Origin of the sequence: Hymenobacter humi (assembly GCF_042665855.1) — a bacterium.
Taxonomy (GTDB): domain Bacteria; phylum Bacteroidota; class Bacteroidia; order Cytophagales; family Hymenobacteraceae; genus Hymenobacter; species Hymenobacter humi.
In genome coordinates this window covers 53160-161997 of record NZ_JBHTEK010000006.1, presented here as the reverse complement: position 1 = coordinate 161997, position 108838 = coordinate 53160, and the positions used below count along the sequence as shown (strand labels likewise).

Annotated in this window: 128 protein-coding genes and 11 pseudogenes (2 of these 139 only partly in view); 72 read left to right on the top strand and 67 right to left on the bottom strand. The window is 63.1% G+C overall.

Annotated features, from left to right (window positions below):
• The 17 genes from ACFQT0_RS30675 to ACFQT0_RS30595 all read left to right on the top strand — a co-directional run.
• A protein-coding gene (locus ACFQT0_RS30675; protein WP_380207291.1) for a hypothetical protein crosses the window boundary here: on the top strand, positions 1-173 show its 3' portion. Its footprint begins 13 nt before the window's first position; only the last 173 of its 186 coding nucleotides appear in the window; its start codon lies beyond the left edge, outside the window; it ends in the stop codon at positions 171-173.
• The gene (locus ACFQT0_RS30670) at positions 128-808 is read left to right on the top strand and encodes a hypothetical protein (protein WP_380207290.1); all 681 of its coding nucleotides are present in this window, start codon (positions 128-130) and stop codon (positions 806-808) included. The genes ACFQT0_RS30675 and ACFQT0_RS30670 overlap by 46 nt, the downstream gene beginning before the upstream one ends.
• Complete coding sequence (locus ACFQT0_RS30665; RefSeq protein WP_380207288.1) at positions 694-1434, top strand: molybdopterin oxidoreductase family protein; 741 nt, start codon at positions 694-696, stop codon at positions 1432-1434. Before ACFQT0_RS30670 ends, ACFQT0_RS30665 begins: the two co-directional genes overlap by 115 nt.
• Before the next feature lie 31 nt (positions 1435-1465).
• Positions 1466-1921: a molybdopterin oxidoreductase gene (locus tag ACFQT0_RS30660; protein ID WP_380207046.1), complete on the top strand. Its 456-nt coding sequence runs from the start codon at positions 1466-1468 to the stop codon at positions 1919-1921.
• A gap of 238 nt (positions 1922-2159) precedes the next feature.
• Positions 2160-2528: a YgaP family membrane protein gene (locus ACFQT0_RS30655; RefSeq protein WP_380207045.1), complete on the top strand. Its 369-nt coding sequence runs from the start codon at positions 2160-2162 to the stop codon at positions 2526-2528.
• Positions 2529-2726: 198 nt separating this feature from the next.
• Positions 2727-3296 carry a TetR/AcrR family transcriptional regulator gene (locus tag ACFQT0_RS30650; RefSeq protein WP_380207286.1) on the top strand — a complete coding sequence of 190 codons (570 nt, stop codon included), beginning with the start codon at positions 2727-2729 and terminating at the stop codon, positions 3294-3296.
• A 17-nt stretch (positions 3297-3313) separates the two neighbouring features.
• Complete coding sequence (locus ACFQT0_RS30645) at positions 3314-3733, top strand: hypothetical protein (protein WP_380207284.1); 420 nt, start codon at positions 3314-3316, stop codon at positions 3731-3733.
• On the top strand, positions 3724-4035 hold the full coding sequence (locus tag ACFQT0_RS30640; protein WP_380207282.1) for a hypothetical protein: 312 nt from the start codon (positions 3724-3726) through the stop codon (positions 4033-4035). Before ACFQT0_RS30645 ends, ACFQT0_RS30640 begins: the two co-directional genes overlap by 10 nt.
• The gene (locus tag ACFQT0_RS30635; protein ID WP_380207280.1) at positions 4017-4232 is read left to right on the top strand and encodes a hypothetical protein; all 216 of its coding nucleotides are present in this window, start codon (positions 4017-4019) and stop codon (positions 4230-4232) included. Before ACFQT0_RS30640 ends, ACFQT0_RS30635 begins: the two co-directional genes overlap by 19 nt.
• A 68-nt stretch (positions 4233-4300) precedes the next feature.
• Entirely contained in the window at positions 4301-4975 is a 675-nt protein-coding gene (locus ACFQT0_RS30630) for a hypothetical protein (protein WP_380207279.1), read from the top strand.
• The gene (locus ACFQT0_RS30625) at positions 4887-5525 is read left to right on the top strand and encodes an HlyD family secretion protein (RefSeq protein WP_380207277.1); all 639 of its coding nucleotides are present in this window, start codon (positions 4887-4889) and stop codon (positions 5523-5525) included. Before ACFQT0_RS30630 ends, ACFQT0_RS30625 begins: the two co-directional genes overlap by 89 nt.
• A 38-nt stretch (positions 5526-5563) precedes the next feature.
• On the top strand, positions 5564-6517 hold the full coding sequence (locus ACFQT0_RS30620; RefSeq protein WP_380207037.1) for an ABC transporter ATP-binding protein: 954 nt from the start codon (positions 5564-5566) through the stop codon (positions 6515-6517).
• The gene (locus ACFQT0_RS30615; RefSeq protein WP_380207035.1) at positions 6514-7296 is read left to right on the top strand and encodes an ABC transporter ATP-binding protein; all 783 of its coding nucleotides are present in this window, start codon (positions 6514-6516) and stop codon (positions 7294-7296) included. Before ACFQT0_RS30620 ends, ACFQT0_RS30615 begins: the two co-directional genes overlap by 4 nt.
• Before the next feature lie 7 nt (positions 7297-7303).
• Positions 7304-7699, top strand: a complete 396-nt coding sequence (locus ACFQT0_RS30610) for an ABC transporter permease (RefSeq protein ID WP_380207275.1) — start codon at positions 7304-7306, stop codon at positions 7697-7699.
• Positions 7657-8415 (top strand): ABC transporter permease, encoded by a 759-nt coding sequence (locus ACFQT0_RS30605; RefSeq protein ID WP_380207273.1) that lies wholly within the window; start codon positions 7657-7659, stop codon positions 8413-8415. The genes ACFQT0_RS30610 and ACFQT0_RS30605 overlap by 43 nt, the downstream gene beginning before the upstream one ends.
• A gap of 127 nt (positions 8416-8542) precedes the next feature.
• A complete protein-coding gene (locus tag ACFQT0_RS30600; RefSeq protein ID WP_380207030.1) occupies positions 8543-9544 on the top strand; it encodes an ABC transporter permease in 1002 nt (333 codons plus the stop codon).
• Entirely contained in the window at positions 9532-9660 is a 129-nt protein-coding gene (locus tag ACFQT0_RS30595; protein ID WP_380207028.1) for a hypothetical protein, read from the top strand. The genes ACFQT0_RS30600 and ACFQT0_RS30595 overlap by 13 nt, the downstream gene beginning before the upstream one ends.
• Positions 9661-9784: 124 nt before the next feature.
• On the opposite strand, the gene ACFQT0_RS30590 is transcribed toward ACFQT0_RS30595, so the two are convergent.
• The 20 genes and pseudogenes from ACFQT0_RS30590 to ACFQT0_RS30495 all read right to left on the bottom strand — a co-directional run bounded on the left by ACFQT0_RS30590 (position 9785) and on the right by ACFQT0_RS30495 (position 20437).
• On the bottom strand, positions 9785-10033 hold the full coding sequence (locus tag ACFQT0_RS30590; RefSeq protein WP_380207026.1) for a hypothetical protein: 249 nt from the start codon (positions 10031-10033) through the stop codon (positions 9785-9787).
• Positions 10006-10569 carry a hypothetical protein gene (locus ACFQT0_RS30585; protein ID WP_380207024.1) on the bottom strand — a complete coding sequence of 188 codons (564 nt, stop codon included), beginning with the start codon at positions 10567-10569 and terminating at the stop codon, positions 10006-10008. The genes ACFQT0_RS30590 and ACFQT0_RS30585 overlap by 28 nt, the downstream gene beginning before the upstream one ends.
• On the bottom strand, positions 10460-11011 hold the full coding sequence (locus tag ACFQT0_RS30580; RefSeq protein ID WP_380207271.1) for an NAD(P)/FAD-dependent oxidoreductase: 552 nt from the start codon (positions 11009-11011) through the stop codon (positions 10460-10462). Before ACFQT0_RS30580 ends, ACFQT0_RS30585 begins: the two co-directional genes overlap by 110 nt.
• A 170-nt stretch (positions 11012-11181) precedes the next feature.
• On the bottom strand, positions 11182-12093 hold the full coding sequence (locus ACFQT0_RS30575) for an MFS transporter (protein ID WP_380207269.1): 912 nt from the start codon (positions 12091-12093) through the stop codon (positions 11182-11184).
• The gene (locus tag ACFQT0_RS30570; RefSeq protein WP_380207267.1) at positions 12008-12286 is read right to left on the bottom strand and encodes an MFS transporter; all 279 of its coding nucleotides are present in this window, start codon (positions 12284-12286) and stop codon (positions 12008-12010) included. Before ACFQT0_RS30570 ends, ACFQT0_RS30575 begins: the two co-directional genes overlap by 86 nt.
• Positions 12287-12309: 23 nt before the next feature.
• Positions 12310-12561 carry a hypothetical protein gene (locus tag ACFQT0_RS30565; protein WP_380207016.1) on the bottom strand — a complete coding sequence of 84 codons (252 nt, stop codon included), beginning with the start codon at positions 12559-12561 and terminating at the stop codon, positions 12310-12312.
• 22 nt (positions 12562-12583) lie between these two features.
• Positions 12584-12811, bottom strand: a complete 228-nt coding sequence (locus ACFQT0_RS30560; protein WP_380207265.1) for a DsrE family protein — start codon at positions 12809-12811, stop codon at positions 12584-12586.
• Complete coding sequence (locus ACFQT0_RS30555) at positions 12805-13068, bottom strand: hypothetical protein (RefSeq protein ID WP_380207013.1); 264 nt, start codon at positions 13066-13068, stop codon at positions 12805-12807. The genes ACFQT0_RS30560 and ACFQT0_RS30555 overlap by 7 nt, the downstream gene beginning before the upstream one ends.
• A gap of 40 nt (positions 13069-13108) precedes the next feature.
• Positions 13109-14176 carry an OprD family outer membrane porin gene (locus ACFQT0_RS30550; protein ID WP_380207263.1) on the bottom strand — a complete coding sequence of 356 codons (1068 nt, stop codon included), beginning with the start codon at positions 14174-14176 and terminating at the stop codon, positions 13109-13111.
• Positions 14173-14415, bottom strand: coding sequence for a hypothetical protein (locus ACFQT0_RS30545; protein WP_380207009.1), 243 nt, complete (start codon positions 14413-14415; stop codon positions 14173-14175). The genes ACFQT0_RS30550 and ACFQT0_RS30545 overlap by 4 nt, the downstream gene beginning before the upstream one ends.
• Positions 14412-14558 carry a hypothetical protein gene (locus ACFQT0_RS30540; protein ID WP_380207008.1) on the bottom strand — a complete coding sequence of 49 codons (147 nt, stop codon included), beginning with the start codon at positions 14556-14558 and terminating at the stop codon, positions 14412-14414. The genes ACFQT0_RS30545 and ACFQT0_RS30540 overlap by 4 nt, the downstream gene beginning before the upstream one ends.
• Before the next feature lie 12 nt (positions 14559-14570).
• A complete protein-coding gene (locus ACFQT0_RS30535; RefSeq protein ID WP_380207006.1) occupies positions 14571-15050 on the bottom strand; it encodes a c-type cytochrome in 480 nt (159 codons plus the stop codon).
• A complete protein-coding gene (locus ACFQT0_RS30530; protein WP_380207005.1) occupies positions 15029-15625 on the bottom strand; it encodes a c-type cytochrome in 597 nt (198 codons plus the stop codon). The genes ACFQT0_RS30535 and ACFQT0_RS30530 overlap by 22 nt, the downstream gene beginning before the upstream one ends.
• Before the next feature lie 119 nt (positions 15626-15744).
• A complete protein-coding gene (locus tag ACFQT0_RS30525; protein WP_380207262.1) occupies positions 15745-16098 on the bottom strand; it encodes a DUF6691 family protein in 354 nt (117 codons plus the stop codon).
• Between the two features lie 179 nt (positions 16099-16277).
• Positions 16278-16781 (bottom strand): class I SAM-dependent methyltransferase, encoded by a 504-nt coding sequence (locus tag ACFQT0_RS30520; RefSeq protein ID WP_380207260.1) that lies wholly within the window; start codon positions 16779-16781, stop codon positions 16278-16280.
• A 37-nt stretch (positions 16782-16818) separates the two neighbouring features.
• Positions 16819-17378: pseudogene (locus ACFQT0_RS30515) on the bottom strand (YeeE/YedE family protein).
• Positions 17371-17706 (bottom strand): rhodanese-like domain-containing protein, encoded by a 336-nt coding sequence (locus ACFQT0_RS30510; RefSeq protein WP_380207258.1) that lies wholly within the window; start codon positions 17704-17706, stop codon positions 17371-17373. The pseudogene ACFQT0_RS30515 and the gene ACFQT0_RS30510 overlap by 8 nt, the downstream one beginning before the upstream one ends.
• 137 nt (positions 17707-17843) lie before the next feature.
• Positions 17844-19199 (bottom strand): MBL fold metallo-hydrolase, encoded by a 1356-nt coding sequence (locus ACFQT0_RS30505; RefSeq protein ID WP_380207001.1) that lies wholly within the window; start codon positions 19197-19199, stop codon positions 17844-17846.
• Between the two features lie 57 nt (positions 19200-19256).
• Positions 19257-20075: a sulfite exporter TauE/SafE family protein gene (locus tag ACFQT0_RS30500; RefSeq protein WP_380206999.1), complete on the bottom strand. Its 819-nt coding sequence runs from the start codon at positions 20073-20075 to the stop codon at positions 19257-19259.
• 71 nt (positions 20076-20146) lie between these two features.
• Positions 20147-20437: an ArsR/SmtB family transcription factor gene (locus ACFQT0_RS30495; protein WP_380206998.1), complete on the bottom strand. Its 291-nt coding sequence runs from the start codon at positions 20435-20437 to the stop codon at positions 20147-20149.
• Between the two features lie 175 nt (positions 20438-20612).
• On the opposite strand from ACFQT0_RS30495, the pseudogene ACFQT0_RS30490 reads away from it, so the two are divergent.
• From ACFQT0_RS30490 to ACFQT0_RS30455, 8 genes and pseudogenes are all read left to right on the top strand, one after another.
• Positions 20613-21404: pseudogene (locus ACFQT0_RS30490) on the top strand (bifunctional metallophosphatase/5'-nucleotidase); the annotation flags it as partial.
• Positions 21405-21448: 44 nt separating this feature from the next.
• Positions 21449-22222 (top strand): 5'-nucleotidase C-terminal domain-containing protein, encoded by a 774-nt coding sequence (locus ACFQT0_RS30485; protein WP_380207256.1) that lies wholly within the window; start codon positions 21449-21451, stop codon positions 22220-22222.
• 111 nt (positions 22223-22333) lie between these two features.
• Positions 22334-23023, top strand: a complete 690-nt coding sequence (locus tag ACFQT0_RS30480; RefSeq protein WP_380207254.1) for a VIT1/CCC1 transporter family protein — start codon at positions 22334-22336, stop codon at positions 23021-23023.
• Positions 23024-23255: 232 nt separating this feature from the next.
• Positions 23256-23570: a hypothetical protein gene (locus ACFQT0_RS30475; protein WP_380206993.1), complete on the top strand. Its 315-nt coding sequence runs from the start codon at positions 23256-23258 to the stop codon at positions 23568-23570.
• A 238-nt stretch (positions 23571-23808) separates the two neighbouring features.
• Positions 23809-23940: a hypothetical protein gene (locus ACFQT0_RS30470; protein WP_380206992.1), complete on the top strand. Its 132-nt coding sequence runs from the start codon at positions 23809-23811 to the stop codon at positions 23938-23940.
• Between the two features lie 254 nt (positions 23941-24194).
• Entirely contained in the window at positions 24195-24362 is a 168-nt protein-coding gene (locus ACFQT0_RS30465; protein ID WP_380206990.1) for a hypothetical protein, read from the top strand.
• The gene (locus ACFQT0_RS30460) at positions 24353-24556 is read left to right on the top strand and encodes a TlpA family protein disulfide reductase (RefSeq protein WP_380207252.1); all 204 of its coding nucleotides are present in this window, start codon (positions 24353-24355) and stop codon (positions 24554-24556) included. Before ACFQT0_RS30465 ends, ACFQT0_RS30460 begins: the two co-directional genes overlap by 10 nt.
• Positions 24499-24795 carry a TlpA family protein disulfide reductase gene (locus ACFQT0_RS30455; protein WP_380207250.1) on the top strand — a complete coding sequence of 99 codons (297 nt, stop codon included), beginning with the start codon at positions 24499-24501 and terminating at the stop codon, positions 24793-24795. Before ACFQT0_RS30460 ends, ACFQT0_RS30455 begins: the two co-directional genes overlap by 58 nt.
• 237 nt (positions 24796-25032) lie before the next feature.
• On the opposite strand, the gene ACFQT0_RS30450 is transcribed toward ACFQT0_RS30455, so the two are convergent.
• The 5 genes from ACFQT0_RS30450 to ACFQT0_RS30430 form a co-directional block, all read right to left on the bottom strand.
• On the bottom strand, positions 25033-25392 hold the full coding sequence (locus tag ACFQT0_RS30450; RefSeq protein ID WP_380207248.1) for a hypothetical protein: 360 nt from the start codon (positions 25390-25392) through the stop codon (positions 25033-25035).
• A gap of 60 nt (positions 25393-25452) precedes the next feature.
• Complete coding sequence (locus ACFQT0_RS30445) at positions 25453-26721, bottom strand: cation:proton antiporter (protein ID WP_380207246.1); 1269 nt, start codon at positions 26719-26721, stop codon at positions 25453-25455.
• A gap of 509 nt (positions 26722-27230) precedes the next feature.
• Complete coding sequence (locus ACFQT0_RS30440) at positions 27231-27668, bottom strand: PAS domain-containing protein (protein ID WP_380207322.1); 438 nt, start codon at positions 27666-27668, stop codon at positions 27231-27233.
• 67 nt (positions 27669-27735) lie between these two features.
• Positions 27736-28023 carry a hypothetical protein gene (locus tag ACFQT0_RS30435; RefSeq protein ID WP_380206987.1) on the bottom strand — a complete coding sequence of 96 codons (288 nt, stop codon included), beginning with the start codon at positions 28021-28023 and terminating at the stop codon, positions 27736-27738.
• Positions 28024-28498: 475 nt separating this feature from the next.
• Entirely contained in the window at positions 28499-28717 is a 219-nt protein-coding gene (locus tag ACFQT0_RS30430; protein ID WP_380207244.1) for a hypothetical protein, read from the bottom strand.
• Positions 28718-29640: 923 nt separating this feature from the next.
• On the opposite strand from ACFQT0_RS30430, the gene ACFQT0_RS30425 reads away from it, so the two are divergent.
• The 6 genes and pseudogenes from ACFQT0_RS30425 to ACFQT0_RS30400 all read left to right on the top strand — a co-directional run bounded on the left by ACFQT0_RS30425 (position 29641) and on the right by ACFQT0_RS30400 (position 34655).
• Positions 29641-30810 carry a DUF1624 domain-containing protein gene (locus tag ACFQT0_RS30425; protein ID WP_380207242.1) on the top strand — a complete coding sequence of 390 codons (1170 nt, stop codon included), beginning with the start codon at positions 29641-29643 and terminating at the stop codon, positions 30808-30810.
• A 22-nt stretch (positions 30811-30832) separates the two neighbouring features.
• On the top strand, positions 30833-32044 hold the full coding sequence (locus ACFQT0_RS30420; protein ID WP_380207240.1) for a sensor histidine kinase: 1212 nt from the start codon (positions 30833-30835) through the stop codon (positions 32042-32044).
• Positions 32041-32811 (top strand): LytR/AlgR family response regulator transcription factor, encoded by a 771-nt coding sequence (locus ACFQT0_RS30415; protein ID WP_380207238.1) that lies wholly within the window; start codon positions 32041-32043, stop codon positions 32809-32811. Before ACFQT0_RS30420 ends, ACFQT0_RS30415 begins: the two co-directional genes overlap by 4 nt.
• Before the next feature lie 179 nt (positions 32812-32990).
• Positions 32991-33685 (top strand): annotated as a pseudogene (locus tag ACFQT0_RS30410) (alpha/beta hydrolase).
• A gap of 82 nt (positions 33686-33767) precedes the next feature.
• A complete protein-coding gene (locus tag ACFQT0_RS30405) occupies positions 33768-34145 on the top strand; it encodes a VOC family protein (protein WP_380207236.1) in 378 nt (125 codons plus the stop codon).
• A gap of 57 nt (positions 34146-34202) precedes the next feature.
• Positions 34203-34655: a DUF1569 domain-containing protein gene (locus ACFQT0_RS30400; protein ID WP_380207235.1), complete on the top strand. Its 453-nt coding sequence runs from the start codon at positions 34203-34205 to the stop codon at positions 34653-34655.
• Positions 34656-34777: 122 nt separating this feature from the next.
• Here ACFQT0_RS30400 and ACFQT0_RS30395 read toward each other — a convergent pair whose 3' ends face one another.
• From ACFQT0_RS30395 to ACFQT0_RS30385, 3 genes are all read right to left on the bottom strand, one after another.
• On the bottom strand, positions 34778-35872 hold the full coding sequence (locus ACFQT0_RS30395) for a PA14 domain-containing protein (RefSeq protein WP_380207233.1): 1095 nt from the start codon (positions 35870-35872) through the stop codon (positions 34778-34780).
• Positions 35817-37625, bottom strand: a complete 1809-nt coding sequence (locus tag ACFQT0_RS30390; RefSeq protein WP_380207231.1) for a hypothetical protein — start codon at positions 37623-37625, stop codon at positions 35817-35819. Before ACFQT0_RS30390 ends, ACFQT0_RS30395 begins: the two co-directional genes overlap by 56 nt.
• Before the next feature lie 1709 nt (positions 37626-39334).
• Entirely contained in the window at positions 39335-39826 is a 492-nt protein-coding gene (locus ACFQT0_RS30385) for a hypothetical protein (protein ID WP_380207229.1), read from the bottom strand.
• A gap of 267 nt (positions 39827-40093) precedes the next feature.
• On the opposite strand from ACFQT0_RS30385, the pseudogene ACFQT0_RS30380 reads away from it, so the two are divergent.
• Positions 40094-40318: pseudogene (locus ACFQT0_RS30380) on the top strand (DUF434 domain-containing protein); the annotation flags it as partial.
• Positions 40319-40425: 107 nt separating this feature from the next.
• Positions 40426-40836 carry a DUF5616 domain-containing protein gene (locus tag ACFQT0_RS30375; RefSeq protein ID WP_380207228.1) on the top strand — a complete coding sequence of 137 codons (411 nt, stop codon included), beginning with the start codon at positions 40426-40428 and terminating at the stop codon, positions 40834-40836.
• Between the two features lie 504 nt (positions 40837-41340).
• Here the strand turns inward: ACFQT0_RS30375 and ACFQT0_RS30370 are convergent.
• The gene (locus tag ACFQT0_RS30370) at positions 41341-42009 is read right to left on the bottom strand and encodes a carbonic anhydrase (RefSeq protein ID WP_380207226.1); all 669 of its coding nucleotides are present in this window, start codon (positions 42007-42009) and stop codon (positions 41341-41343) included.
• Between the two features lie 896 nt (positions 42010-42905).
• Between ACFQT0_RS30370 and ACFQT0_RS30365 the strand changes: the two genes are divergently transcribed.
• A complete protein-coding gene (locus ACFQT0_RS30365; RefSeq protein ID WP_380207224.1) occupies positions 42906-43160 on the top strand; it encodes a hypothetical protein in 255 nt (84 codons plus the stop codon).
• Positions 43161-43177: 17 nt separating this feature from the next.
• On the opposite strand, the gene ACFQT0_RS30360 is transcribed toward ACFQT0_RS30365, so the two are convergent.
• From ACFQT0_RS30360 to ACFQT0_RS30320, 9 genes are all read right to left on the bottom strand, one after another.
• Positions 43178-43531: an efflux RND transporter permease subunit gene (locus tag ACFQT0_RS30360; protein ID WP_380207222.1), complete on the bottom strand. Its 354-nt coding sequence runs from the start codon at positions 43529-43531 to the stop codon at positions 43178-43180.
• Between the two features lie 197 nt (positions 43532-43728).
• Positions 43729-44259 carry a hypothetical protein gene (locus tag ACFQT0_RS30355; RefSeq protein WP_380207220.1) on the bottom strand — a complete coding sequence of 177 codons (531 nt, stop codon included), beginning with the start codon at positions 44257-44259 and terminating at the stop codon, positions 43729-43731.
• Between the two features lie 55 nt (positions 44260-44314).
• Positions 44315-44440, bottom strand: a complete 126-nt coding sequence (locus ACFQT0_RS30350) for a hypothetical protein (protein WP_380207218.1) — start codon at positions 44438-44440, stop codon at positions 44315-44317.
• Between the two features lie 704 nt (positions 44441-45144).
• Positions 45145-45528, bottom strand: coding sequence for a hypothetical protein (locus tag ACFQT0_RS30345; protein ID WP_380207216.1), 384 nt, complete (start codon positions 45526-45528; stop codon positions 45145-45147).
• A gap of 19 nt (positions 45529-45547) precedes the next feature.
• On the bottom strand, positions 45548-45682 hold the full coding sequence (locus ACFQT0_RS30340) for a hypothetical protein (protein WP_380207214.1): 135 nt from the start codon (positions 45680-45682) through the stop codon (positions 45548-45550).
• Positions 45683-45755: 73 nt separating this feature from the next.
• Entirely contained in the window at positions 45756-47123 is a 1368-nt protein-coding gene (locus ACFQT0_RS30335; RefSeq protein WP_380207212.1) for a HAMP domain-containing sensor histidine kinase, read from the bottom strand.
• A gap of 3 nt (positions 47124-47126) precedes the next feature.
• Entirely contained in the window at positions 47127-47804 is a 678-nt protein-coding gene (locus ACFQT0_RS30330) for a response regulator (protein ID WP_380207210.1), read from the bottom strand.
• Complete coding sequence (locus ACFQT0_RS30325; RefSeq protein ID WP_380207209.1) at positions 47801-48310, bottom strand: hypothetical protein; 510 nt, start codon at positions 48308-48310, stop codon at positions 47801-47803. The genes ACFQT0_RS30330 and ACFQT0_RS30325 overlap by 4 nt, the downstream gene beginning before the upstream one ends.
• 170 nt (positions 48311-48480) lie before the next feature.
• Positions 48481-48660 carry a hypothetical protein gene (locus ACFQT0_RS30320; protein ID WP_380207207.1) on the bottom strand — a complete coding sequence of 60 codons (180 nt, stop codon included), beginning with the start codon at positions 48658-48660 and terminating at the stop codon, positions 48481-48483.
• 228 nt (positions 48661-48888) lie between these two features.
• Here ACFQT0_RS30320 and ACFQT0_RS30315 point away from each other — a divergent pair, with 228 nt between their 5' ends.
• The 4 genes from ACFQT0_RS30315 (at position 48889) to ACFQT0_RS30300 (ending at position 51205) form a co-directional block, all read left to right on the top strand.
• Positions 48889-49062 (top strand): hypothetical protein, encoded by a 174-nt coding sequence (locus tag ACFQT0_RS30315; RefSeq protein WP_380207205.1) that lies wholly within the window; start codon positions 48889-48891, stop codon positions 49060-49062.
• Positions 49063-49912: 850 nt separating this feature from the next.
• Positions 49913-50524, top strand: a complete 612-nt coding sequence (locus ACFQT0_RS30310; RefSeq protein WP_380207204.1) for an amidohydrolase family protein — start codon at positions 49913-49915, stop codon at positions 50522-50524.
• Positions 50511-50840: an amidohydrolase family protein gene (locus ACFQT0_RS30305; protein ID WP_380207202.1), complete on the top strand. Its 330-nt coding sequence runs from the start codon at positions 50511-50513 to the stop codon at positions 50838-50840. Before ACFQT0_RS30310 ends, ACFQT0_RS30305 begins: the two co-directional genes overlap by 14 nt.
• A complete protein-coding gene (locus tag ACFQT0_RS30300; RefSeq protein WP_380207200.1) occupies positions 50768-51205 on the top strand; it encodes an amidohydrolase family protein in 438 nt (145 codons plus the stop codon). Before ACFQT0_RS30305 ends, ACFQT0_RS30300 begins: the two co-directional genes overlap by 73 nt.
• 31 nt (positions 51206-51236) lie before the next feature.
• On the opposite strand, the gene ACFQT0_RS30295 is transcribed toward ACFQT0_RS30300, so the two are convergent.
• On the bottom strand, positions 51237-52193 hold the full coding sequence (locus ACFQT0_RS30295) for an alpha/beta fold hydrolase (RefSeq protein WP_380207198.1): 957 nt from the start codon (positions 52191-52193) through the stop codon (positions 51237-51239).
• A 704-nt stretch (positions 52194-52897) separates the two neighbouring features.
• Positions 52898-53275, bottom strand: coding sequence for a hypothetical protein (locus ACFQT0_RS30290; protein WP_380207196.1), 378 nt, complete (start codon positions 53273-53275; stop codon positions 52898-52900).
• 409 nt (positions 53276-53684) lie between these two features.
• Between ACFQT0_RS30290 and ACFQT0_RS30285 the strand changes: the two genes are divergently transcribed.
• The 11 genes from ACFQT0_RS30285 to ACFQT0_RS30235 all read left to right on the top strand — a co-directional run bounded on the left by ACFQT0_RS30285 (position 53685) and on the right by ACFQT0_RS30235 (position 61107).
• A complete protein-coding gene (locus ACFQT0_RS30285) occupies positions 53685-53912 on the top strand; it encodes a helix-turn-helix transcriptional regulator (RefSeq protein WP_380207194.1) in 228 nt (75 codons plus the stop codon).
• The gene (locus ACFQT0_RS30280; RefSeq protein WP_380207192.1) at positions 53909-54241 is read left to right on the top strand and encodes a HipA N-terminal domain-containing protein; all 333 of its coding nucleotides are present in this window, start codon (positions 53909-53911) and stop codon (positions 54239-54241) included. Before ACFQT0_RS30285 ends, ACFQT0_RS30280 begins: the two co-directional genes overlap by 4 nt.
• Positions 54238-54855, top strand: a complete 618-nt coding sequence (locus ACFQT0_RS30275; RefSeq protein WP_380207190.1) for a HipA domain-containing protein — start codon at positions 54238-54240, stop codon at positions 54853-54855. The genes ACFQT0_RS30280 and ACFQT0_RS30275 overlap by 4 nt, the downstream gene beginning before the upstream one ends.
• Positions 54824-55057 (top strand): HipA domain-containing protein, encoded by a 234-nt coding sequence (locus ACFQT0_RS30270; RefSeq protein ID WP_380207188.1) that lies wholly within the window; start codon positions 54824-54826, stop codon positions 55055-55057. Before ACFQT0_RS30275 ends, ACFQT0_RS30270 begins: the two co-directional genes overlap by 32 nt.
• 8 nt (positions 55058-55065) lie before the next feature.
• Positions 55066-55197 carry a hypothetical protein gene (locus ACFQT0_RS30265; protein ID WP_380207187.1) on the top strand — a complete coding sequence of 44 codons (132 nt, stop codon included), beginning with the start codon at positions 55066-55068 and terminating at the stop codon, positions 55195-55197.
• Positions 55198-55314: 117 nt separating this feature from the next.
• Positions 55315-55608, top strand: coding sequence for a hypothetical protein (locus ACFQT0_RS30260; protein ID WP_380207186.1), 294 nt, complete (start codon positions 55315-55317; stop codon positions 55606-55608).
• Positions 55578-56231 carry a TolB family protein gene (locus tag ACFQT0_RS30255; protein ID WP_380207184.1) on the top strand — a complete coding sequence of 218 codons (654 nt, stop codon included), beginning with the start codon at positions 55578-55580 and terminating at the stop codon, positions 56229-56231. Before ACFQT0_RS30260 ends, ACFQT0_RS30255 begins: the two co-directional genes overlap by 31 nt.
• A gap of 8 nt (positions 56232-56239) precedes the next feature.
• Positions 56240-57172 (top strand): alpha/beta hydrolase family protein, encoded by a 933-nt coding sequence (locus ACFQT0_RS30250; RefSeq protein ID WP_380207182.1) that lies wholly within the window; start codon positions 56240-56242, stop codon positions 57170-57172.
• Between the two features lie 460 nt (positions 57173-57632).
• The gene (locus ACFQT0_RS30245; RefSeq protein ID WP_380207180.1) at positions 57633-57902 is read left to right on the top strand and encodes an RrF2 family transcriptional regulator; all 270 of its coding nucleotides are present in this window, start codon (positions 57633-57635) and stop codon (positions 57900-57902) included.
• A 55-nt stretch (positions 57903-57957) separates the two neighbouring features.
• The gene (gene hmpA, locus ACFQT0_RS30240) at positions 57958-59163 is read left to right on the top strand and encodes an NO-inducible flavohemoprotein (RefSeq protein ID WP_380207178.1); all 1206 of its coding nucleotides are present in this window, start codon (positions 57958-57960) and stop codon (positions 59161-59163) included.
• Between the two features lie 1014 nt (positions 59164-60177).
• On the top strand, positions 60178-61107 hold the full coding sequence (locus tag ACFQT0_RS30235; RefSeq protein WP_380207176.1) for a replication initiation protein: 930 nt from the start codon (positions 60178-60180) through the stop codon (positions 61105-61107).
• A gap of 406 nt (positions 61108-61513) precedes the next feature.
• Here ACFQT0_RS30235 and ACFQT0_RS30230 read toward each other — a convergent pair whose 3' ends face one another.
• Together ACFQT0_RS30230 and ACFQT0_RS30225 are read right to left on the bottom strand one after the other, a co-directional pair.
• Positions 61514-62239, bottom strand: a complete 726-nt coding sequence (locus ACFQT0_RS30230) for a hypothetical protein (RefSeq protein ID WP_380207174.1) — start codon at positions 62237-62239, stop codon at positions 61514-61516.
• The gene (locus tag ACFQT0_RS30225) at positions 62221-62802 is read right to left on the bottom strand and encodes a hypothetical protein (protein ID WP_380207172.1); all 582 of its coding nucleotides are present in this window, start codon (positions 62800-62802) and stop codon (positions 62221-62223) included. The genes ACFQT0_RS30230 and ACFQT0_RS30225 overlap by 19 nt, the downstream gene beginning before the upstream one ends.
• A gap of 143 nt (positions 62803-62945) precedes the next feature.
• On the opposite strand from ACFQT0_RS30225, the gene ACFQT0_RS30220 reads away from it, so the two are divergent.
• The 14 genes and pseudogenes from ACFQT0_RS30220 (at position 62946) to ACFQT0_RS30135 (ending at position 77811) form a co-directional block, all read left to right on the top strand.
• Complete coding sequence (locus tag ACFQT0_RS30220; RefSeq protein WP_380207170.1) at positions 62946-63692, top strand: DUF542 domain-containing protein; 747 nt, start codon at positions 62946-62948, stop codon at positions 63690-63692.
• A 155-nt stretch (positions 63693-63847) separates the two neighbouring features.
• Positions 63848-64549, top strand: coding sequence for a Crp/Fnr family transcriptional regulator (locus tag ACFQT0_RS30215; protein WP_380207168.1), 702 nt, complete (start codon positions 63848-63850; stop codon positions 64547-64549).
• 43 nt (positions 64550-64592) lie between these two features.
• Positions 64593-65129: a c-type cytochrome gene (locus ACFQT0_RS30210; protein WP_380207166.1), complete on the top strand. Its 537-nt coding sequence runs from the start codon at positions 64593-64595 to the stop codon at positions 65127-65129.
• Positions 65130-65209: 80 nt separating this feature from the next.
• Positions 65210-67208: pseudogene (gene nosZ, locus ACFQT0_RS30205) on the top strand (Sec-dependent nitrous-oxide reductase).
• A 213-nt stretch (positions 67209-67421) separates the two neighbouring features.
• Positions 67422-68027 carry a hypothetical protein gene (locus tag ACFQT0_RS30200; protein WP_380207164.1) on the top strand — a complete coding sequence of 202 codons (606 nt, stop codon included), beginning with the start codon at positions 67422-67424 and terminating at the stop codon, positions 68025-68027.
• Between the two features lie 197 nt (positions 68028-68224).
• Positions 68225-68503, top strand: a complete 279-nt coding sequence (locus ACFQT0_RS30195; RefSeq protein ID WP_380207162.1) for a hypothetical protein — start codon at positions 68225-68227, stop codon at positions 68501-68503.
• Positions 68500-69777: a nitrous oxide reductase family maturation protein NosD gene (locus ACFQT0_RS30190; RefSeq protein WP_380207160.1), complete on the top strand. Its 1278-nt coding sequence runs from the start codon at positions 68500-68502 to the stop codon at positions 69775-69777. The genes ACFQT0_RS30195 and ACFQT0_RS30190 overlap by 4 nt, the downstream gene beginning before the upstream one ends.
• Complete coding sequence (locus tag ACFQT0_RS30185; RefSeq protein WP_380207158.1) at positions 69774-70505, top strand: ABC transporter ATP-binding protein; 732 nt, start codon at positions 69774-69776, stop codon at positions 70503-70505. The genes ACFQT0_RS30190 and ACFQT0_RS30185 overlap by 4 nt, the downstream gene beginning before the upstream one ends.
• A gap of 4 nt (positions 70506-70509) precedes the next feature.
• A complete protein-coding gene (locus tag ACFQT0_RS30180) occupies positions 70510-71040 on the top strand; it encodes a hypothetical protein (protein WP_380207156.1) in 531 nt (176 codons plus the stop codon).
• A complete protein-coding gene (locus tag ACFQT0_RS30175) occupies positions 70979-71278 on the top strand; it encodes a hypothetical protein (protein ID WP_380207155.1) in 300 nt (99 codons plus the stop codon). Before ACFQT0_RS30180 ends, ACFQT0_RS30175 begins: the two co-directional genes overlap by 62 nt.
• 256 nt (positions 71279-71534) lie before the next feature.
• Positions 71535-72044, top strand: coding sequence for a hypothetical protein (locus ACFQT0_RS30170; protein ID WP_380207153.1), 510 nt, complete (start codon positions 71535-71537; stop codon positions 72042-72044).
• Between the two features lie 115 nt (positions 72045-72159).
• A pseudogene (locus ACFQT0_RS31825) lies at positions 72160-76589 on the top strand (CusA/CzcA family heavy metal efflux RND transporter).
• 36 nt (positions 76590-76625) lie between these two features.
• Positions 76626-77132: an efflux RND transporter periplasmic adaptor subunit gene (locus ACFQT0_RS30140; protein ID WP_380207144.1), complete on the top strand. Its 507-nt coding sequence runs from the start codon at positions 76626-76628 to the stop codon at positions 77130-77132.
• Positions 77077-77811, top strand: a complete 735-nt coding sequence (locus ACFQT0_RS30135; RefSeq protein WP_380207142.1) for an efflux RND transporter periplasmic adaptor subunit — start codon at positions 77077-77079, stop codon at positions 77809-77811. Before ACFQT0_RS30140 ends, ACFQT0_RS30135 begins: the two co-directional genes overlap by 56 nt.
• 467 nt (positions 77812-78278) lie before the next feature.
• On the opposite strand, the gene ACFQT0_RS30130 is transcribed toward ACFQT0_RS30135, so the two are convergent.
• From ACFQT0_RS30130 to ACFQT0_RS30120, 3 genes and pseudogenes are all read right to left on the bottom strand, one after another.
• Entirely contained in the window at positions 78279-78656 is a 378-nt protein-coding gene (locus ACFQT0_RS30130) for a hypothetical protein (protein WP_380207140.1), read from the bottom strand.
• Positions 78657-79125: 469 nt separating this feature from the next.
• The gene (locus ACFQT0_RS30125) at positions 79126-79353 is read right to left on the bottom strand and encodes a DUF5712 family protein (protein ID WP_380207138.1); all 228 of its coding nucleotides are present in this window, start codon (positions 79351-79353) and stop codon (positions 79126-79128) included.
• Positions 79354-79412: 59 nt separating this feature from the next.
• A pseudogene (locus tag ACFQT0_RS30120) lies at positions 79413-79637 on the bottom strand (DUF5712 family protein); the annotation flags it as partial.
• A 1470-nt stretch (positions 79638-81107) separates the two neighbouring features.
• On the opposite strand from ACFQT0_RS30120, the gene ACFQT0_RS30115 reads away from it, so the two are divergent.
• From ACFQT0_RS30115 to ACFQT0_RS30100, 4 genes are all read left to right on the top strand, one after another.
• Entirely contained in the window at positions 81108-81836 is a 729-nt protein-coding gene (locus ACFQT0_RS30115) for a ParA family protein (protein ID WP_380207136.1), read from the top strand.
• On the top strand, positions 81836-82216 hold the full coding sequence (locus tag ACFQT0_RS30110) for a hypothetical protein (protein WP_380207134.1): 381 nt from the start codon (positions 81836-81838) through the stop codon (positions 82214-82216). The genes ACFQT0_RS30115 and ACFQT0_RS30110 overlap by 1 nt, the downstream gene beginning before the upstream one ends.
• Positions 82194-82397 (top strand): hypothetical protein, encoded by a 204-nt coding sequence (locus ACFQT0_RS30105; protein ID WP_380207132.1) that lies wholly within the window; start codon positions 82194-82196, stop codon positions 82395-82397. The genes ACFQT0_RS30110 and ACFQT0_RS30105 overlap by 23 nt, the downstream gene beginning before the upstream one ends.
• 151 nt (positions 82398-82548) lie before the next feature.
• Complete coding sequence (locus tag ACFQT0_RS30100; RefSeq protein WP_380207130.1) at positions 82549-84495, top strand: PAS domain-containing sensor histidine kinase; 1947 nt, start codon at positions 82549-82551, stop codon at positions 84493-84495.
• Positions 84496-84706: 211 nt separating this feature from the next.
• On the opposite strand, the gene ACFQT0_RS30095 is transcribed toward ACFQT0_RS30100, so the two are convergent.
• From ACFQT0_RS30095 to ACFQT0_RS30085, 3 genes are all read right to left on the bottom strand, one after another.
• On the bottom strand, positions 84707-84964 hold the full coding sequence (locus ACFQT0_RS30095) for a hypothetical protein (RefSeq protein WP_380207128.1): 258 nt from the start codon (positions 84962-84964) through the stop codon (positions 84707-84709).
• A gap of 547 nt (positions 84965-85511) precedes the next feature.
• Positions 85512-87071 carry a molybdopterin-dependent oxidoreductase gene (locus ACFQT0_RS30090; RefSeq protein ID WP_380207126.1) on the bottom strand — a complete coding sequence of 520 codons (1560 nt, stop codon included), beginning with the start codon at positions 87069-87071 and terminating at the stop codon, positions 85512-85514.
• Between the two features lie 472 nt (positions 87072-87543).
• Positions 87544-87819 (bottom strand): hypothetical protein, encoded by a 276-nt coding sequence (locus ACFQT0_RS30085; RefSeq protein WP_380207124.1) that lies wholly within the window; start codon positions 87817-87819, stop codon positions 87544-87546.
• Positions 87820-88464: 645 nt separating this feature from the next.
• On the opposite strand from ACFQT0_RS30085, the pseudogene ACFQT0_RS30080 reads away from it, so the two are divergent.
• A pseudogene (locus tag ACFQT0_RS30080) lies at positions 88465-89317 on the top strand (SulP family inorganic anion transporter); the annotation flags it as partial.
• A gap of 263 nt (positions 89318-89580) precedes the next feature.
• Here ACFQT0_RS30080 and ACFQT0_RS30075 read toward each other — a convergent pair.
• Positions 89581-89997 carry an STAS/SEC14 domain-containing protein gene (locus ACFQT0_RS30075; protein WP_380207122.1) on the bottom strand — a complete coding sequence of 139 codons (417 nt, stop codon included), beginning with the start codon at positions 89995-89997 and terminating at the stop codon, positions 89581-89583.
• Positions 89998-90537: 540 nt separating this feature from the next.
• Positions 90538-90741 (bottom strand): T9SS type A sorting domain-containing protein, encoded by a 204-nt coding sequence (locus tag ACFQT0_RS30070; RefSeq protein ID WP_380207120.1) that lies wholly within the window; start codon positions 90739-90741, stop codon positions 90538-90540.
• On the opposite strand from ACFQT0_RS30070, the gene ACFQT0_RS30065 reads away from it, so the two are divergent.
• On the top strand, positions 90741-90935 hold the full coding sequence (locus tag ACFQT0_RS30065) for a hypothetical protein (RefSeq protein WP_380207118.1): 195 nt from the start codon (positions 90741-90743) through the stop codon (positions 90933-90935). The genes ACFQT0_RS30070 and ACFQT0_RS30065 overlap by 1 nt on opposite strands.
• An 18-nt stretch (positions 90936-90953) precedes the next feature.
• Here ACFQT0_RS30065 and ACFQT0_RS30060 read toward each other — a convergent pair whose 3' ends face one another.
• The 17 genes and pseudogenes from ACFQT0_RS30060 to ACFQT0_RS29980 form a co-directional block, all read right to left on the bottom strand.
• Positions 90954-92117, bottom strand: coding sequence for a hypothetical protein (locus tag ACFQT0_RS30060; RefSeq protein WP_380207116.1), 1164 nt, complete (start codon positions 92115-92117; stop codon positions 90954-90956).
• Positions 92033-93226, bottom strand: coding sequence for a hypothetical protein (locus ACFQT0_RS30055; protein ID WP_380207114.1), 1194 nt, complete (start codon positions 93224-93226; stop codon positions 92033-92035). The genes ACFQT0_RS30060 and ACFQT0_RS30055 overlap by 85 nt, the downstream gene beginning before the upstream one ends.
• 500 nt (positions 93227-93726) lie before the next feature.
• A complete protein-coding gene (locus tag ACFQT0_RS30050) occupies positions 93727-94122 on the bottom strand; it encodes a hypothetical protein (protein ID WP_380207112.1) in 396 nt (131 codons plus the stop codon).
• Positions 94123-94538: 416 nt separating this feature from the next.
• Positions 94539-95450: a bestrophin family protein gene (locus ACFQT0_RS30045; protein ID WP_380207110.1), complete on the bottom strand. Its 912-nt coding sequence runs from the start codon at positions 95448-95450 to the stop codon at positions 94539-94541.
• Between the two features lie 114 nt (positions 95451-95564).
• Positions 95565-96149 carry an ABC transporter permease gene (locus ACFQT0_RS30040; protein ID WP_380207108.1) on the bottom strand — a complete coding sequence of 195 codons (585 nt, stop codon included), beginning with the start codon at positions 96147-96149 and terminating at the stop codon, positions 95565-95567.
• 53 nt (positions 96150-96202) lie between these two features.
• A pseudogene (locus ACFQT0_RS30035) lies at positions 96203-96313 on the bottom strand (ABC transporter permease); the annotation flags it as partial.
• Between the two features lie 113 nt (positions 96314-96426).
• A pseudogene (locus tag ACFQT0_RS30030) lies at positions 96427-96669 on the bottom strand (ABC transporter permease); the annotation flags it as partial.
• A 406-nt stretch (positions 96670-97075) separates the two neighbouring features.
• Positions 97076-99241, bottom strand: coding sequence for an efflux RND transporter periplasmic adaptor subunit (locus ACFQT0_RS30025; protein WP_380207106.1), 2166 nt, complete (start codon positions 99239-99241; stop codon positions 97076-97078).
• A gap of 6 nt (positions 99242-99247) precedes the next feature.
• Entirely contained in the window at positions 99248-99580 is a 333-nt protein-coding gene (locus ACFQT0_RS30020) for a hypothetical protein (RefSeq protein ID WP_380207104.1), read from the bottom strand.
• 764 nt (positions 99581-100344) lie between these two features.
• A complete protein-coding gene (locus tag ACFQT0_RS30015) occupies positions 100345-100890 on the bottom strand; it encodes a sensor histidine kinase (protein ID WP_380207102.1) in 546 nt (181 codons plus the stop codon).
• On the bottom strand, positions 100877-101428 hold the full coding sequence (locus ACFQT0_RS30010) for a PAS domain-containing protein (protein WP_380207100.1): 552 nt from the start codon (positions 101426-101428) through the stop codon (positions 100877-100879). Before ACFQT0_RS30010 ends, ACFQT0_RS30015 begins: the two co-directional genes overlap by 14 nt.
• On the bottom strand, positions 101373-102206 hold the full coding sequence (locus ACFQT0_RS30005) for a PAS domain-containing protein (protein WP_380207098.1): 834 nt from the start codon (positions 102204-102206) through the stop codon (positions 101373-101375). Before ACFQT0_RS30005 ends, ACFQT0_RS30010 begins: the two co-directional genes overlap by 56 nt.
• Positions 102203-102622: a hypothetical protein gene (locus ACFQT0_RS30000; protein ID WP_380207096.1), complete on the bottom strand. Its 420-nt coding sequence runs from the start codon at positions 102620-102622 to the stop codon at positions 102203-102205. The genes ACFQT0_RS30005 and ACFQT0_RS30000 overlap by 4 nt, the downstream gene beginning before the upstream one ends.
• A 136-nt stretch (positions 102623-102758) precedes the next feature.
• The gene (locus ACFQT0_RS29995) at positions 102759-102974 is read right to left on the bottom strand and encodes a hypothetical protein (RefSeq protein ID WP_380207094.1); all 216 of its coding nucleotides are present in this window, start codon (positions 102972-102974) and stop codon (positions 102759-102761) included.
• Between the two features lie 121 nt (positions 102975-103095).
• Positions 103096-103386, bottom strand: a complete 291-nt coding sequence (locus tag ACFQT0_RS29990; protein WP_380207092.1) for a hypothetical protein — start codon at positions 103384-103386, stop codon at positions 103096-103098.
• Positions 103387-103472: 86 nt separating this feature from the next.
• Entirely contained in the window at positions 103473-104117 is a 645-nt protein-coding gene (locus ACFQT0_RS29985) for a chemotaxis protein CheB (RefSeq protein ID WP_380207091.1), read from the bottom strand.
• A 74-nt stretch (positions 104118-104191) separates the two neighbouring features.
• The gene (locus tag ACFQT0_RS29980) at positions 104192-104941 is read right to left on the bottom strand and encodes an IS5 family transposase (protein WP_380200245.1); all 750 of its coding nucleotides are present in this window, start codon (positions 104939-104941) and stop codon (positions 104192-104194) included.
• A 601-nt stretch (positions 104942-105542) separates the two neighbouring features.
• On the opposite strand from ACFQT0_RS29980, the pseudogene ACFQT0_RS29975 reads away from it, so the two are divergent.
• From ACFQT0_RS29975 to ACFQT0_RS29965, 3 genes and pseudogenes are all read left to right on the top strand, one after another.
• Positions 105543-106332, top strand: a pseudogene (locus ACFQT0_RS29975) (MBL fold metallo-hydrolase).
• A 693-nt stretch (positions 106333-107025) separates the two neighbouring features.
• On the top strand, positions 107026-108435 hold the full coding sequence (locus ACFQT0_RS29970; RefSeq protein ID WP_380207089.1) for a PAS domain S-box protein: 1410 nt from the start codon (positions 107026-107028) through the stop codon (positions 108433-108435).
• Positions 108420-108838 carry the 5' portion of an ATP-binding protein gene (locus ACFQT0_RS29965; RefSeq protein ID WP_380207088.1) on the top strand. It continues 1261 nt past the right edge of the window, so the window shows 419 of its 1680 coding nt (coding positions 1-419); its start codon is at positions 108420-108422; the stop codon falls past the right edge of the window. The genes ACFQT0_RS29970 and ACFQT0_RS29965 overlap by 16 nt, the downstream gene beginning before the upstream one ends.

The following is a 108838-nucleotide window of genomic DNA, read 5'->3' as shown; positions in this document are numbered from 1 at the left end:
GCAAGTGGACGCCCGAGAGGGTAGAAGCCCTCACCGGCGTGCCCGCCCACAAGCTGCAAGCGGCGGCCGAAATCCTAGGCACCTGCGAGTCGCTGGTATCCACTGCGCTGCAGGGGTGTACCAGTCCATGCAGGCCACCGCGGCAGCCGTGCAGGTCAACAACATCAACCTGATTCGCGGCCTCATCGGCTCCCCGGGCAACGCCATTCTGCAGATGAACGGGCAGCCCACCTCGCAAAACACCCGCGAGTGCGGGGCCGACGGCGACCTGCCCGGCTTCCGCAACTGGGACAACCCCGACCACATCAGGGAGCTGGCCCGCCTCTGGAACGTACACGAGGACAAGATTCCGCACTGGGCCCCGCCCACCCACGCCATGCAAATCTGGCGCTACTGCGAAACCGGCTCAATTAAGCTGCTCTGGATTCAGGCCACCAACCCGGCGGTGAGCTTGCCGGAGCTGGCCCGCATCCGTAAGATTCTGGAGAAGAAAGACCTGCTTGTGGTGGTAGAAGACGCCTTTATGACCGAAACCGCCCAGCCTGGCCGACGTGGTGCTGCCCGCCGCCATCTGGGGCGAAAACCGGCACCTTCACCAACACCGACCGCACGGTGCACCTGTCCTACCAGGCCATTGAGCCGCCCGGGCAGGCCCGCTCCGATTTCGACATCCTGCTGGACTATGCCCACCGCATGGATTTCCGCGATAAGGACGGGCAGCCGCTCATCAAGTGGCGCACGCCGGAAGAGGCATTTGAGGCCTGGAAGGTGTGCAGCAAGGGCCGCCCCTGCGACTATTCGGGCATGAGCTACGCCAAGCTCACCGGCGGCTCGGGCATACAGTGGCCCTGCAACGAGCAGCACCCCGACGGCGCCGCCCACCTCTACACCGACCACGTCTTCAACACCCATTTCGACTACTGCGAAACCTACGGCTACGACCTGGAAACCGGCGCCGAAAAGCAGCCCGAAGAGTACCAGGCCAACGACCCCAACGGCCGCGCCGTGCTGCTGGCCGCCGACTACGAGCCGCCCCACGAAGCGCCCGATGAGGCCTACCCGCTGTGGTTTACCACGGGCCGGCTGGTGTACCACTTCCACACCCGCACCAAAACCGGCCGGGCCCACGCGCTCAACCACGCGGCCCCCGAGGGCTTCGTGCAGCTGTCGGAAGAAGACGCGGCCCGCTACGGCATCGCCACCGGCGACCTGGTGGAGGTAACCTCGCGGCGCGGCCACGCCACCGAGCCCGCCCGCGTGGGCGGCATCGAGCCGGGGCTGGTGTTCATGCCCTTCCACTACGGCTACTGGGACGAGGCTAAGGACGCCCGGCCCCGCGCCGCCAATGAGCTCACTATTACCGAGTGGGACGCCGTCAGAAAGCAGCCGCACTTCAAGTACGCCGCCGTTCGCATCCGCAAAGTCCACGCCTAGCCCAGGCCCCGCTTAATCCTCCTCCTCCGCCATGCACCTCAGCAATTACCTCGGCCTGCTCGAAAACAGCGAAAAACAGCTCACCGACGCGTTCGAAAAGGTTTCCAGCAAACACAAAGACGAGCCCGATATCGAGCAGATGTGCCAGAAGCTCTCGGCGTGGTCGCGCGAGCACCGGGGCCGGGTCATGGGTTTCGTGAATAAGTATTCGGAAGAACGGGAGTCGGAGCCCAAGGACCTGAAGCGCGTCTTGTTTTCGGAAAAGCGCAGTGGCAGCCTGGCCCTGATGCGCGACTTGCATGACCTCTGGCTGCTCACCCAGGAAGTGCAGCTGTGCTGGACGGTAATCCGGCAAGCCGCCCTGGCCCTGCGCGACGAGGACCTGAAAGCCGCTTATGAGTTTTGCAATGCCCGCACCAAACGCCAGACCGAGTGGCTGCTGGGCCGCATCAAGCAGGCCGCTCCCCAGACGCTGATAGTCGGGTAGGAGGAGAGCGTATCTTCAAGGAACATGCTCAACAAATAACTTAGATATCTGCCAATACTATATTGACAATCAGTATTTTATTGCGATGTTTAAAATTTTAATCATCGAACCATTCGCGTAGTTCCCACCGCCCTATCCGGTGGCGTCCCTGGCGAAACCGCCGCGCCCCTCGAATACCCCGGCCCGGCTGCCATATACCCTTTGCTTAGCAGCGTACCATCCTCTTAACCCTTTAGCCATGGATAAGCTTCTGCGTTTTCTCGCCTCACCCGCTGGCCGCCTCACCCGTGTGGCCGTGGGCTCTTCGCTAATAGCAACCGGCCTGGCACAGGACCGCAAGAACTGGGTTCTGGCGACGGTCGGCTTGGTGCCGCTCACCATGGGCGCGTTTGACTGGTGCCTGCTGGCCCCTTCATGGGCCTGCCCTTCGACGGGCCCCGCCTGCGCGCGGTTCTGGGGCCGGGGCCCGCCGCCGGCCTTCAGGGTGCGTTGTAGAACCTTGTATGAGGCGGAAGCTGAAGTCAAAGATGAACTGCGATTATACATACGCTTGCTTATCAACCGTATATATAGCAAACAGCTCAACCGGCAAACTCGGTGTTACTAACCCGACGGCAGTGCCCGCGCTTGGGCTGCGGAAGAAATTATGTCCCAATTCAGGTAAAAAGGTTGTTGAAGTAAACGAACTTGGCTGTTACTTTGTCTGAAATTAACCAAATGGTTAATCCGTCATGTTAAAACCTCCGCCGGCCGCCTCTAAAACCAGCACCGAAGAGCTCATTCTGTCGGCGGCGCAGCAGGTTTTTTGGAAAAGGGAATGAGCGGCGCGCGGATGCAGGAAATTGCCGACCGGGCTGGCATCAATAAAGCCTTGCTGCACTACTACTTCCGCAGCAAAGAGCAGCTCTTCAAGCTCATCATCGGGCGGGCCGTGGGCAACCTGCTGCCCCGGGTGCTGGCCCTGCTGGAGGCCGACGTGGACCTGTTTGAAAAAATACGCCACTTGGTAGGCGAGTACATCACCTTTGTAAGTGCCAACAGCTTCCTGCCGCTGTTCGTGGTGAACGAGATAAACCGTGACCCGCAGTTTTTCTTCAAGTCCATGGTCAGCAGCGAAAAACCCCGGCTCGCCGGGTTTCGGCGGCAGGTCGACGAAGCGGTAGCGCAGGGCCGCATCCGGCCCATCAGCGCCACGCAGCTGCTGATGAATATTATGTCGCTGGCCATCTTCCCATTCATGGGCAAGCCAATTTTCAAAGCCGTTCTGGAGCTTTCCGAAGCTGATTTCAAGCGGAAGTTGCGCGTCGCCGCACCGAAGTCGCTGAATTTATTATCCGGGCCATTCAGCCCTGACATTTTTTTACCTCCTGTTTAACCAAACAGTTAAATCGCATGGATAAGTCCCGAGGCATCCTGCTGGCCCTGCTGCTTTTGGCCCGCGGGGTGCTGGCCCAGCCCGCGCCCGCCGGCGGGCCGCCCCTCACGCTGGCGGCCTGCTACGAGGAGGCCCGGCAGCACTACCTGCTGCTGCGCCGCCTGGCCCTGCACGACCAGCAGGCTGCAATCAGCGTGGCCCGGCTGAAAACCCTGGAGCAGCTCCCGCAAGTGGCCCTCGGCGGCCAGGCCAGCTACCAGAGCGAGGTCACCCGCGTGCCGCTCGAGCTGCCGGGGCGGGCCCTGCCCGCTATCGCACGCGACCAGTACCGCCTCTCCCTGGACCTGAGCCAGAACCTCTACGACGGGGCCTCACCCGCCGGCAGCAGGAGCTTGAAGAACTCGGCCGCCAGACTAGCAATCAGCAAGTGGAAGTGAGCCTGTACCGGGTGCGGGAACAGGTGGAAAGCCTGTTTTTCGGGGTGCTGCTAGCCGACGAAACCACTCGCCTGCGCCAAAGCCTGCGCGCCGACCTGCGCACGCGGCGCACGGCCCTGGCCGCCCGCCGGCGCTACGGCACGGCCACGGGGCAGGACCTGGCCCGCCTGGATGCCGAAACCCTGAGCCTGGACCAGCAGCCTGCGCGAGCCTGGCCCTCACCCGCGGCCGCCTGCTGGCCCAGCTCGGCGTGCTGCTGGGCCGCGCGGTGCCGCCGGATGCTGTGCTGGAGCTCCCCGTAGCGCTGCCCCCGGCCCCCGCCCGGCCCGAGTGGGCGCTGTACAAGGGGCAGCGCGCCCAGCTCGCCGGGCAGGTCCGCCTGCTCAACGCCCGGCTGGCCCCGCGCCTGAGTGCCTTCGGGCAGGCGGGCTACGGCCGGCCGGGGCTAAACTTTTTCGCAACGACCTGCACGCCTACGGCCTCGGCGGTCTGCGGCTAAACTGGGCTCTGAGCGGCTACAGCACCCGCCATCAGGACCGGGAGCTGCTGCGGCTGGGCACAGAAACCGTGGCCGTGCAGGAGCAGCTTTTCGAACAGAGCCAGCGCCTGGCCCTGGCCGGCCAGCAAGCCGCTATTGACCGCTACCGCAGCCAGCTGGCCACCGACCAGGAACTGATTGAGCTGCGCGAACGGATACGGGCCACGGCGGCCGTGCAGCTGGCCAACGGCATCATCGGCTTTGCCGACTACTTCGCCGATGCGAGCCAGCTCAACCAAGCCCGGCTCAACCTGCAGCTGCACCGCCTGCAGCTGCTGCAAGCCCAGGCGGCCCTGCTCACCGCGCAGGAGCCGCCACTGCGGCCCCTCAACCTTAACCTTTACGCTACTCAAGCTATGCGCCCCGCCTTGTTTACGCTGCTCCTGCCCCTGCTGCCGGCTCTGCTCAGCGGCTGCCAGCCACCCGCCCCCGACTTCGATGCTTCGGGCAACTTTGAAACCACGGAGTACGTGGTGGCCGCACAGGCAGCTGGCCCGCTGCTGCGTTTGGCAGTGAGAGAAGGCGACGAGCCTGCCGGCGGGCCGGGTAGTGGGCCTGGTGGATACGCTGCCCTTGTTTCTGCGCCGCGAGCAGCTGCTCGAAAGCGTTCAGGCCGTGCGCGCCCAGACCCCGACGTGCCCGCCCACTCGTGGCCCTGGAGCAGCAAACGGCCAACCTGCGGCGCGAGCGGCAGCGGGTGCTGAACCTGGTGAGCGCCGATGCCGTGCCCGCCAAGCGCTCGACGACCTGGACTACCAGATTGCGGTGGCGCGCAAGCAGGCCGCCGCCCAGCGCGCCACCCTGGGTACCCAGGCCCGGGGCACCGCCGCCCAGGCAGCCCCGCTGCGGGTGCAGCTGCGCCAGCTCGACGACCAGCTGCGGCGCTGCCGTGTGGTGAACCCCGTGGCCGGCACCGTGCTCACGGTGTACGTGGAGCCCAGCGAGGTGGTGAGCTACGGCCAGCCCCTGTACAAAATCGGCGATACCCGGCAGCTGGTGCTGCGCGCCTACGCCGCCGGCGACCAGCTTACCCGCGTGAAGCTGGGGCAGGCGGTGAAGGTGTTGGTGGATGCGCCCGCCGGCGGGCAGCGCGAGTACCCCGGCCGGGTGCAGTGGGTATCCAGCAAATCGGAATTCACCCCTAAAGTTGTGCAGACCAAGGAAGACCGGGTGAGCCTCGTGTACGCCCTGAAAATCGCCGTGCCCAACGACGGCAGCCTGAAAATCGGCATGCCGGCCGACGTACGGTTTTAAGCTCGGCAGCACCCGCTTCTTCTTTTGCTTTTCCCACCATGGACGCCCTTGTACTTGACCACATCAGCAAAAGCTACGGACCCGTGCGGGCGGTGCGCGACGTGAGCCTGCGTGTGCCGCGCGGGGAACTGTTTGGTCTTATCGGGCCCGATGGGGCGGGCAAAACCACCCTTTTCCGCATTCTGGCGACGCTGCTGCTGCCCGACGCGGGTACGGCCACCGTGGCCGGCCACGACACGCGCACGCGCCAGGGCATGCGGGCCATTCGGGAGCTGCTGGGCTATATGCCGGGCCGGTTCTCGCTGTACCAGGACCTTACGGTGGCGGAAAACCTGGACTTTTTCGCGGCCCTGTTCCGCACCACGGTACCTGCCAACTACGAGTTGATTCGGGACATCTACGAGCCGCTGGCGCCCTTCCGGGACCGCCGGGCCGGGGCGCTCTCGGGCGGCATGAAGCAGAAGCTGGCTTTGTGCTGCGCCCTGATTCACAAGCCCGAAGTGCTGCTGCTCGACGAGCCCACCACGGGTGTGGACGCGGTGTCGCGGCAGGAGTTCTGGCAGGTGTTGGCGCAGCTCAAGGCCCGGGGCATCACCATCCTCGTCTCGACGCCCTACATGGACGAGGCCGCCCGCTGCGAGCGGGTGGCCCTGATGCAGGAAGGGCAGGTGCTGCGCGTGGATACGCCGGCCGCGCTGCAGGCCGCCTACCCGGGGCCGCTGTACGCGGTACGGGCCCGCGGCGGCCTGTACCCGCTGCTGCTCAGCCTGCGGGCTTACCCCGACACGCGCACAGCCTACGCCTTCGGAGAGGAGGTTCACCTGAGTTTGCGGCCCGCCCCGCCCGCCGCGGCCGAAGCAGAACTGCGCGGCTACCTAGCCCGAGCGGGCCACGCCGGGGTGCAGGTGCGCCGGCTGATGCCCACCATCGAAGACACGTTCATGGAGCTGCTGGGCACCCGCCCGGCCGCCATTGCCCCCGCCGCCCCATGAGCCAGGCCGAAGCAACCCGGGCGCCAGTGGCTGGCGCGGCGGCCCTACCGGTCATTTGGGCCGAGGGGCTGAGCAAGTCCTTCGGGGCGTTCACGGCCGTCGACGGCATCAGCTTTCAGGTGGAGGCCGGCGAGATATTCGGCTTTCTGGGGGCCAACGGGGCCGGCAAAACCACGGCCATGCGCATGCTCTGCGGCCTGCTCACGCCCACGGGCGGCGCGGCCACAGTGGCGGGCTTCGACGTGCGCCGCGAGCCGGAGGCCATCAAGCGGCGCATCGGCTACATGAGCCAGAAGTTTTCCCTCTACGAAGACCTCACCGTGCGCGAAAACATCCGCTTCTACGGCGGCGTGTACGGGCTGCGCACGGCCGCCATTCGGGCCAAAACCGGGGAGCTGCTGGGCCGGCTGGGCCTGGCGACCGAGCGCGACACGCTGGTGGGCAGCCTGCCGCTGGGCTGGAAACAGAAGCTCGCCTTTTCCGTGGCTCTGCTCCACGACCCGGCCGTGGTGTTTCTCGACGAGCCCACGGGCGGCGTGGACCCCATCACGCGCCGCCAGTTCTGGGACCTGATTTACGAAACGGCCGCGCGGGGTGTCACCGTCTTCATCACCACCCACTACCTCGACGAAGCCGAGTACTGCGACCGGGTATCCATCATGGTCGATGGCCGCCTGGATGCCCTGGGCACGCCGGCCGGGCTGAAGCAGCAGTTTGGGGCGGCCACCATGAACGACGTATTCCTCCACCTGGCCCGGGGTGCCAAAAACCGCGAATGAGCCCGCTATGAAAGCATTCATCATGTTCGTGCGCAAGGAGTTCTACCACATTTTCCGGGACCGGCGCACCCTGCTCATTCTCTTCGGCATGCCGGTGGCCCTGGTCACGCTGTTCGGCTTCGCGCTGACGAACGAAATCAAGAATGCCGACGTGGCCATTCTCGATTTCGACAAAGGTCCTCACGCCCGCCAGGTGCAGGCGCGGCTGCTCTCGTCGGGCTATTTTGGCCTGCGCCACTACCTGAACTCCTACCGGGAGGTGGAAGCCGCCTTCCGCCAGGGGCAAGTGAAGCTGGCGGTGGTGTTTCCGGTGGGATTTTCGCAGGACCTCGACCACCTGGGCCACGCGCAGGTGCGCTCGTGGCCGATGCCTCGGACCAGAACACCGCCACGAGCCTGGTGACCTACGCTACTAGCATCGTGCGCGACTACGCCCGGCAGGAGCTCGCCCCGGCTCCCGGCGCGGCCGGCCCGCAAGTGGAGGCCGTGACCCGGCTGTACTTCAACCCCAGCCTGGAGGCGTCCTTCACCTTCGTGCCGGGCACCATGGCCTTGATTCTGCTGCTCGTGTCGGCCATGCTCACCAGCATCACCATTGCCCGCGAAAAGGAAACCGGGACTATGGAGGTGCTGCTCGTGTCGCCCATGCGGCAGGGGCCCGTCATCCTGGGCAAAATAGTGCCCTACTTCTTGCTTTCCTTCGTCAATGCCCTCGTGATTCTGGGTTTGGGCGTGTGGGTGCTCGGCATGCCGCTGCGGGGCAGCCTGGCGCTGCTGCTGCTCGAAACCCTGCTTTACATCTTCGTGGCTTTGGCGCTGGGCGTGTTCATATCTACCCGCTCGAGCACGCAGCAGGGGGCCATGCTTTTCTCCATTCTGAGTTTGCTACTGCCCACCGTGATGCTGAGCGGCTTCCTGTTCCCGCTCGAAAGCATGCCCGCGCCCCTGCGGGCGGTGTCGCACCTGATTCCGGCCCGCTACTACATCAGCATTCTGAAGGGCATCATGATTAAGGGCCAGGGGCTGCGCGACCTGTGGCGCGAAACCGCCACCCTTATGGCCCTGGCTGCTGGGCTGCTGCTGCTGGCCTTCGGCTCGCTAAAAAACCGGCTGGAGTGAAATTAATGAGTGAATGGGTGAATGAGCGAATGAGTGATTCGCTCTTGTGCACGCCACGAACCTTCGACGAACTGCTTCGACAACTCCATTCCCTCATTGCCTCATTCACCCATTCACCCATTGCCCTATGCGCACCGTTTGGTTTCTGCTCGAAAAGGAATTTCACCAGTTGCGCCGCAACCGCACCCTGCTGCTCCTGCTGCTGCTGGCCCCGGTGGTGCAGCTGCTGGTGCTCGCCAATGCGGCCAACTACGAAATCCGCAACCTCAACCTGGTGGTCGTGAACCATGACCACAGCCCGGCTGCCCAGCGGCTTATTGATAAGTTTCAGTACACGCCCTACTTCCGGCTGGTGGCCGTGCGCGCCTCCGTGCGCGAGGCCGAGCAGGACCTGCTACGCGACCGGGCCGACCTGGTGCTGGTGGTGCCGCGCCACTTCGAGCGGGCCCTGGTGCGCGAGCGCCGGGCCGGGGTGCAGCTGCTGGTCAATGCCCTCAACAGCGTGAAGGCCGGGTTGGCTGGTAGCTACGCGGCCAGCATCGTGCAGGCCTACCAGGACGAGGCCCGGCCCGCCACGGTGCAGGCCGCCCTGGCCGGGCGCGGCGGCCTGGAAGTGGTGCCCGCCTACTGGTACAACCCGCACCTGAACTACAAGACCCTGATGGTGCCAGGGCTGATTTATCAGATTATGACGCTGATTGTCATGTTTCTGGCCACGCTCAACATCGTGCGCGAGAAGGAGCTGGGCACCATCGAGCAGCTCAACGTCACGCCCATCCGCAAGTGGCAGTTCATGCTGGGCAAGCTGCTGCCGTTCTGGCTGGTGGGCTTCTACCAGCTCAGCGTGGGGCTGCTGCTGGCGCGCTTCGTGTTTCAGGTGCCGCTGGTGGGCAGCCTGCCGCTGCTGTACGCCATCACGGCCCTGTACCTGACCGTGCCGCTGGGCATGGGCCTGCTCATTTCGGCCAGCAGCCAGACCCAGCAGCAGGCGCTGTTCGTGGCCTTTTTCTTTCTCATCATATTCGTGCTGCTCAGCGGTTTGTTCACGCCCATCGAGTACATGCCGGCCTGGGCGCAGGCCCTGGACCGGCTCAACCCCTGGCCTACATCATCCAGGTGTCGCGTATGATTCTGCTCAAGGGCAGCACCGCACGCGACGTGGCAGGCCAGGTGGGCGCCCTGCTGTTGCTGGCCGGCGCCGTTAATTCGCTGGCCGTGTGGCGCTATCGCAAAACGTCGGGGTAGGGGTCCCCGGTGCATTTGGCAGGCTTTTATCCCGCGTCGCCGCATCCAAAAAGCCCAGCCAGCTCAATCGCAGCGGATTACACCACGAACGTATCGTGCGGGTGCACGACCAGGGAGCCGGCGCTTAGGCCTTGCCCGTCAGAATCTTGTTCCAGTACATCCACGGCAGGCCGTAGCGCTTGAGCAGCCACATGGAAAACCGCTCCTTGGTCTGGTCGAAGGGGAAGGTGGGCGTGGGCTTGTTGTCGTAGTCGAACTCGGCCAGAATGAGCTTGCCGTAGCCCGTGATGAGCGGGCAGGAGCCATAGCCGTTGTAGGCGTTGTCGGGGGCCAGCACCTTGCTTTTCAGCAGCGACAACAGGTTTTTGACCACCACGGGTACCTGCTTGCGCACGGCCGCCCCGGTTTTGGCATTGGGCGTGGAGGTGGCGTCGCCCAGGCCGAAGATGTTGGCGTAGCGCACGTGCTGCAGCGTGTGCTTGTCCACGTCGACCCAGCCCAGGGGTTGCCGGGTACGGCCAGCGGGCTGTTCTTGATAAAATCCGGGGCGCTCATGGGTGGTACCACGTGCAGCAGATCAAATTTCAAGGTTTCCTCGCCCACCACCTGGCCGTCTTTATAAACGTCGTACACCGCCTCCTGCTGCTCCCCGCGGATTTCCTTGAGGTTGTGCAGAAAGTCGGTTTTGATGCCGTAGCGGTTGACCACCTTTTGCAGGGCATCGGCAAAGGACTTCACCCCGAAGATGACGCTGCCGCCGGAGGTGAGCCGCACGTTAGCCTTGTCCAGCACGCCGTGCTTACGCCAGTAGTCGCTGGCCAGGTACATGATTTTCTGCGGCGCCCCGCCGCACTTGATGGGCGTGTTGGGGGCCGAAAACAGGGCCGTGCCGCCCTTGAAGTTCTTCACGCACTCCCAGGTATACGGGGCCAGGCTCGTAGCCGTAGTTCGAGCACACGCCGTTTGTGCCCAGCGCCTCCTTCGCGCCTTTAATCTTGTCCCAGTCCAGCTGGATGCCTGTGCAGACGACAAGGTAGTCGTAGCTCAGGCGCTGGCCGCTCGCGGTGACCACGGTATTGGCATCGGGCTCGAAGCTGGCCGCCGCGTCCTGCAGCCATTTGGCGCCCTTGGGGATGTAGTCCGCCTCGGCGCGCTCGGTGTCTTTGATGTCGTAGGCCCCGCCGCCCACCAGCGTCCAGGCCGGCTGGTAGTGGTGCTTGGCTGAGGGTTCGAGGATGGCCACGTCGAGGCGGTGGTCGGCCCGCAGCAGCTGGGCCGCGAGCGAAAGGCCCGCGTTGCCGCCGCCCACCACGAGCAGCTGATGGTGCCGGGAAACAGGAGATGCAGTCATGGTCGGGAGGGGTTAGTGAGGGAGTGAGCGCAAGGCACGCATGAACGTATTAACACGTGAACACTTATTCATGTAACTTGAGTTCTCTCACCAATTAGTTTCCTCCCGCTTTGTCGCCAATAGGTTGTTAGCTCCGCCAACGCCTAACATAAAGTGTTGGGGAACAGTATTTAGGCAACTCCGGAAGCAAGAAAGCTTCCCTCAGGAGCGGGGCCTTTAAAGAAGACTTTCTCTACACGAATGGCCGCCTCCCAGCTTGATGTTGTGCGGCAAATAGCAGCCGGCTCATACCAAGCCGAACGGCGCCGGCCGGGGCAGCTGCCGGCGCGGGCCCTCGTATCGGTCACGGGCGGGCAGTACATGCGGCGCTGAATAACCAGTGCCGAAACCACCGTCAGCCCCCCAATGGCGGCCAGTGCCGTCGCTAAGCCAAAGGCATCGGCCAGCAGGCCGGTGAGCAGGGCGCCGATGGCGTAGCCCGCGTCGCGCCAGAAGCGGAAGATGCCCACGCTGTGCGCCCGCTGCGGGAGCGGGGCGTACTCGGCTACGGCCGCCAGAAACGTGGGATACACCAGGGCCGTGCCCGCCCCCAGCAGGGCCGCCAGCAGCAGAAAGGCGGGGTAGGCATCGGTGAACAGCATGGCCAGCAGCACCACGCCCTGCAGCAGCATGCCCCAGAATAGCAGGTCTTTCTTGCACAGTCGGTCGGCCAGCGGGCCGGTGATAAGTTGGCCCAACCCCCACACGGCCGGGTACACCGCGGCCACGGTGCCAATCTGCGTCAGCGTAAAGCCCTTGCTGCCCAGCAGCATCGGCAGCAGGCCCCAGACCATGCCGTCGTTGAGGTTATTAACCAGGCCGGCTTGTGTGACCGAGCCCAGGTTGGGCTGGCGCCAGGTAACGTCCCAAAACGAGAGGGCGGCCCGGCCGGAGCGGCCGGAAGCTGCGCAGCCTCCAGCGCGACGTGGTGGCGGGTGTCGCGCACCCCCAGCGAGCTCAGCAGCCCCAGTACGGCGATGCCGATGCCCAGGTAAAAGGGTAGGGGCGCAGGCCGTACTCGGTGGCCAGCCAGCCCGAGGCAAAGGCCGTGGCGGCCACGGCTAGGTAGCCGGCCGACTCGTTCAGGCCCATGGCCAGGCCGCGCTGCCGGGGACCGACGAGGTCAATTTTCATGACCACCGTGCTCGACCAGGCCAAGCCCTGGTTGAGGCCCAGCAGCACATTAGCGGCAATCACCCAGCCCCAGCTCGGCGCCCAGAGCAACAGCAGCGGCACGGGAAGGCCAAATAGCCAACCGATTAGCAACAGGTTTTTCGCCCAATCTGATTCGCCCAGGCCCCGGCGTAGTAATTGGCCACGGCCTTGGTGAGGCCGAAAACCACGATAAAAGAGAGAATGGCCGAGCGAGCCACCAGGTGAAACTCCTGCTCCGCCAGCCGGGGCAGTATGCTGCGCTCCAGCCCCACCATGCCGCCCACAAAGGCATTGACCAGAACCAGCAGGCTGAACTGCCGCCAGTTTTCGCGCAAACCAAGTTGAGGAGTGCTCATGAAAAGAATGGAATGGGGTGTATTACGGATGCACGATGGCCCAGCCCTGGGCCTGCCGGATAATCAGCTCGCCATTGCCGCTGGGCACGAAAGAGAGGAAAGGCCACAGCTCCTCCTTGGTCACCTTGCGCTCGCGCATGGTGTTCAGGCACTGGGCCAGGATGACGCCCTTCTCCTTCAGGGCCAGCAGCTCGGCTTCGTAGGGCTGGTCGCGGCGGAAGACGGTGATGCCGCCGCCGAAGGCTACCACCAACCTGCAGCTTGCCCTTGAGGCGCGGGTCCTGCAGCGCGTTGCTGATGTTGCGCAACGTCATTTTTATCAGCTTGGGGTCGTCGCTGTCGAGCCTGGTAAATGGCGTTGTACTGGGCTTTGTCGGCCGTGGCGCCCTGAAACGTGCCTTTCTGGAAAGCAAGCTGGTCGGCGCTGGGTTTGGCCGTTTGGGCGGTGGCGGCGAGCGTCGCGCCGGTCAGTAGCAGCGCGGTTAGCAGGGGGCGAAGAGTTAGCATGGCAAAGGTGGAATGTGGGTGGATGGGAACAGGCCGGGGCCTAAAAATCGTAATTCAGGATGAAGTTTAGCTGGTGAAAATCAACTTTGTTCACGATGTAGCGGTCATCGCCGTAGGTCTTGCCCAGGGCCCCCTTGTATACGTAGAGCAGCTGCCCCCGCAGGCCCCGCGCCCAGCCTGCAAACGGGTAGCTGAGCGAGGAATTGAGCTGGCGATAGGAAGGCATTCCGTACTTATTCAGGGCAACTTCGCGCACATCGGGCAGGTAGTAATGGCCGTAGCCAACCTCCGCTTTCAGCCCCGGCACCTGGGCAAACGTGCGGCCGGCCAGCAGCGCGGCCGCGTCGAGCCCGCCGTAGCCTTCTTCCCGCTCGCGGGGCAGGAAGGTGTAAAACGCCTCGCGGCCCCATTCGCGTGGAAACAGGAAGCGCCCGGTCCGGGTAATACGGGAGTAGTTGGCGCTCAGGCTCCAGGGCCCTCGCTGGTAGCCCAGGCGGGCGCTTAGGGCGTGGGCCTGGCGGCCGGGAGAGCTGTAGGCCCGGCGTGGGTCGGCGTTGCCGCCATTGCCCACCGTGCGCTGGTAGTGGTACTGCGCGCCCAGGCTGAGCTGGCCCGCGCCCACCGCCCGGCCGGTGGTGGCTTCCGCGAAAGAACTGTTGAACAGGTTGTCGGCGTAGTAGTTCCAGGCCTGCAAGCGGGTGCGCGGCCCCACTTGCCGGCTCAAGCCCACGATGCCCAGCCCCCGGCTGCTCAGGTGCCCGGCGTAGCCGGCCCGCTGGCCGGTTTCGTCCACGCCGGTGGGGTACAGGCCAATGGAACTGGCCGCCGACGCCCAGTCCGAGGTGGAACGCGTGGCAATCTTCGTGAGCCAGCCGGCCGTGAGGGCGGTGCTTTTCAGCTCGTTGATTTCCAGCCACAGCCCTTGGGCATAGTTCGGGCTCAGGCGGCCATCCTGCGGGTTGAGCAAAGGCATCACCAGCAGCTGCCGTCCAAAGGTGGCGGTCGAGTGCCGCCAGCGGTAGCGCACGAACAGCTCCTCGGGCCGGCCCGTGAGCTGGCGGCGCCCGGGGTCTGTCACATCAAACAGGCCCGCCTCGAAGCGGCTCACGGCTCCCGTGGCGGGCTCGGGCGTGGCCAGGTCGTTGGAGGCCAGGTTCGCCCAGAAAACCCGCCTGCTCCCAGCTGAAAGCCGTGCAGCGGCGCCGTCTCAAACCGCGCCCCGGCCCCGAGGCCATTGGCGTAGTAGTCGGGACCGTTGCCCCGATTGACGGTGGCCATGAAGTAGTTGCGCACCCGCCCATGCCACTGGCCGCGCACAAAAGCTTCGGCCAGCGTATGCGCTTTCACGGTATCGGCCGAAGCCGGGGGTAGGTCAGGAGCTGGCTACGCCCGGTGATGGGTCGCGCAGGGGCGGGCTCGGCCTGCTGCGCCCGTGCGGCAACCGAAACCAGGAGCAGGCCGGTCACGCAGTAACGCAGGAGGCGGGTCATCAAAATGGATGGTTAGTTGGCCTTGGCGGGCTGGGGGTGGGCGTCCTCTATGGGCTGATAGGGGCCGTACTTGTGCTGCTGCTCGGAGAAAGCATCGGTATAAGGCCCAAAGGGATGGTCCACCGGTTTTTTGCTGATGTCGGGCCAGTCGTGCGGCGTTTTCAGATGGGGGCGGGGCTGCGAGTTGACGAAGGCCGCCACGTCCCAGGCCTGCTTGTTGGTGAGCTGCGGGTGGTCAAACGTGGCCCCGAAGGGCATGGCCGCTTTCACGTACTTGGCCAGGTTGCTCACCCGAAACAGGCCCGCGCCGTCGTTGTAGCTGTCGGGGCCCCATAGGGGTGGGTACTGGTAGCCGGTGTTATCGGCCAGCTTCTGGCCTTGGCCAGATGGGCCGTGGCAGCTCTGGCACTTGGCCGCAAACACGGCTTTGCCAATGACCGGGTCGGCGGCCCGGTCGAGGTAGGGCAGCTTCACGAAGCCTGTGCCGTACACCTTTTTCCTTTGGGAATGCCCTGGCCCAACCACTTGATGTAGGCCACAATGGCTTGCATCTCGCGGCTGCTGTCGGGCACGGCGCGCCCGTTGAGGCTGCGCTCCATGCAGTCGGCCACCCGCTTTTCAATGCCTTCTACCGAGCCCGAACGAGCGCGCATTTTGGGGTAGGTGGCGGCCACGGCCAGGTAGTTGTTGGCGAAGCCCTGGGTGCCGGCCTGCAGGTGGCAGTTCTGGCAGTTCATGCCGTTGGTGAGCTGGGCCACCGAGCCGCGCAGCCCCAGATACTGCGCTGTGTGGGCAATCAGCTCGCGCCCGTAGCGAATCTGGCGGCCGGCCGCCGTGTGTGGAATGGTGGCCGTGTCCGGCGCCGGCGTGGCCGGGCGGTGGTAGCTGCCCGCCGGGGGCGGCCCCTGCGTCGCTTCATCCTCCACCGCTACCGGCGCGGGCGGGGTCTTGGGCCCGTAGAGCTGTGTGATGACAACCACGACAACCAGCACCACGGCCGCCGTCAGCAGCATCAGCAGGCGCACCAGTTGGGGCAGCTTGAGCCCCCGTTCTTCCGTGGGTTCCATGGCGAAGGCTGTGAGAAGGTTTGAATGTTGAGTGTTGAATGTTAAGTTTTGAATGTTGAATGGATTTCGTTTTTCTCCAACTCATCCCTCAAAACTCAACACTATAAATCATCACTATTTTAGTGGGGCAGTTTTTCGCGCAGGGCGCTGTAGGTCCAGGTGCCGGCCAGCGCGGCCAGAATGAGTATGGCAGCCGAGCCGACGCCGCTGCCCAGCTGGGCAAACAGGGGGCCGGGGCAGGCGCCGGTCAGGGCCCAGCCGAGGCCGAAGATGATGCCGCCTATCCAGATGCCGTGGTTGAACTTCTTGTCGGCAATGACGATGGGCTCGCCGGTAATGGTCCTGAGGTGGTTGCGCTTGATAATTTGGATGGAAATCAGCCCCACCAGGATGGCCGAGCCGATGACCCCGTACATGTGGAAGCTCTGGAAGCGGAACATCTCCTGAATCCGAAACCAGGCTGATGACTTCACTTTTGGTGAGGATGATGCCGAAGAGCGTGCCCAGCACCAGGTATTTGAGGTATTTCATATCGAGTAATTGAGTTCGGGGTTGGAAATGCGGGTGGCCCGCAGGCGCACCACGCTGGCCGGTCCGGCGTGGCAGCGGCCTTCGTGCAGCACCACACCCACCTCGTGGTTTTCGAGCAGGGTCAGACTGGCAAAGTCGCCGGCCAGTGTGGCCGGCTCGTAGAGCAGCTCCGCTGACTTGGGGCCACCCGAAGGCAGGCCCAGCTGCCGGGGCCGAAGGCCTCGAGCAGCAGGTGTCCACCGGGGGCCAGGCTAGCGGCGGCCGCGGCGTGCACGGCCTGGCGGTCGGCCGGCGGCAGGTGGGCGTAAATCAGGCCCACGGCGTCGTAGTAGCCGGGGCGCTGCCAGCCCAGGGCCGTGAGGTCGGCCACCTGGTAGTCGAGGCGCACGCTCTGGGCAATGGCAAGGCGCAGGGCCTTGGCCCGGCCCTCGTCGCTGAAGTCCACGGCCGTGACCTGCCAGCCGCGCCGGGCGGCGTACACGGCGTTGCGGCCCTCGCCCTCGGCCAGCAGTAGCAGGCGGCCGGGCGGCAGCGTATCGAGCCTGCTGGCGGAAGTAGGCGTTGGGCTGGGTGCCGTAGGCGTAGGCTTCCTCCGAGTAGCGGGCGTCCCAGAAATCGACGGCACCCGGGGCAAGAGCTTCCATAACCTGTGATTTAAAGAGTTAAAACATCAAAGGGTAAATGACCCACGTCATAAGCAGGCCGCCGGCAAAAAAGCCAATAACGGCCACCAACGACACCCACTGCAGGTTCGAGAGGCCCGAGATGGCGTGGCCCGAGGTGCACCCCCGGCGTAGCGCGTGCCGAAGCCGACGAGGAAGCCGCCAAGCACCAGAAACACCCAGCCCTTCCAGTTGGCGAGGTTCTCCAGGGCAAACAGCTCGCGCGGGAGCAGGCCGGTGAAGTCGGTGAGATGCATCTGGGCTTTGAGGTCACGCACGGTTTCCGGCGAGATGCCCACCACGTCGGGGTGGCCCATGAGCCGGTAGCCGATGAAGCCGCCCAGCGTGATGCCTAGCACGAACACCAGGTTCCAGAGCTCGGCCCGCCAGTTATAAGTCAGAAAGGGGATGCCGGCCGGCAGGCAGGCGGCGCACACGTGGCGCAGTGAGGAGCTGATGCCCAGGGCCTTATTACCCACGAGCAGCAGGGCGGGCACCGTCAGGCCAATCAGGGGGCCGGCCACGTACCAGGGCCAGGGTTGTTGCAGGAGTTCAAGCATGAAAATTAAAGTCGTAAGCAGATAAGCTGATTATTTGGTCGTTAGTGGCTCCGGCCAGTCGAGCACCCCGCCAAGCAGGTTGGCTACCTGCGCGAAGCCCGCCGTGGCGAGCCTGGCCGGCGGCGTTGGCCGAGCGGGCTCCGCTGCGGCAGTACACGTAGGTGGGCCGGGTGTTGTCCAGCTTCGCGATGCGTTGGGCAAAGTCGGGTGCAGTGACTTCGATGTTGACAGCCCCGGGCAGGTGGCCGGCGGCGAATTCGTCGGGCCGGCGCACGTCCAGCAGCACCGCGCCGGGTTGGCGCAGGCCCTCGGCAAACTGCGCGGACATCAGGTTTTGAAAAGCGGGGGCGGAAGATTTACGAAAACCGAACATGGGTAAAAGCATCAGAAGTGAAAGGGAAAGCGTGAGCAGCAGGCGCCTGGGTCCCGGCACGGCGGCCGGGACCCAGGCGCATACCCATCCGCTTAGTGCACCAGGGCTGCTGGCTGGAAGGACTTCACCGCCTCGCTCAAATCGAGCACCTTGGTGCCGGGCAGGGCATTGGCTACGATGCTGCACCCTGCCGCCGAACGGTAGCCGCCGGCGCAGTGTACCACCACGGGCTTAGCGGTCGGAATTTCCTTGGCCCGCTCGCGCAGCTCCGGAAGTGGAATGTTGAGCGAACCGTCGAACAGCGGCTCGTCGCGGTGTTCGGTGGCGCTGCGGATGTCCACGACGGTATAGTTTTCAGGGTGCTGGCGGAAGGCGTCCACGTCCAGCACGGGCAGCGTCGCCGCGGTGGCCGGCGTGCCGACCAGGGCTCCCTTAATAAGAGCTTCGTAGCCGATTTTGGCAGTTTTCTGAATCAGGTCTTCCCGCGTGGCCTCGTCGGCCGCGATGAGATAGAACGACTCCTGCGGCCCCACCAGTGAGCCCAGCCAGGTTTCAAACTTGCCGCCCTGCTGGATGTTGAGGGCGCCTGCCACGTGGCCTTTTTGAACTCGGCTTCGGGGCGCGTGTCCACGACCACCGCGCCGGCTTCCAGCGCCGCACCGGAAGCCAGACGCCGCACCTGCTGCACGCTCGAAGCGTAGGCCGGCGCGCCGGCTTTGTTGAGGGCCACGTCGTAGCCGAAGTACTTGGGAATGAAGGGCTGGTCGGCGAGCAGGCTCGTTGACAAAGGCTTCCTCGCTGAGCGGGCGCAGCATGGGGTTACCGATTTTCTCGGCCCCGATGGTGCTGCTGTTGGCCCCGCTCAGGGCCTTGCCGCAGAGCGAGCCCGCGCCGTGAGCCGGGTACACCAGCACGTCGTCGGCCAGGGGCATGAGCTTTTCGCGCAGGCTGTGGTACATCTGCTTGGCCAGCTCCTCGCGCTTGGCCATGATGTTGCCGGCCTTTTCGCGCAGGTCGGGGCGGCCCACGTCACCGATGAAGAGCGTGTCGCCGGTGAACACGGCCACGTCTTTGCCCTCGCGGCTGAGCACGATGCTGATGGAGTCGGGCGAGTGTCCGGGGGTGTTCAGAGCCCGGAATGTCAGCTTGCCCACCGTAAAAGAGTCGCCCTCGTCGAACGCCTCGTGAGCGTAATCGGCCCCGAGCAGCTTGCTCACGCGGATGGTGGCGCCGGTGGCCTGGGCAATTTCCAGGTGGCTGCTCACGAAGTCGGCGTGGGGGTGGGTTTCAATAACGCTCACAATCTTGGCGTCGTGGGCCTTGGCGAAGTCGTAGTAGGGCTGCGGGTTGCGGGCGGGGTCGATGAGCACGATTTCGCGGGCGCACTCGCTCAGGATGGCGTAGGAAAATTGGGCCAGGCCCTTGTCTTCAAACTGTTCGACTTTCATGGTTTTCAACGAAAAAAGGGTGAGAGAAGCGGGTGAGAAAAAGCGGGAAACCGGTGGTTAAACGTGGTGAAACAGCAGCTCTTTGGCGAGGATGAACGTGCCCATGGCCAGCGTGAACCACCCGAAGGCCGGCTTGAGCTTGGCCCCGGGAATGAAGCGGGCCAGGTAGGTTCCTAGTACGATGCCGACCAGGGCAAAAGACAGAAAACCAAGCAGAAAGGTCCAGGCAATGGGCGTGCCGGCGCTCAAATCGCCGGTGAAGCCGATGAGCGAGTTCAGGGCGATGATTGCCAGGGAGGTGCCCACGGCCAGCTTCATGGGCAGGCGCGCCCCGAGCACCAGGGCCGGGATGATGAGAAAACCGCCGCCCGCGCCCACGAAGCCCGTGAGCGTGCCCACCACCAGCCCGATGGTGAGAATAAGCGGGTAGTTGAAGGCATGCGGGAAGTGCAGCTCCTCGTCGAGCACTTCTTCGGCCTGCTTGCTGCGAATCATCGACGCCGCGGCCACCACCATGAGCACGGCAAAAGCCACGAGCACGAGCAAGTCTTTGGTGAAGACGATGCTGCCGGCGGTGAACAGCACGTGCGGGATGGCCGGCATGAGCACCTTGCGCACCAAGAACACCGCCAGCAGCGAAGGAATCAGAAAGACCACGGCCGTTTTCAGCGACACCAGGCCCTTGCGGAAGTAACCCGAGGCGCCCACCACCGAGGTGCTGCCCACCACAAACAGCGAGTAAGCCGTGCTCAGCACCGGGCTCACGCCCATCAGGTACACCAGCACGGGCACCGTGAGGATGGAGCCGCCCCCGCCCATGATGCCGAGCGAAAGGCCAATAAATATGGCAGCGAAATAGCCGAAGTAGTGCAGCATGGAAAAGAGCAGAGCGAACGTATGAATTTATGATGGGGTGTTCATGTATTGCGGCAAAAAAGCTGCACCCCTTACAGGAAGGTACACCCGGCCAGGCACTGAATCACGTCGATGACCTCGCGCATCTTCAGGGCATAAAAGATATTCTTGCCCTCGCGGGTGCTGCTCAGAATGCCCTTGAGCTTCATGCCCGAGAGGTGGTGCGAAAGCAGGCTCTGCTCAACGCTGAGCTTTTCGCTGATTTCCGACACCGACAGGCTTTCCTGCGCAGCCAGCAGCTGCACGATGGCAATGCGGGTAGGGTGGGCCGTGGTTTTGAGTATAAAGGCCACCTTCTCCATCTTCTCGATAGAGAGGCCCATATCAACGGAAACGGGGAGGCAGCAGGCATCATAACGGGGTCAAATGTATGAACAACTTTTCATACGTACAATCGTAAGCCCCCAATAAGTTCACGGACTTCCAGCATTTTCTTTAAAGCCTGCTCTTTATAATCAGCATGAAAGACACCCCGCGTTGGGCTAAAAGGCCCTTGGACTGCCTGATGGCAGCTTTCGTGCTCGGGGAGCGAGCCTGCTGCTGGCGGGCTGCGACCCGGCTCCGCGGCAGCAGGAAAAAGCCGCGCCGGCCGCGCGCCGGGCTTCCGGCAGCTTCACCATCCTGCACACCAACGACATCCACGGCCGGCACCAACCCTTCGCGGTGGCCCCCGGCAACGCCACGGCCCAGACCGGCGACCCCGGCCGCCCGCCGAGCTCGTTTGAGCTCGCGGGCACTGTGGGCGGCTTTGCCCACCTGGCCACGGCCATCGCCCGGGCGCGGGCGCAGCGCGGGGCGGCCAACGTGCTGCTGGTGGACGGGGGCGACACCTTCGGCGACGACCTGCTGGGCAACCTCACCAGGGGCGAAGCTGTTATTCGGCTGATGAACGCCCTGGGGTATCAGTTCATGGCCCTCGGCAACCACGACTTCGAGTACACAAGCGCCCGCACCCAGGAGTTGCAGCAGCTGGCCCATTTCCCCATGCGCGGGGCCAACGTGACGGACAAGGCCACGGGCCAGCCCTTCCTCGGCGACCCCACCACGGTGATTACCGCTGGCGGGGTGCGCGTCGGGCTGCTGGCCCTGGCTTACCACAACACCCACCTGACCGGCAACCCCACCAACACCCAGGACCTCGCCTTCGGCAGCGGGCTGGAGGCCGCCCGCCGCTGCCTGCCAGCTCTGCGCAGCCGCGCCGACGTCGTCGTTGTGGTCTCGCACCAGGGCACCAGAGTGGACGAGCAGGCGGCCCGCGAGGTGCCTGGCATCGACCTCATCGTAGGCGCGCACTCCCACGACCGCATCACGCCCCCGCGCCGCATTGGCTCAACGTGGATAGTGCAGGCGCTGTCCGACGCGGCCGTGCTCGGCCAGCTCACGGTGCGGGTGCAGGCGGGCAGGATTACGAAAGTGGAGGGGTGGCCCCCACGCTCTGGGCCACCGAATACCCGGCTGACCCCGCCGTGGCCCGGCTGGTCGATTCGCTGCGGGCCCCGCACCGCGCCCGGCTGGAAGAGGTTATCGCCACCGCCACCGGCCGCATTGGCCGGCATTATAAGTCGGCCAGCCCCTTCGACCAGCTGGCCGGCGAGCTGCTGCGCGAGGCCACCGGCGCCGAGCCTGGCCTTCCTGCCCGGCGTGGGCTACGGCGTATCATTGGAGCCCGGCCCCATCACCCGCGAAATGCTCTACACCCTGCTGCCGCACCCTCCAAGGTGGTGATGCTGGAGCTGACCGGCGCGCAGGTACTACAGCTGCTGGAGCAAACGGCTACCAACCAGAACCCCAGCAATGACCTGGCCCGAGTGGGCGGCCTGCTGCAAACCAGCGGCCTGGACTGGTCGGCTAACCTGAACCGGCCCACAGGCCAGCGCGTGGATGGAGTACAGGTAAACGGAAAGCCGCTTGACAGACAGCGCCGCTACCGGGTCGTCACCCACAACGGCATGCTCAGCGGCATTCACCGCTATGCCACCTTTGCTCAAGGGCAGCACATCCAGAAGCTGAGCCAGGGCGTGACGGAGGTAGTGGAAGCCGGGCTGCGCCGGCGGGGCTCAATAAGCCCGCCCGTAATGGCGCGGGTTCTGGTTGTGCCGGCGAAGTAGAAAAGGTAACTTAGACCAAGGCGCTTTTTATCCCGGGCTTTGGCGCGGCTTGTTAGCTCGTATTTTTCGTACCCCTTGGCATCCGAAATCACACCCCAATTCACTTTCCCCATGAGACACCTGGAGCAGCATCGCACCCATCGGATTGGCTGGCTGCGGGCCGCCGTCCTCGGCGCCAATGATGGCATTATCTCGACGGCCAGCCTGGTCGTGGGAGTCGCCGCGGCCCATGCCTCGCGCGATAGTGTGCTGGTGGCCGGCGTGGCGGGGCTGGTGGCGGGGGCCATGTCGATGGCTACGGGCGAATACGTCTCCGTCAGCTCCCAGGCCGATACCGAAGCCGCGGACCTATCGCGCGAGCAGGAGGAGTTAAAAAACAATTCCGCCTTCGAGCACCAGGAGCTTGCCGCCATCTACGTGGAACGCGGAGTGGAGCCGGCCCTGGCGGAGAAGGTGGCCGCCCAGCTTATGGCCCGCGACGCGCTGGGCACCCATGCCCGGGAGGAGTTGGGCATTTCCGAAACCATGACGGCCAACCCGATTCAGGCCGCGCTGGCGTCGGCCGCCACTTTTACCGTGGGTGCGGCCCTGCCGCTGCTCGTTATCCTGGTGGCCCCAGCAGCCTACCTAAGCTGGACGGTTTCGGTTACCTCCCTGTTGTTTCTGGGCGCGTTGGGCGGGCTGGCAGGTTACGTAGGGGGCTCCAGCGTGCTTAAATCGGCGGTTCGGGTGACCTTCTGGGGCGTGCTGGCCATGGCCCTGACGGCATTGGTGGGTACTTTCTTCAACGTGACGCCCTAACGGGAATGAAAAATGGAGGGGCGGAGGGTCCGGATTACTCTGCCACTTGGTGCTCAACAAGCGGCTTTTTCGGGTAGGGGCTCCCCGCCGGGCGGCCTCTATTCCGTCAGCCTTTGTGCCTTTGGCTTGGTTGCATTTCAGCAATAGGGTGCACCTTTGCATCCAGTACCGCTGTCTATGTCCCGTTTCCTGTCCCATTTGCTGTTGCTGCTCTATGCGGGGTTTACCTGCATTGCCAGCCCCTGCCTGCCCGGGGCGCAGCAACGGAAACGGACTTCGTAGCCCCCAGGGACAGTCCCGCACCAGCTTCTGCCAAAAGAAGCTGCAAACCGAGCAGGTGGCCCCGCAGGCGGCTAAGCAGCAGGTGTCTCAGGAAAAGCTGCCGCCGCTGGATCTGGCCCTTGGCGCTGACTTCGGAGACCTGTATTTCGGCCTGCTGTTTCCGGCCGGGCAGCCCACCATCAACCCAGCCCGTGGCCCCGACTTGGCCCGCGCGCAGGCTTTCGCCAACCACCCCAACAAGGCTCCGCCCGTCCGCTTTTCTTAGGAAAGCGTGAAGTGGAGCCGGGTCTGTACCCGGTTAATTGCCCCAAGGTGTTGGGGTGATAACCGGTTTTTTACGCCCTGACCGGCCCGCCGCCTTGTGTGGCACCCCTTAGTTGTCGCGACTCCCGGCCCGCCGGGCAGCCCCGCCTTTTCCTGAGAGCCCCAGCAAATCTGCCTTTCAACTGGCCGGCTACCCCCTGCGTACCCGGCCCGGATTTCTGTCCTGACTTCTCGCAGCCATGCTTTCTTCTTATCACCTGACCCGCGGGCATATGCCACCTAGCCGCTGGCTGCTGGGCGCCACGCTATTGCCGGCGACGACGCCCCGGTGCCGCCTGCCCACTGCGGCCGTATTTGCCCGCCTCGACTAGGCCCCCAGAGCCAGGTTATCCGGGTGCACGACGGCCGCACTCAGAGTGTGCCACTGCGACGGGGCCAGCCTGCTGAGTCGCTACACAGTGTAAGTTCTCGGCCCGCTCAATCCGGGCGATGCACTGCTGCGCGAAGCCTCCGACCAGGTGGCTGACGGTCAGCCCGTCACCGTGGCCCCATCCAGGCCCGCAGGCCCTTTACAAATGAAACTTTGTTCATATTAACTTTGTCACCCTTTTAAAATCCCCTAACCATGAATCGCAAGACCCTCACCTCCTGGTTGCCGCTGGCATTGTTCGCCCTCGTCCTGCTTACGCCACTGCGCCCCATCGTGCTCGGCGGTGTGCAGCGAGCTCTGCTGGCCACCGGCCTCTGGAAAGCCGAAGTGCCCGCCACTACGCCCCCGCCGACATGCCGGTGATACTTACCGGCGGAGCCTACCCCCACAACCTGCCCCTGGTCACGCTCGACGGTAAGGCCGTGAACCTGAGCGACCTGAAAGGCAAGGTGGTATTCGTGAATCTGTGGGCCACTGGTGCCCGCCCTGCCGCGCCGAGATGCCCGGCATCGAAGCCTTATATAAGAAGGTTGATAAATCGAAGGTGGCCTTCTTAATGCTCTCGCTTGACGACGATGCAGCCAAGGCCCGGAAGTTCGTGCAGGCTCAGGGTTACACCTTCCCCGTGTATATGCGCACCGGCGACCTGCCCGCCCCCTTTGACTCCAACGCCATTCCCTCCACCGTCATCCTTGGCCCCGATGGGCAGGTGGCAGCGCGCCACGAGGGCATGGCGGAGTATGATACGCCCGAATTCAAGGCCTCGCTGGAGCAGCTGGCCAAGTCGGCCCGCTAGGCTCTTTTAAGCAGGAAACTTCCTCAACCGGGCGGGGTGGCAATGGCTGCTCCGTCCGGTTTGCGTTAGGTGGGTGCCCCCCTCTGAAACACGACCCAAACAGCCCGCTGGGCCATTTGCCTGCTCGGAGAGTTAGCGTGCAGGGGGATTGGTAATCCGCGGTTTTGTTGACCGTGGAAGTCCATTTGCCACGCGAAGCCGCTCATTAGTCATCTCCTCCGTATTTTCTGCAGAGTTTTACTTTTCGTCGAAGATGAGCCCAGGCTGGTTTCGTTGCGGGCCACCCGGACCTGCGCCGAGCACCGGGCCACCAAGGCGCCGATGCCGTGCTCCTTGTGCACTACGCCCGCCAGGCTGGCGGGCCAGCGTTAGCAGCCCTTCCTCATCCAGGCTTTGTACGTAGCCGGTGGCCCGGGCCGGAACCAGCTGGCTGCGTAGCACTTCGGCCGGCTCGGGTAGGCTCTGCGCCGGCTCCGGCTCGGCGGCCTGCGTCAACTGGTTGGGGAAAAGGCGGCTAATGGCCGCGGCCACCATGAGCGTCGGCACAAACCACAGGCTGGCGTTGAAATTCTGCCACAGGGTGCGGAGTTGGTTCATGTCTGCATAGGTACTGCCGGGCTCCGAGTAACGTTGTAGCACCCGGCCGCCGGTCGCGGTTTAGTGCCCGCTGTCGGCGGCGTCCTCGCCCGTGCTCAACCCCAGCTTTTTGACAAGCGGCCCGATGGTCAGGCCCTGCACGATGATGCTGAAGACAACCACTACGTAGGTGACACCCACAATCAGGTCGCGGGGCATGGAGTCGGGCAGCGATAGGGCCAGGGCCACGGAAATGCCGCCCCGCAGCCCACCCCAGGTCAGCACCCGCAGGGTTTGGCGGTCGAAGGGGTAGCGGCGGCGCAGCAGCGTCAGCGGCAAACCCACCGACGCCCACCGCGCCGCCAGCACCACCACGATGGTGACCACCCCCACCAGCAGCGTGGTGCGGCTGATGTCGAGCACCAGCATTTCCAGGCCGATGAGCACGAAGAGCACCGCGTTGAGTATCTCGTCGAGTAGCTCCCAGAACTTGTCGAGGTACTCGCGCGTCTCGTCCGACATGCCCAGCTCCCGGCCCTTGTCGCCCACAATCAGCCCCGCCACCACAATGGCCAGCGGGCCCGAGGTGTGTAGAGCCGCGGCCAGGGCTGTGCCGCCCATTACCAGGGCCAGGGTAATCATCACCTCCACCTGGTAGTTGTCGATGCTGCGCAAGGCCCAGAACGTGACGTAGCCCAGCACGGCCCCCAGCAAGATGCCGCCCACGGCTTCCTGCAAAAACAGCTGGCCGATGACGGCGGGGGTGGCGTGCTCCGCCCCGAATTGAGCAATCTGAAACAAGCTCACAAACACCACCACGGCAATGCCGTCGTTGAAGAGGGACTCGCCCACAATGCGCATTTCCAGGCGCTTGTCGATGCGGGCGGCCTTGAGAATGCCGAGCACGGCAATCGGGTCGGTGGGGGAGATGAGCGCCCCAAACAGCAGGCAATAGATGAAGTTGGTGGGCAGCCCGAACAGCGGCAGCAGGTAGTAAAATGCCGTGCCAACCAGGGCCGTGGAGAGCACCGTGCCGGCCGTGGCCATGGTCCCCACGGCCAGACCCTCGCGGCCCAGGGCGCGCACGTCGACGTGCAGCGAGCCGGCAAACAGCAGAAAGCTTAGCATCACCTGCATGAGCACGCTGTGAAAGTCAATGGCCCGCACCAGCCGGCTGGCGGTCAGCACCCAATCCACCCCGAGCTTGCCCAGCCCAATGGCCAGCAGCGACGACACCAGGGCCAGTACCATCAGCCCGATGGTGCCCGGCAGCTTCAGAAACCGGTGGTTGATATAGCCAAAGACGGCCGCTATCACCAGAAGCAGGGCCAGGGTATTGTATAATTCCATTCAAGAGTTACCGATGAGCTACCCGCTAAGACGCGGATAGTAGCAGGAGGGTTGGAAAGTCCCCGCGCGCAGTCCGGCCTCTCAGTCAAAGGCGTGCGCTGCAGCCGAATTTTTGTGCAGATACCGGAAGCGGCCAGAGCCGAAATAACCGGGGCCTGGCACGGAAGCCAAAGCTACCCTTCAGGCGGTCCCGTTAGCTCAATTTATTGCCCTACTCTGCCTGGGGTATCTCCACGGTGAACGTGCTGCCGCTGCCCTCGGCGCTCTGCACCGAAATCGTGCCGTGGTGTCAGTCGACGATGGTCTTGCACAAGGCCAAGCCCAGGCCCGTGGTGGGCTTCCCGCTCAGCCCTGGGCTGCGGGCCTTGCCGAAGCGCTCAAACAAGTGGGGCTGCAAGTGGGCCGGAATGCCTATCCCTGGTCGCGGACTTGGAAGCGCACGCAGCCCGGGCACTCTTCTACCTGCACGCCATCGGGCGTGAACTTGAAGGCATTGCTTACCAGATTGGTCAGCACCTGCACATCCTGGCGGGTTGGCTACCCGCGGGCACGGCAACTTCTTCTGCCAGGAACTGCGCAATCTGCTGCACTATTGCGAACGAGCCGCTCAGGTAGTAGGACAGGATTTCCAGCACCGCATTTTTCCGCGCGTTGAAGGCGTCCGCGGCGTGCTGATGGCGCTTTGCGGCGCTGATGTCGCGCAGGGACCCAATGACCATCGGGCGGCCGGAGCCGTTGCGGCGCTGCAGGCGGGTTTCCAGCGCGAACGACGTCAGGGAACGGTACCAGAGAGCTTCATGCAGCGCCGCCCAGTCGTCGCGGTGGGCGGGGTGGGCGGGGTGGGCAAGGTCCCGGATGGGGCGCCCCACCAGGTCCTCGGGCGCCTGCAGGCCGAGCATGGCGACCAAGGCGGCGTTGGCCTGTTGAATCAGTAGGTTGGCGTCGATGATATTATGGCCGAGCGGCTAGAATGGGTGTGCTCGCCTGGCCTGCTTTCGGAGCCCACCCGAAACACTATAAGGCAGCCTCTACTAATGTACCGGCTGGGCCGGCTTTGCGGGTACTCTGGTTCGGCCAGTAGCCTTGGTGCAGGGCCCTGATAAAAAACACGATGGGCTGCATGGGGGAGGCGTCGCCCAGGGCGTTGAGCAGGAACTCTCCCTCCTTGGCCGTCAGGGAAACCGAATCCACGCATCGTCCGGCCCGGAGGATGACGATGTCCCAGGGGTGAACCGACTGCACCAGCAGCGCGGTGTAGTCCCGGCTGAGGTAGGCTTCTAATTTTTGCAGGGTCCTGTGCATAACCGAGCGAAATATAATGGCCTAAAATTACAGTTCAGCTAGCATATATATAAATATTTCTCATTCTCCGGGCTTAAGGCTTCGTTTACTTGGAGACCATAACATATCACTCGAATAATACAAAAAATGCCCGCTCTTTTGAAGCGGGTATTGCCTTAGAAAATCAGTGTTACTGACTTAATTGAGTCGTACGGCGGCGTATTATATTGCTTGAGTACAGGAACCGATTCTCCCATTGTAGCTGGTTGTTTAGGGGGTTCATGACGCCAAATGCCAGAGTGGTGTATGCTCGCGCGCGGAAGATAAAACGAGCGCTGACCCGGGCCATGGATAGTCGCGAAACGCGCCGCTCGGATTTCGGTCTTTTCAAGCTGATGGGCTGACACCGGTCCATTCCTGAAGTGGGGCGGGAAAACCCGGCCTACCGCGCGCCGTTTCCGCGTGAAATCGGAAAGCCACGCGCGAAAACCGCACCTTACTGGCCCCGCTGCGAAAAAGAGGCCCGGCTGTGGGCTGCCGGTCCGGGCAGGGGCAGGCCCAGTCGGGCGCAGTGCGCGCACTCGAGCCAGCCCCAGGGGATGCCAGCGATGCGTTGGGGCTCGGGGATGGCGTGGGCCACCGGGCATTGGGCGTGAGAGTGATAGACCACTCCGGCGTTGCGGTTGCGCGAATAAAAAGGGTAGGAGCGAGCCATAGCGTCTACTACGGGCGGGGTACTCGTTTAGTTCGAGCAGGGTGGGGGCACCTCCTTGCTTTGTCATCTATCACCGAGTCGGGCTGGGGTCGTGCGGGAACGGTTACACGGCGGCGGGTACAGCCCCGGCTGGGCGCCCGGCAGACCCCTCAAATCAAAACGGCATCGTTTTCCAGCTACCTGCGTATTTCCCTTTCGTTACCTGAAAAAGAGGCGTGCCGATGGACCGCTCCTATTTTGCTCCTCCGGACGCCTCCCTGCCCGAAACTTAGCCAATGGCACGCGCCAGGCGGCAGCGCCATGCCGAGTGGGGCATCGCCATTGCGCGCCTGGGCGGCACCGAGCCTACCCCAAGCTTGCTGGCCGAATTCCAGGCCTACATCGACGGAACCGGGCGCCTGGACGAGTTGCAGCAGGAAAGCCTCAGGTGGGCCCCGCGCAGCGGGTGTACTCCGCCGTGTCCCATCGCGAACAGTTCGCCGGGTAGCACCAGGCTGGTCTATCCGGGAGTCCTGAGATTAAAAGCTGCCCCGGCTTCAGTGGGCCTCAGTGCCATGATAGTGGTGCGGTGCAGGCAATTCTTGGGCAGACGTTGCGGAGGGGTCTTCACTGCCAGGTGTGTGCATAGTCGTGTAAGTTGGTGGGGCATGAAGGGAAGTCAGGGTTTCTCACCAAAATGCCTGTTTTTTATTCAGCGCCTATGAGAGAGTAGCGCTACCTTTTCGTGCCTACGGATAGTCGAAAGCTCGGATGGGATAAAAAAACCCTCCGCTGGGCAAGTTCCGGTGTGAGCCCGGGGCACTTACCTGTTACTTAGCGTCCGCATACAAACTCCGCTAAACGACATGGCATTGCCGCAGTACCCCTATCTGCCCCCTACGCCTGCGGCTGGCAACCCGGCCGTGCTACCAGTCAGTAACAAAATGGCCGCTTCTCCCCTGGAGCCCGGCCAGAAGCGGGTGCAGGCCGTGGATGTGGTGCGGGGCGTGGTGATGGTCATCATGGCGCTCGACCACATCCGCGAGTTTTGGTCGCCCATGTTGATGCGGGCGGAGGATGTGGCCCATGCCTCCGCCGCGCTGTTTTTCACGCGCTGGGTCACGCACTTCTGCGCGCCCACCTTCGTATTTCTCTCGGGCGTGAGCATCTGGCTCTCGGCCCGAAAACACTTATCGAAAGCACGCACAAGCCGGTTTTTACTGTCGCGCGGGCTGTGGCTGGTGGCGGTGGAAGTGGTACTCATCAGCTTCGTGCTGCAGTGGCAGTACAGCCTGATAGTACTGGAAGTCATCTGGGCCATAGGCGAGAGCATGGTGCTGCTGGCGGCCTTGGTCTGGCTGCCGCGCGGGATACTTGCCGCACTGGCTCTGGTCATTATTGCCGGGCACGATGCCCTGCCGGTTATCCAGCCCGTGACGGCGGGCAATTCCATCTGGGCGCTGCTGCACAACCCGCCCTTTGTGCTGCCCATTGGTACGCTGCCTCCGCTGCTCGTGGCCTATTCCGTTGGGCCGTGGTTGGGCGTGATGCTGGCCGGCTACGTGCTGGGCCCCTGGTTTGCCCTGCCGCTACCGGAGCGCAACCGCCGCCTACGCCGGGCGGGCCTGCTGGCGCTGGGGCTGTTTGTGGCCTTGCGGGCCACCAACTGGTACGGCGACCCCACGCCCTGGAGCGCGCAGCCGCGGGGCCTGGGCTACACCGTGCTCTCCTTTCTGAACGTGACGAAATACCCGCCCTCCCTGCTCTTTCTGTGCCTCACGCTGGGCGGGGCACTGCTGTTGCTCAGTGCGACGGAGCAGACGACGAGCCGGGCTGCCCGGTGGGCGCGGACCTTCGGGCAGGTGCCCTTTTTCTACTTTGTTGCGCACCTGATGCTCGTCAGCGGCGCGGCCTGGGTCTGGACGCGGGTGGCCTTTGGCCAGGCGGTGAACTTCTCCTTTGCCTCGGTCAAGGAATGGCCTGTGGCCTACCAGCCAAGCCTGTTGCGGGCGTATGTGGTATGGGCCTGCGTGGTGCTGGCGCTATACTGGCCCTGCCGCTGGTACGGGGATTATAAGCGGCGCCATGCTCATTGGTGGCTGTCCTACCTGTAAGCGAAGGCGTACATTCAGCATCATGAACCTTTTGCAAACCGTGTTTCAGGCCGCTGGCATTCCCGTGCGCCGCGGGGTGTTCTGGGCAATGGCTGCTTTGTTCTGGAGCAGCTTTGCGTTGCTGGGCTACCTGCAAACCTCGGCCTACTGGTCGCTGCAGACCGGCCACGGCCTCACGCGCACCGAAACGCTGGACATGGTGCTGCGGAGCGGCCTCTGGTTGCTGAGCACGCCGCTCATCCTGTACCTGGCGCACCGTGCGCCCCTCACGTCGCCGAGGCAACCGGGCCGCCTGGCCCGCCACCTGGCGCTGCACTTGGGGGCGATGTTTCTGCTCAACCTGCTCATCGCGGGGCTGGTGTATGGCCTGCTGTATCAGGTATTGGGGCTACGCACCGGCCGCGCCTGGAGCCCCGATGGGGTGTGGGCCAGCATGCTGCTGCGGCTGAGCAATTCGCTGGCCATGTACCTGTTGCTCGTGTTCGTGTACAGCGTGGTGGCCTACGCCTACCGCAACCAGGCCCTGCACCACCAAAATGCCCGCTTCGAGCCTGGCCAACGAGCAGGCTCAAGGCCCAGGCTGGCGGGCGCGCAGCTGCAGGCCCTGAAGATGCAGCTCAACCCGCACTTTCTCTTCAACACCCACCACGCCATCGTGGGCCTGATTCTGGAGCAGGAAAACGAGCGCGCCATGGCCATGGTCACTTCGCTCAGCGACCTGCTCCGGGCCGTGCTGGCCAACGGCGACGCGCAGCTGATTCCGCTGCGGGAAGAGCTGCAGTTTGTGAGCAAATACCTGCACATCCAGCAGATTCGCTTCCAGGACCGTCTGCGCGTTGAGCTGGCCATCGACGCCGACGTGCGCGGGTGCCTGTTTCCGCAGTTTCTGCTGCAGCCGCTGGTAGAAAATGCCATGGTGCACGGCATTGAGCAGCTGGCGGGCGACGCCCTGGTGCGCATCGAGGCCCGCCGCGAAGGGCAAGAGCTGCTGGTGGAAGTGCGCGACAACGGCCCTGGCGCCATCATGCCCACCCGCCCCCTCCGCGATGGCTCAACCGAAGGCATTGGGCTGAGCAACACCCGGGCCCGGCTGGAAAAGCTGTACCACGGCGCCGCGCACCTCGAGTTCCGCCAGCCAACCACGGGCGGCACCGTGGTGCGGCTGCGCGTACCTTTCGCCGAGGCCCCCACGCCGGTCCAAGACCTTACTTACGCTGCCCCTGCCTCCGTATGAGATTCCGCGCCCTGATTGTGGACGACGAACAGATTTCCCGTCGCATCATCCACGCTTTTCTCCGCGACGAACCGGCCATTGAAGTAGTGGGTGAGGCCGCGAACGGGACCGAAGCGGTGCTGCAGATTCTGCAGCTGCGGCCCGACCTGGTGTTTCTCGACGTGCAGATGCCGGAACTCGACGGCTTCGAGGTGCTGCGCGAAGTGTGGCCCCACCATCAGCCGTTTGTGGTGTTCACCACTGCCTACGACGCCTACGCCCTGCGCGCCTTCGAAGTCAGCGCGACAGATTACCTGCTCAAGCCCTTCGACCGGCTGCGCTTTCAACAGGCCGTGGAACGCGTGAAGCAGCCCCTGGCCCAACGCCGCGACGCCGTGGCCAGCCCTGCGCTGCCGCCCCTGCTGGCGGCCGTGGGCCCGCCCGCGCCCGCCTTCCTTCAGCGCCTGCTGGTGAAAGAGCAGCGCCGGCTGTTCTTCGTGAAAACGGCCGACATCCTGTATTTCGAGGCCGACCGCAACTACATCAGCGTGCACACTGCCACCCACACCCACCTCATTTACCAGAGCCTCACGCAGCTTGAGCTGCAGCTGGCACCCCTGGATTTTACGCGCATCAACCGCTCCTGCATCGTGGGCCTCAACCACATCGCCGAGCTCGAAACCTACTTCAACGGCGAGTATCTGGTGAAAATGCACAACGGCGAAACGCTCAAGTGGACCCGCAACTACCGCGACAACCTGGCCGCCTTTAACGGCGCGCAGGGCTAGCCGCACTTACCCCTTTCCCTCTTATTTTGAAAGCTACTTACCTGCCTTTGCTCTTCCTGTTCGCGCTCTGCCTGGCTGCCGGCCCGTCGGCACAGGCCCAGGAAGCCCCTGCCCCGCTGACCATCGGCCAAACCTTTACGCTCGCCTCGGCGGCGCTCGGCGAAACCCGCCGCATCAACGTGTACCTGCCGCCGGCCTACGCCGACTCGGACGGCACGGCCCGCCTGCCGGTGCTGTACATGCCCGATGGCGGCATGGCCGAGGACTTTTTGCACGTGGCCGGGCTGGTGCAGGTGCTCACCGGCAACGGCACCATGCGCCCCTTTATCCTGGTTGGCATCGAAAACACCCAGCGCCGGCGCGACCTCACCGGCCCAACCACCGACCCGGAAGACCGGAAAATCGCCCCAAAAGTGGGCGGGTCGGCCGCCTACCGCACCTTTCTCCGCACCGAGTGATGCCCCTCATCCGGCAGCGCTACCGCACGACTGCCGAAACGGCCATTGTGGGCGAGTCGCTGGCCGGCTTGTTTGTGGTAGAAACGCTGCTGCTCGAACCGGCCCTGTTCGATACCTACGTGGCCTTCGACCCCAGCCTGTGGTGGAACAAGGGCCAGCTGGTAGGCCAGGCCGAAAACGTGCTGCGCACCTATGCCGGCCCGGCCAAAACGCTGTACGTGGGCTCGAGCAGCGACGATAAAAAAATAACCGAGTCAAGCCGCCTGGCGGCCCTGCTGCGCGGCGCTCCGAAGCGCAGCCTCACCTGGTATTATCAGCCAATGCCGGAGGAGACACATGCTACCATCTATCATCCGGCGGCGCTCCGGGCTTTTCGCGTGGTCTTCAAGCCCAAGCCACGGCCCACCGGCAAATGATGAGGCCCGGCCGGCATCGCTACCCGTTCAGGACTTCCGCGCCCTGCCTACCCAACGTGTCACTCCTTACTTCTCCCGCTTTATGGATATGAAATTTGAACTGGTGCCGGTGCCGGTCACCGACATCGACCGCGCCAAAACGTTTTATGCCGAACAAGTTGGCTTTGTGCTCGACCACGACGTGCGGCCCAGTCCCACGGTGCGGGTGGTACAGCTCACCCCGCCGGGCTCGGCGTGTTCCATTGTGTTGAGCCAGGGGTTGAGCGGGCTGGCCATGGCCGCTGGCTCGCTGCGGGGCCTGCACCTGGTGGTCGCCGATATCAGCCAGGCCCGCACAGAGCTGGCCGGCCGCGGCGTGCCGATGGGCCCTATCCAGGACCTGGGCGGGGGTATGCTGTACGCTGGCTTTCAGGACCCCGACGGCAACACGTGGACGCTGCAGCAAATGCCCGGCCGGTAATATCCCTTCCGAACAGGAACAGCACCTTGCATTTCGATTCAATAAGCCAACCGTAATATGAAGTCGCTGTTTGATAGCTCTACCCGGGAAGAATTAATAAGCCGGATGCAGGGCCTGCACGAAGGCAGTGCCGCGAAGTGGGGCCGAATGAATGCCTACCAAATGCTAAAGCATTGTGCGTTAGCGCACGAAATGATTTTGCACAACCAAATCCACCCGCGCGCCTTCATGGGGCGTTTGCTTGGGCGAGTGCTGTTAAAAAACGAGGTAAAAGACGACCGGCCCATGCGGCAGGGCAATCCGACAATTCCCGCCCTCAAGGTAAACGAAACGACAGGTGACTTCGGCACGGAAAAAAGCAGGTGCATAGGCTTGCTGCATGACTACGCCCGGTATGCCTTGCCCGATAACAGCTTTGTGCATCCTTTCTTTGGAAAAATGACCCGGGAAGAGATTGGGCGCCATGCCTATAAGCACACAGACCACCACCTGCGGCAGTTTGGCTGTTAAGGAACGTCAGTCTTAAAATTCGCAGCAAGAACTAAACACGTTTTCCCACCGTCCTTACTCATATATAATACGAGTGCCCGGCCGCCGATGTGGGGCGGCCGGGCACCGGCATCTTTTCCTGGTTAGCGGGCGATGAGCACCCGATAATGAATCAGCTTGCTGGCGGTCTGCAACCGGATGCTGTAAACCCCGCTGGGCAGCTCCGCGGCCTGGAGTACAGCTTGCTGGTCTACGCCTGCAGCCGCCGGACCGGAGAACAACTGACGCACCATGCGGCCTTGCATGTCGTGAAGGGTCAAGACGGCCGGACCAGCGACGTCTACTTTGAAACGGACAGTGGTCTGGGTGGTGAGCGGGTTGGGAGCCGCGCTCAGCGTCACTGTTTCTGTAGGAGCGGCGCTGGCCACCAAATCCTGGGCCGTTACAGCTGCGGCCGTGCTGGCCGTACCAGTGGTGGTGGGAACGTACGGGGACAGGCGACTGCCGGGGATGGGGCCTTCCATAGTACCGTTGGGCAGCTGCCAGGCCACGGCCAGGTGGTCTGCGCCCGTGGCTTCTTTATGCAGGGCCTCTATATAATAGCGGCGACCCTGCACCAGATTAATTGGGGCAGACTGCTGCGCCGCATATTTGGTCCATTCCCGCACTCCTGTGCGGCCGGGCAGCAAAGAAATGCGCACTTTGGTGGCCGGCGCATCGTCCGGGCTGAGCCAGAGCTCGCCGGCTTCGTCGCCCGCAATCCAGAAGGTATACGCCCCGGTTAGGGGCGGGCAGAGGTAGCCGCGCACGCGGGCACCGTAGTTGTCGCCTTTGTTCGAGGGCGTTTCAAACAGGGTTAGCTGGCTGGTGCTGGTGGGCGCTTTTAGCGTGGGAATATCGGCCACGGTGCGGCCTTTGGCATTGGCCCATTCTTCCCGCAGTATCGTTCCGGTGGCTGAGCAGGCGACCGGAACCGGGGCCGGCGTGGGTGTAGGGGCTGGCGGGGGAGCCGTTGTTCCAGTCAGCACGAACACGGGGGTTTCGCTAACCTGCAAAGCCAGCTGGCCGCCCTGCAGCGCCACGCGCTGCACCTGCATGGTGCGGCTCCCCACGGTGGGGCGGTACACGTCGGCGTAGGCGGCGCTGCCCAAGTTCAGGGTGTATGAGGCGGTTCGGCCGCGCTCATCGGGCACCACCAGCACGTAGGCCGATTGGCCATTCAGCTCGTAGCGGTCCACCACGGGGTCCGCGTTGAGCGTTTCCCGGTAGATGTAGGCGCCCAGCAGGCTGGTTGGCCTGGCTCAGGTACTGCGCGGCCGGGCGGGGCGTTTTATCAGCATTGATCAGGCCCATGGAGGCAAACTGCGTGGTACTGGTGGGGTTGTCGTCGTAGAGCTGGTAGTGGAACACGCGCTCCACACCCCAGCGGGCGTAGGCCAGGGAGGAGCGCAGGGTCCAGTCGGCCTGCGTTTCGAGCACCGTGCGCGTACCCACGGCCACGGCTTTCAGCGGGCTGCCCTGGTTGAGGTCGTACCCGGCTTCGGTAATCCAGACGGGCATGCCGCCGGCGTACTCGTGGGCCATCTGCACAAAGGCCTGGGCCACGCGGCCGGCCTCAGATACTTCCGGGGCCGCGCCCCGCGTGGAGGTGCCGGCCTGCGAGGTGCCGGCATCGTTGGAGTACAGGTGGTAGTTGATGACGTCCCAGCACAGGTTCACGCTGCCATCGGCCTTGTAGCCGCGGAACTCGCGGCACCAGTCTATCATGCCCTTCACATAGTCCGGGGTGGGATTCGACAGGCCGGCCATCACCACTTGGATACTGGGGTCAGCATTTTTCACGCCCACGCCGGGGCCTAGGGTGTTTTTGTGGCCATCGTAGAATGCCGACAGATGGGCGGCGTGCTCGCGGGCGGTCTGGTAGGCTTTGCGGCCGGCCCACCACTTGTCGCGCTCGTTGTCGCACTCGATGTACTTAATCAGGCCCAAGCCTACTTTAACCTGATTGATGGCATCGCCCGCCCAGATGCTGGTGGTGTTCACGCTGAGCAGTGCGCGGTCCACGTTGGGGTTGGCGCCGTAGCGGGCGGCTAGCTGAAAGGCAGCTTTGGCGTGCTGCACGTAGGAGGCCGGGCTCAGGAAGCTCTGGCCGTAGCGCACGGGTACGTTGTCGCCGGCGCGCTGGTCGAGCGGGTAGGTGGCCTGCAGCCACGGCGGCATGTCTTTCAGGCACACAAGCACTTCCACGCCTTCCTGCTTGAGGCGCTCGTACATGGCGTCGTAGTTCCAGCCGCCCCGGTGCGAGGGGTTGAAGGTGTAACCGCCCTCGGTCCACTCAATCTTTTCCCAGTCGAGGTAGTGGCGAATGCCGGCAAAGTGCTTCATGGCCCGCAGGCGGACAGTATCGACCAATGAGGGCCGGGCCGGGTCTTCCAGGTCCCACTCAAAGGCGTTGACGCCCAGAGACTGCCGCAGCCTGGTTTGCTTCTGCGCGGCCAGGGTGGCGGCGCTGGGCAGTGGGGCCAGGGTGGGGGCCGTAAACGTACCGTACAGCTCCATTTCGGTGGGGAAGCCGCCCGAGGAGGTGATGACCAGGTAACGGGCGTTGCTTACCGCGTTGTCGAGCTGAAACGTGGCGGGCCGGCCCGGGTAGGGCCCTACCCACTGCTGGTACTGCTCGCCCGTGAACGTGGCCACGGGAATGCGCTGCCAGGTGTCGGTGATGACCGACAAAGTTAGGGGCGTGCCGGTGTAGCTGCCGCTGCCGTCGTAGAACTTCACGTTTTGAATAACGAAGGATTCGCCCGCCTTCAGAGCGTAGTAGGAATCCGACGTGGGAATAATTTTACCCCAGCCCGTGGTCACGGCCACGCTGGTGATGCCGTCGAAGAGCTGAGCAATGCCGTCCGGGGCGTTGGTAAGCTGGTACCAGCGCTGGGGGTCCAGGGGTATTTTGCCGGGTGCCGACGGGGCCGGCGCTGGGGCCGGCACTGGAGCGGGGCCGCCGCGGCTGCGAGCACGGTCAGAGGCTGCGTTACGTCGGCGGCGGGCAGGAAGGTGGCGCTGCCAGCCTGCGAAGCCGTGATGGTAACGGTGCCCGCAGCGAACGCCGTGGCCTGCCAGCGGCCGCTGGCGTTCGATACAGTTACCAGAGCCGGGTTGGAAGACGTAAAGCTTATCGGCGTCGTCACGTTGGTGCTGGTAGCCAACAGGTCCGCCGGCGCGTTGCCCACTGTCTGGGTAGCCAGCGCCCGAAAGGTGATAACCGATTGGGCCAGCGTGCCGCCGGCGAGTACAGTGCCGAATATCTGCACTTTTTGCGGCAGGTTGTTGCCATACTTACGCACGATAATGGCATCAGCCGTGATGGCCGGGCTCACGGGGATGTTTACCCATTGCAGGTAGGACTCGCCCGTGAACGTGCCGAGCAGCGTGCGTTGGGTGCCGTTCAGGGCGTAGACGTAGGCCGGGCTGCTGGCGAAAGTGCCCTCGTGGTCGTAGAGTGAGATGCGGCTGATGCTGGTTTGCCTGGTGAGGGCCAGCGTGACGTCCACATACTGCTGGTTAACAGCTGCCCATTGGCTCAACACCAGGTTGTTTAAATCATCGCTCAACCAAGGGGAGTAGTCCTGGTCCGTGTTGAGGCTGGGCACAATGGATGCGATGCTGGCCCGGCTTTCGGTCTGCGCTAAGGCAGGCTGCGCAGTGGCCGCGAAAACGAGGCAACAGCCGATTAAATAAGTTAACCAGGTAAACGAGTGGTAGAGTTTAGTCATAGTCAGCGGCGGGTATAATGAATGATTTCAGTAGGAAATTTTAGGAAGGGCCTCAGCTCAATTAGTAAGGAAGGGCCGGGTAGAACAGCCGGGCTTTGGATAAGCAGAAAATTATCTGAATTAAAGAAGAAAGAACTTGTTAAATTGTCTTTTCAGCTTAAGCACACAGCCCAATCTAGGGCTTCGAGCGTAAACCGCCTGTATGGCATAACGCAATAAAGGACAAACTAACAGCTGCCGACCAGCAAGCTTAGAAGCCGTTAAATCGGCCCGAATAAAAATTAGATATCTAGAATTTGGAATCTAAATTACGGCCAATTAATCAATTACAAAGCTTTTTTCAAAAAAATAAAATTAATTCTCTTGGTTGAGCTGGAATAAACAATTTTAAATTCGCTTAGTGCCATCATGCAGGCACACCCGATTAGTGCAAATAATCCAACTAGTATATAGCCAGCTTCGAACAATAGGCGACTATCCAATCAATTGCACTATGCCATTTTTTATAATACCTCATAATAGAACTTTCAGGCAATAGGCCTTGGGCTGGTTTTGCTACCCCATGAATTGGCCGTCGGCTAGCTGCCGCAACGGTGGAGGAACTGCAGGCGCGGGAACTTTGCCCTAGTGATGCAAATTGTGCCAGGCCTGAAAGGGGACGTTGCCCGGCGGACTAAGCTGTGGGCCGGCGCGCTTGATTGCCCCGGCTGCCTGACTAACTTGGTGCCCATGGGCCTCATGGGCATGGCCTCGGTTGCTTTCAAAAGCAGCCTTTGAGCCATTTTTTATTAAGTGTTACGCCAATGCGTGACCTTGCTCACGCCAACTCCCCGGCCGAATAACAATGACCATGCAGTTGGCTCAGTTTTACAATTAGAAACGCTTTGAGGCGCTGTCTAGCGATGTATTGCCTCACTCTTCACTTCATGGGACGAGGCTGGTTAATCTTACCGCGCTCCGGGCGCCGCCGGGAAAAGGCGCCACTGTTTGCCCCATCCAGAAGTAGGTCAGAAGGGCTCCCATCAGCAACAGATACATGCCTACCAGAGCGCGGCGGGGTACGGCTACCAGCAGAACCACCGAAAAGCCCGGCACCAGAACTCCCATCAGCAGCGACACGCCCACGTAGCCCAGCCCCGTCGCCTGGCCCAGCTTTTCGAGCACGGCAATGTTGTAGTCATAAAAGCGCTGGCTTAGAGGGCCCAGGTGGAAATGCCGCAGCAGCAGCCCCAGGAGCACCAGCAGTTGAGCCATCAGCAGCGGCCAATAGCCAGGCCTTCGCCAGACGACGACCAGCAGCCAGCTCAACGGGACCAGCGCGCAATACACCAGGATGTTGAGCTCGGCATAGGAGAGCCCCGTGACGCGGCACAGCAGCTGAAACAGGGCAACAATAGCAAAGAACAGCTTGCTCACGCGGGGAGAGGGACGTAGGCTCCGGGTAAAGGCCTTGGGGTTAGCAGCGAGCAGCTACCGGTGTTTGATGATAAAAGGAAGCAGCGGGAAGGCAGCCCAACCCGCAATAAATGAAATATTTCTTGATTCTTATGCAAAGCAAGAAGCATTCGGCGGGAAAATCGGTGAGAATGCCCGCAGTCAGCTGTTATTCGGTTGCTCCGATAATGATTGGTTTTTTCGTAATCCTGAGCCGCTGCGCTTCGCGCGATTTCGTAACGATTCACCATGCGCCCTGCCGACACCCGCCACCGCGGCCCGCACCCGGCCGATAACGACTTGTTTGCGCCCCGCTGGGTACCGTTGCTGCGGCGCGCGGTGGCGGAGCTCTCCTGGCTGCTCACGCGCGGGTACCCGCCGGCCAGCACCCTGAAGCTGGTGGGTGACCGGTACGCGCTGACCGAACGCCAGCGCTGGGCCGTGGGGCGTGCTGCCTGTACCGACGAGCAGTACCAACGGCGCAGGGCCACGCAGCTGCCGGCCTTGGCCCTGCAGGGGCGGCCCGTGGCCATCGATGGCTTTAACTTGCTCATCACGCTCGAAACAGCCCTGAGCGGGGCGTGGTGCTGCGGGGCCGCGACGGAGCCCTGCGCGACTTGTCGAGCATTCACGGCACCTACCGGGCGGTGCAGGAAACCGACCGAGCCATTCGGCTCGCTGCCGCGGCGCTGCAACCGCTCTCCCCTGGCTCCGTGCGGTGGCTGCTCGACCGGCCCGTATCCAACAGCGGCCGGCTGGCCGCGCGGCTGCGGGAGCTGGGCCCCGCGCTCGGGCTGCCCTGGACGGTGGAGGTCGTCAGGAACCCCGACCATGAGCTGAGCGAAACCCTGGAGGTCGTGGTGAGTGCCGACTCGGCCATCCTCGACCGCACCAGGGCCTGGCTGAACCTGGCGGCGCTGGCACTGCTGGGCGAGCCGCCGCCCTGGCTGCTCGAATTGGGCGGGAGCGGTCTGGATGTAGAAGGTGGATAGCCAGGCAGGATGGCTACCGGCATATAAACGCATAACCTCCCTTCTGCTAAGCCAAGAGCGCCGGCCCTCCAGCCCTTATTCCCCGGCTGCCCGCCAGGTGGCCGAAACAACTTTAGAAAGAGGTGAGCGAAGTGTTGGGCAAGGTGAGCATCGTGCCCGTTTACAGATAAATGGGTTTATCAAAGCCAATTTGAGCAATAGTGGCCCCTTCATCAGCTCAACCTCATCGAATGCGGCCATATCCTGCAGCGTCAACATTGATTGTGGCTCAGGGTAGCGGGGGCATCGCAGTCAAGGCCAAAAGGTAGCACTTCCGTAGTGCAGAGGGCCCAACGCCTGCGGGTTAGTGTCTGCCCCGCATGGCCTCGGCCGGGGCCTTGTATGTGCCCCATAAACCATACCAGCTACCGTCTGGCACCTGAACAGGGTGGTTTGCACCTGGCTGATGCATCAATCCCTCTGCCTGTACCACGGCGCTGGACGCTTTATTAACTTGACAATCGATCAATTAGGAGGCTTCATCCCCGCCGAGGACACCTCTCCGCTTAGGTCATAGATCTGCTGGATGTCGCGCAGGATATGCTCGAAATCAAGGTTCAGATCCTTGAGCAGGCCCGTTTTCAAGTCGAATACCCAGCCGTGAACCAGGGGCAGCTTGTGGCGCAGGTAGTGCTGCTGTACCACGGCCGACTTGATTACATTGACGCACTGTTCCTGCACGTTGAGCTCCACCAGGCGGTCGTACCGGGCGGCCAGGTCGGCAATGGCATCCAGCTCGACGTGGTGCAGGCGATACACGTCCCGAATGTTGCGCAGCCACGGATTGAGCAGGCCCAGGTCTTTGGCCTGCATGGCATAGCGGACACCGCCGCAGCCGTAGTGCCCACACACCACAATATGCTTGACGTGCAGGTGGCGCACGGCATATTCCAGCACGGACTGGGCGTTCAAATCATTGTTTACCACCAGATTGGCGATGTTGCGGTGCACGAATACCTCGCCCGGCGCGACGCCCATTAGGTCCTCGGCCGTCACGCGGCTGTCGCTGCAGCCGATGTAGAGATAATCCGGCGATTGGTCGGCGGCTAGCCGGTCGAAAAAACCGGGTACGGTAGCCGACTTCTCGGCTGCCCAGCGCTGGTTGTTCTCGAATATTTGTTGGTAAGTAATCATGGCAAGCAGGCGGGGGAGCCGGGGGATTAAGACACAGGTGGCGCCCCATGCTGCACTGTGTATAGACGGCGCCGACCACCTCGGGGCACGTAGTCACTAGACAGCCGGGGTAGAACGACGCATTACCAACCAGTGGTGCGATAAGTACGCGAGCAGCCCCACAGAGTTAACTCTGAAAACCGGAACAAGCAACGAGGATAGCAAGCTTGTGTTGACCACCAAGTTTTTGCGCCTTCGACGAAGTGTACCTGGACTTACAGTTCGAAGAGTCCCGCTCCCGCCTTTGGCCCCCGGCAGGGCTGAGACAATGGCCAAGCGAGTAGCGTAGGACGCCTGGACAATGCGTGACCATTCAGGGCATGCAGCGCAAGATGCCTGAGAGGCGAGCAAACTGGCTCCTTTGGCTAACCTCCCTTTCCGGACTAGCGAGCTACATGATACCTGCGAGCCCCTAGTGAACCCTTTGCACGTGGTGGCATGGTCGACGAAACGCGCATCTGGGGCGTGTGAGGCGATTTTGCACTTCCGCACGGCCTCCCATGAGCTCTTTAGAAGCTCCTTTCCTCGACGCTTACTCCATGAAATGCAGGGCTACTGCTGCTGGTCCTGGCGAACTCTTCAGACGTCAAGCACAAACATTTTTTCGCGGGCCCGTTTCCAGAGGTTCCCCTGATTTTGCTCCAGGAAACGAATCAGCACAGCCACGAGCCTGTCCGGGCTATTAGGGAAAGCTTGCCCGCACGGCTTGTTTCGCCACCCAAAAGACTGACGAGCGCAGCAGGCCGCGGGGCTGGCAAAGGTCCTTACGCACATCGGGGAAGCATTGCGGCATGCTTGTTGTGAGATGCCCTTGTTCTGCTTTAAAATACTAAATTTAATTTATAAATTAATATATTATGATTAATGCCTTACAATCCCTGGAAGCTTACCTGGGCCCCGAATACCAGGGCATCCTGATTCGGTCGGAGGAGCCCTGGAAAATTGCTGTGGTACGGGGCCCCCACCCCGTAGCCTCCATCCCGTTAACACTCACCGAACGCGAACAACTTAGCCAGATGCTCTACGGCCCGCACATGCGGCGCTCGCTGGTGTATTTTCGCTTGGCCTTGCGGCAGGCGCACATGGCCGCGGGCCACGCGCCCACCGATTAGAAACCGGAATGATGGTTTCACTCATGCTCAGCGGGGCCTTGTCCGGGGGCCGTGTTGGCGCGGCCGGCCTTGCCCAGCACGTTTTCCACCTCCGGAAAGCTTTTCAACAACTGGTCCAGCACCTGTAGGATACGCTTGGCCTCGGTGTAAGAAACGTCAGGCAGCGTGGTGGGCATCATCAGCAGGGAGCCCTCGTCGAGCGGGGGCATGAACTCGGTGCCCGTGCGCAGCACCACCGGGATGCTGACCAGCACCAGCACGGTCTTCAGCACCCGAGCGGTGGCTAATGCGTCGGCCTGGGCCACAAGGCTGCAGTCCAGCCCTGTACCAGGCCAGCGCGTGCGGGCCGTGACCTGCCGCACGCTGGCCACAATCAGTACCTAACGCCTGGGCAACGGGAGAGGGAACACGGCAAGCGTGGGCAAAGGAAGCAAACGGCGAAGGGAAGAAATCCCGCCCGCCGGGCCGGAGGAATACCGACCCGCCCCAGCACTCAAAAGCCACGGCCGGGGCGGCCGTGGCTTTTGGTTGTTCTCCGGGGCAGGCCCCGGCGTCGGAGGTCAGGCGATTAGCCTACGGGGGCGTAGGTAGTGGGTACTTCGTAGAAGCGCAGCTGCAGTACTTTCAGGCCAGCATTGTCGTAGTCCCAGTAGTAGCCCTGCAGTTCGTCACTGAACAAGGGGTAGCGCACCGGATTGTCGATGCCGTCGTCGGTGATGTCCACGACGATACTCAGCAGCTGGTTTGACACGTTCTGGAATTTCGAACCGCCCTTCTCGCGCATGGTCACCAGCGACTCGAGGCTGCACACGTCTTCGCCGGTGGCCACGTCGGTGGCGCAGGTCGTTACTTTCACGCTGCCCCCGGGGGTGCCCAGGGCGCGGGCGTAGCACGAGTAGGAGGTCACGCCGTCGCCGTCCGGGTCCGGGCTGGGCAGCTGGAACAAGGCCGGGCCGTCGGTACCGTTGGCGTCGAGCACCTGGAACGTGCCGTCGGTCAGGTCGGCGTTCTGGAGGTTAATGGTCGTTTTGCCCGTCAGGTTGACGAAGATGCGGTGGCCGCTGTTGCCGGTCATGTCGGCCGTCTTGCCTTTGGGCACCCCAATGATGTTGAGGTTGTAGTGCGTTCCGCTAGGCCCGCCGTTGCCGGTGAGGTCAGCCGAGGCTGTGGTAGAGAGAAGCCGGGGCTACGGCCTCCTGCTCTTTCGAGCAGCTGGAGAAGAACAGGGCCGGAGAGAGTAGAGCGGCGCCTAGTAGGGTGGATACTGGTAATTTGTTCATTTTGTGGTGGTTGTAAAGGGTGAAACAGTTCCCAATACTATATTTTATATTAGCCATTGTCAAGTATATTAACAAATTTTAATGTGAATAATTATATTAAACTCCTCGGTAACGTCAGTTCCCCTGGAGCTGGACGGGCCCTTATTTTTACTACTGTAATCTGTTAAAATATTGATGCCACCTTCTTTGACTTCTCCTTAGCAGGAGCTTGAGTTTATCCGGACCTGCCGGACACCTTCCACCGAATTAAATCCATTTGCCCAGCGAAGCCTGTAGGGTCCGGGGCTGCGCCGGCCTGCAGGTGGCGGATAGAGGACGCATAAAAAACGAGACGACGGGGCTAAGGGCGACCGCCCGGGACTTGCCCCGGGCGAGGCCTTTGCCCTACCGCCTGGAAGCGTAGCCTTTTCCAGGACCGGGCGCTAATCCGTTGGCGCGCTGCCATACCGCTTCACAGAACCACCAAGCCGTTCACTCAGGGCTATCGGCCTGCAGCACTGGGGGTTTAAAGGGGCCACGGATGGTTCGGCCATGACCGGCCATCCGTCCTACCCGCGCACCAGGCTCATCGCGGGCGTGGCACTTCCGCCTAACTTAGTGGCCCCGCCGCCTAGCAATCCAAGCCCTCAGCCGGCGTAAGGCTGGAATCGTAATCGTGCGCGATGAAGTGATGGTTGCGGCGGGTATTAAAACGCCCAAAGGAGTTACTTTCTCAGGCGCAACTCCCGCAGCCACCACCGGGCCAGGGTCAGGTCGTTAAACAGCCGATACCTCATGGCCAACACCTGGGCCTCAGCCGTCTGCGCAGGCACGGGGAGCTCCGCGAACACGTCGGGGGCCAGCACGGCCGCCCCGAATAGATTGCCCGGGCGCGGCTGCGAAACATTGAGCCACAACGCGGTCACCCAATGCTGCTCTTCTGCCGTGAAAGGGGCCATGTGCCGCTGGTCGCCCAGCAGCTTGTTCCACCCCGTGACGATGAGCCGCTGCTTGGCGTGCCCCAGCAAGTTTTGCAAGTCCGCCAACCGGCGCGGCCCCGGGTAATACTCAATTTCCAGGTGGCCGGAGCCCAACCAGTGGTGCTCCACCAGGCAGCCGGCCGGGTTTTCATAATGTCGACGAAACGGGGAACGGTCCATTCAGAGAGTAGGCATTAATCTGCTGCAGGAAGTAAAAGTTGGGCGCAGTGGAGAGGACCAGCGCGCCCAGGAGCAGCAGACGGTTGCGGTTGCCACCTACCATGGCATTTTGTGGGTGTGAACGACAAAAGAGGCCCGTCGAAATTAAAACGGCATGAACGCGAGATTAGAAAAGGTTAAGCCGGGCCCGCGGGCAGCGTAACCGTGGCGGTCGTACCGGCGCCCACCACCGAGTCCAGCGCAATGCTGCCCCCGTGCAGCTGCACAATTTTGCGCGTCAAAGCCAGGCCGATGCCGTAGCCGGGACGGCTGCGCCCGTTCGAGGCCCGGAACAGGGGCTCGAACACGCGGAGCAGTTCGTCGGCGGCAATGCCAATGCCGGCATCGGTCACCGTGAGCTGCAGCTGTTCGGGGGTTTCGTAACCGAGGACGACCTGCACCGCTCCACCAGAGTACTTGCAGGCATTATCCAAAAGGTTCAGCAGGGCCGTCGTCAGCAGGTGGGCGTTGCCGGCCACCACAAACAAATCCTCCAGCTCCTCCGGCACGGCCCCGTACGCCAGCCGCAAGCTGTGCGCGGGGTACGTCCCGGCAACGGCCTGCAGGGCCCGGGTCAGGCACTCATCCAGGGGCACCGGCTCGCGTCGAAAGGACGCCTCGTCGGTTTTAGCCAGGGCCAGCAGTCCATTGGTTAGTTCAATGACCTTCTTTAACTCCTCCACCGCGGAGGTCTGGCTGCGCCGGGCTTCGGCCAGGTCCCGGTCGTAGCTCAGGGAGGTTTCCAAGGTGCCCAGCATGGTGGCAAGCGGGGTCCGCAACTCGTGGGAAGCGTGCGAGAGAAAGCTTTTCTGCATCTCAAAGGCCTGTTCTACCCGGCTCAGCATTTGGTTAAAGGTGATGGCCAGCTGGGCAATTTCGTCGGTGCCGTTGCCCTCATCCACCCGCGCCCCCAGGCGGCTGGCCGTGATGTTTTCCACTTGCTGGACCACCCGCGCAATGGGCCGCAGGGATTGGCCGGCGAAGTACCAGCCCGCCAGCACAATGAGCACCAGGCCGCCAATGTTGCCCACCAGCAGAATCAGGCGCAGCTTGTTGAGCTGCCGAAAGCCGTAATTGTCGCGCCCCGCAGCAAAAAGCCGGTAGGGCTGGCCGTCGAACTCCTGGTAAAGGCCCACCGCTTCCAGTGCCCCGTCGCGAAAGCGCACCGGCCCGGTGGCATGCACCCGTGGCAGCTGGGCCGCGTTGTGCTGCTGGCTCAAGGAGTCGGCACTGGTGTAAAGCAGCCGGTCGCCGGGGCCGTAGATGCTCACCCGCTCGTCGGGGATGGTCACCAGGTCCTGCCGGCGGAAGGGCCGCACGCTGCCCGGGGTGAGGGGACGCCTTAAGAGCAGGCGCGCGGTCATCACGGCCTTGCCCGCCAGCCGGTCGGCAAAGCGCTGCTCGCGCGTGGTGGCGTAGAAGTAGTAGATAAAGCCGGAGAGGGCGAGCTGAATAACCAGTACCAGCAGGGTGAAGCGCAGGATGAGCTTGTTGCGAATGAGCATGGCTTAGCCTTCGCGCAGCACGTAGCCCATGCCCACGACGGTGTGAATCAGCTTGATGTCATAGCCCTTATCCAACTTTCGACGCAGGTGGCTCACGTACACGTCGATGACATTGGTATTCGTGTCGAAGTTGAGTTCCCAGACCCGCTCGGTAATTTCTACCCGCGAGATGATTTTGCCGCGGTTCAGCAAGAGGTATTCCAGCAGGGAGTACTCCTTCGTCGTCAGGTCGATGCGCCGCCCGGCCCGCACCACGCGCTTGCGGTCCAGGTCCACCTCCAGGTCGGCGATGCGCAGCATGCGCTGCCCGGCCGCCGCAGCCATGTACCGGCGGGAAAGCACCCGGGTGCGCATGAGCAATTCCCTGAACTCAAAGGGCTTGACCAGGTAATCGTCGGTGCCGGCCTCGAAGCCGGTGACCTTGTTGTCGAGGCTGTCGAGGGCCGTGAGCAATAGCACCGGCTGCTGCGGAGCCTGCTGCTTGATAAGCCGGCACAGCTCAAAGCCGTTGATGTAAGGCAGGTTAACGTCCAGAATGACTAAGTCGTAGGGCTGCTGCTGAGCCAGGGATAGCCCCATGCGGCCATCGTAGGCCACCTGCAACTCGTAGCCTTCGTTTTCAAAGCCTTTCTTGACAAAGGAGGCCAGCTTCGGTTCGTCTTCAACGAGGAGTAGTTTCATAAGCAAAGCGGGGTTTCCGGTGGGTGCAGGCCCCGCGGTGCGTAGCCATACTGATTATTCAGCCATTGGCCTTTCCGGGTCCTTACCCCCAGGCCCGCGGCCGGGAGGGGCAGACGCAGCGGCGGTCCCAGGGTGAGGGGCATTCCTTGCCCGCAAGCGGCTTGGTCTACTTTCAGGAACCCCGCCCCGAACCCGTAGGCAAAGAGCAGGGCGACGAACAACCCGACCGGGCGCCGGCGGGCGTGGCCCGGCGAATATTGCACCATCCAAGCGCTTTCCTCTTCGGTAAAGAAAGACTTCGGAAGGGGAAGCATCAGGTGCTGGTCGTCCGGCATCCGGTCCCGGTGATTGCGCTCCAAGCAGTTGCGGGCATGGGACAACAGGGCCCCGAAGGCCCCACGCTGGCGCTGGCCGGGCAGGGATTGAACCTTCACGTAACCGGCGTGGTGCTCGCTGACGCGGCCCGCTGCTTTCTCAAAATTACGTTTGGGTATGGGGGTAGCCATCAAAAACGAATCGGGGCAGATGAAAGGGAGCGCACATCCGGATAAACAGGAATTGCGTTCTGGCAATAACACGATGGCCCGCCAACGTTCGGTCAACATCGATTGCTGACTGGCAAGTGGTGCGCCGGTGGTGCGCGCAAGCTTACTTTGGGCGCCTGCCCACAAAGGCGTTATAAGGCAGCCTCGGCTAATGTACCGGCTGGGCCGGCTTTCCGGGTACTCTGGTCCGGCCAGTAGCCCTGGTGCAGGGCCCTGATAAAAAACACGATGGGCTGCATGGGGGAGGCGTCGCCCAGGGCGTTGAGCAGGAACTCCCCTCCTGCGCCGTCAGGGAAACCGAATCCACGCATCGTCCGGCCCGGAGGATGACGATGTCCCAGGGGTGAACCGATTGCACCAACAACGCGGTGTAGTCCCGGCTGAGGTAGGCTTCTAATTTTTGCAGGGTTTTGTGCATAACCAAGCGAAATATACGGTCTTAATTATATTCACCTGCTATAAATGTAAATATTTTTTGTCCTGAGACGTTAAGGCTCCTCGGGCACGAGCCCAATAAAAAATACCCGTACCTCACGCACGTGCTGCAGCAGCCCGAGCAACTGCGGCTCCTGGGCTTCTTCCGCCCGGCCTGGCAGCAAGGCACCTCGTCCCCCACCTGCCCCGGGGCGGGTGGTTCGGCCGCTGCCCACCCGGCGTCCACTAGCCGGCGGTGGCGCCGTGTGGACCCGGAGGGCTTGCCAACGTGCCTGTGAATGGGAGGAAGCCCCACCCGTCAAAAATGCCATTCGGATGAAAGGAGCCGACCGGCTCCGAACGGTTTCCCCGGAAAGGGGTTACTTAGGTTCGGGCCCGCCAGGAGACCCAGCAGCTGCGCGAGCAGTAACGCCCAGTAGCCCCGGTTAGCCCAAAGCAAAAACTGCAAAAGGTGGCTTGGCTTGGGAGAAGCGATTCACGTGAGACTTCCGTTAGGCAGACCGTTGTTGGGCCTCAGCCTTTAGGTTCCGCTAAAGCTTGCTTACCGGTGCCTGGAACATGTACCAATGCCTAGGAAGTCATTCTAACAATAAGGTCCGATAAACCTTAGTTATCGGATGTTATACCTGCATTCGTTTTTGCCCTCCAAAAGTCGCGTTTTACTCCTTTATATAGGTTGCATGGAAAACCCGTCCGGGCTCTCGATTCCCGGCAACGCTTAGTCGGCGCTCGCATACCTGGCCGAGCGCACGTCCTGCTAAGTCCAGGCCGGACTCAGCAGCGCGGCGAACACAGCCAAAGCTTATGCAGGGAGTTGAAACGCCTCGGGGCTTGGTGCGCGGAGCACGGGCTTAAGCGGTTGCCTGCATTGGTGAAATATAAATGCATTTGAAGAGATGCTCCCGATTCCCGCTCATCTTAGATAACACACCTTGGGATTCTACACCTATTATCGGAAAGGGCCCGATATCTGTACTAATAATAGCCAGTTCGCCTCTGTATGGAACTGCTCCACTTTGGCCAACAATGATTGATGCACGGAAATGCAGGTCGGAAACGCCGGGCGGGCTGGCTTGCCAGTGTTTTAGCGCCATCTTGCGATTGGTCTTCCCCACATTCCTGATGCTTATGCCTAATACCCGTACCCTACTGCTTTTACTGGCGCTCGTTTCGACGCGCCCTGCGGTCGCGCAGGTGCAGGCCCTGCATTTTGGCAAAGTGGTCACCGGCCAGGGCCGGGTGATTCGCAACGCAGTCGTGCTCGTGCGGGGCGACCGCATCGTACAAGTGGGGCCCGAGCAGGACGTCGCGATTCCCGCCGCGGCCGAGCACCGGGACCTGCGGGCCTACACTGCCATTCCCGGCTTAATCGATGCCCACACGCATATGTCCTTTTACTGGGACCGGGCCCCGGGCAGCAACCCCTGGGGGCAGCTCGGCACGCTGGGGTCCGGGGTGACGGTGTTCCTGGCCCAGGAAAACGCGCGCAAAACCCTGGAAACGGGCGTCACGACGGTGCGCGACCTGGGCTCGTTCGACAACATGGACCTGGCCCTGCGCGACCTCATCAACCGGGGCGCCATGCCCGGGCCGCGCATGCTGGTGGCCGGAAACGGGCTGCACGTGAGCTCGAGTCCCTACAAGCCGGGCGCCATCCCCGACCCCGGGCAGTGCGACGGCGTGGACGCCGTGCAGCGCGTGGCCCGCCAGCAGGCTGGCCGCCGGCGTGGACTGGATTAAGATGTACGGCTCGACCGGCAGCGACAAGGACGTAACCGGCTTCCAAACGTTTACCTACGCGGAAATGAAAGCGGCGGCTGATGTGGCCCACTTCGCCGGCAAGCGCATCGCCATTCATTCCTACGGGCCGGACGGCGCCCGGGACGCGGTGCGGGCGGGGGCCAACTCCGTCGAGCACGCCGTGGACGTCGACAACGCCACGCTGGCGCTGATGGCCAGGCAGGGGACTTTTACGTGCCCACTGTGGAGCACAACCGCTACTACATCGCCCACCGGCAGGAATATGGCTACGACTCGGCCACGGTCGCCGACCTAAACCAGTACGTGGCCCGGAACGTGGCGACCCTGAAGCGGGCCATCCGCGCCAAGGTCAAGATTGCCATGGGCTCGGATGCCGTGTTCACCGGCTTTGGTGAAAACACCCGGGAGCTGCGCTGGTTTGTGCAGGCCGGCATGACGCCGGCACAGGCCCTGCACACGGCCACCGCCGCCGGGGCCGAGCTGCTCGGCAAGGAAAAGGAGCTCGGCGCCATTGCCCCCGGCTACTTCGCTGACCTGGTGGCCGTAGAAGGCGACCCGCTCAAGGACATAAACGTGGTGATTGACCACGTCAAGTGGGTCATGAAAGCCGGCCGCACGGTGGTGGATTACACCAAAGGCCCTGCCACCAAATCTCCGTAAACCACAATGGCCTAGGGGCCCAGCCCGGACCTTATTTTTGACCCGCCAGAAACGCCTCGACAACGGCGCGGTACTTTTCCGGCTCTTCAAACCAGGGAAAGTGGCCGCTTTTCTCGAAGAACACAATCCGGGCCCCGGGAATCGCCTCTTTCAGGCGCCAAGCCGTGAGCGGGGCCACGTTCATGTCGTAGCGGCCGCTCAGCACCAGGGTGGGAAACCGGAAGCTCGCCAGCTTAGGCGTGAAGTCCTGCTTCGCGGCATCCGTGCCGACGGCGTCGGCCACGGCTTCCTCAAAGCCCAGGTTGGCCATCGGCCCCACCCGTTGAAAGTAGCGGTCGCGCTGCTCCAGGGAATAAAAGATGAGGTTGAAGTGGCGGCGCAGCGAGGCCTCCGCCGCTTCCCGGGTCTTCGGTGCCCCCGGCTTTTGCGCTTGTTTCTGCTGCGCCATGGCGTCGGGGAAGACCTGGTCAAAGAGGTGCACCACGTCGTTAAGGCTGCTGCCCGCCGCGGCAGAGAGCACCAGGCGGGCGATGTGCTCGGGGTAGGCGCTGGCGTAGGCAATACTGAGCAGCCCGCCGTAGGAGTCGCCGATCAGGATAATTTTGGGCAGCCCCAGCCCCTGCCGAAGAGCTTCCAGGTCCGCTACCTGGGCCGCCAGGGTTTGGGGCGCCCCCGCCCGCACGGGCCGGGAAGTGCCGGTGCCCCGCTGGTCGTAAAATATCACACGCCGCTTGCGGGCCAGTTGCCCCCACACGTCCGTGGGCAGCAGGTAGGCATGGGACAGGCCCGGCCCGCCATTGACGACCAGCAGCGGCACGGCTGAGGGGCTTTCGCCCAGGATTTCATAGCCCAGGTCCACTTGCTCGGTATGGATTTTTCCCGCGCGGTGCGCTACGTTCTGGCCAGCTGACTTCGCCGGCGAGACCAGCAGGGCCAGGCTCAGGATGCACGCGCAGCCCAAGGGCCAGGTAAGGCGGAACAGGTTCATGGGCAAGACGGGCCGCAAAGGCTGGAAAGCAGGAAGACAGCAGGCCCGGACCCGGGCCCTTCATTGTTGGGAAGTTCGGGCAAAGTAAGTGGGCTTTTTCGTTCGTTCTCGCGCTAGCTCAATTTATTACAGCGCTTACGTTATTGGGCGTCTCCGGCGGTTCCGTATTCGGGCCGGAAGCCGGACTGAAAGTAATCCCGTACCGCCAGCGCCTTCCTGCCGATGCCCTGACTTCCCGTTATACAACACAGCATGCACCGCTTCCGTGGGCCTTCGCCTAAACCCTGAAAGCCGGCTTTACAGCTTATTCGGGACATATGAAGCCGCGCTTCCTCCTAAGTCTGGGAGCGCCCCTGCTTTTAACCCCATTGCAACTATCCTGGGTATTGGGAGGACCAAGGTGGACGGAGTCGTCAACCCGGTCCTTCGGTGGCTTAGAACGTGTTTGGAAATTACTCGGCTGTTGCTCGGCGTAAGGCAGGCTGCGGCACTGGCAGCCGTGCGGCACACGTAACGCGGGGCATCAACGAACTGGCGCACAGGCGGCGCTTGCGTTGCAGGTGGAGCAGTGGCCCAATAACTTGCCACAACGGGTCAATAAGGGGTTGATAGCACTCAACGATAATGCCCACCGCAGCCTAGGAACTCCGGCCGCAACTTACTGTCTCGTTTCTTTTTGCGCTACCCCATTTCCCAAACCCGCTCTAATAAGTGAACGGGCGCGCGGCAACCTCCTGCCGCTGCCACTCTCGCAGGGCCTCGGAGCCATACCACACGCGGCAGCGCGTGCGCAGCATCCCGCTGATACTTTCCTCGAACACCTGCAGCGGCCCGATGCACAGCAGGGGCTCGTCGTCGCGGGTGACGAAGCGGAACCCGGCCCACATCCGCTCTATGAAGATGCGGTCGGTGTAATTCCAGAGCAGTTCCTCTTCCTCGTCCGGGACGTACTCGCCGCGGTCCCGCAGCGCCCGCCGTAGCGCCGTTGCCAGCGGGAATGCATCGTGGTGCAGCAAAGCCTCGGCCAGCAGCTCCATTTCGGCGGTGGCGGCGGGCGCCGTGGGGGCCGGAACCTTTTTCATGCGGATAGGGCCCGGTTGGATGTAGCAGCCGTCCCGGTTCGCGGATCAAAGCCGCGCAGATGACAGGTCCTGGTCGTAGTGACCGGGCGAGCAGCGCCTGTGCAAGGGCACCATGCAGGCAGCGCGGGCCGCGGGTTAAGGACAAACCAATTCATTGGGCAGCAAGGTACGCCAAGGTCGCAAAAGCCGCTGCGTAGCCTATCAGGCGAGGATGTGGAGCGATTGGCCGGGCCCCTCGCGTTGGCAGTCCAGCTCGCTTGCAATTGAGTTAGATCCAGGTTTAAACGTGCTGTAAGGAATTCTATACCCGTTCAGGTATAATCCAGCTATTTTTTGTAACTTTATACCCGAACGGGTGTTAATTATGCTCTGTTAGTCAAATTATCCCCGAACGGGTACACTGTACTGTATGGTTTCTCCCTTGGCTGCCTTTGTCAAGCAGCGCCGCAAGCTGTTGCAACTCTCCCAGCCGGACCTGGCCGCGAAAGCCGGGGTCGGGCTGCGGTTCGTGCGCGAACTCGAGCAGGGCAAGGCCACCCTGCGCCTGGACAAGGTCAACCTGGTCCTGCGTTTGTTCGGCCACGAGATGGCGCCTGCCCCGCTGGACCGCACCCGGCTTCTGGACCCGCAGCCATGAGAAAAGCCGAAGTACACCTGCACGGGCAGCTGGCCGGGCACCTGATACAGGATGAGCACGGCTACACCTTCGCCTACGCCCCGGATTACCTTGCCATGGCCACGGCCGAGGCGGTGAGCCTGACCCTGCCGCTACGGCCGGCGCCCTACCTGGAGCGGGTGCTGTTCCCGTTTTTCGACGGCCTCATTCCCGAAGGCTGGCTGCTGGAAGTGGCCGAAAAGAACTGGAAGCTCCACGCCCGCGACCGCATGGGCCTGCTGCTGGCCTGCTGCCGGGACTGCATCGGCGCCGTGAGCATTCATCCGCTGGAAACCGACGACGAAAGATGAGCCGCTGCCTGTACTGCTACCAGCCCCTGCCGCCCGGCCACGGGCAGGGCCCGGACTACCACCCGGCCTGCAGCCGCCGACTGTTCGGCAAGCCGGTGCCGCCCGCATTTCCCTACACTGAGGCCGAGATGCTGGCTCTGGCCGAAGCCGTCGTGCGCCAGCACATCGCCGTGACGGGCGTGCAGCCCAAGCTTTCGCTAAGCATCGCCCCAGCCGAGACGGCCGGGCAGCCTGCACGCTTTACTATCGTCGGGGCGCTGGGCGGCGAGTACATCCTCAAGCCGCCGACGCCACACTACACCCACCTACCCGAAGTAGAGGATTTGACCATGCACCTGGCCGGGCTGGCCCGGCTGCCGACCGTGCCCCACGGGCTGCTGCGGCTGGAAGGCGGGGCCCTGGCCTACGTCACGCGCCGCATCGACCGAGTGAAAGGCCGCAAGCTGGCCATGGAGGATATGTGCCAGCTCACCGAGCGCCTGACCGAACACAAGTACGACGGCTCGCACGAGCAGGTCGCCAAGGCCATCCTCCGGTACTCGGCCAACCCCGGCCTGGACGTAGTCAACTATTACGAGCCTGGTGCTCTTCAGCTTTTTGACGGGCAACGCTGACATGCACCTGAAGAACTTCTCCCTGCTACAGACCCCCGGGCTGGGCTACAACCTGGCCCCGGCCTACGACCTGGTGGCCACGGCACTTGTGAACCCGGCCGACCCGGAGGAGCTGGCGTTGACGCTCAACGGCAAAAGAAGCGGCTGCGGCAGGCCGACTTCCGCCAGGCGGTTCAACGAGCGGGCATCGATGACAAAGTAGTAACGGGAATGCTCACGCGCTTGACGAAAGCCCGGCCGGCCTGGGATGCGTTCATCGCCCAGAGTTTTCTGCCCGCGCCGCTTCAGGAGCAGTTTCAGGCCTTGCTGGCGCAGCGGTTCGCGCAGCTGGACGTGGCGTAAGGGGCAGCACCAGGCCGGGCCGGCGGGATGCTGGCTGGGCAAGGGCCGCACTATCCGGTGAAAAGCTTAGCTTGCGGGCTCCTTAACCTGACTGTCTTCGCCTTAACCTTCAATCACATGCGTAATCTCTCCTGGCCGTCGCTGGCCCTGGTGTTACTGAGCGCCGCGCTCCCAAGTACGGCGCAGCCCAACCCAGCCGCCCCGCGCGATGCCATTGTGGCCATGGCCAACATCGGGCAGTGCCGGGGCGGCGCTTATCTGTCTAATGGCAAGGAGGTTGTGTTTATCTCCAACCTGAGCGGCTCGCCCCAGGTGTGGAAAGTGCCGGCCACCGGGGCTGGCCCGTGCAGCTCACGGCGTTTCCTGACCCGGTCACGGCCATGGTGCCCTCCCCTAAACGGGACGAGATAGCCTTTCAGCTCGCGCCGGGCGGCGGGCTCAACGCCCAGCTCTACGTGATGAAAGGCGACGGCAGCGGCGTCCGGCAAATCACCAAGGGCGGCAAGACCAACAACTTTCTCGGCACCTGGAGCAAGGACGGCGCCCTGCTCAGCTTCGGGTCCAGCGAGCAAAACCCCACCGGGGTGGACTTCTTCCTCTACGAGGCCGGCACCGGCACGGCCGCCCTGGCCGTCAAGAACCAGGGCACGGGCGGCATCACCGACTTTGGGGCCGGCAACCAGCAGCTGCTGCTCACCCGCCTGGCCAGCCGCGGCAGCAACGACCTCTACCTGTACACGCGAGCCACCAAAGTCGAAAAGCTCCTCACCCCGCACGAGGGGCCCGGCACCTTCTTCGGCGAGATTGCACCGTCCGGACAGGTGTACCTGGGCTCTAACAAAGACCGGGACCTGCTGGCCTTCGGCCGCCACACCCCGGCCGGCATCGAGATTCTGGCATCGCGCAAAGACGCAGAGCTGGCCGACCTGCGCCTCAACCACGCCGGCACCGCGGCCGCCCTGCTGTGGAACCAGAAAGGCAAAAACCAGCTGACTCTTTTCGACCTGAAAGCCAAAAAGAAAGTGCTCCGCTAACCCTGCCCGTGGAACTGGTCAGCGCGATTGACTTCTCCCCCAACGACCAGGCGCTGGTCTTCACCGGCTCGGGCTCCAAAGAGCCGGCAAACCTCTGGGTGTATGCCCTAGGCAGCAAGCAGTTCCAGAAAATCACCGACAGCCCCCACCCCGGCGTGAATCTGAGCGCGCTCCGGGCCCCGGAGCTGGTTTCGTTCCCTTCCTTTGACGGGGTGGTGCTCAGCGGGTGGCTGTACAAACCGGCCACGGGCCCGGGGCCCTTCCCCACGGTCATCAGCTACCACGGCGGCCCCGAGGGCCAGTCCGGGCCTGGCCTCAATGCTACGGCCCAGGCCCTGGTGAAAGAGGGCGTAGCCTTTTTCCTGCCCAACGTGCGCGGGTCCTCCGGCTTCGGCAAGAAGTTTCTGAGCCTGGACAACGGGGCCCTTCGCGTCAACGGCGTCAAGGACATCAAAGCCGTTTCCGACTACTTGGTCACCACTGGCATTGCCAAAAAAGGCGCCCTGGGCATCATGGGTGGCTCCTACGGGGGCTACATGGTGATGGCTGGCGTCACGCAGTACCCCGACATGTTTGCTGCCGGGGCCAACCTGTTCGGGGTGGTCAACTTTGAAACCTTTTTCAAGCACACCGAGCCCTGGATGGCGGCCATCTCCACGGTGGAGTACGGCGACCCCGCCACGCAGGCCGCGATGCTGCGGGACCTGTCCCCCATCCACAAAGCGGACCTCATCAAAACGCCGCTGCTGGTCGAGCACGGCGCCAACGACACCAACGTGCCGGTTGTGGAAGCCGAGCAGGTGGTGGTTGCCCTAAAGAAAAACAACGTCCCGGTGCAGTACACCCTCTTCCCGGACGAAGGGCACGGCTGGCAGAAAACCAAAAACCGCATCACCTCCACCGTGGAAATTGTGGAATGGTTTACCACCCGGCTGAAGTAAACTGGCATCCCAACAACCCGCCTGCGCCCTAGCCCGGGAACCGGATTATGCGCCCTGCTGCCAATTACTCGGAACACCGTTGCCTGACGCGTAAGCTCGAGTCGCAGAGTCTCTCTGAGGCACTTAACAGACTTGGAATAGCCGCATTTTAGCCCAAGCCGGGTGAATACCGGCCGCAGCGAAAACAGCGGGCCGGTCGTGTCCAGCGGGCCCTAAGGCGGGTTGGATTATATCGGATAATTTGGTCCGGTATAACATCGGGCTGTACCTTTGCGCCCGATGGCAATGTTCTCCAAGGCGTGTGAGTACGGGATTCGGGCCGCGATTTACATCGGCCAGCAGTCGGCGGACTCCGGCCGCCGCGTGGGTTTGAAAGACATAGCCACGGAAATCGGCTCTCCGGAAGCCTTTACGGCCAAGGTCCTGCAGGCGCTGGTGCGCGCGCAGGCTCGTGACCTCGGTGAAAGGCCCCAGCGGCGGCTTCGTGCTGACAGCCGAGCAGCTGCGTACGGTGACCCTCCGCCAGATTGTGGTGGCCATCGACGGGGGCGCGATGCTGCAAGGCTGCGCCCTGGGGCTGTCGCAATGCTCGGCCCGGCAGCCCTGCCCGCTGCACCACCAGTTTCTGCCCATCCGCGACCAGCTCAACGAGCTGCTGCGCAACCACACCGTCGGCGAGCTGGCCGGCAAGGTGCACGATGGTCTGGGCTTTTTAAAGCAATTCAGTTAACCTTTTTTTATTTTAATACCGGACAAATTTGTCCTTTACCAATTCGATTTTTAGTATGACTCCTGACCAGAAAGCCCTTGTTACGGCGACTGTGAGCACCCTCCAAGCGCACGGCGTGGCCCTGACCACCCACTTCTACCAGCGTATGTTTGAGCACAACCCCGAATTGAAGAACGTCTTCAACATGGGCAACCAACAGAACGGCAAGCAGCAGATGGCCCTGGCGATGGCCGTGCTCGCTTACGCCGAGAACATCGAAGACCCTTCGGTGTTGGTGCACGCCGTCACCAAAATCGGCCACAAGCACGTGAGCCTCGACATTCGGCCAGAGCACTACGCCATCGTGGGCCGGCACCTGATTGCTTCCATCGGCGAGGTGCTGGGCGAGGCGGCCACGCCCGCGCTGCTCGAAGCCTGGGCCACTGCCTACGGCGAGCTGGCTGGCCTGATGAGCGGCCTGGAAAGCGGCCTCTACCAGAACGCCGCCAATCAACTCGGCGGCTGGACCGGTTGGCGCCCGTTCACGGTGAAGCAGAAGGTGGCCGAATCCGATGAAATCACCTCCTTCTACCTCTACCCTGCCGACGGCGGCAAAGTAGCCGGCTACCTGCCCGGGCAGTACGTGAGTCTGCGCCTGTTTCTGCCCGAGCTCAACCTGTTTCAGCCCCGGCAGTACAGCCTGTCGAGTGCGCCCAATGGCGAATACTACCGCATCTCGGTGAAGAAGGAAGCCGGCAGCCAGCACCCCGATGGCCTTATCAGCAACCGCCTGCACGACTTCGTGGCCGAGGGCGGCATCGTGGAGCTGGCCGCCCCGGCCGGCGACTTTACCCTGGACACCAGCAAGCCCACCCCGGTGGTGCTGGTGAGCGGCGGCGTGGGCCAGACGCCCCTGCTCAGCATGCTCGACTACCTCGTCACGACCGGCAGCCCGCGCGAGGTGGTGTGGGTGCACGGCAGCCGCAACGCCCAGGTGCACGCTTTCCGCGAGCCGGTGGCCGCGTTGGCCGCCCGCCACGAGCAGGTGCAGCACCACATCTTCTACGACACCCTGGCGCCCGGCCTCGAGCAGGAAGGGTACTACGAGGGCATCGTGGACCTGCAGAAGCTCAACGGCGGCACCCTGATGTCCGAGGCTGACTACTACGTGTGCGGCCCGGCCCCCTTCATTCGCAAGCAGGTGCAGGACCTCGCGGCGCTGGGCGTGCCGCGCGCGGCCATTCACTTCGAGGAATTCGGCCCGGCCACGCTGAGCGTGTAGCATACCGCCGGCGGCTTCACGCCGTTAACCAGTGAATTCCCGGGGCCCGGTTGGTCAGGTATTTACCTGGCTGCCCGGGCCTTCTGGCGGTCTAGGCCTGCCCAGCTGTCGGCTGGCGGGCTAGTAGCGACTTATAAAATCTATTACTTCGCTGGAGCATAAGCTCGACCGTGGGTGCGGATACAAGCCAGAAAATAGGTTTTATAAGCCCGCTGGGTTGCTATGAGGGGCTATTTGAGCGGTGGACCGCCTGGAGAAGCGTACTTTTGGGGTCCTCGGTGGCACCCTGGGAGGTGGGGCCGGCTTATTAATAGGTTTTATAAGCTGCTTGGTTGGCCACCGGGGATGGTACAAGGAATAGAACATACGTCACGAGCAATTCACGTAGTAATAAAAGGTAATTAATTATTGAAAAAGTGCAATCCGATTTTGTGCTTATTTGGACTCGCCCTTTTGTTGTTTTCGTTCGGGTTCCGGCCCAAACCACCATTTTGAAAGCTTTTGTACTCGAACTTCAACAAGTTTGTGAGTATTTTAAGTATTTTAAGTATTTGCAGTGCTTACAATATTTTGTACCTCAGTCACTTAAGCGGCTTTAGTAATAGGTTTCATAAGTTAACTAATAGGTCCTATAAGCTGGGTAATAGGTTTCATAAGCGGACTAATAGGTTTTATAAGTTAAAGTAATAGGTTTCATAAGCTGATTAATAGATTATGATTGGCGTGACTATTAATTGGTCTTTGGCGCTAATTAATAGGTTTTATAAGCCGCTATCCAGAGGCAGTTGCTGGTACCAATACTTGCCTGGGCTGAACTAATAGGTTTTATAAGTCGAACTAATAGATTTTATAAGCCTCGTGGAAAACTCACCCCTGGCTAACTAATAGGTTTTATAAGTCGAACTAATAGATTTTATAAGCCGCCTCTGCGGCATAGCTGATAGATTCGGTATTTGCTTCTATTACTTCACATTCTCTGCCGTATGTTTGCTATCTACCCCTACCCTAGCTGCTATGGCCGCGACCGAATCCACCGTCCCGATAGAAATCCGGCAGCACAACGCACTGACCACGGCCCGCTACGAGATGAGTGCCTGCGAGATGGACATCGTCTTTTCGCTGCTTTCCAAGCTCACCAAGCAGGATAAGGCCGGCACCATCTACGAAATCCGGGTGCAGGAGCTTATGGAGATGACCGGCCGCACCTGGAACTACAAGCAGCTGCTCGAGTCCACCGAGAACCTCAACAGCCGGGTGTACCACATCGAAAACGGCAAGACCCTGCTGCAGGTGAGTTTGCTGGCCTCGGCGCTCTACCGCAAGGGCGAAGGCACTATTGAGCTGGAAATCTCCGAGCGCATGCGGCCCTTCCTGATTGATTTAAAGAGCAACTTCACCTCTTACCGGCTGCAGGCCGCTTTCAGCCTGTCGAGCAAGTACGCCAAGCGCATCTATCGGCTGGCCTCGCAGTGGAAGGACATCGGCGAAACCAAGACCTATTCCCTGGACGAGTTCAAGGCCATGCTCAAGCTCAAGGACCCCTCGGGAAAGGAGCCCGAGCAGTACGCCCAGATTTCGGCTTTGCAGAAGTACGTGCTCGACGTGGCCACCACCCAAATCAACGAGCACACCGACCTGCAGGTCAAGTATGAGCTGGTTAAGAAGGGCCGCTCGTTCCAAAGCATCAAGTTTTTCGTCAACACTCAGGTGCCCCAGCAACTGCCCATCCCCTTCGAGCTTGAGGCGGAGGACGCCAAGGGGCAGCTGGCGCGCAAGCACCTGGAAACGCTGGGTATTCAGGAGACCAAGCTGGTGCAGGATATCCTCCAGTCGCCCAAGCACGTGGATGCGCTGTTTGCCTTCATCTACAAGCTCAAGACCGATAAAATCAAGGCGACCAAAAACCCGGGCGGCCTGTTCCTGAAAATGCAGGGACTGCGCTAAGCGCGGATGCGGCTCCGGGCCGGCCTCGCCGGGCTTTTTAACTGCGCTGCCGAACCCGGCGCTGCTCCCACCCGTTCCGTGTTCCTCCGCCCCGCTATGAAACCTATTACTTCCGCTTCCGTGCTGCTGCTGGCTTTGGCAGGGCTGGCCGCCTGCAACGGCCCCGCCGAGCAGTCAACTCCCGCCGCGGCTACCGCGCCGGCTGCAGCCCCAGCTCCCGCTCCGGCGGTTAGGCCCGATACCACCGCCCCGCGTCGGAGCCGCACTCCCGCGCCGGCGGTCCCGTTTGTGAACGGCACAAAAGCCGGCCGGCTCCTGGGTCCTCGGAGCCCTTCGCCACCAGAAAGTCGCAGGCGCTAGCTAAAGGCGAGAGCGGACCAGGGGTTGTAGTCGAACAAGTCAAGCCTCAAAATTCAACTGGGCGGGTCGAACGCAGGCCGGCATTCCCGACCAGCTCCGGCGGCACCACCGCTTCCGCGCGGGGTGAGCCTATCTGGGCTACCAGCAGCAGCACCGCCCCGGCCGGCAGCAGCAGCGAGGCCAGCAGCAGCAGCACGTAATAGTGCGGCAGGAAACTCCAGCCGACCCAGAACATGCTGCCCTGCACAAACAGCAGCGCCTCGGTGAGCAGAAAGCCCGCGAGCAGCAGCCCGGCACCCAGTCGCGCCAGCCGGCGCTGCAGGCGCAGGGCCCCTATCTGGTGTAGCAAGCCCAGCAGCGTGAGCGTGGTCGCGCCCAGGGTTACCACGTGAATAAAGCCGATGACGTAGTTGCGGACCGTGAAGGCCATGACGGCTACGTAGGGCACTGCCACCGCGGCGTGAATCAGCCCCTTAAACGCAAACGAGCCGAGGCCCACGGCCCACAGCGCCCGGAGCAGCGGCGAGAGGCGCGGCATCAGGGCCAGCCAGGCCGGCCACACCGCCCGCAGCCAGCAGGCCAGGCCCAGCAGCTGCAGCACCACCCCCACCCCCGTGACGGCGTACACCAGCGGGTGCCGCTCGGCCCAGGCCACGGCCAGCCCGTAGGTCAGGAAAGTGCTGGGCACCAGCAGCCAGAAGGCCAGCCGCAGTAGCCCCCGGTGCAGTGGCAGCCCCTGCGTTTCGAAGTAGCTCAACACCAGCCCCAGCACGCCGAAGGCAAACCAGCCGTTGAGCTGGAAGTGCAGAAAAACTGGATGGCCAGGTAGTACAGCTCAGTGCTGGGATGGGGGCGGCTCATGACCACGGCCAGGGCCCATACCCCCAGTGTCGCAACCACCACGCTGCCCAGCCCCGCCAGTAGATAGGGCAGCGCCGCCCGGCCGGCCAGCTGCCGGCGCAAATCGGGCCAGAGCAGGGCCACGGCCCCGTAGGAAAGCAGCAGGTGCGCGGTGCTCAGGCCAATGGACACCGCCCCGTAGCCCTGCCAGCTAAAGGAGACCATCATGCCCAGCACGGCCACTTCGGCGGCCCAGAACAGGCGCCGGTACCAGCGCAACCGCCCGGCCGCGGGTTGGGCCAGCTGCGTGTAGCTGGCAAACAAGGCCAGAAACACCCAGCCCAGCATGGCCCCGTGGCTGTGCGCGTGCATCACGTAGCGGTACTCCACGCCGGGCACTTCGTGCAGGAAGACATAGCGTAGCAGCGCGCCCAGCGTGGCGGCCAGGGCCAGGTTGAGCAAAGCCACGGTAATCCAACGAGCAGGTATAGGCATAGGGGAAGCAGAAAGCAGCGGCGAACCCGGGCGCGGGCCGCCGGCGGCCAAAGCTACCTATACCGAAAACGAGTCCCTATGACTTACGTCATAACCAGGCCCTGAGGGGGCGCTCTAGCTTTGAGAAAAACTTTTCAAAAGCCATGAGCCCCAACGTACTTGCCACCCTGACCACGGCCCCGCTGCGCGAGCTGCTGCGCGCCGACATCCGCCTCACCGACGTGTTTTACCGCCACAAGCTGGACTTCTGCTGCGGCGGACACCAGACCGTGGCGCAGGCCGCCAAACGCGCCCAGGCCCCGCTCGAGCGCGTGCTCGAAGACCTCGAACAGCAGCTGCGCTTCGGCTCGGGCAAGCCCTGGGCGCCGAAAAGTGGCCCCTGCACTTCCTGGTGGAGTACATCGAGCCTGATTCACCACGCCTACACCCGCGAGGCGCTGACCACCCTGGCCCCGGCCGTGGCCAAGGTGCTGCAGAAGCACGGCAACATGCGCCGCGAGCTCGACACCGTGGCCGAGCTGTTCGCAGCCCTCAACGAGGAGCTGCAGGCCCACCTGCAGAAGGAAGAGCGGGTGCTGTTTCCTTACATCGTGCGCCTGGAGCAGGCCGCCCAGGGCCTCCCCTACTCCCCGGCCCCCTTCGGCACGGTGGAGAACCCCATCCGCATGATGGAGGCCGAGCACGACGACGCGGGCCGCCTGCTCGAGGAGCTAGCCGACGTAACCGGGCAGTTCACGCCCCCGGAAGAGGCCTGCAACACCTACCGCTTCGTGTACCGCCGCCTGCAAGAGCTCGACGCCGACCTGCGCCTGCACATCCACCTGGAAAACAACATCCTCTTTCCGCGGGCCCTGGCCCTGGAGCAGGAGTTGCGCCCCACCTGCCAATAGGAAAGATTAAGAAAAGCAGTTGCCTCTTATGTATAATATAGATAATATGCAATTGTTTCTTATCAAGTGAAACCATGATTTAAATCATTCTCTGCCCATGTGAGGCCCCGCACCTTTACCGGACCTTCTTCTTACCCCACCGCTATTTGCCGGTCATGCTTTCTGCCGAACATCTCGCCGCCGCCCACGCCCGCCTGCGCCGCTACCCGGCCAAGCACACCATCTATTGGGAAGGCGAGCCGGGCAGCTTTTTCTACCAGCTCCAGGCGGGGGCGGTGCGGCTGTACAGCTGCGGGCAGCGGCAGGATTTTATTCACAGCCTGGTGTTTCCCGGCGAGACCTTTGGCGAAACCGTCATCGGCACCAACCCAGTGGCTTTGAGCTCGGCCGAAACCCTGACCGATACGGTGGTGTGGGTGGTGCAGCGGGCCGAGCTGCTCGAGCTGCTGCGCCAGCACCCGGCCCTGCACGCGAAGTTCACCCGCCGGATGGTGGACCTGCTCAGTTTTCACACGCATATGCGCAGCAACACCACGCTGCTGCCGGCGGCCGAGCAGATTCTGCAGCTGGTAAACTACTACGCCCACAAGATGCTGGCCCGGCGAAACGAGGGCAGCTGCCAGCCCGACACGGCGCAGCAGTGCAGCTTCTGCGAGCGGCTGTCCGAGAGCGCCGATGGCTACCTCTGTGTGCCCTTCACGCGCCAGCAGATAGCCGACATGCTGGGCTTGCGCGTGGAAACGGTGATGCGCACCGTGAAGGAGCTCGACGCCGCCGGCCGCCTGCGCCTGCACGAGCACAAGCTGTACTACCGCCTGAGCCAGCCGGCGCTGGCCGGTTCGGATTCTCCGGCCTGACAACCTACGATTTCACCTAACCCTTCACCTAACCCCTTCTTTGATGAAAGTTCTATCCCTGAAACTGCGCGGCCTGGCGGTCGCGCTGGCCACCAGCACTTTGTTGCTGGCCGCGGCCTGCGGCGGCAACGACAACACTGCTTCCGAGTCGGCCGGCACGACATCGGCGTCGGAGACCGACCAGCGTGACGAAGCCGCGGTGAATGGCACCGCCGCCACGCCGGCCACCCCGGCGGCGTCGGACGGGCCGGCCCTCATCACCAAGGCGGACCTCAAGCTCAGCCCCACCGTCGACGCGTCGCTGGCCGCCAAGGGCAAGAGCATGTACGAGCTCAAGTGCCAGTCGTGCCACAGCCTGGGCGAAAACAAGGTGGTGGGGCCCGGCTGGAAGGGCATCACCACCCGCCGCGAGCCCGAGTGGATTATGAACATGGTGGTACACACGGAAGCCATGCTCGAGAAAGACCCCGCCGCGCAGAAGATGCTGGAGGAATGCCTCGTGCGCATGCCCAACCAGAACCTCTCGCAGGATGAGGCCCGGGGCGTGCTCGAGTTCATGCGCACCCTCGACAAAAAATAGCCCTTCACTGCCAAAAAGTAGCACTTGCCGCGGGCCCGAGCCTGCGGCGCGATTCCCCTTCCCTTCAATCTCAGATTACCATGAACTCTTCTAAATTGCTGCTTACCCTGGCCGGAGCCGGGGCCACCGTGGCTACCCTGCTGTTTGTGCCGCAGGGGTGCACCCCGCACAAGTCGGCGGCGGCCGGGGCCGATACGCGCGCAGCCGAAAAAGTGTACGTCGCGCCGGGCAAGCACGATGAGTTCTACAACTTCGTTTCGGGCGGCTTTTCCGGGCAGATGTCGGTGTACGGCATTCCTTCCGGGCGTTTGCTGAAGGTGATTCCCGTGTTTTCGGTGAACCCCGAGAACGGCTGGGGTTACAGCGAGGAATCGAAGCCCATGCTGAATACCACCCACGGCTTTGTGCCCTGGGACGACAGCCACCATGTGCAGTTGAGCCAGACCGAAGGAGCGCAGGACGGCCGCTGGGTTTTCATCAACGGCAACAACACGCCGCGCATCGCCCGCATCGATCTGAAAACGTTCCGGACCGTGGAAATTCTGGAAATTCCCAACAGCGCCGGCAACCACTCCTCGCCCTACCTCACCGAGAACACCGAGTACCTCGTGGCCGGTACCCGCTTCAGCGTGCCGCTGGGACAGAACCAGGACGTGCCCATCGCCTCCTACAAGAAGAATTTCAAGGGCACGCTCTCCTTTGTGAAGGTGCGCCCCGAGGACGGCCGCATGAACGTGGCCTTCCAGATTATGACGCCCGGCGTGAACTTCGACCTGAGCCGGGCCGGCAAGAAAGGCTCCCACGGCTGGTTCTTCTTCTCCTGCTACAACACCGAGCAGGCCTTTAACCTGCTGGAAGTGAATGCCTCGCAGAAGGACAAGGACTATATCCTGGCCGTGAACTGGAAAAAGGCCGAGGAGTACCTGAAGGCCGGCAAGGGCAAGCGCGTGAAGTCGCCCCACGCCCACAACCTGTGGAACGAGAAAACCCACTCGGGCACGTCCACCATCGAGCAGGACATCGTGCAGGCTCGACCCCAAAGAGCTGCCCGGCCTGTGCTACTTCATCCCCTGCCCCAAGAGCCCGCACGGCACCGACGTGGACCCCACCGGCGAGTACATCGTGGGCTCGGGCAAGCTGGCCGCGGTGGTGCCGGTATTCAGCTTCCGCAAGATGCTGGCGGCCATCGAGAAGAAGGACTACGAAGGCCAGTACGACAGCATTCCGGTGCTTCGCTACGAGAACGTGCTGCACGGCGAAGTGAAAAAGCCCGGCCTGGGCCCGCTGCACACCGAGTTCGACGCCGAGGGCAATGCCTACACCAGCATGTTCGTGTCGAGCGAAATCGTGAAGTGGAACGTCAAGACGCTAAAAGTGCTCGACCGCGTGCCCACCTACTACTCCATCGGCCACCTGAGCATCCCCGGCGGCGACACGCGCAAGCCCCACGGTAAGTACATGATTGCCTACAACAAGATTACCAAGGACCGCTACCTGCCCACCGGCCCCGAGCTGGCGCAATCGGCTCAACTTTACGACATTTCAGGCCCGAAGATGAAGCTGCTGCTCGACTTCCCCACCATCGGCGAGCCGCACTACGCGCAAAGCATCCCGGCCGCGCAGGTGGCGCCCAACTCGCTGAAGGCCTTTAAGCTGGAAGAAAACCAGCACCCCTACGCTGCCAAGGGCGAGAAAGACGCCCGCGTGGTGCGCAAAGGCAACCAGGTGCACGTGTACATGACGGCCATCCGCTCGCACCTCAACCCCGACATCATCGAGGGCGTGCGCGTGGGAGACGAGGTGTACTTCCACCTCACCAACCTGGAACAGGACTGGGACGTGCCCCACGGCTTCGCCATCAAGGGCGGCGCCGAGAACGCTGAACTGCTCATCATGCCCGGCGAAACGCAGACGCTGAAGTGGTACCCCAAGCGCGTGGGCGTGTTCCCCTTCTACTGCACCGACTTCTGCTCGGCGCTGCACCAGGAGATGCAGGGCTACATCCGCATCTCCCCGGCCGGCAGCAAGGTGGCCCTGGCCTTCAGCGGGGGCCAAACGCAGCCCGCCGCGCTGCAATAGGGTCGGCTTAGCTTTTAGCTGTTGGCTGCTAGCTGTTAGCTCTTCGCTGACGACAGCAGCCAACAGCTAATTGCGGCTTCGCAATGGGACAGATGGTCGCCCTTGGGATTGGATATCCGCCGACCTTAAATCTGATATAAAAGCTAACGGCTAATAGCTGACAGCTAACAGTTAAGAACCACTGCCATGTCCCCTCCTACCCTTACCCCGGTCATGCGCCTACTGCTGGTGCTGGGGGCGCTGCTGCTGCTGGCCACCTATTGGGTGCCCGTGTGGCGCATCGACCTGTTTGCTCCGCAGTACCCCGAAGGCCTGCAGATGACCATCTGGCTCGACCACCTGAGCGGCAACATCGACTCCATTAACGGGCTCAACCACTACATCGGGATGCGCACGATTGAGGAGAAGATGTTTCCCGAGTTTCGGGTGCTGCCTTACCTGATAGGGGCCCTGGCCGGGTGGGGCCTTCTGGCGGCGGCGCTGGGCCGGCGCTGGCCGGTGGGGGTGTGGTTCACGGCGCTGCTGGTGTTTCTGGCCGCCGCCATGGTGGACTTCTACCGCTGGGGCTACGACTACGGCCACCACCTCGACGAGCATGCTGCCATTAAGATTGAAGGCATGACCTACCAGCCCCCGCTGATTGGCTACAAGCAGCTGCTCAACTTCGAGGCCTACTCCCTGCCATCCTACGGGGCTTACCTGATAGCCGGGGCGACCCTAATGGCGGGGCTGGTGCTGTGGCTCAGCCGGGCGCGTCGCGCCGCTGCGCACCCCGCGGCCGTCCCACTGCCGGGCCGCGCCGGTGCGCTCAGCCACTAAGCCGGGGCCGGTCGGCTTTTGCTACTCATCCGCTAAACTATTCGTCGTGTTTAGATTTTCATTGCTATTAATCCTGCTGACCGCGGGGCTCGGGCTGGGCAGCTGCCAGTCGGGCCCGCGGGCAGTGCGTTTGGGCCAGGACGAGTGCGCCCACTGCCGCATGACGGTGGTCAGGCCCGAGTTCGCGGCCGAGCCTGGTGACCGGCAAGGGCCGCCAGTACGTGTTCGATGACCTGCGGTGCATGGCCAACTTCCTACGGGAACACCCCGAGGTGGCCGGCCCGGGGCCCCGCCTGCTGGTGGCCGACTTCAACGAACCCGCCACCTGGCTGCCGGTGCAGGATGCTCACTTAGTGCGCAGCCCCGCGTTTCATACTCCCATGAACGGCCAGGCTGGCCGCCTTTGCCACTCCAGCCGCCGCGCAGGCGGCCCAACGGCAGCTCAGCCAGCCCCATCAATTGATTTCCTGGCATGAGGTGGCTCAACTTCCGGTACGCTAAGCGCCGCCTGGCCTTCTGGCGGGCGCCCGGGCTGGCGCTGGTCCTGCTGCTGCTGGCAGTAGGCGCGCCGGCGCGCACGCTCCACGTCGGGGCCGGGCAGCCCTACCCCCGCCTGCGCGTGGCCCTGGCCCGCGCCGCCGAGGGAGACACCGTGCTGGTGCACCCCGGCGTGTACCAGGAAGGCAACCTGGTGCTCAACCGCCGCGTGGTGCTGCGCGGGCTGGGCTGGCCCGTACTCGACGGCCGCCACCGCGACGAGCTGCTGACGGTGAAAGCCCACGGCTTCGAGCTCAGCGGCTTTGTGCTGCGCCGCTCCGGGCAGGGCAGCATGATAGACTACGCCGGGGTGAAAGTCTATGACAGCCGCGACGTGTACATTCACCACAACCGCCTGCAGGACTGCTTTTTCGGCATCTACCTGTCCGGCTGCGCCCGTGGCCGCGTGGAGTACAACACCCTGCAGGGCGACCCCGACCACCAGACTCAGAACGAGTCGGGCAACGGCATTCACCTCTGGCGCTGCGCGCAGATGCACATCCGCAACAACCGCATCAGCGGGCACCGCGACGGCATCTACTTTGAGTTCGTCACCGACTCGCACATCGAGCGAAACCTGAGCGAAAACAACCTGCGCTACGGGCTGCACTTCATGTTTTCGCACGACAATACCTACCAGCGCAACACCTTCCGGGACAATGGCGCGGGCGTGGCCGTGATGTACTCACACGGCGTGCGCATGCAGCGCAACGCCTTTATCGACAACCGCGGGGCCTCCAGCTACGGCCTGCTGCTCAAGGACATCAGCGACAGCTACATCTCCGACAACACCTTCGAGGGCAACACCGTGGGCGTGCGGCTCGAAAGCGCTAGCCGCTGCATTCTGCGCCGCAACCGCGTGGAGCGTAACGGCTGGGGCATGCGCCTGACCGCCAGCTGCGACCAGAACTACCTTACCGGCAACGCCTTTATCGGCAACACCTTCGACCTGGCCACCAACGGCACGGTGATGCTCAACGTGCTGCGCGGCAACTTCTGGGACAAGTACCGCGGCTACGACCTCGACGGCGACGAGGTAGGCGACGTGCCTTATCACCCGCTATCCGCCTTTAGTTACGCCGTGGAGCAGCTGCCGGCCGCCATCATCTTTTTCCGCAGCCCCATGGTGGAAGTGCTCGACCGCACCGAGAAGCTGGTGCCCAGCCTGACGCCGGCAGCCCTTGTTGACCTTCGTCCCCGCATCCGCTTATGATACGCATCGAAAACCTGACCAAGAAGTTCGGCAAGACCGAAGCTCTGCGCGGCGTGAGCGTGCAGCTCCAGGCCGGGCGCGTGGTGGTCATCATGGGCCCGAACGCCTCCGGCAAGTCAACCCTGCTTAAGTGCATTCTGGGCGTGGTGCAACCCAGCAGCGGTGAAATCCGCGTGCTGGGGCAGCCCATAGCGGGCCAGTGGCAGTACCGGGCCGACATCGGCTACATGCCGCAGCTCAACCACCTGCCCGAAAACCTGACCACGGCCCAGCTGTTCGAGATGATTCGGGCGGTGCGAAAACCGCAGCCCGGGCAGCCGCTGGACTACGAGCTGTTTGACCAATACGAGCTGCAGGGCTGGATGGATAAGCGCCTGGGCCAGCTTTCGGGCGGCACCCGGCAGAAGATAAACGCCGCGCTGGCTTTCCTGTTCTCGCCCCGCATCATCGTGCTCGACGAGCCTTCCGTAGGCCTCGACCCGGTGGCCGTGGAAATCCTGAAGGCAAAGATTCGCAAGTGCCGGGCCGAGGGCCGGCTGGTGCTGCTCACCTCCCACCTGTTTGCCGAGGCCGAGGAGCTGGGTGACGACCTGCTCTACCTGCGCGACGGCCAGGTGCAGCTGGACACGCCCATCGCCGATTTCCTGGAGCTGACCCAGCAGGCCTCCCTCGGCGATGCCGTGCTGGCCTACTACCACCGTCCCCCTGCCGCTCCCGTAACTTGCTGATTGTATGCTGAACCTGCTGGCTTTTATGCTGCGCGACTTGCTGCGCAACCGCACCGTGCTGGCCTACGCGGGCCTGCTGTTGCTGCTCACCACCGGCCTGTGGTGGCTGGACCCGGCGCCCGACCGCCTGGCCCTGAACCTGGTGAACGTGACGCTGCTGTTCGTGCCGCTCTACACGGTGATTTTCACTATCACCTACTTCCACAACTCACGCGACTTCACCGAGCTGCTGGTGGTGCTGCCGCTGCCCCGCCGGGCCGTGCTGCTGGGCCAGGCGGGCGCCGTGCTGCTGTCGCTTTCCGGCGCGCTGCTGCTGGGCCTGGGCTTGCCGCTGCTGCTACTGGCGGCCAGGCTGGCGCACGCTCACGCTGGTGCTCACCGGCGTGGGGCTCACCTGGGTGTTCGTGGCTTTGTCCTACGCGCTGGTGCTGTTCGTGCCCGAAAAAATCAAGAGCATCGGGTTGGGCCTGGCCATGTGGTTTACCCTGGCCATTCTCTACGACGGGCTGGTGCTAGCCTTGGTGTACTGGTTTAGCGACTACCCCGTGGAAGCCTTCGTGGTGCCGGTGGCCAGCCTCAATCCCCTGGATTTGGCCCGCATCGTGGTGCTGCTGCAGTTCGATACGGCCGCGCTCATGGGCTACACCGGCGCTGTGTATCAGGACTTCTTCGGCAGCTACCTGGGCATGCTCGTAGCCAGCGCGGTACTGCTGCTCTGGGTAGCCGTGCCGCTGGTGGTGGCCGTGCGCCGCTTTAAACGCATGGATTTGTAAGTCGGCGCGCCTAATCTGGGACGCTTTGGGTAATGCAAGAATCGCTGGCCCGGACAGGACCCTGGTGGCCCGCATTAACCAGGAATTCGAACCCGGCCACGGAAGGAAATGGCAGCGAGGCATTAGCCCGGCGGGCGTCCCCGGCGGGCCGTTTCGTGCGAAGCGCTTAGCGGCTCAGTCCGGCATACGGGCATATGTTCTCAGGGAAAGTCCGAAGTCCGCTGAGCGTTTACCTTTACCTGCTGTCGCCCTGCTTATGCTTCGCTTCCACCGCGCCACCATCCGCCTGACGGCCACGACTCTGCTGGTCATCTTCCTGAGCGCCCTGCTGGGTCCGGTGGTGGCCCGGGCGCAGCTGCGGCGCGCACATTCCAAAGCCCGAGCACACCTGCACTTACCGGGCATGCCGCAGGCGCATCACCATCACGGATACGACGAGCACGACCAGAACGACGAGCCTAACGGGGACAAGCATCACGACCAGGACGAGCACCACGCGCCGGCCCTGCACGCCCCCAAGTCCCACCACGCCCACCACGGCTGCACAAGCCGCGACGAGCAGCAGCTCACGGGCCTGAGCCCGCTGCTCAAGCTGCTGGCCGCGCCCGCGGCGCCCGCCTTGCTGGCCCTGCCGCCGGCCCTCAGCTTCGCTTTCCGCCCGTTTCAGGCCTGGGACCGCGAGCAGGCCGTGGCGCTGGTGCCGCCCGGGCACCTCAAGCCCAAAATCCCCGACCTGCGCATCTTTATAGGCGCGCTGGTAATCTGATGCCCCGCAACCCTTAAGGTCCACGCTGGTATGGCTATGCCGTGCCCGGCGCGGACCTTTTGCATGCCCGCTTCCCTTTCTTGGTTTCTGGTTTTCTCTTTTTCGTTCAGCAGCCATGCTCGACCGCATCATTCACTTCTCGATTACCCACAAGCTGCTCGTTGGCTTGCTCACGCTGGCGCTGGTGGCCTGGGGCGGCTACTCGGTGGTGCACCTGCCCATCGACGCGGTGCCCGACATCACCAACAACCAGGTGCAGGTCCTCACCCAGACGCCCTCGCTGGGGGCGCCCGACGTGGAGCGGCTTGTCACTTTCCCCATCGAGCAGGCCATTGCCACCATCCCGGGCGTGGAGGAAGTCCGCTCCTTTTCCCGCTTCGGCCTCTCGGTGGTCACCATCGTGTTTCCCGACGACGTGGACGTGTACTGGGCCCGCACTCAGGTCACCGAACGGCTCAAGGACGCCGAGCGCCAGATTCCGCCCGGCGCCGGCACGCCCGAGCTGGCCCCCGTGACCACCGGCCTGGGCGAAATTTACCAGTATGTGCTGCACGCAAAAAAAGGCTATGAAAAGCAGTACTCGCCCACGGAGCTGCGCACCCTGCAGGACTGGCTGGTGCGCCGGCAGCTGCTGGGCACGCCCGGCGTGGCCGACGTCTCGTCGTTTGGGGGCTTTGTGAAAGAGTATGAGGTGGCCCTGGACCCGGAGCGGCTGCGCTCAATGGGCGTCACCGTGGCCGACGTCTACCGCGCCCTGGAGCAGAACAACGAGAACACCGGCGGGGCCTACATCGACAAAAACCCCTCCGCCTACTTCATCCGCTCGGAAGGGCTGGCCGGCTCGCTCGAAGACGTGGGCCGCATGGTGGTGCGCGCCCCCGCCGGCGGCGTGCCCGTGCTGGTGCGCGACGTGGCCCAGGTGCGTTTCGGCCACTCTGTGCGCTACGGCATGATGACCCGCAACCAGGAAGGCGAAGTGGTGGGCGCGCTGGTGCTCATGCTCAAGGGCGCCAACTCCTCGGCCGTCATCAAGGCCGTGAAGGCGCGCATGGCCACCATCCAGAAAACCCTGCCCGAGGGCGTGGTCATCGAGCCCTTCCTCGACCGCACCAAGCTCGTGGACCAGGCCATCGGCACCGTCACCAAAAACCTGGCCGAGGGCGCCCTGATTGTGATTTTCGTGCTCGTGCTCTTCCTGGGCAACTGGCGCGCCGGGCTGGTGGTGGCCTCGGTCATTCCGCTGGCCATGTTCTTTGCTATTGGCATGATGCGCCTCTTTGGCGTGTCGGGTAACCTGCTCTCGCTCGGCGCCATCGACTTCGGGCTGATTGTCGACGGCGCGGTCATCATTGTCGAGGCCATCGTGCACCGGGTGGCCACGCTCGGGCGCCCGGCCAGCAGCGCTGAGCTCACCCGCCCCGAGATGGACGACGAAGTGTACCATGCGGCGAGCAAAATCCGCTCCTCGGCCGCGTTTGGCGAGATTATTATCCTGATTGTGTACCTGCCGCTGCTGGCGTTGGGCGGCATCGAGGGCAAGATGTTCCGGCCCATGGCCCAGACCGTGGCCTTCGCCATCCTGGGCGCTTTTCTTCTCTCGCTCACCTACGTGCCCATGATGTCGGCGCTGGCCCTGAGCCGGCGCACCGACCGCCACGGCTTCTCGGACCGGGTGCTCGGCCGGCTGGCCGGGCGCTACCAGGGCGTGGTGGCCTGGGCGCTGGGCGCCAAAACGCTGATTCTGGGCGCGGCCCTGGCTTTGCTGGTGGGGGCCGGCCTGCTGTTCGCCACCCTGGGCGGCGAGTTTATTCCCACGCTGGAAGAAGGCGACTTCGCCGTGGAAACGCGCGTGCTGCCCGGCTCTTCGATAACCTACACGGCCGAGAAAGCGCAGCAGGCGGCGGGCATCCTGCTCAAAAACTTCCCCGAAGTCAAGGAGGTGGTGGCCAAGGTGGGCTCCTCCGAGATTCCCACCGACCCCATGCCCCCCGAGGCCTGCGACCTCATCATCGTGCTCAAAGACAAGCAGGACTGGACCTCGGCCGGCAGCCGCGAAGAGCTGGTGGACAAGATGTCGGCCCAACTCAGCCGCATTCCCGGCGTCACCTTCGGCTTCCAGCAGCCCATTCAAATGCGCTTCAACGAGCTCATTTCCGGCGCCAAGCAGGACGTGGTGATTAAGATTTTTGGCGAAGACCTGCAACAGCTTGACTACTACGCCCAGCAGGTGGGAGCGGTGCTCAAAGGCCTGCCCGGCGCCACCGACCTCTACGTGGAGCGCGCCACCGGCCAGGCCCAGATTGTGGCCCAGGCTCAACCGTGACAAGCTGGCTCAGTACGGCCTCTCGGTCCAGGACGTGAACCGCACCATCCAAACGGCCTTCGCCGGCCAGGTCGCCGGCCAGGTGTTCGAGCAGGAGCGCCGCTTCGACCTCGTGGTGCGCCTGCAGCAGAGCTACCGCCAGGACATCCGCAACCTGCGCCAGCTGTTCATCGCCACGCCCGACGGCCGCCAGATTCCCCTGGAGCAGGTGGCCCGGGTCGAGGTAATTTCCGGCCCCAGCCAGATTCAGCGCGACGACGCCCGGCGCCGCATCATCGTCGGCTTCAACGTGCGCGGCCGCGACGTGGAGAGCCTCGTCAAGCAGGTGCAGCAGCGCATCGAGCAGCGGGTGAAGTTCGCCCCGGGCTATTACGCTACCTACGGCGGGCAGTTTGAGAACCTGCAGTCGGCTCGGGACCGCCTGCTGGTGGCCGTGCCGGTGGCGCTGCTGCTCATCTTTTTGCTCCTGTACGCCACCTTCAACTCTATCAGCCAGTCAGTGATGATTTTCACGGCCATCCCGCTCTCGGCCATCGGGGGCGTGCTGGCGCTGTGGCTGCGGGGCATGCCGTTCAGCATTTCGGCGGGCGTGGGCTTCATTGCCCTGTTCGGGGTGGCCGTGCTCAACGGCATCGTGCTCATCGGATACTTCAACCAGGCTCAAGGAGGAAGGCATGACTGACCTGCGCGCCCGCATCCTGGAAGGCACCCACGTGCGTTTGCGCCCGGTGCTGATGACGGCCGCCGTGGCCTCGCTGGGCTTTCTGCCCATGGCTTTGTCGGGCTCAGCCGGCGGCGAGGTGCAGAAGCCCTCGCCACCGTGGTCATAGGCGGGCTGGTCACGGCCACTTTGCTCACCTTGCTGGTATTGCCCGTGCTCTACTACCTGGAAGAAACCTGGACGGCACAGCGAGCCCGGCGCAAGGCCGCAGCCTCAGCGCCCGTGCTGGGGACGACAACCGTACTGCTGTTGGCACTGGGCCTGGCGCTGCTGCCCGGCCAGGCCCGTGCCCAGCAGCCCGGCCCACCCGCCGGGAGTGCGCTCAACACCACGCAGGTGGTGGAGGCCGCATTGGCCCAGAGCGGCACGGTGCTCGGCGCCCAGCAGCAGGCTCGAAGCCCAGCAGGCGGCCGTGCGCATCGCCCGCGACATCGGCCGCACCACGGTGCAGGCCAGCTACGGGCAGTACAACTCCATCCATCAGGACAACCTGTTTACCATTACCCAACCCCTGGCCTGGCCGGGCTACTACCGCACGCTCTCGGCCCTGGCCCGGGCGCAGGTGGCCACCAAGGAGCAGCAGGCGGGGTTGGCCCGCGCCGAGGTGCGCCGGCAGGTGCGCCGGCAGTACGAGGCTGCCGTGCACGCCCGCCACCGCCTGCGCACCCTCCGGGCTCAAGACAGCCTGTACACGGCGTTTGTCCGCGCCGCGCGGCTGCGCTTCCGCGCTGGCGAAACCGCCCGCCTGGAAGTGGCCACCGCGCTGGTGCAGCAGGGCGAAACCCGCACCCGCCTGGCCCAGGCCCGCACCGAGTACCAGGTGGCCGTGCGCCAGCTGCAGGCCCTGCTCCAGCGCCCCCAGCCCGTTGCGGTCGCCGACAGCACGCTCACGGCGCTGACCCAGAAAGCGAGTGTGGCCCCAGGCGACACCACCTTCTTGGCCCGCAGCCTGCTGGCTCAGGTGCTGCGCCAGCAGGTAGCCGTGGCCCGGGCCGAAACCCGCCTCACCCAGGCCCAGGGCAAGCCAGGACTGAGCGTGGGCTACTTCAACCAGTCCATCATCGGCCCCCAGGTGGTGGACGGCACCACCCGCACCTACGGTGCCGGCGACCGGTTCCAGGGCGTGCAAGCCACCGTGGCCGTGCCGTTGGTGCCGGGCCCGCAAAAGGCGCGGGTACAGGCCGCCCGCCTTCAGGAGAAGGTCGCTCAGACCGGGCTGAGCCGCTACCAGGCCGAGCTGGCCGGCCGCGTGGACGAGCTGCTGGCCCTGCGCGCCGAGCTGCGGCAGCGCCTGCAGTTTTACCAGCAGACGGGCTTGCCGCAGGCCGTCGTCATCACCCGTGTGGCAACCAAGGCCTTCCAGGCCGGCGAAAACGGCTACACCGAATACCTGCTCAACCTGGACCGGGCCCTGCGCCTGCGCACCGACTACCTCGACGCCCTGCTGCAGCACAACCAGACCGTAATTGAGCTGGACTACCTGCTGAGTGACGACGAATAGACCGGCCCCAACTTCGCTTTTAGAAACTGATTTGCCATGAAAACCACGTTTTATAAGCTGGCCGTGCTAGCCCTGCTGCTCGGCGGCGCCGGCTGCAGCAGTAAAGAGACCACCGCTCCCGAAGCGGCCGACGCGCCCGGCTCGGACTCCGAACGCCCCGCCGCGCCGGCCGACCAGGTAACGCTGAGCGCCGACGAGCAGCAACTGGCCCGGGTGCGCACTGGCGCGCTCACCCGGCGCGTGCTCGGCGGCGGCCTCAAGGTTAATGGCGTGCTCGACGTGTCGCCCGACCAGCTGGTGTCCATCAGCGCCCCGCTCGGCGGCATCGTCGAGCGCACCGCCCTGCTGCAGGGCATGCGCGTCCGCAAAGGGCAGGCGCTGGCCACCATCCGCAACCCCGAGTTTATCCAACTCCAGCAGAGCTACCTGGAAACCCAAAGCCAGCTCACCTTTGCCCGGGCCGAGCTCGAGCGTCAGCGCGAGCCTGGTGCGAGAGGAAGTAGCGCCGGCCAAAAACCTGCAGCGGGCGCAGGCCGAGTATAGCGCCCTGCAGGCGCAGGCGGCCGGGCAGCTGGCCCGGCTGCGGCTGGCCGGCCTGCCGGTGGGCCGCCGCCCGTTGGTGAGTACGGCCACGCTGCGCGCCCCCAAGGATGCATTTGTCAAGTCGGTTCACGTTACGGTGGGCCAGAGCGTGACGCCCACCGACGCCCTGTTTGAGCTGGTGGACCCCGCTCACCTGCACGTGGAGCTGACCGTGTTTGAAAAGGACGTGCCCCTGCTCCGGAAGGGCCAGCGCATCCGTTTCACCCTGCCGAACGACAGCAGTGCCGAGCGCACGGCCACGGTCTACCTCATCGGACGGGCCGTGGAGGAGGCGCAACGCACCGTGCGCGTGCACGGCCATCTCGACCGTGAAAATGACCCGGCGCTGCTGCCTGGCATGTTCGTGCGGGCCGTGGTGGAAACCACGAATCGCCGCGTCCTGGCCCTGCCCGACCCGGCCGTGGTCGACTACGAAGGCCAGCAGTACGTGTTCCGGCAGGAGCCCACGGCGGGCGGTCGGCAGGTGTTTAAAATGATTGAGGTTCGCCGCGGTGAGCAGGCCGACGGCTACAGCGAAGTGTTTATCCCGGGGGCGGCGGGCGCCGACAGCACGGCCCGGTACGCAACCGAAGGAGCGTACTCCCTCCTGAGCAAGCTCAAGAACCCCAGCGAGGATTAACACTTAGCCAGGGTGGCTTGCTATTCCCATTTTTATAACCAGGGTTTTGCTCCAGTGATTACTACGACGCTTCCTGCTGCAACCAGTGGCGCCGCAGGCCACAGGCGTGCACCCCATCAAAAACTCGGTGGCGTGCGCATAGCGTACCAGCACCTCCACGCGGGCGTGTAACCTTTCATGTCCACAGGTAACACAGGGCAGCAGCTCGCTTGCCTCAAGTTGCTCCTGCAGGAACCGTAGCTCATCGTCCCTAATATGCGGCAAGGTAGCGAGGGGCGCGGCTCCGCCAGAGGCTATGATGCACCTGGATAGAGTCTGTTTGCGGCGGCTCCAAGCTTTAGGAGCCGACCGCTTAACGAGCAGTCAGGCTGCAGCCGCTACTTGACGGTGAGTTTCCAGTAACCCGTGCCCGGCGGCGCCTAACGGGGCCGCATCTTCGGCTAAAGCAGGCAGCTTTGCCGCCCGGCTCACGGCATCGCCGACTGTTTGTAGATTGCCCCACCCAGGCAGGCCGTTTTCTCTACGGCTTTTGCAGCACGCAGCGGGTTCACGTACTCACTGCATTTCAGGTCATTAAAGTTGATGACGCGTAGTGGGACTTCCGGCCGGTGCCCCTCCCCTGCCGCCGCAGACTGGGCATCCGCGAGCACAAAGGCTTTCTGAGTACCCTCAGCCAGTACCCTAAGCTTAAAGTCGTAGTTGAGCCCAGCAAACCCTTTGGACTTGACCTGCTTAATCAGTAGCTCCCCTATGGAGCAAGGCTTGCCGGCTACCTCCCCGCAAATCACCAGCGTGCCGCGGAACGGGTTGGTTATGTTAATCGAGCCACCGTCCGTAGTGACCAAACTCAGGTTGTGCTCTTATGCCTGCTGCAGGCGCTGGTTGCGCAGCTCAAACCGAACGGTGTTGGGCCAGCGCTACCCCCGCTACCATGCCGCCGGCCATGGGTAACACCGCAGCCAGTGGCCCATCCTGGCCATTACGCCAGCCGAAAACGAGGCCAGAGCCAGCAGCACCCAGCCCAGCAATCACAGAGCGCCGGCCCCGAGTTAAAACCGCCGCAGGCTGAAGCTGCTTGGGCTGCCAGCGCCGCTCCCCAAGGCGCGTGGGCGGAACCTTCAATAGCAAGCGCATCGCCCCCCTCCTACCACGATTGTAGCCCGGACCAGCAGCCCCAAGAGTTGGTAAATGACTAGGGGCAGCCTGCTGGTTGAGCTGCCCTACGCGCTCAGCTATCCGCTCATTGTGCTGGGGATGGGGCTCGGTCATAACGGGGGCAGCCTTTCGCCTCAGAGACAGTTTCTTATACAAAAGCTACCACTCAAATACCTGCCGGGCCTGTTCCTGCCAGTTGCTCAAACTGATGCGGCTCACGCGCCCGCCGGGGTTGAGCGTGATGCGCTGTTTCCGGTCCCGGGCCGAGACGACCACGTGCACGTAGGTAGACCCGCGGGCCGGGCGTGCCTGCCCAGTCCCGGCGGCCCCGGCTCTCACAGCCGCATCCGTGCCGCGGTAAGGGCGCGTGTAGAATGATGCCCCCACACCGGCTCATCCCTGCCACGGTTCCACCGTCTTTCAGGCGGAACCCTGCGGCGTAGGCATCACCTTCCGGGTGAAGCCCGCAGCTTCTGCTCGTTGTCCCCGTAAGCACCGATATCTGCTAGCTCTGCAGGGCTCGGGGTAAGCACCAAAGAGTAGAATCGGGTCTCGTTATTTCGCAGCCCTTTCACGTTGTAGTCTAGGGACGCCAGCACCGTTTCCTTGTAGAGGATGTCACGCTGGACGTCAAATAATTGGGCTTCTCGCCTGCTTTTTCGGCCTTCGTATGTGAAATAATTCTGGGCTTACGCTGCATTTATTTGGTTATCACAGCCCTTGTTTTTGTGGATTTTGGGGTTAATCGGCATCGCATGCATCGCCCTTATATTGCTTTTATTGTGTTTAATAAGGCGCCTTTATTTGTAGTGCGACAGGTCCGGATTCAGTCACTTTGGTGATACGCTCCCGATTTAAACGCCGTATTTTGTGCAGAGCCTCCCCTCCTGCTAGTGCCAGCGAGTTCTCCTCCAACTGCAGCTTCTGCACCTCCTTCGCCAGCTAGTGCAGCTGAGCGTGCAGCATTTCCAGCAGTAGGCCTCGCTCCTGCTACTGTAGAAAAGTCTGTCTGGGGTCGCCCAGCTTTTTATTTCACCATGCTTACCTACCCCTCCCGGGTCTATGGTTCGACCAGGCTCAGGCTGCGCTCGGCGAAGTCGCGAATGGCCGCATCGGCATACTCCATCCGTGTAAGGCCTAGCTAGGCTGCCTCTGCTCCTACCATCCAGTAAGCCGGACCACTGCCCTTAGGTGCTTGACCGCGGGGCTGCTGCGGGGCGGTGGCGAGGAATGGGACTCTAGGTGCCGCAATTTGCAGTTTTGAATCGTTAAAATCTGATTTTCAGGCCACTAACAGCTGGGCTTAAGCTTAAGCAACTCTGACGATTACCAACCGTCAATTTACCAAGGCTTTATGGCAGACAAAATGTGATTTTCTTGCTACTTCCATACCGATGGAGGGTGGCGATTGGCGGTCTGTTAAGTGTTGCGCAGGAGCGAAATGCACTAAGTATATTTATTTCTTAATAAATCAAGAAACTTAGAAGTCTGTTTGCCTTTCCCTGGCAGCTTTACGCCCTTGCCGGGGCTTCGTTTCTTAATATCTCAGCAAATAAGTTTAATAGGTACTTGAGATGAAATTTCGCAGGTAAACCAGTTAAGCGCCTTTCTTATTTACAAAGTGCTTTAATTACTGCTTGCTTTGTAAACTAGTTGATTTATTTTCTAGAAATTGATATACCTGCTTTTATATAATTTAGAAGTCCATCATAAGGAATTAATTGGTTATTTGTAATATTGTTTACTTGTATTTTTATTTCCTAAATATTTTATTTTCTTGTAAATTAATTTTTCTATTTCCTGAATATCTTACTTACTAATTTCATTGTTTGCTCGTTTTATTATTGACTTGTTATTTTGTTTACAAGTATTTTTATTTACTTGTTGACTTAATTGCCAGTTACTGTTTTTACATGTAATCTTGTTTCCTATTATTTTTATTTACACGTCAATTTGTTTGCAAATTTATTTATTTACCCTATATCAAGTATGGCATATTCCTGTTTTATTTGTTTATACATAAATTAATTTATCAGGAAATAATAAAATAAGTTTACAAGTAGCTTGGTAATTTAGGAAACTAGCTATTTACTTTACAGCGCCGCTTTCCCCACGGCCTGTCGCTTTAGTTCCCCTGCTTTATGAAAATCATTTGTGTTGCCAACCAGAAGGGCGGCATTGGTAAGAGTACCCTCATCACCGTGCTGGCCGGGGCCCTGGCCGCCGACTATGGCTACCGCGTGCTCGTGGTGGACGCCGACTCCCAGCAAACCCTCGCCGGCGTGCGACTGACCAACGACCAGCCCAGCGTGGAGCAGGAGCGGGAGGCCGGCACGCTAGCCGAGCCGGCCTTTCCCTACTCGCTCGAATCCGTGGGCATGGGCCAGGTGTACGACCGCCTTGACGAAATCAGCGACGACTATGACGTGGCGTTCATCGATGTGCCGGGCCGCTCCGATGACACGGCCATGATTGACGTGCTCAGCGGCGCCAACGTGGTGCTCGTGCCCCTCGGCGCCTCCGACGCCGAGCGCTTGGCCACCATCTCCTTTATGCAGTTGCTGCAGGAGATTGCCCGGCTCTCGCGGGAGCAGGCCCTGGACTTCCAGTTCTTCGGCGTGCACTCGCACCGCACCAACCTGAAAGAGGAAAAGGACATGGACGAGTTCACCGATGCTCTGGGCCTACCGCGCTTGCAGGCCTCGCTGCGCCAGCTCGGCTGCTACAAGCGCCTTTCTACCCGCTACAGCTACCTCAACCCGGCCTTCCGCCGCGCCGTGGGGGCCGATGCCACCGTGGAAGCGGAAGTGCGCGCCCTTTGCGACGAGCTTATTGCCCGCGCCCAACTCACCTCTGAACTCGTAGCATAATGGCCAAGATTCAACGCCTGAAAATCTCCACGGACGAGAAGATGTCCATGCTGCGCGGGCAGCCCGGGCACATGCCCGCGGCCCCTGCGCCAGTCGCCACGGAGCCCGTGGCTTCCGCGCCTGTCGCCACCAAGCCGGCGGCCCCAGCACCCGCCGCGGTCGCTGCTGAGTCCGCTGCTCCGGCAGTGGCGCCCGCACCTACGCCGGAACCGGCCGCAATAACTCCGGCAGTAACCGCGCCCCTGGCCGCAACTCCGGCTGCCGAGCCAGCTGCAGTCGCGCCGCTGGCGGCGCCTGCCCGGGCCGTAGCCCCCGGTGGTGCTGGCCGCGAAACGCGGGAGGGGCAGGCCGCCGAAAGTGGAGTCGCCGGCGCAAACTGAAGCAGCTGTTTCAGGCCTGCAGCCCTCGCTGATTCGCCTGGAGGGGGATACGCAGCGGGCCGCCCTGGCTTATATCCACGAGGAGCTCATGCGGAACAGCCGCCGCGTGTACCTCAAAGAGCTGGTCGACGAAGCGGTCAACTACTACCTGCAGCACGGCCCGCCGGCCCAGGCCCGGTAGAAGAGTAGGGTAGGGGAGGGGCCAGGGGAGGAATTTCCTTGCCTTGGCTCATCCATGCCCCCAGCTTTGTCTTTCATTACGGCGTCTTCCTGTACGGCCGCCCAACTCCCGCTGTATGCCAGTTACGCCGGTCCCTCTTCCCCTCCGGGCTTTGCCTGCCGACGCCGTGCTGGCCGACCTGCTGGCCGTGTCGATGACGGGAATCATCTACTACACCCCCATCTACGACCCGGACGGCTCCGGCGAGGTGGTTGATTTCACCTTCGTCTACCTCAACCCGGCGGCTCAGCGCATGATGAGCATGCCGGAGGTACCCAGCGTGACGCACAACCAGCAGTGGCCCCACAGCCGGGAGCAGGGCACCTTCGGCTTCCACGTCGACGCCTTTGTGAGTGGCGAGCCGCGGGAGTACAACATCAACTACCAGCACGACGGCTACGACAACTACTACCGCCTGGCTGCGCGCCGCTCGGGCCCGGGGCTGCTGGTGAGCTTCACCGACACAGCCGACCAGCCCCGCTCGCCCGTGGAAGTGGCCTTGCGGGAGGCCCAGGCGCGCGAGCAGGCCGCCCGCGCCGAAACCGAAGCCCAGCGCCAGCGCCTGCAGGACATCCTCATGGAGCTGCCCGCCAGCATGGCCACCCTGTCTGGTCCGGAGCTGGCTTTTACCCTTGTCAGCCCCGGCTACCAGCAGCTCTTTCCGGCCCGGACAATGCTGGGACTGCCCATTCGGGAAGCAATGCCGGAGATGGTCGAGCAGGGCCACATCGAGCAGCTGCGCCGGGTGTACCAGACGGGCACGCCTTTCTACGGCACCGAGCTGGAAACCTGGATGGACTTTGCCGGCACGGGGCAGCCCCAATGCCGTTATTTCAACGTGTTTTTTCAGGCGCTGCGCAATTCGGAGGGACTCGTTGATAGCGTGCTCAACTTTGCCTACGACGTTACGGAGCAGGTCGAGGCCCGGCAGCAGCTCCTCCAGCTCAACCAGGAGCTCGAAAGCAGGGTGCGGGAGCGCACCGCTGCACTGCAGGAAAGCGAGTCCCGCTTCCGCATCATGGCCGACGCCGCCCCCAACCAGGTGTGGGCCGTGAACCCGGATTCCTCGATACGCTACGCCAACCAAGCCTTTCTGGACTTTGTTGGCGTGAGCCTGGAGCAGTACGTGGCCACGGGTTGGGCGGCCTACCTGCCGCCGGAAGAGCTGGACCTGGCCCGGCAAACGCTGGAAGAGGCCATCCGCACGCGCACCATGTACGGGCTTGAACACCGCATGCGCCGGCACGACGGGCAGTACCGCTGGCTGCTGGCCCAGGGCGCGCCCAGCTTTTATCCCAACGGCGACCTCTACGGCTACGTGGGCTCGGCCATCGACATCACCGAGCTCAAGCAAACCAACGAGCAGCTGACCCGCACCAACCAGGACCTGGACAATTTCGTGTACGCCGCCTCCCATGACCTCAAACAGCCCGTCAACAACCTGACGGGCCTGTTCGAGGAGCTGCGTCACAGCACATCCTTCGGCAACCCGGCTGATGAGCAGCTGCTCGTGCCTCTGATTCAGGACGCGCTCCAGCACCTGGCCCTTACCATCGAAGACCTGGCCACGCTCGGGCAGGCCCAGCAGGTCAGCGAAGATGCCCCGCGGGAGGAAGTGTCGCTCGCCGACCTGACGGAGGAGGTAGTCAATACCCTCGAGCCGCAGATGCGGGCCGCCCGGGCCCGCCTCACGGTGGACTTCGCCGCCCGGCCCACGCTGGCTTATGCCCGGGCCAACCTGCGCACCATTCTGCTCAACCTGGTGGGCAACTCCCTCAAATACGCCGACCCGGCGCGGCCCGCGCGAATTCACGTTGCGGTCTGGGTGGAAGACGGGCAGCCCGTGCTGGTGGTCGAGGACAACGGCCTGGGCTTCGACGTGCAGCGCCACCGCGGCGAGCTGTTTCATCTCTTCCGCCGTTTCCACGACCACACCGAGGGCACGGGTGTGGGCCTCTACCTCGTCAACCGCATCGTGCAGGCCCAGGGCGGCGGCATAGCGGTGGAAAGCCAGCCCGGCGAAGGCGCTACCTTCCGCGTCCGACTGGGACGCGGATAAGCCGGGACCTGCCACCACCGGAGCCGTACCGCTGGCCGATGTACCGCGTGAGGTCCTAGCGCCCGCGCAAGGGGTGGGGTAGGGGAGGTGTCTTTGGCACGGAATTGAGCTATTTATCTGAGCGGCGGGGCTGGTGATTGACGGGCACTCCAGGCCCGGCTGGCGGCATCACCGGCTTGTTGTCCACACGCGCCTGCTGATAATCGGAACTTTAGGCCAGGCTCGGGCCGGGGTCCTGCTTGAGCCGCCCTAGCTCAAATCCCCGCAGGCCCATACCCGCGCCTGCTCCGGGTCGGTGAACGAGCGCAGGCTCGAAGGGCAGCTGCTGTTCGACGATTTCCTGGACCAGCCCGACCACCCGCTGGATTTGCGGGTCCTCGGCCTCGAGGCGGGCAAAGCGCCGGACGCCGCCCTGAACCAATAACGGAAACACGTAGGTAGAAATCCAGGACAGGTCCTCCGGTCGCAACGGGCCCAGTTGCCGGTCATCGGCTATCCAGCCGCTGGCACCGTGCGACCGGGCGAGCTGGACGCATTCCAGCGTGGTCCGGCGCAGCCTCGCGCTGCTGGGAGTGCCCATCCACTGGGCTTCAAGCGCCCGGCCGGCGCCCTCGTGCAGGTAAAGCGCTAAAAAGGGTAAGACAACAAGAGTTGCATCGGAAAACTGTGGAGCTGGGACGAATTAGCTGACGGGAGGGTGCAAGGGGCAGGGGCAGGGCCGGTTTGTTGTGGCAATCAACCGGGCGCCGGGCAGCCGCCTGGCGCGCTGCGCCGGAACGGCTCCTACTCCACCGCCCGAACATACGCATTTGCCGCTAACTACCCTACAACCGGGAAAGGCGGTAAATGCCACGGGGGCATCAGCGTTGTTCGGGCCGCGGCCCAAGGTTGCCACGCGGTAAAGTTGTCTCAGGTGTTGGCCAGCAGGTCGAAATACTCGTCGTCTTCGTTTTTGCCGCCGTAGCCCTTGCCTACGGTCTTGTGCGTTTCCACAAACTCAATGGAGCGCACCCATTTCACCATCTTGTAGCCCACTGGTTTTCCACCCGCAGCCGCAGCGGCGCGCCATAGGTGACGGGCAGGGGAGCATAGTTCATCTCCCAGGCCAGAATGGACTGCGGGCGCTGGCAGTTTTCCAGCGTGTGCGTGTCGTAGTACTGCCCGCCGTAGGGCCCTTCGCCAAAGGAATAAAACACGACGGTACGGGCATTGGCGTGGGGCTTGACCAGGTCGACGAGCTGCTGCAGGGGCACTCCGCCCCACTCGGCTACGCCCGACCAGCCCTGGATGCAGTGGTGCATGGTGATGTGCTGCTCCTTGGCCAGGGCCTGCAACTCGGCCAACGACAGCTCAACGGGCGTTTCTACCAGCCCGCCGATTTTCAGTTTGTAGTCCGCGAAGTTGTTGGCCGCCAGGGCCTGCCACTCCGCCGAAACCGGGATTTTGCCGTTGGCCCAGAAGTAGGGCGAGATGTCCTTTTTCTGGTAGGAGGCGCTCGGGGTGAAGTGGTTGAGCGTTGCCCGCCAGAGGGTGCCGTTCACTGCGGCCTGCAGGGCTTGCAGGCCGCGCTGCTTGCGCCAAGACAGCCAGTGCGCCAACCCGCCAAAGGCGATGGTGACCAGGACAATCACAAGGCCGAGGTAGAGCCCGGTGCGGCTGCTGGCATCGTCGGTGCCGAGCACAATATGGTTCATGTTGCGCACGAGCCCGGTGGCGGCCACCATGCCCACGTGAATTACAAGGAACACCACGTAGGCCACCAGCACCAGAAAGTGCAGGGAGCGGGCGCTTTGGCGGTTGCCAAACAGCTTGGGGTACCAGTGGAAGCGGTTTTCGATGGCCGGCGACATGGCCAGGCCCGTGAGCATGGCCAGGGGCGCGAGCAGAAACACGACGGCGAAATACGAGAGCTGCTGCAGGGCGTTGTAGTGGTAAAACCCGTTGGGCTCCGGCGGCAGGTGCAGCGTGGCGTAGTACACGAACACCTTCCAGGCCTCGGGCAGCACCTGCCAGGAGCCGGGCACCAGGCGGTGCCAGTGGCCGGTGAACAGGAGCAGCAGCACAAACCCGGCCCCGTTCAGTAAAAAGAGCGGCACGGTGAGCAGGTGCCAGACCCGGGCAATGCCGATGGTGTGCCGGTAGCCGGGCAGGCCCAGCACGGGGCTGAGGTAGCGGTTGTCTTCCTTGGCGGTCCACACGCGGTCCATGGGCACGACGACGGGCGTGAACCGGGCCCATTCAGTGGTGGGCGTGCAGCCATTGTTCCAGTACAGGCGCGGATGGTCGAAGAGAATGGACAGCCCGCTGCGGATGAGCAGAGTCAGGAAGAAGAAGTTCGCCCAGTGGCTCAGGTTCACCCACCAGGGAAAGCCGGCCGGGCCCGCCGGGGCAGAGGCCGCAGTCAGCCCAGAGACATCGGGCAGGCCCCCGAGCAGGTACTGCCCCCAGGCGGCGCCCACCAGCGTTAGGGCCAGCCCGCCGGCAACGAGCAGCACGTAGGGCTTCACCGCCACAAAGGCCCGCCGGTCATCGGGATAGTGTACCGCCCGCTCTGCTTCGGAAAAATGAGGAATCATAAAGCGAAGCGGAGGTGGTGAAAGAATCAGAGCAAAAGTGTAATCGGTAAAAGTATGGGGTGGGAAGTTTGCGCGCTCGGCCCGCCATGTTGCGACTAGGCGGGGCGCTCCAGCCAGCGCAGGAGCCACCCCACGCGGACCGGTAGCCTGTTGTGCATATTCCCTGCAGCCTGAACCCGTGAATAGCTTTACGCTCTTGACCGGGCGGTTGAGCCAGTAGCTCGCTGGCCCCCAGAAGGAGCCGCAGGGATTCGGGCGGCAGGGGAGTAGGCCGTTCGGCTAGCTTTTCGTTCGGGTGGCGGGGGCATGCGCTGCGGCTCGCCCCCGCCTGCGGTCGGGCTGCTTGCGGGGCTGGCAAAGCTGCTGCAAGGCGTCGATACTATCGGTGGCAGCCAGGACTCGTTCGTGGTTCGCGCTGTGAGTGGCGGGGCAGGAGAGAAAGGAGCCGGCCGCAGCCTTAGCCCCCGGCGCCTCAACCGAGGGCGGGCGGGAGCTGCTCGGCAATGGCCAGGGCCAGGGTCCGGCGGAAAGCCTCGGTGAGCTTGCGGCGCTCGGTATCGGTCATGTTCTGGAGCACCTGCCCGAAAGTGGCGCGGTACACCCGGCCCATAAATACGCTGCCGTGGGTTGCCAGTAGCCCGTCGTGGGCGATGTCAAAGGCCTGCTGCTCCGCGGCCGAGATGGTGTGCGAGAGGGCCAGCCATTGCTTGGCGTTGTCGTCCAGGCTCCGTTGGAGGTCTTGGTTCATAGGGAGGGGGAGCGGCCGGGCTGTACGGGTTTCTCGGGAGAATAAGCAGCAGAAATACAGAGCACTTGCTTCGTCAAAGGTCCGCGGCGGTTGAGCTGCAATGCATGATGCGACTCATGCCCGGGCTTGATACATGTCATCAAAAAACAGATTGGCTAAGCTCACCTTTGTCCCACTGCCACCCGCATTTTTTAGCTGGTTTGCGGGATTTACTACGGGCCAGCCGCTCCTCATTCCCGCATTTGTTTGCACTCCATCCCATGGCCTCCTTTTCGACTCCTTCCCGCGACACCCTCATCGTCACGGCTTTCATGACGAGCCTGGTGGCGCTCGGTGCCCTGTACCTGGGCCTTTGGTAGTCCGACCTATAAGGCCCGGTTTCCTGGCCCGCAGCAGACGAGTTGCCACGCTTTCCACCTTGGCCGAGCTGACTGGCCACGCCTGGGTGAATTGAGCAAGGTATGTCGACGTGTCGGGCTACAAGTGCTTGCGCGCCAAGAGTAAACGCTGCAAAGCCAAACTCAACAGCGATTATGGGGTGGATATGCCAGCCGTAACAATGGTTAGGCCCGACCTGGGGCGGATGTTGCTCAACCTGTTCATCAACGCCTTCTACGCCTTCCGCCAGCTCACCGAGGAGCCCCGTGGGCCACCTTGGTGCTCGTGCTGCCCTACGCTTTCATTATGGCCCTGGTGGGGCTCACCGAAAGCCTGCTCACGCTCACGGTGGTGGACGAGATGACCGACACCCGCGGCCGGGGCAACGAGGACTGTGTGGCCCAGGGCCTGGCCAACGTCACCTCCGGCCTGTGCGGCGGAATGGGCGGCTGCGCCATGATTGGCCAGACCATGGTCAACCTGGAATCGCGGGGGCGCGGGCGGCTCTCGGGCTTGGTCCGGCCGTGGCGCTGGCTTTGTTCGTGGTGGTGGGTGCCCCGGTGATTGAGCGGCTGCTGCTGGCCGCGCTCGTGGGCGTGATGTTCATGGTGGTCATCGGCACCTTTGAGTAGGCCAGCCTGCGCATCCTGCGCCGCATGCCACGCAATGACGTGGGGGTTATGCTGCTTGTGACGGCCATCTCGCAGAACCTGGCGCTGGCCGTGCTGTTGGGTGTCATCGTCTCGGCCCTGGCCTTTGCCTGGGAAAATGCCAAGCGCATCCGGGCCAAAAGTACGTGGACGCGGCGGGCGTGCGCCATTACGAAATCTACGGGCCGCTGTACTTCGGCTCGGTGCAGGCCTTCGGCGAGAAGTTCGATGTAGCCGGCGACCCCGCCGAAGTCATCATCGACTTCCGGGAAAGCCGCGTGGCCGATATGTCGGCGATTGAGGCGCTCAACAAGCTCACCGAGCGCTACCTCCGGGCAGGCAAAACCGTGCACCTGCGCCACCTCAGCCCCGACTGCCGCCGGCTGCTCGGCAAGGCCGATTCCATCATCGATGTAAACATCCTCGAAGACCCCTTCTATACTGTAGCCGGAGCCAACACAACTTACTAACCGAGGACCAGCGTGGTGACGGAACGGCTGCCGCAGGGCCCCACCGCGGCGCGCCGTGCCCCACACCCGCTTAAGTCCCTGGACCGCTACGACTTGGTGATATGCTACCGGAAATCAGCTAAAAGGAGGCCGTGGGCTTGCGCTGGACATATAAAGCGGTATCGCAGCTCAACGGTCACGGCCCGCGTCAGGCCATCCAATGGCTCGAATAGGTCTGCTAATTCGCGCCCCTTTTTCCCGGGGAGCATCAATAAATTCCTCAACTATGCCCCCAAGTGGGCTTTGCGGAGCCAGGCCTGGGCCTCTTCGATGTTGCTGAACATGCGCATTTGCAGTTTCTCGCTCAACCCAACCTGCATGGCCTCGGCCGAGAGGGCCGCCAGGGATTCCGGGCTGACGACGTTGGCGAAGTGCGTCAGGCCCTGGGCGGCGGCCCGGGGTGCCCAATCGGTGACAATCCACTCCACGGCGTGGTCCCAGGGGCCGATGACCTGGCGGTTGTCGTTAAGCAGGTAGGCGCAGGCGTGTTCGCGAAGAGGGCGCAGGCAAGCATTGGCGCCTGCCGCGATGCCCACGAAGGTCTGGTACCCAATCCAGTTATTGTACACCCACGGGCCGGCGGCCTGGTACTCAATGGTGAGGTACACTTTCCCGAAACCGTTGGTAAGCTCTGTGCGCATGGGTTGAAGATAAGGGCAAGTAGCTAAGCGCCTGCTTTCGAGTTGCTAGCACCCGTTACGTGAAGGTAGAAAATCTTTCGATGCCTAGGGGTTGCAAACCCTGGGCAGCCGCTGCATAACAGGAATGTCCCATTCGACGGTGCTTAACTTTCACTTACCATAGGGCGCGTTTGGGCTATTTATGAAAATGGCGTTTCCGTCATGCTCATCTGGCGTCCGCTTGTAGACGCCAGATGAGAATAACACGAAAATCAGATTCCCAAACAAGCTCTTGGTACACGTGTAGCCTTAGGATCAAAACGAGGCTGCCATTCAGCTGGTGGCACCGCGGGTAGCTGCTCCTTTTTGCAACTCGCGTTTCCTTAATACGTCCCAAAAAATAATAATATAATCACCAACGCCGGAAGCTGGAGGTCGCAGTAACGTGAATGAGGAATAGACCGAATATAGGGCGAGCTCACCTTAGAGCGCTACATAGCTGGGCGTGGCGGTCAGTTAGGCAAGCAATTGCTCGCCAACGACACTTTCCTGCTTGGCTGTCTATGGTTGAATCAGCACGCGCAGGTGCTGTACATGGTGCTTGCTTTGCAGCCGCACGGAGTACAGGCCGGGGCTCAACCCGTTCGTATCCACGGGCAATTCGCGCGGCTCGCCGGCCTGCAGACTGCCGGCGAAGAGCGAGCGTACCCGCCGGCCCTGCACGTCGAACAGGTCCAGGCTGGGCCGGGCCCTCGTGGCCGGCAATGACCTGCACCCGAAAGAAGCCGGTGCTGGGGTTGGGCACGGCCCGAAGCAAGGTCGGCTCGGTGCCGGCCGACGAAGCGGCTAAGGTATTCAGGCGGGCCTGCTGGGAGGCGGGGCCAACCGTGAGGGTGACCGTGCCGGTGGCGTACAGCATCGGCACGCAGGCTTCGAGCCCGCCGTACTCGACCACGTAGCCATCGATGGAGTTGCCCTCACCACAATTCCCCTGGTCGTTCCACCACCCCGAGCTGCCGTAGAGCGCGCCGAAGTCCTCCCCTGGCGGCGCCACTCGTTTGTGTAGTCGTCGGGCTGGCCCGGTTGCCAGTTGCTGTAGCCTGGGCTAACGCCGCTGGCGGTGCCGCGCCAGAACACCTGGCCTGCCTCCGGACCGGCTTTCCAGCGCCACTCGCCTTCGACTTCATCATCGGCCGCCCCGAACCAGTATTGGCCCGGCGCCCGGCCCAGCAGAAAGTTTTTTCACTTTCCAACGTGATGGTTGCCAAGTAGCCGGCCATGCCCTGGTAGCGCCGGGCCGCGGCCGCAGCCTGGGCCTCGGCCCAGCAGATGCCTGGGGCACTCACAAACTCGTAATAGTGGCCGGTGACCGCCGAGGCCAGCACGGGCCCCGCTTCCTGCACCAGGTAGGTGAAGGTGGCCGGGCCCACATACCCGGCCCAGGGGTGTAGGTGAAGCTGCCGTCGGGGTTGCGCACCAGCGAGCCCGCGCTGGGCTCCCCCACGCTGGCCACCTGCAGCGGCCGGCCCAGGGGTCCCGGTCGTTGGCCAGCAGCCGGGCCGCCGTAAACGTCCGCGGGCCCGCGCCCCGCTCAGGCGGTCGGCGGCGGCCACGGGCTGGTTCACCGTGCGGTCACAGGCCGGCGGGGGTTCGGAAACCGACTTGCCATATTTGATGGTCGCAAAGTCGGAGGTACCGCTGCTGCCCACGGACGCGCCCGTTACGTACACGTTGCCGGCCGCGTCCACCGCCAGGGCCATGGCCCGGTCCGCCTGGTTGGCGGGCCCGTCGTAACGGACCACCCACAGTTGCTGGCCGGTGGGCGAGTACTGGACCGTGGCGTAGTCGGTGGTGCCGTTGCCGCTGTCGGACACGCCCGTCACGTACACGTTGCCGCTGGCGTCCACGGCCAGGGCCTGGGCAACATCAAAGAGGTTTGCGGGACCGTTGTAGCGCGCCTGCCACAGCCGCTCGCCGTTAGCCGAGTACTTGAAGGTTTCATAGTCCGCGGAAATGACGTCATAATCCCAAGGAGCGCCCGAGGCCGCCGTGCCCGTCACGTACACGTTGCCCGCCGCGTCCAGGGCCAGGGCGTTGGGCCAGCCCCTTGGTTGGTTGGTCCGGTGTAGTTGCCCGACCAAATGCCCTCGCCGGTAGGCTTGTACTTCACCAGGGCGTAACCACCGGAAGAATAGCCCGCGACGTACACGTTGCCGCCCGCGTCCACGGCCAGGGCCGTGGCAACGTCAAAAGCGGAGCCGAATTCCGAGTCTTCGTAGCGGGCGGACCACAGTTGCTCGCCGGTGGGGGCGTACTTGACCGTGGCGTAATCGGAGGTGCCGTTGCTTCCCACGGACGCGCCGGTCACGTGTACGTTGCCCGCCGCGTCCAGGGCCAGGGCGGTGGCATAATCGTACCCATTCGCGGGCCCGTTGTAGCGGGCCACCCACAGTTCCTGGCCACTGGGCGAGTATTTGAGGGTTGCGTAGTCCGTGTTGTTGCTGCTGCCAGCAGAAGCGCCGGTGACGTACACGTTGCCCGCCGGGTCCACGGCGAGCGCCGCGGCGTAATCGCTGCCACTGCCGGGCCCGTTGTAGCTTGCAACCCACAACTGCTGGCCGGTAGGCGAGTACTTAATGGTGGCATAGTGGGCGTTGGCCCGGTCGCCGGTATCCGCAGTGCCCGTTACGTACACGTTGCCGGTCGCGTCCACGGCCAGGGCCAGGGCATACGCTTCGGAGCCGAAAGCGCCGGATTCGCTGTAGCTGGTCCTCCACAATTCCTGGCCGGTGGGCGAGTACTTGATGGTGACATAGTCCGCGCTGTTGACGTGGGGGTAATAGATATAGCCCGTGACGTACACGTTGCCGGCTGCGTCCACGGCCAGGGCCGTCGCGCTTTCAAAATAGTTGGACGCGCTGCTGTAGCGGGCCACCCACTGCTCGGTGAGCGATTCATCCGAGGCAGTGAGTGGTTGAACGGCCCCGGCCGGGGCGGCCAGGGGCCCACTCGCCCGCTGGGCTGCCCGGTGGTTTGCCGGCGCGGGCCGTCCCGCGGCTGTCCGCAGAGCATGCCATTCCGGCGTTCCCGGCAGCAGGCCCCGGGACGCGGCCGCAGGCCGCTCCCGGCGCTGGGCGGGGAAAGCGGCCCGAGCCGGCCGGGTTGGGCCAGCCCACGGGGCGGCAGCACCAGCATGCCGCCGGCCAGGAACAGGAGGCAGATAAATAGGTTTTTCATGGTGATAGCGCATAAATAGTTGGGATATAAAGAATGGAAAAGCCAAGAGCCCTAGGGGCTTGGTGGAGGGTGCGGGGCGTCTGGCGCCCACCTTCCCGGCAGGGTTCGACGGATCGGGAAGCACTGTCCGGGCCCCGTACGCAGCAGCCGGAACGGCGCTAGAGAGTGTCGTACTCCCCAGGTGAAGCGGGCCGCCAGGCGCCCCTTGCCCGCCGCATTGGTGGCCGCCGCTGCTACCGTCCTGCAGTCGAAAGCTTGGGCGCTGGATGCCGCCCGGGTATCTTACTCGTCCGGCGCCCGCGCCCGGACGGCCGCCCCACGCAACAGGGCCCAATGGAGAAGCAGCTGGAACATGCGTGGCCGGGATAGGGGAGGAAAGTCAAAAAGCGGACGTCAATGCCGGAGCCTGTACTCGGTGGTGAAGGACAGTGGCGTTTCCATGTTGTCGGCGTAAAAGGCATCGTAGAAGACCGCCCGTTTGATGTCATACACCCCATCGACAGTGTAGTGGCCCTACACGTAGTACCCCAACCCGGGGCCCATGCCCGGGACCGCCGGCACGGTCACCGTCGCCAGCAGCAAGGTGGTCTGGCCCGGGGCATACGTAGTCAGGTCGGGTAGCTTGACCTTCTTCACGTCCGTGGACACATCCTGTAGCCGGAGCAGGGTTTGCTCGGGCTGGTAATTCGCAAACCCGCTCGGGCCTGGCAGCACCGGGCGCAGCACGACGGTAATGAGCGGCGCCGTGGCCGGCAACTGTGAGGCGTCGCCGTAGGAGGCCAGCCAATAGCTCAACTCGAGCGTGTGCGTATGCGCCTCCGGAGTCACCGGCGGCGCCGGCGCGGGCCCATTCCCTGGGTCCCCGCAGGCTACCAAGCCCAACAGAAAGGTAAACAGGGCAACTTTCACATTATAATTTACACTATTTATCGCTATTATGCAAATAAGCCCATCATACTGCGCCATGCCAGCTTACCTTTTTGTACCGGTGTTGTTCTCGAGACTGTGCTCGTTTGCTCTAGGATTGGCCCCTGTCCGGCTCAGGCTTAGAAGCACAGCGGAGTTGTTGCCTCAACTAGTGGCCCGCGCCGGGAAGGCCTTCTTCGCGCAGGAACAAGCCCGTATTGCTATTCCAAGCACAGCGATTAGTGTACTCGCATTTGGCCATTTACAGGTTTCTCTGGATAGCGCGGCAGCTGTGAGGCGTCATTCACAACTGCAACGAGACGGTCCTTTAACTAACCGGCGACGTCAACATTACGGCCTACGACGCCAGTGTCAGGCTGGTGAGCAGAGCCTGCACCTTTCAACTGGCTGAACCCCGTTCACATCCGGTAGAAGGTCTCGGGCACGGCTGGCATTACCGGCGCGGGTTCGCCCAGTAATTGCCGCAGGTTAACTTCCACGGTGCGGGCCAGGCTCGTGACCGGCGTATCGGTGGGCTTGTTGCTGAAGGGGTCCTGGAGGTAGCGGGCGGTGCGCTCCAGCAGGAAAAACGAGGAAGACATGGTGAGCAGCACCGGAACTTCCCAGAGCCCGATGGTTTTGACCAGCCCCAGCGAGAGGGTCATCAGAAACAAGTAGATAAAGCTGTACACCAACAGCCGGTAGCTCACGGGAAAGACCGTGGTTTTGATGCGCTCGGCCTGCCCCATCGCATCGGCCAGGCGCGTCAGCGTGGCATCGAGCTGCACCTGCTGGTAGGCATTGAGGGCCCCCTGCTGGTAGAGGTCGCGGAGCTGGTCGGCGTGCAGGGTCAGGAGGGCCAGTGGCTTGTGCGCCTGCGGCAAGATGCTGGCGTGCTCGGGCGGCGTAAGGTAGGCCCCCAGTCCGGCCATGGGGTCGAGCCCGCGCAGGCGTTGGCCCAGGCAGTAGCACCAGGCCATCTGCCGATATGCCAGCGCCGGCAGCGGCGCGCCGGGCCCTGCCTGCTGCCGGTAGGCATCGGGCAGAAAAGTGCGCGCCTGTAGCACCAGCGTGCGCGAGTCGTTGACGATGGCTCCCCAGATTTTGCGGGCCTCCCACCACCGGTCGTAGGACTGACTGGTTTTAAAGGCGAGCAGCAGCGAAATCAAACTCCCCAGGATAGCGGGCAGCTGCAAGGGAATTAAGGGCAGATAGGCACCCAGTGCCAGCTTCAGCAGATGAAAAAAGATGGAAATCAGCAGCACTCGCACCACATCGGCCCGGATGTGCTTGAAAATGTAACCGATGGGGAAAGACTTGTTGAGGAGCATAGCCGGGGAGGAAAGAAGCCCGCATCGGCCTGGTGCAGTCGCCGCAGCGTAATTATATGGAACAAGCAACTGAGCAGCTGCAAAGAGCTCAAAGCGCTAGCAGGGCCCGGGCGGCTATTCGTAGTGCAGGGCCTCGATGGGGTTGAGCCGCGCGGCCTTGCGGGCGGGGTACCAGCCGAAGAAAACACCCACCACCGAGCTGAACAGAAAGGCCAGGGCTACCGAAGCCACCGAAACGGTAGTGGCCAGGTGCAGCGCCCGGCCCGCCACCTGAGCCAGCGCCAGGCCCAGCGCGATGCCCAGCAGGCCGCCGGCGACGCTCAGCACCACGGCTTCGAGCAGGAACTGCCGCAGCACGTCGCGGCTCCGGGCCCCGATGGCCAGCCGGATGCCGATTTCGCGGGTGCGCTCCGTCACCGATACCAGCATGATGTTCATGATGCCGATGCCGCCCACCAGCAGCGAAATGCTGGCCACGCTGGCCAGCAGCGCCGTCAGCGAGCGGCTGGTGGTGGTGGCCGTGGCCCCGATGTCGGCCTGGGTGCGCACCGTGAAGTCGTCGGCCGTGCCCGGCGCCAGGCGGTGGCGCTGGCGCAGCAGCGCGCTGATGCTGGCCACGGCTTCGGGAATGCGGGCCTCTGTTTGGGCCGAGGCAAACACCTGCCGGATGAACGTGCCCGCGAGTATCCGCTTCTGCACCGTGGCAAGGGGGCCAGAATCAGGTCGTCCTGGTCTTGCCCCGTGCTGCTCTGGCCCCGCTCGGCCAGCACGCCAATAATGAGAAAGGGAATGCGCCCCAGGCGCAGGTGTTGGCCCACCACGTTGGTGGTACCAAACAGTGACCGCGCCACCGTGGCCCCCACCACGCAGACCTTGGCGGCCACCCGCTCGTCGCGGGTGGTGTAGCGGGTGCCCCCTGCAAGGCCAGGGCCCGAATCTCAAAGTACACCGGATACGCGCCGAAGACGTTGGTGCGCCAGTTGCGGCCCGCGGCCAGGGCCTGCACCGTGGCCCGCACAGCCGGCGAGACGTAGCGCACAGCTGGCCCGGCGGTGGCCAGTGCGTCGGCATCGGCCTGGGTAAGGGTGGCAATGGAGCCGGCTTCCTGCCGCACCCCGCCCTGGGCAAAGGCGTCGGGCGTGATAGTAATGACGTTGGTGCCCAGATTAGAAATCTGCTGCTGAATGCTCTGCCGGGTACCGTTGCCGATGGCCAGCATGGCAATGACCGCGCCCACCCCGATGATGACGCCGAGCGTGGTCAGAAACGAGCGCAGCTTGTTTTTGCGCAGCGAGCGGGCGGTGATTTTCAACAGGTCAAGCAGGCGCATGGCAACGGGGCTGTAATGTTAAATGGCTATCCGCAGAATGTTATTCCCGCAAAAAGGCCGTCATGCTGAGCGGGGTCGAAGCAACCTCACCCCTGACCCCCTCTCCTTTGGGAGAGGGGGCACCGGAATCGGGCTTAGAGTAGCGCGGACTCTGTAGTCCGCGTCCCCGCGCCATTCGGGTATCGCCCAGGTTTCCGACGGGGACGCGGACTGCAGAGTCCGCGCTACAATTTTCAGGCTCCCCTTTCCCTAATGAGAGGTGCGGGGGTGAGGTTCTGCGGTTTTCGGATAAATACTAAGATTCCACCGGGGGCAGGCGGGCCAGCACCTCGGCCGCGCTGTGTTTATCGGGTACCGGCGCATCGCTCACAATCCGGCCGTCGCGGAAAATGATGATGCGGTCGGCAAAAGCGGCGATGTCTTTTTCGTGGGTCACGAGCACCACCGTAATGCCGCGCTCGGAGTTTAGGCGCTGCAAAATGGCCATTACCTCCACGCTGGTGCGCGTGTCGAGGTTGCCGGTGGGCTCATCGGCCAGAATCAGCACCGGGTCGTTGATGAGGGCGCGGGCAATGGCCACGCGCTGCTGCTGCCCGCCTGAGAGCTGATGCGGCAGCGCCGCCTCCCGGCCCGCCAGCCCCACAGCGGCCAGTGCGGCCCGCACCCGCTCCCGCCGCTCGGGCACGGCCATGCTGCCGGCGTAGAGCAGGGGCAGCTCCACGTTGTCGTAAGCTGAGGTGCCGGGCAGCAGGTTATAGCCCTGGAACACAAAGCCGAGCTGGCGGTTGCGCAGGCTGGCCAGCTCGTCGCGGCTCAACTGGCCTACGTCCTGCCCCTGGAGCCAGTACTGCCCGCTGGTGGGCACATCCAGGCAGCCGAGGATGTTCATGAGCGTGCTTTTGCCCGAGCCGCTGGCACCCATGATGGCCAGCAGGCGGCCGGGAGGCATGTCTAGGTCGACCCCGCGCAGGGCGCGCACCACCACGTCGCCGGTCTGGTAGATTTTGGTGATGCCGCGCAATGACAGCAGCGGGCGTACGCCCCGGGGAGCTGATGAGCTGCCGGAGGCAGGCCCCTTGGGCTGCTCTGCCGCGAGCAGGTCGGGCTGGACAAAGGGCGCGGTGGTCGGCATGAGCTTGGGCTGAAGTTGGGCTGATTTACATTCCCGGACCGCGCCGGCCACCGGGCCCACCCCCGAAAATGCCGGCAGCAGGCTACCCGAATTTGGCTTGGGTGTGCCGCGGTCCTGGCCGGTGGCCACCAGGCGCCCGGCGCGCAAGGGGCCCTGCACCTGCGTTCGCAAGCCATCGGAAGCCCCCAAGCGCACCTGCACCGGCCGAAGTTCTTTGCCTTCTACCACCCACACGGTGGCCCCGCCCCTGGTCCGGGTTTGGCGCACTGGTGCCGGCTGGCCGGTCTTGCTGAAGTACTCCGCCGGGGGCGTGAAGCTGAGGGCCCCGGCCGGCACTGTGGGCGCCGCCGGGTAGCGGGCCGTGGCAATGGTCAGGTTGGCCGTCATGCCGGGTAGCAGGGCCCGGTCGGCGTTGGGCACCGCAATAATGACCGTATAGGTCACCACGCTCTGCAGGATAGTGGGTTGCAGCCGCACCTGCCGCACCTCGCCCCGGAACGTGCGGCCCGGGTAGGCATCGACCGTGAAGCTGGCCGGCTGCCCCACTTTCACCTGCCCGATATCCGCCTCGTCCACGGCGGCTTCTACCTGCATCTGGCTCAGGTCGGTGGCTATGGTGAACAGCGTGGGCGTGTTGAAGCTCGCGGCCACCGTCTGGCCCACGTCCACCTGCCGGTTGACCACTACGCCCGTAATGGGAGCCGTGATGGTGGCGTAGCCCAGGTTGATGCGGGCCCGGTCCTGCTGGGTTTGCGCCGAATGCTGGCTGGCCACGGCGGTCTGGTAGGCATTTCGGGCCAATTCGTATTCGGTGCGGGCGATAAAGCTTTTGGCGTACAGTGCTTGGGCCCGAACAAAATCGCGCTGGGTCTGCAGCGTTAGCACCCTGGCTTTTTCCAGGTTGGCGCTAGCGTCGCCCAGCGCCGCACGCAGGATGGTCTTGTCCAGCTCGGCCACTATCTGGCCTTTTCGCACCGGCGAATTGAAATCGGCGTAGATGGCCGAAATCACCCCCGATACCTGCGTGCCGACCGCGACGGTGCGCACGGCCGTAAGCGGCCCGGTGGCCGTGACGCTTCTTTCCAGCGGCGCCACGGCTACTGGCGTGGTGTACCAGGCCCAGGCGGCCGCTTGCGGGCGCAGCCAAAAATAGACGCCTGCGCCGGCGGCCACCAGCAGGCCCAGCACCAGCCACCACCCTTTCCGGCGCGGTTGGCGGGGCGCCGGTCCGGCCGGGGTCCCGGCCACTGCGGGTACCGGCGCCGGCGCCGCGGGCGCGGCAGCCGGTGGGGGCGACACCAAGGGGGAAGGATAGGCAGGGGCGGACATGAGCATTCAGAAGTTCCTGGCCGGGGCGATGTCGCCAGCGGCGGCTCCCCGTGCCCGGAAGGCTGCCGGTGCGCCGCCGGGTAGCAGCGTTTGAAATGAAAGTGTATTCAGCAGCGGCCGGGAGCTTTTTGCCAGCAAGCGCAGGACGGATTTTCCGGCCTGACGGACTTGCTTGCTGCTGTCATTTCCCAGCAGCCTGACAATAGTTTGCATGAGCGGACCGACCCCGTTGACCATCGGCTGGCTGATTGCCCTGGCGTACTTTTTATCGAGTTCACCCAGGTCGACCGGCAGGCCTTTGGCCAGCTTAGACTTTGATTGATGCTGCGCTTTTTTCATGGCCATTCAGAATTAACAGGATGCTATGAGGGCGCTAACGCGGCTACTTACCAACTCCTAGCCAGCCCCCTGACAACCAGGTTAAAAATAGGAGCGCGGACGCAGGAAGCACATGATTTACATCAGGAAATAGGGAGACTTTCATCGATGTTTAAGCAGCGATTGGGACGCGAATTGTTTCTGCGAACTCGAGCGCGGTCTACCCGCCCCGGGCCCTGAAAGGCTTGCCTGTCCTAAGCCCGCCAATGGAAAGTGGTCCTCCCCCGGTGCAGTGCCCAAAATCTTATCTTGACGGAGAAACCGTACTTGACGCTAATGCAACCCAGTGCCAGCCAGCGCTTCTGGTACTGAGGCCCGAGCTGCAGGATAGGTAGTGCAAATACCTCGAAAACGAGTATTCCCTAAGCAAAATGCTCCCTTGTTCTTCTGCCGAGGGTAGGACAGAGGTGCCTCCGACCAGCTCTTTGAGCTATTATAAATTCAGGTTCGTGCTACCTCTAACCGGGAAGGACAAGGTTATGAGTTGTAGCCGCATTCTCGGCCAGCCAACCCAGTGAGCGCCTACCAGCACATCGCTCGGCGACGGAACTCCAACGCGGCTGGTTCCTGCGAGCCGAATCTCGCGAGAAAGTCAGCTCAACGGGCTTTTTACCCGGGTTGAAGAGCGAGCAGTCCTTATCTGAGTGGCCCATTGGGCTCCGCAGCCACCACCGTTTGGCTCAACTAAGCGACCAATGGTTCGAGTAACTCCCTATCTACTGCGCCTACCTCAGCCCGAGGTAGACGCGAAACGTGGCCCCTTCGCCTACGCGGCTGTCCACTTCGATGTGGCCGCCGGTGGCCTGCACCAGCCGGTTGACGAGGTAGAGGCCCACTCCCGTGCCATCAACGTGGTTGTGGAAGCGGCGGAAGAGCTGAAACAGGTCGGGGCCGTGGGCCGCGGCGTCGAAGCCCAGGCCGTTGTCTTTCACCCACAGCACCGGCTGGCCGGCGTCGAGCCAAAGCGAAACGTGCACCCGGCCCGGCCGGGCCGGGTCGGCGTACTTAAACGCGTTGCTGAGCAAATTGAGCACGATGGTGCGCAGGCCGGCGCGCGGGTACGACACCACGGGCCGGGCCGCGACGTCGACGGTTACGCGGGCGCGGGCCGCACGCTGCTGGGGTTCAAGCACCTGCAGCACGTCGGCCACCAATTCCTCCAGGTCCAGGGCCTCGGCCTGGTCCAGCGCGGCTCCTTGCATCTGCCCGAGCGCCGAGAGGTCGTCGAGGGTGGCAGTGAGCTGGCGTAGGGTCTGCTCAATCAGGGGCACCAGGAGGCCTTCTTCGGCCGGGTCGGTGAAGGTGACGCCGCGCCGCAGGCTCGTCGAAGAGGCCGGCCAGGTTGAGCACGGGCAGTTTCAGGTCGTGGCTGGCGGCGTAGACGAAGCTGTCGAGGTCGGCGTTGGTGCGCATCAGGTGGGTGTTGCTCTCGCACAGGGCCGCGTTGGCCAGCTCCGTATCGACGTGGGCAACCCGCAGGGTGGCGTAGGCGGTGGCCAGCTCCTGCCCGAGTTTTTCGAGCACCTGGCGGGCCCGCACCTGCTCGCTCACGTCGGTGGCCACCACCGTGATGCCCGTGATTCGGCCGTCGGCGTCGGGCAGGGGCTGGTACACAAAGTTCCAGTACACGGTGTCGCGATGCCCGGCCCGGTCGAGCGTGGAGGGCAGCTCATTGGCTACGTACGGGACGCCCGTGGCCAGTACGCCGTTGAGCAATTCCTCAAAGCCCTGGCCGGCCGCCTCCGGCAGGGCCTCAAAAAGCGGCTTGCCCAGCACCTGCTCGGCCGTGCGGCCCCAAATGGCACACACGGCGGGGTTGGCCAGGCTCGATGACGTAGCGCGGGCCCCGGAAAATGGCCACGGCCACCTGCTCGCGCACCCGCACCTGCTCGCTCACGTCGAAGGCGCACACGGCCACGCCCACCACGGCGCCCTGTTCGCGGAAGGCCTGGTAGGTGAAATCGAAAAACCGCGTGCGCGGGCCGTGGGGGCCCTCGTCGACCAGGGGCATTTCCTGGCCGTGGTAGGGCAGGCCAGTGGCGTAGACCTGGTGCAGCAGCGCGAGGAAGCCCTGCGTATCGGTTTCGGGCAGGGCCTCGGCCAGCGGACGGCCCCGCAGCGCCCGGCCGGGGTAGAGGGCCTGGTAACTATGGTTGACGTATTCCATGCGCAGCTCGGGGCCGCGCAAGAGGCACACGGCGGCGGGCGTCTGGTCGAAGACGGCGGCGATGGTGGCGCGCTGCTGCTCGGCCTCGCGCAGGGCGGCCTGCAGCTGGCCGGTGCGTTCCCGCACGCGGGTTTCCAGTTGCCGGTTGAGCTGGCGCAGGGCCTGCTGGCTGAGGTGCAGCTCGGCGGCATGGGCCCGGATTTCGGCGTTGGCCGCTTTCAGGTCCGCGTTGGCCCGGGCCAGGTGCCGGTTGCTGTCGGTGAGCTGGTCGATGGTGGCGTCCAGCTCCGCGTTGGTCACGGACAGCTCCTCGTTGCTGGTGGCCAGCGCCTCGTTGGCCACCGCCAGCTGCTGGGCGGTCGCGGCGGGCCGGTCACCGGCGTCGTCGGCCGGCTGGCGGGCCCGCACGTGTTCGCTCACGTTGTAGGCAAACAGCAGCAGGCCCGTGATTTCCCCGTCCGGGTGTCGCGCAGGGACTGTGCAATGAAGGTAAAATGCACCGGCCCGCGCGGGTCGGGGCGGGTGGCGTCGCGGAAGACGACTTCCCCGGGGCCGTGGCAAATGGTGCCGGTGGCGTACACGCGGTCGAGCAGGGCGAAAAACGACTGGTCCCGCAATTCCGGAAGGGCGTCGCGCAAAGCCAGGCCCGCCAGGGTCCGTTCGCCGAACAGCTGCCGGAACAGCGGGTTGCTCACCGTGACGACGTGGCTGGGCCCGGACAGGCTAGCCAAACAGGCCGGCGCATCCTGCACCAACGCGTGCAGCCGTTGGCGGTGCGCCGCCGCGTCGGCGGCAGGCTGTGACAGGCCGGGAAAGGAAGGGTCGGGAATCGACACGGCAACAGGCACTTAAACGGCGGGCTAACTGAATTCCGGGGAAGGTACGCGTTTAACGAGCGGAAACGGCCCGGTCGGGTCGGGCAGAAGGCCGCGGCCCACGTGGGTGGCGCCCGGCTTCCTGCCTGACGCGCGGCTACTCGTATTCCTGCGCCTCCAGATGCGCGAGCGCCTGGTCGATGGTCAGGTTGCCGCGCACGAACTGGTCGAGCAGGAACCGTTCGTATGGTTTAGGCGCCAGCGCGGTGCCGTGCACCAGGTCCAGGCCCCGGGTGAGCAGCCGCTGACGGCCCGCCGCGGTAGCCGCCCCGGCGGGTTGTTGACTCAGCCAACGGGACAGGGACGCATGCATGGCTGAAAATAATCCGCAACTTAGAAAGCAACAAGCTGAAATACAGTGTTTTAACGCTAATCTAGGCCGCCGTCAGCCGTCTCGCCCATTATCCCACCACTCTGGGTGCTCATAGCCTACTTTACGCGGCCAGGTGCGGCAGTTTCTTTTGCCGGGTGCGGCAGCTTCTTTTCTGAAACTGCAGGTCCCCGCTGAGGGCTTCCTGTTGGAGGATGGAGTGGTGCACTATGCTGGCCCGATGGCCGCTTTCTTCGGCCTTACGGAAAAAGAGCGCCGCTACTCCTGGTTGCTGGGCGTCGGCAAAATGCTGGCCGAGGTTGCCGAGCAGTATTTTGGTTTCTTCCAGGCCCCGCATGGACTGGTAGAGCAGGCTTTCGACGGAGGCGGTGACTTCGCCTAGCAGGGAGCTCACAGTGTAGGCGTGGCCCGTGTGGCAGCGGTAGCGAATCAGCTTGCCTTCGAGCAGCTGCGTGAGCGCGCCGTGGCAATCCGGGCAGGTTAAGGGGTGAGCAGGCCCTTGTCGATAATACCGAGCTCGAAGCCCCCGCCCTGCTTGGCAATGGTTAGCTCAATTTTGAGCAGGTTGAGCTGGGCGGCGGGCAGGCGCGGCCTGGCGGGCGCCCGCTGCGTGGTGAGGCGCACCAACAGGCCGCCGAGCTCCGCCAGGGGCACCACGTGGTCGGCAGTCACGAATTCCAGGGCATTGGTGGGCATGGCCGGCTGCTCAGCGTCGTGGGGGTCCTGCACGATGGTGAGCCCGCCCATGCGCTGCACGCTCCAGAGCCCGGAGGTGCCGTCGTCGAGGTAGCCGGTGAGCACCACGCCAATCACGCGGGGCCCGTAGGTGTAGGCCGCCGAGCGGAATAGCGCGTCGATGGACGGCCGAAACCGGTTTTCCTTCGGGCCCCGCGTCACCAGCACCTGGTTGCCCTCGAGCAGCAGGTGATGGTCGGGCGGGGCCACGTAAATCGCGCCGGGCCTCACGATTTCGCCGTTTTGCGGGTGCCGGGCTTCCAGGGCCGAGGCCGAGCCGAGCAGCTGGGGCAGGATGCTCGGCGAATCCGCCCCAACGTGCTGCACGATGAAGACCGGGGCAGGAAAATCGGCCGGCAGGGTTTTGACCAGCGCCAGCAGGGCCGTCACACCCCGGAAGAGGCGCCGATGACGACGATGTCGCGGCGATGACGCGGCGGGGTTGGGCTAGGGTGTGTGGACAATTAGAGCAACCAGACGAGAGTAGCGGCGCAATGCGCGAAAGCGAGAAAGGAGGCGCCCGTTTTTTCATAGCGCGTGGCCAGGCGTCGGTACTGCTTGAGGCGGTTGAAGAAGCGCTCGACTTTGTTGCGGTCAGCGTAGAGGTTGCGGTCCAGCACCCGCGCCACGCGCCGGCTGCGCTTGCTGGGCACGACGAGGGCCGCGCCGGTTTGGGCGCAGCCGGCCACGAGGGCATCGGTGTCGTAGGCCTTGTCGGCCAGCACGGCCCCCACCGCCAATCCGGCCAGCAAGTCCGCGGCCACGGTGCAATCGGCCTGCTGTCCAGGCGTCAACCGCAAGCGCAGCGGGTTGCCCAGCGCGTCTACGACGACGTGGAGCTTGCTGGTGAACCCGCCGCGCGAACGGCCCAGCGCTTCGGCTAGGGCACTGCTTTTTTGCCCCGCGGCGTGCTGGTGGGCCCGCACGCTGGTGGAATCGAGCATGGCCCAGTCCAGGTCCGGGTCTTGTACGGCCTCGAATACGCGTTGCCAGACGCCTTTCTGCGCCCAGCGGCGGAAGCGGCGGTACGTGGAGTTCCACGGCCCGAACCGCTCGGGCAAATCGCGCCACGGCGCGCCGCTGCGGGCAATCCAGAGCACGGCGTTTAAAAACAAGCGGTTGTCTGCCGCCGAGCGGCCGGCATCGCCGGCTTTGCCCGGCAACAGGGGCGCTAATCGCGCCCAATCGGCATCTTTGAGTTCATAGCGTCGCACCACCCAAAGGTCGGCGATTGTCCACACACCCTAGTAGGAGCAGCCATTGCGTTTGGTTTCAGGAGAAGTGAACCAAGTAGGGTATACGCACTACGACAAGACTAGGGGACCCGATTAAGGTGCGTAATCAAAATCCTGGTATTCTGTGTGGTTGTCTAGTTGGGCTGAACAGAACAGTGTGGTATCCTGAGGTGGTGCAGCTGAGCCGGACACAATCGGGAGGTGGTTTGGAGCTGCGATTTGAAGTGGTTGGTGGCTTTATAGCCCAGGGCGGAAAGTCTTAATGCTGCGCTGAAAAGGTGATGCAGTGACTGGGCTTCCGTTTCTTTAAGCGAACGGAGCATGAGGCAAAGTAGTCCGTCGGGACAGTTCGTTCACAGAACACTCGTGGGGTGCCTGGCAGCAGTCGGCGGTCACCGAAGACGCTGGCCGAGCCGGAACAGACGCTTAAGCGCCAGGCTCCAGGCTCCGGGCTGCTAGCTGGCCTGAACATGTGCGGGGTGACCATGTTATGGTGCCGGTTTTCGTGGCGGCTACTTCGACGGGGCGCTGCTACGGAAACAATCCGATAATCACCCTTAATTCAACAAGCAGAAAACTGATGAAATCCACCTTCCTCTTCACAGCTGCTCTGGCTGCTTTTGCGATTCAGGCGCCGGCCCAAACGGCCACCCCTGCGGCCACCACGCCGCGCGCTACCGCCGACCAGATTACGACCAAAAAAGGTCCGCTCACGGTGCAGCCCATCACGCACGGCAGCGTGGTGTTTACCTGGAACGGCAAGACTATTTACGTGGACCCTACGGCGGCGCTGCCGCCTATGCCGGGCTGGCCGCCCCCGATATTATCCTCATCACCGACATTCACGGCGACCATCTGGACCCCAAGACGCTGGCGGGCCTCTCCCTCGGCAAGGCGCTGATGGTGGTGCCGAAAGCGGTGGCCGAGAAGCTGCCCGCCGAATACAAACCGCAGGTCCGCATCCTCAATAACGGCCAGCGGCTCGACACGCTGGGCCTGAGCGTGTCGGCCATTCCGATGTACAACCTGCCCGAAGCGGCCGACGCACCCCATACCAAAGGCCGAGGCAACGGCTACGTGCTGGGCCTGGGCGGCAAAAACGTGTACCTGTCCGGCGACACCGAAGACATCCCCGAAATGCGCGCCCTCAAGGGCATCGACGTGGCGTTTGTGTGCATGAACCTGCCCTACACCATGGACGTGAACCAGGCCGCGCAGGGCGTCTTGGCCTTCAAGCCGGGCATCGTGTACCCGTACCACTACCGCGGCCAGAACGGCCTGAGCGACGTGGACGGCTTCAAAAAACCGTGAACGCGGCCAACAAGAAAATCGACGTGCGCCTGCGCAACTGGTATCCGGCGGCCCAGTAAGGTGGCTCAACTACGCAGCACGTCCTGCCGAGCTTCTGGCTTAGCAGGACGTGCTGCTGTTTTAAGGCCAGCTCAGGATTATAGTGCGTTCATGCCAAATGCGGAAGCCCACAGGTTGGAGGAGAGGCAATTGCGGACCAGCGCCTGCAACATATCTCGCTAACTCACAGGCATTTGCTTAATACAAAAAGAGTTAAAGCGAGTTCGGCAATAGCCCCCGCCGTTTGGCTGAACCGGATTCAAGTTCTAAGGGCCGGCCCTTAGCTCCAGGCAAGCGGAATGGAGAAATTGGAAGTAGTGCGAAAGAAGAAAGTATAACGCCGGCATTGAAATCCGGCATAAGCCAGGAAGTCGGCTCAGCACAACGGTTGGGAAGGGTAGGAGAAACGAGCCACGGCCGGGCCTGGGCCCGAAGCAGAGAGGCCACGAAATTGCTGCTTCCGGTTTAATAGCCGACCTAAGGGCTTGGTGGTCAAAGCCCTCACTACACTCGCTACTAATAGAACATTTCTTGGGAGTTATAAGGACGTACTTTCGCTGTAAATCAGTTTTATAGCCAGCAGACGGCTCTGACTTAGATTGTGTTTAACCATGTTCTACCAGTCTTTTCCAGGTGAATTGGCTGGGTTTCCTGCGGTGGGCCCCGAGGTCCGCCGGCAAATACCCTTAAGTAGGGCCGCTACGGCCCACCCCATGAAGGAAAGCGAAAAGCGATACCGGCGCCTGATAGAAGCCAGCCAGGATTTGTTGGTGACGGTGAGCCTGCAGGGCCGCATCATCGACACGAATGAGGCCGCGGTGAAAATCACGGGCGTCGGCCGCGAAACCCTGATGGGCTCTGACTTCTTTCACTACTTCACCGAGCCGGAGCTGGTGCGGAAAGTGTACCAGGAGGTGGTAGCCAGCGGGGCCGTGAGCAACGTGCCCTTCTCGCTGCGCCACACCAACGGCACCCTCACGGAGGTGCTTTTCGACGGCTCGGTGTACAAAGGCGACGACGGCGAGCTGCTGGGCGCCGTCATCGTGGCCCGCGAAATCGCGGAGAAGAAGTGGGCCACCGAGCTGGGAATAGCCAACAAGGAACTCGCCTTCCAGCACCACGAAAAGGAAAAGCGGGCCGATGAGCTCAGCATTGCCAACGAGGAGCTCGCCTTCCAAAACGACGAAAAGGAAAAGCGCGCCCAAGAGCTGAGTGTGGCCAACGAAGAGCTGGCCTTCCAGAATGACGAGAAAGAGAAGCGCGCCCAGGAGCTGAGCATCGCCAACACCGAGCTTGCTTTTCAGAACGATGAGAAGGAGAAGCGCGCCCAGGAATTGAGCATCGCGAATACGGAGCTGGCCTTTCAAAACGATGAAAAGGAAAAGCGCGCGGCCGAGCTGAGCATCGCCAACAAGGAGCTGGCGTTCCAGAACGACGAAAAGGAAAAGCGGGCGCAGGAGCTGAGCATCGCCAACGAAGAGCTGGCGTTTCAGAACAACGAGAAGGAGAAACGGGCCGAGGAGCTGAGCATTGCCAACACGGAGCTGGCGTTCCAGAACGACGAGAAAGAGAAGCGCGCAGCCGAGCTCGGCATTGCCAATATTGAGCTGGCTTTCCAGAACGACGAGAAGGAGAAGCGCGCCGCCGAGCTGGTGCTGGCCAACAAGGAGCTGGCGTTTCAGAACGACGAGAAGGTGAAGCGGGCGGCGGAGCTGCGCATTGCCAACTACGCGCGGGGCCTGATTGAAGCCAGCCGCGACCCGCTGGTGACCATCAGCCCGGAAGGCAAAATCACGGACATGAACCAGGCCACCGTGAACATCACGGGCCTGGACCGCGAGCAGCTCAGCGGCTCCGACTTCTTCGTGTACTTCACCGACCCGCAGATGGCGCGCGAGGTGTACCAGGAAGTGTTTGCCAAGGGCACCGTGGCCGACTCGCCGCTTACCCTGCGCCACAAAGACGGCAAGCTCACCGACGTGCTGTTCAACGGCTCGGTGTACAAAAACGACGAGGGCGAGGTGCTGGGCGTAGTGGTGGTGGCGCGCGACGTAACCGACCAGAAGCGCATTGCCACCGAGCTCACCGAAGCCAAAATCGCGGCCGAGTGGCCACCGTGCTAGCCGAAGAAGCGCAGGCCAAAGCCGAGGACGCGGTTAAGGCCAAGCAGCAGTTTCTGAGCAACATGAGCCACGAAATTCGCACGCCCATGAACGCCATCATCGGCTTCACGAAGGTGGTGCTGAAAACCGAGCTCACCGACAAGCAGAAAGAGTACCTGACAGCCATCAAGCTGAGCGGCGACACACTGATTGTGCTCATCAACGACATTCTGGACCTGGCCAAGGTGGACGCGGGCAAGATGACCTTCGAGCAGATTCCCTTCAAGCTCTCGGCGTCGGTGACGGCCATGGTGCACCTGTTCGAAACCAAAATCCAGGAGAAAAACCTGGCCCTGGTGATGGACTACGACACCCGCATACCAGAGGTGCTGATGGGCGACCCCGTGCGCCTGCACCAGATTAT

Coding starts and splice junctions, on each gene's coding strand:
- ACFQT0_RS30470 (WP_380206992.1), top strand. CDS start 23,809: ATGCTTTCTTCTTATCACCTGACCCGCGGGCATATGCCACCTAGCCGC.
- hmpA (WP_380207178.1), top strand. CDS start 57,958: ATGACTCCTGACCAGAAAGCCCTTGTTACGGCGACTGTGAGCACCCTC.
- ACFQT0_RS30285 (WP_380207194.1), top strand. CDS start 53,685: ATGGTTTCTCCCTTGGCTGCCTTTGTCAAGCAGCGCCGCAAGCTGTTG.
- ACFQT0_RS30295 (WP_380207198.1), bottom strand. CDS start 52,193: ATGAACCTGTTCCGCCTTACCTGGCCCTTGGGCTGCGCGTGCATCCTG.
- ACFQT0_RS30600 (WP_380207030.1), top strand. CDS start 8,543: ATGCGCACCGTTTGGTTTCTGCTCGAAAAGGAATTTCACCAGTTGCGC.
- ACFQT0_RS30615 (WP_380207035.1), top strand. CDS start 6,514: ATGAGCCAGGCCGAAGCAACCCGGGCGCCAGTGGCTGGCGCGGCGGCC.
- ACFQT0_RS30190 (WP_380207160.1), top strand. CDS start 68,500: ATGAGGTGGCTCAACTTCCGGTACGCTAAGCGCCGCCTGGCCTTCTGG.
- ACFQT0_RS30200 (WP_380207164.1), top strand. CDS start 67,422: ATGCGCCTACTGCTGGTGCTGGGGGCGCTGCTGCTGCTGGCCACCTAT.
- ACFQT0_RS30350 (WP_380207218.1), bottom strand. CDS start 44,440: ATGAACAAATTACCAGTATCCACCCTACTAGGCGCCGCTCTACTCTCT.
- ACFQT0_RS30370 (WP_380207226.1), bottom strand. CDS start 42,009: ATGATTACTTACCAACAAATATTCGAGAACAACCAGCGCTGGGCAGCC.
- ACFQT0_RS30260 (WP_380207186.1), top strand. CDS start 55,315: ATGCGTAATCTCTCCTGGCCGTCGCTGGCCCTGGTGTTACTGAGCGCC.
- ACFQT0_RS30110 (WP_380207134.1), top strand. CDS start 81,836: ATGGCCAAGATTCAACGCCTGAAAATCTCCACGGACGAGAAGATGTCC.
- ACFQT0_RS30075 (WP_380207122.1), bottom strand. CDS start 89,997: ATGCGCACAGAGCTTACCAACGGTTTCGGGAAAGTGTACCTCACCATT.
- ACFQT0_RS30435 (WP_380206987.1), bottom strand. CDS start 28,023: ATGCACAGGACCCTGCAAAAATTAGAAGCCTACCTCAGCCGGGACTAC.
- ACFQT0_RS30430 (WP_380207244.1), bottom strand. CDS start 28,717: ATGGCTCGCTCCTACCCTTTTTATTCGCGCAACCGCAACGCCGGAGTG.
- ACFQT0_RS30480 (WP_380207254.1), top strand. CDS start 22,334: ATGAGACACCTGGAGCAGCATCGCACCCATCGGATTGGCTGGCTGCGG.
- ACFQT0_RS29995 (WP_380207094.1), bottom strand. CDS start 102,974: ATGCATGCGTCCCTGTCCCGTTGGCTGAGTCAACAACCCGCCGGGGCG.
- ACFQT0_RS30335 (WP_380207212.1), bottom strand. CDS start 47,123: ATGCTCATTCGCAACAAGCTCATCCTGCGCTTCACCCTGCTGGTACTG.
- ACFQT0_RS30665 (WP_380207288.1), top strand. CDS start 694: ATGGATTTCCGCGATAAGGACGGGCAGCCGCTCATCAAGTGGCGCACG.
- ACFQT0_RS30170 (WP_380207153.1), top strand. CDS start 71,535: ATGCTTCGCTTCCACCGCGCCACCATCCGCCTGACGGCCACGACTCTG.
- ACFQT0_RS30365 (WP_380207224.1), top strand. CDS start 42,906: ATGATTAATGCCTTACAATCCCTGGAAGCTTACCTGGGCCCCGAATAC.
- ACFQT0_RS30220 (WP_380207170.1), top strand. CDS start 62,946: ATGAGCCCCAACGTACTTGCCACCCTGACCACGGCCCCGCTGCGCGAG.
- ACFQT0_RS30420 (WP_380207240.1), top strand. CDS start 30,833: ATGAACCTTTTGCAAACCGTGTTTCAGGCCGCTGGCATTCCCGTGCGC.
- ACFQT0_RS30320 (WP_380207207.1), bottom strand. CDS start 48,660: ATGCGTGGATTCGGTTTCCCTGACGGCGCAGGAGGGGAGTTCCTGCTC.
- ACFQT0_RS30225 (WP_380207172.1), bottom strand. CDS start 62,802: ATGCCTATACCTGCTCGTTGGATTACCGTGGCTTTGCTCAACCTGGCC.
- ACFQT0_RS30460 (WP_380207252.1), top strand. CDS start 24,353: ATGCCGGTGATACTTACCGGCGGAGCCTACCCCCACAACCTGCCCCTG.
- ACFQT0_RS30540 (WP_380207008.1), bottom strand. CDS start 14,558: ATGACCCGCCTCCTGCGTTACTGCGTGACCGGCCTGCTCCTGGTTTCG.
- ACFQT0_RS30450 (WP_380207248.1), bottom strand. CDS start 25,392: ATGAACCAACTCCGCACCCTGTGGCAGAATTTCAACGCCAGCCTGTGG.
- ACFQT0_RS30290 (WP_380207196.1), bottom strand. CDS start 53,275: ATGAAAAAGGTTCCGGCCCCCACGGCGCCCGCCGCCACCGCCGAAATG.
- ACFQT0_RS30530 (WP_380207005.1), bottom strand. CDS start 15,625: ATGGAACCCACGGAAGAACGGGGGCTCAAGCTGCCCCAACTGGTGCGC.
- ACFQT0_RS30280 (WP_380207192.1), top strand. CDS start 53,909: ATGAGAAAAGCCGAAGTACACCTGCACGGGCAGCTGGCCGGGCACCTG.
- ACFQT0_RS30645 (WP_380207284.1), top strand. CDS start 3,314: ATGGATAAGTCCCGAGGCATCCTGCTGGCCCTGCTGCTTTTGGCCCGC.
- ACFQT0_RS30235 (WP_380207176.1), top strand. CDS start 60,178: ATGGCCGCGACCGAATCCACCGTCCCGATAGAAATCCGGCAGCACAAC.
- ACFQT0_RS30310 (WP_380207204.1), top strand. CDS start 49,913: ATGCCTAATACCCGTACCCTACTGCTTTTACTGGCGCTCGTTTCGACG.
- ACFQT0_RS30255 (WP_380207184.1), top strand. CDS start 55,578: ATGGTGCCCTCCCCTAAACGGGACGAGATAGCCTTTCAGCTCGCGCCG.
- ACFQT0_RS30020 (WP_380207104.1), bottom strand. CDS start 99,580: ATGAAAAAAGCGCAGCATCAATCAAAGTCTAAGCTGGCCAAAGGCCTG.
- ACFQT0_RS30565 (WP_380207016.1), bottom strand. CDS start 12,561: ATGAGCACTCCTCAACTTGGTTTGCGCGAAAACTGGCGGCAGTTCAGC.
- ACFQT0_RS30555 (WP_380207013.1), bottom strand. CDS start 13,068: ATGCTAACTCTTCGCCCCCTGCTAACCGCGCTGCTACTGACCGGCGCG.
- ACFQT0_RS30275 (WP_380207190.1), top strand. CDS start 54,238: ATGAGCCGCTGCCTGTACTGCTACCAGCCCCTGCCGCCCGGCCACGGG.
- ACFQT0_RS30085 (WP_380207124.1), bottom strand. CDS start 87,819: ATGAACCAAGACCTCCAACGGAGCCTGGACGACAACGCCAAGCAATGG.
- ACFQT0_RS30400 (WP_380207235.1), top strand. CDS start 34,203: ATGAAGTCGCTGTTTGATAGCTCTACCCGGGAAGAATTAATAAGCCGG.
- ACFQT0_RS30210 (WP_380207166.1), top strand. CDS start 64,593: ATGAAAGTTCTATCCCTGAAACTGCGCGGCCTGGCGGTCGCGCTGGCC.
- ACFQT0_RS30495 (WP_380206998.1), bottom strand. CDS start 20,437: ATGGGCCTCTCTATCGAGAAGATGGAGAAGGTGGCCTTTATACTCAAA.
- ACFQT0_RS30330 (WP_380207210.1), bottom strand. CDS start 47,804: ATGAAACTACTCCTCGTTGAAGACGAACCGAAGCTGGCCTCCTTTGTC.
- ACFQT0_RS29970 (WP_380207089.1), top strand. CDS start 107,026: ATGAAGGAAAGCGAAAAGCGATACCGGCGCCTGATAGAAGCCAGCCAG.
- ACFQT0_RS30425 (WP_380207242.1), top strand. CDS start 29,641: ATGGCCGCTTCTCCCCTGGAGCCCGGCCAGAAGCGGGTGCAGGCCGTG.
- ACFQT0_RS30175 (WP_380207155.1), top strand. CDS start 70,979: ATGTGGTTTACCCTGGCCATTCTCTACGACGGGCTGGTGCTAGCCTTG.
- ACFQT0_RS30500 (WP_380206999.1), bottom strand. CDS start 20,075: ATGCTGCACTACTTCGGCTATTTCGCTGCCATATTTATTGGCCTTTCG.
- ACFQT0_RS30670 (WP_380207290.1), top strand. CDS start 128: ATGCAGGCCACCGCGGCAGCCGTGCAGGTCAACAACATCAACCTGATT.
- ACFQT0_RS30140 (WP_380207144.1), top strand. CDS start 76,626: ATGAAAACCACGTTTTATAAGCTGGCCGTGCTAGCCCTGCTGCTCGGC.
- ACFQT0_RS30265 (WP_380207187.1), top strand. CDS start 55,066: ATGCTCACGCGCTTGACGAAAGCCCGGCCGGCCTGGGATGCGTTCATC.
- ACFQT0_RS30115 (WP_380207136.1), top strand. CDS start 81,108: ATGAAAATCATTTGTGTTGCCAACCAGAAGGGCGGCATTGGTAAGAGT.
- ACFQT0_RS30510 (WP_380207258.1), bottom strand. CDS start 17,706: ATGTCCGCGCAGTTTGCCGAGGGCCTGCGCCAACCCGGCGCGGTGCTG.
- ACFQT0_RS30325 (WP_380207209.1), bottom strand. CDS start 48,310: ATGGCTACCCCCATACCCAAACGTAATTTTGAGAAAGCAGCGGGCCGC.
- ACFQT0_RS30620 (WP_380207037.1), top strand. CDS start 5,564: ATGGACGCCCTTGTACTTGACCACATCAGCAAAAGCTACGGACCCGTG.
- ACFQT0_RS30655 (WP_380207045.1), top strand. CDS start 2,160: ATGGATAAGCTTCTGCGTTTTCTCGCCTCACCCGCTGGCCGCCTCACC.
- ACFQT0_RS30465 (WP_380206990.1), top strand. CDS start 24,195: ATGAATCGCAAGACCCTCACCTCCTGGTTGCCGCTGGCATTGTTCGCC.
- ACFQT0_RS30045 (WP_380207110.1), bottom strand. CDS start 95,450: ATGCTCCTCAACAAGTCTTTCCCCATCGGTTACATTTTCAAGCACATC.
- ACFQT0_RS30180 (WP_380207156.1), top strand. CDS start 70,510: ATGCTGAACCTGCTGGCTTTTATGCTGCGCGACTTGCTGCGCAACCGC.
- ACFQT0_RS30415 (WP_380207238.1), top strand. CDS start 32,041: ATGAGATTCCGCGCCCTGATTGTGGACGACGAACAGATTTCCCGTCGC.
- ACFQT0_RS30055 (WP_380207114.1), bottom strand. CDS start 93,226: ATGCGCTATCACCATGAAAAACCTATTTATCTGCCTCCTGTTCCTGGC.
- ACFQT0_RS30660 (WP_380207046.1), top strand. CDS start 1,466: ATGCACCTCAGCAATTACCTCGGCCTGCTCGAAAACAGCGAAAAACAG.
- ACFQT0_RS30215 (WP_380207168.1), top strand. CDS start 63,848: ATGCTTTCTGCCGAACATCTCGCCGCCGCCCACGCCCGCCTGCGCCGC.
- ACFQT0_RS30580 (WP_380207271.1), bottom strand. CDS start 11,011: ATGACTGCATCTCCTGTTTCCCGGCACCATCAGCTGCTCGTGGTGGGC.
- ACFQT0_RS30065 (WP_380207118.1), top strand. CDS start 90,741: ATGACCTGCACCCGAAAGAAGCCGGTGCTGGGGTTGGGCACGGCCCGA.
- ACFQT0_RS30455 (WP_380207250.1), top strand. CDS start 24,499: ATGCCCGGCATCGAAGCCTTATATAAGAAGGTTGATAAATCGAAGGTG.
- ACFQT0_RS30505 (WP_380207001.1), bottom strand. CDS start 19,199: ATGAAAGTCGAACAGTTTGAAGACAAGGGCCTGGCCCAATTTTCCTAC.
- ACFQT0_RS30090 (WP_380207126.1), bottom strand. CDS start 87,071: ATGATTCCTCATTTTTCCGAAGCAGAGCGGGCGGTACACTATCCCGAT.
- ACFQT0_RS30025 (WP_380207106.1), bottom strand. CDS start 99,241: ATGTCCGCCCCTGCCTATCCTTCCCCCTTGGTGTCGCCCCCACCGGCT.
- ACFQT0_RS30610 (WP_380207275.1), top strand. CDS start 7,304: ATGAAAGCATTCATCATGTTCGTGCGCAAGGAGTTCTACCACATTTTC.
- ACFQT0_RS30445 (WP_380207246.1), bottom strand. CDS start 26,721: ATGGAATTATACAATACCCTGGCCCTGCTTCTGGTGATAGCGGCCGTC.
- ACFQT0_RS30405 (WP_380207236.1), top strand. CDS start 33,768: ATGGATATGAAATTTGAACTGGTGCCGGTGCCGGTCACCGACATCGAC.
- ACFQT0_RS30185 (WP_380207158.1), top strand. CDS start 69,774: ATGATACGCATCGAAAACCTGACCAAGAAGTTCGGCAAGACCGAAGCT.
- ACFQT0_RS30340 (WP_380207214.1), bottom strand. CDS start 45,682: ATGGTAGGTGGCAACCGCAACCGTCTGCTGCTCCTGGGCGCGCTGGTC.